We start from the raw sequence: 115343 nt of genomic DNA on the forward strand, positions 1-115343 counted from the left end.
TCGCCCATGACCAGCATCTCCATGCTGAGGCGCCACTGCGGATCGGGCTCCTTCATGGTCGCGATGACGTTCGACCACACTTCATGGAACCGCTCGACGGTCCCGGGCTCGGAGGTGAGCTCGGGCGCCCCCTCGCCTTCTCCGTCGAAGGATTGCGAGAGCTCCCCGACCATCGCCACGTACGCCTGGGCCAGCAGTGCGTCCTTCGAGCCGTAGTGGTAGCCGATCGACGCCAGGTTCGTGCCCGACGCCTTCACGATGTCGCGCGCGGTGGTCCGCGCGAAGCCCTTCTCCAGCAGGCAGCGCTTGGCGCCTTCGAGCAGATCCTCACGGTGTCCCATGCGGGTCAGCGTAACGCCACACGTACAGCCGTCCTATACAAGTGTCTAAGACGCGCGACTTACACACTCGTACTAGACACGCGTTTATGACGCTCGTACAGTCACTGCCATGACGACGAACCCCATCAACCCCACGGCCACGGACGTGAGTTCGCCTGGCTCCCACCGCGCCGGGCGCCGCGAATGGACCGCCCTCTCGGTGCTGATGCTTCCGCTGCTGCTGGTGTCGATGGACGTGTCCGTCCTCTACTTCGCGGTCCCCGCCATCAGCGCCGACCTGGAACCGAGCGGCACCCAGCAGCTGTGGATCTTCGACATCTATGCGTTCGTGCTGGCCGGACTGCTGATGACGATGGGCGCGCTCGGCGACCGCATCGGCCGCCGCCGGCTGCTGCTGATCGGCGCGGCCGCGTTCGGCGCGGCGTCGCTGGTGGCCGCGTACGCGCACAGCGCCGAGACCCTGATCGCGGCCCGCGCGGTCCTCGGCATCGGCGGGGCCACCCTGATGCCGTCGACGATGGCGCTGGTCCGCACGATGTTCCGGGACCCCGCCCAGCGGGCGCAGGCGATCGGCGTCTGGTCGGCCGTGATGACGGGAGGCGTGGCTCTCGGCTCCGTGCTGAGCGGCGTCCTCGTCGAGTACTTCTGGTGGGGCTCGGTCTTCCTCGTCAACCTGCCCGCGATGGCACTGCTGCTGGTCCTCGGCCCCGTCCTGCTCCCCGAGTCGCGGAACCCGCGTCCCGGCCGCTTCGACGTGCTGAGCGTGCCGCTGTCGATGGCGGCGGTCCTCCCGGTGATCTACGGCCTGAAGGAGATCCCGTCCGAGGGCTGGAACGTGCGGTACGTCCTGTCGGTGACGGTGGGCCTGCTCTTCGCCGCCCTGTTCGTGCACCGCCAGCGCACATCGGCGTCCCCGATGATCCCCGTGGACCTGTTCCGCGGCCGGGGCTTCTCACCCGCGGTCGCCCTCAACCTGATCGCGTCCTTCGCGATGATGGGCTCGGCCTACTTCACCACCCAGTACCTGCAGTCCGTGCTCGGCAAGAGCGCGCTGGAGTCCGCGCTGTGGTCGCTCCTCCCCTCCGTGCTCATCGGCGCCGTGGCACCGCTGGCCGCCCATCTGGTGCAGCGGGGTGTGCACCGCGCGTACGTCGTGACCGCGGGCTTCACCACCGCGGCCTGCGGTTACGCGCTGCTCGCCCTCGCCGGTACGGACTCCCTGTGGCTGGTCCTCGCGGGAGCGGGCATCCTCGCGTCGGGCGTCGTGACGGTGATGTCCCAGATGACGGACATGGCCCTGAGTGCGGCGCCGGTCGAGAAGGCGGGCACGGCGTCGTCGGTCCTGGAGACCGGTCAGGAGTTCGGCGGCGCGCTCGGCATGGCGGTCCTCGGCTCCATCGGCACCGCGGTCTACCACCACGCGATCCCCGCCTCGGCGCCCGCCCCGGCCCACGAGACCCTCGGCGGCGCGCTGGCGGTGGCCCGGGAGATGCCGGCCGCGGCGGGCGACGTCCTGGTGACCGTGGCCCGGGAGGCGTTCACGGACGGTATGCGGGGCGCGGCGCTGGCCGCGGTGGCGGTGCTGCTGGGAGCGGCGGTCACGGCGGCGGCGACGCTGCGGAGAGTACGGGTGCGGGAGGACTGTGGGGAGAAGGGCTGCGGAGAAGAGGACTGCGGCGGACAGGACGCCGGAGCGCAGGACCCGGTGCGGAAGGACTCGCCGGACCGGAGCCCGCGTCACTCGCTTGAGCGCCGACCGGTTCGCCGCACGCGCCGGGGCCCGGCCACCTGATGGTGGCCGGGCCCCGGCGCCGTACGAGATGCGGACGAGAACCTCAGACGAGGTTCACCGACCGCGCCGACGTCGCGCCGATCTCCTCGGCGACCTCCGTCAGCACCGGCTGCGGCACCGTGTCGTCCACCGTGAGGACGGCCAGCGCCTCGCCGCCGGCGGCGGAGCGGGCGACCTGCATACCGGCGATGTTGATGCCGGCCTCGCCGAAGATCCGGCCGACGGTGCCGACCACACCGGGCCGGTCGGCGTAGCGCAGGACCACCATGTGGTCGGCGAGGGCCAGGTCCACGTCGTAGTCGCCGACCGCGACCAGCTTCTGGTGGTGCTTCGGGCCCGCCAGCGTGCCGGAGACCGAGACCTCCTCGCCGTCGGCGAGCGTGCCGCGCACGGTGACGACGTTACGGTGGTCGGAGGACTCGCTCGACGTGGTCAGGCGCACCTCGACACCGCGCTCCTGCGCGAACAGCGGGGCGTTCACGTACGACACCGTCTCGTCGACGACGTCCTCGAACACGCCCTTCAGCGCGGACAGCTCCAGCACCTTCACGTCGTGCTGGGTGATCTCGCCGTACACCTCGACGTCGAGGCGGACCGCGACCTCGCCCGCGAGCGCGGTGAAGATCCGGCCGAGGCGCTCCGCGAGGGGCAGGCCCGGCTTGACGTCCTCGGCGATGACGCCGCCCTGGACGTTCACCGCGTCCGGGACCAGCTCACCGGCGAGCGCGAGACGGACGGACTTGGCGACGGCGATGCCCGCCTTCTCCTGCGCCTCGTCGGTGGACGCGCCGAGGTGCGGGGTGCACACGACCTGGTCCAGCTCGAAGAGCGGGGAGTCGGTGCAGGGCTCCTTCGCGTACACGTCGAGGCCGGCGCCGGCGACGCGGCCCTCCTTGAGCGCCGAGTACAGCGCCTCCTCGTCGACGATCCCGCCGCGCGCGGCGTTGACGATGCGCACGTTCGGCTTGACCTTGTGCAGCGCGTCGTCGCCGATGAGGCCGAGCGTCTCGGGGGTCTTCGGGAGGTGGACGGTGATGAAGTCGGAGACCTCGAGCAGCTCGTCCAGCGACAGCACCTTCACACCCATCTGCGCGGCCCGCGCGGGCTGCACATACGGGTCGTACGCCACGACCTTCATGCCGAACGCCGACATGCGCTGCGCGACCAGCGCGCCGATGCGGCCGAGGCCGACGACGCCGAGGGTCTTCTCGGCGAGCTCGACACCGGTGTACTTGCTGCGCTTCCACTCGCCGTTCTTCAGGGCGGTGTTCGCCTGCGGGATGTTGCGCGCGGTGGCGAGGATCAGGCCGCAGGCCAGCTCGGCGGCGGTGACGATGTTCGAGGTGGGGGCGTTGACGACCATCACGCCGGCCTTGGTGGCGGCGGAGACGTCGACGTTGTCCAGGCCGACGCCGGCTCGCGCGACGACCTTCAGCTTCTTCGCGGCGGCGATCGCCTCGGCGTCGACCTTGGTGGCCGAGCGGATCAGGATCGCGTCCACGTCGGCGATGGCCGGGAGCAGTTCGGCGCGGTCGGCTCCGTTGCAGTGCCGGATCTCGAAGTCCGGCCCGAGCGCGTCCACCGTGGCGGGCGACAGCTCTTCAGCGATGAGTACGACTGGTTTCGAGCTCACGTGAGTCCTCACAAGTCCATTGCGGACGGCCGTCCCGACGGCCGCTGGCGGAGGGAGTGGTGGCCGCGTGGAAGACGCACGACGCTGTGGGCCTGACGCGTATGTAGTGCAGCAGTGTAGTGGCGCCGCGGGCGTCGTCTTGCGCCCCTGCGGAAGGATCACCCGTCCGTGGGTGGACGGGCTGGACAACACCGTGGTCGGGGCGTCGCCCGGAGTTGCGACGAAGGGCCGGAGCTACTGCTCCGGCCCTGCCGCCGTACGGCTCACGCCTCTTCGTTCACCCAGCTCATGAGCTTGCGCAGCTCCTTGCCGGTGGTCTCCAGGAGGTGCTCGGAGTCCTGCTGCTTGTACTCGTTGTACTTCTTCAGACCGCCGTGGTACTCGTCCATCCAGTTCTTGGCGAACGTGCCGTCCTGGATCTCGGCGAGGACCTTCTTCATCTCGGCCTTGGTGGCGTCGGTGATGATCCGCGGGCCGGTGACGTAGTCGCCCCACTCGGCGGTCTCGGAGATCGACCAGCGCATCTTCTCCAGGCCGCCCTCGTACATGAGGTCCACGATCAGCTTCAGCTCGTGGAGGCACTCGAAGTACGCGATCTCCGGCTGGTAACCGGCCTCGGTCAGCGTCTCGAAGCCCGCCTTGACCAGCGCGGCCGTACCGCCGCAGAGGACGGCCTGCTCGCCGAAGAGGTCGGTCTCGGTCTCCTCGGTGAAGGTCGTCTTGATGACGCCGGCGCGGGTGCCGCCGATGCCCTTGGCGTACGACAGCGCCAGCGCGAAGCCGTTGCCGGTCGCGTCCTGCTCGACGGCGGCGATGCAGGGAACGCCGCGGCCCTCCTCGTACTGGCGGCGGACCAGGTGGCCCGGGCCCTTGGGGGCGACCATGCAGACGTCCACGCCCGCCGGGGGCTTGATGAAGCCGTAGCGGATGTTCAGGCCGTGGCCGAAGAACAGGGCGTCGCCGTCCTTCAGGTTGTCCTTGATGTGCTCCTCGTAGACCTGGGCCTGGATCGGGTCCGGGACCAGGATCATGATGACGTCGGCCTCGGCGGCGGCCTCCGACGGGCTCACCACGCGCAGGCCCTGCTCCTCGGCCTTGGCCTTGGACTTGGAGCCCTCGTGCAGACCGACCCGGACGTCGACACCCGAGTCACGGAGCGACAGCGCGTGGGCGTGGCCCTGGCTGCCGTACCCGATGACCGCGACCTTGCGGCCCTGGATGATGGAAAGGTCTGCGTCGGCGTCGTAGAACAGCTCGGCCACTGTGGGTTCTCTCCTTGTGTACGGGTGGTGCGTCCCACCGTATGCCGGTGGGGGGAGGGGAAGTCTCGGGGTCTCGGAATACGGGCGGGCGGCAGGCTGCCGACCCGCCCGTTTCCGGCCTTATGCGGATCGATCGAGCGCGCGCAGCGACCGGTCGGTGATGGAGCGGGCTCCTCGGCCGATCGCGATCGTGCCGGACTGGACCAGTTCCTTGATGCCGAACGGCTCCAGCATCTTCAGCATGGCCTCCAGCTTGTCGCTGGAGCCGGTGGCCTCGATGGTGACGGCCTCCGGGGAGACGTCGACGGTCTTGGCGCGGAACAGCTGGACGATCTCGACGATCTGGGAGCGCGTCTCGTTGTCGGCGCGCACCTTCACCAGGACGAGTTCGCGCTGCACGGCGGAGCCCGGCTCCAGCTCGACGATCTTGAGGACGTTGACCAGCTTGTTGAGCTGCTTGGTGACCTGCTCGAGCGGGAGGTCCTCGATCACGTTCACCACGATCGTGATGCGGGAAATCTCGGGGTGCTCGGTGACGCCGACCGCGAGGGAGTCGATGTTGAAGCCGCGGCGGGAGAAGAGGGCGGCGATCCGGGCGAGGATGCCCGGCGTGTTCTCCACCAGGACGGAGAGCGTGTGCTTGGACATGTCGGAGTGCTCTTTCCTGTCCGTCGTCTTCAGTCGTCCTGGCCGTCGCCGAAGTCGGGGCGGACGTCCCTGGCGGCCATGATCGTGTCGTTGGAGGTGCCGGCGGCGACCATCGGCCAGACCATCGCGTCCTCGTGGACGATGAAGTCGATGACGACCGGGCGGTCGTTGATGGCGTTGGCCTCTTCGATGACCTTGTCCAGCTCGTCGGGCGACTCGCAGCGCAGCGCGTAGCAGCCCATGGCCTCCGCGAGCTTCACGAAGTCGGGGACGCGGGTGCCCTTGTTGGGCTCCTTGCCGGCCGTGTCCGGACCGGAGTGCAGCACGGTGTTGGAGTAGCGCTGGTTGTAGAAGAGGGTCTGCCACTGGCGGACCATCCCGAGGGCGCCGTTGTTGATGACGGCGACCTTGATCGGGATGTTGTTCAGGGCGCAGGTGGTGAGCTCCTGATTGGTCATCTGGAAGCAGCCGTCGCCGTCGATCGCCCAGACGGTGCGGTCGGGGGCGCCGGCCTTGGCACCCATGGCGGCCGGGAGCGAGTAGCCCATGGTTCCGGCGCCGCCGGAGTTCAGCCAGGTGGCGGGCTTGTCGTACTGGATGAAGTGCGCGGCCCACATCTGGTGCTGGCCGACGCCCGCGGTGAAGATCGTGTCGGCCGGGGCGAGCTGCCCGATGCGCTCGATGACCGCTTGCGGGGAGAGCGAGCCGTCGGCCGGCTGGTCGTAGCCGAGCGGGTACGTCTCACGCCACCGGTTCAGGTCCTTCCACCAGGCGCTGTAGTCGCCGCGGTGGCCCTCGGCGTGCTCCTTCTGGACGGCCTGGACCAGGTCGGCGATGACCTCGCGGGCGTCACCGACGATCGGCACGTCGGCGGCGCGGTTCTTACCGATCTCGGCCGGGTCGATGTCGGCGTGGACGATCTTGGCGTGCGGGGCGAAGCTGTCCAGCTTGCCGGTGACGCGGTCGTCGAAGCGGGCGCCGAGGGCGACGATCAGGTCGGCCTTCTGCAGCGCGGTGACGGCGGTGACCGAACCGTGCATGCCCGGCATGCCCACGTGCAGCGGGTGGCTGTCGGGGAAGGCGCCGAGCGCCATCAGGGTGGTGGTGACGGGCGCTCCGGTGAGCTCCGCGAGGACCTTCAGCTCGGCGGTGGCCTGCGACTTGAGGACGCCGCCGCCGACGTACAGGACGGGCCGCTTGGCACCGGTGATCAGCTTGGCGGCCTCGCGGATCTGCTTGGCGTGCGGCTTGGTCACCGGGCGGTAGCCGGGCAGGTCCATGACCGGCGGCCAGGAGAAGGTGGTCTGTGCCTGGAGGGCGTCCTTGGAGATGTCGACCAGGACCGGGCCGGGGCGGCCGGTGGAGGCGACGTGGAAGGCCTGCGCGATCACCCGCGGGATGTCCTCCGCCTTGGTGACCAGCCAGTTGTGCTTGGTGATCGGCATGGTGATGCCGACGATGTCCGCCTCCTGGAAGGCGTCCGTGCCGATCGACGCGGAGGCGACCTGCCCGGTGATCGCGACCAGCGGCACGGAGTCCATGTGGGCATTGGCGATCGGCGTGACGAGGTTGGTCGCGCCCGGGCCCGATGTCGCCATGCAGACGCCGACCTTGCCGGTGGCCAGCGCGTAGCCCTCGGCGGCGTGCCCCGCGCCCTGCTCGTGGCGGACCAGCACGTGGCGCACCCGCCGGGAGTCCATCAGCGGGTCGTACGCCGGGAGGATGGCGCCTCCGGGAATGCCGAATACCGTGTCGGCGCCGACCTCCTCAAGCGAGCGGATGAGGGACTGCGCACCCGTGACGTGCTCGACGGTCACGGACTGGGGTCCTCCGGATCGGGGCCGCGGCTGCGGAGGATGGGCCCCGGTGGCCTGCTCGGTCATCGGCATTCTCTTCTCGATGCTGAGGTTTTTTGCGAGGGTTTTTGCGAAGTTTGACTGCTGTGCGACTGACGCCTGTGCAACAAAAAACCCCTCGTGCCGTGAGGCAAGCGAGGGGGGCGCGCCGGGTGTGGTCGCTGGGGATTCCGGTTGTCCATCCGGTGGGTCCCAGCTCAGCCGACGCGCTGTCCAAGTACGAGAATTCGGGTGCGCATGGCACTGACCCTCCCCCCGGCACGCACCACGTGTCAAGTGGGTGGGACGGGCGTCTCATTATGTGAGCGTAGCGCCGTACCGCTTCCGTAGACGGCGGGGACGCCCGTCGGGTACATCCCCACGCCGCCGCCCGCGAGGGCGGGTTCCGCGGGGCCGTGGGGCACCGGGTAGTGCCCGGACGACAGGGCCCGTCGCAGCCGGTACTCGTCGAGCGGGGGCGAGAAGGCGGCGCCCTGCCCATGGCTGCAGCCCATCGCGCGCAGGGCGACGACCTGTTCGGGCCGGTCCACTCCGGAGGCCAGGGACTGCATGCCGAGGTCGTTCGCGATGCGGAGCAGTCCACTTGTGATCTTGTGCAGTCGGGGGGACTCGACGATCCCCTCGACCAGGCTCCGGTCGAGCTTGAGCACGTCGACGGGGAGCCGCCACAGCGCCGTAACGGCCGCGTGACCGCTGCCGAAGCCGTCGAGAGCGATCCGTACGCCGAGTCTGCGGAGCGCGTTCAGCCGGCGCTCCAGCTCGTCCAGACCGGACCGTGGCTCCGTGTCGGACAGCTCGACGACCAGCGCGCCCGAGGAGAGACCGTGCCGGGTCAGCAGCGCCTCGACGGAGCCGAGCGGCAGGGAGCGGTCCAGCAGCCGGCGGGCACTCATCCGTACGCTCACGGGGACATCGAGACCGCCGGCGCTGCGCTCGGCGGCCTGCGCGACGGCCTCCTGGAGGAGCCAGCGGTCCAGTTCGGCGGTTCTGTCGCCGTCCTTGCTGTCCTCGGACGCCTGCAGGAAGTCGGCGGGCGTGAAGAGCGCCCCCTGGGACGAGCGCCAGCGGGCCTGCGCCTCGACCGAGGTGATCCGGCCGCTGTCCAGTGCCACCACGGGCTGGTGCAGCAGGGAGAACTCACCGTCGTGCAGGGCCGCGCGCAGCCGTCCGGCCAGCTCGGCCTTGCGGACGACGTCCTGCTGCATCTGCGGGACGTACAGCTCGACGCGCCCCTTGCCGGCGGCCTTGGCGCGGTACATGGCGAGGTCGGCGTTGCGCAGCAGCTCTCCCGCGCCGAGGCCCGGCTCGGCGAAGGCGACCCCGATGGACGCGGCCACCCGGACATCGTTGCCGTCGATGGTGTACGGCTGCGAGAGGGTGACGCGGAGCCGGTCGGCGAGCTCGACGATGTGCTGCTCGCGCGCGGCGCGGTCATTGCTGCCGTCCCCGGTGATCAGGGCCGCGAACTCGTCACCGCCCAGCCGGGCGGCGGTGTCGCCCTGCCGGACGGCCTCCTGGAGTCTGCGGGCGGCCTGGACGAGCAGCTCGTCCCCGGCCTGGTGTCCGATCGTGTCGTTGACGGCCTTGAAGCCGTCGAGGTCGATGAAGAGGACGGCCGTGCCGCGCAGGGCGGCGCCGCGGTCGGAGGCGCGGCGGCCGGACAGCGCCTGCTGCACACGCCGGGTGAACAGCGCGCGGTTGGGCAGGTCGGTCAGCGGGTCGTGTTCGGCGCTGTGCTGGAGCTGGGCCTGGAGGCGCACTCTCTCGGTCACGTCCCGGCTGTTGAAGATGAGACCGCCCTGATGGCGGTTGACGGTGGACTCGACATTGAGCCAGCCTCCCCCGCTCTCGGTTTCGCTCGAGCGGGAGGTGCCCCCACCGCCCGAGCGGAAGCGGCACTCGATGCGGGTGGTGGGTTCGTCGTGGGGACCGGCGGCGAGGAAACGGCGTAGCTCGTGCACCACGCAGCCCAGGTCCTCCGGGTGGATGAGAGCGGCGAGTTCGTTGCCGACGAGCTCCTCCGCGGGCCGCCCGTACACCCCCGCGGCGGCCGGACTGACGTACCGGAGGATGCCGTTGGGCGCGGCGATCATGATGACGTCGCTGGACCCCTGCACCAGGGAGCGGAAGTGGTTCTCCTTCTGGGCCAGCTCCTGGGTGAGGGCGATGTTGTCGAGGAGCATGATGCCCTGGCGTACCACGAGGGCGAGCACGACGGTGCAGGCGGTGATCAGGACGACCCGGTCGACGCTGCGGCCGTCGAGGACGTTGCAGAGGATGCCCAGGGTGCAGACGGCGGCGGCCAGGTACGGGGTGAGCGCGGTCAGCGGTCCGGCGATGGGGCGCGCGGCCGGATAGCGGCCGGGGTCCGGGCCCGGGAGGGCCGCGGGTCCGCCGCGGAAGCCGTCGTGCCGGGGTGCGGGTGGGGTGTCGTGGCCGCGGCCCGGGGGCTGTTCATGTGCCACGCGCGCGTGCTCGTCGTCGTCCGGCTGTCCCGGCCGCTGGCCGACCCAGGGGGCGTACGCGAGGAGCAGCGAACCCGCGAACCAGCCCGCGTCCAGCAGCTGTCCGGAGCGGTAGCTGTCGTGGAGCAGGGGCGAGGTGAACAGGGCGTCGCACATGACGGTGAGGGCGAGGGCGGCGACCGCGGTGTTGACCGCCGAGCGGTTGACCGCCGAGCGCCGGAAGTGCAGCGCGAGCACCATGCTGACCAGGGCGATGTCGAGGAGCGGGTAGGCGAGGGAGAGCGCCGCGTGCGCGACGTCGCCGTCCTCCTGCCGTGCGGTCCTGGCGAGGGCCAGGCTCCACGACAGGGTCATCAGCGAGCCGCCGATCAGCCAGGCGTCCAGCGCCAGGCAGACCCAGCCGTTCTTGGTCACGGGCCGCTTGGCGAGCACGAGGAGCCCGACGATGGCGGGCGGCGCGAAGCAGAGGAAGAACAGGTCGGCGTAGCTCGGGTCGGGCACGGTACGGCCCAGCACGACTTCGTACCAGCCCCAGACCAGGTTGCCGAGGGCCGCCATCGTGGAGGAGAGCGCGAACAGCAGCCAGGCGGGCCGAAAGCGGCTGCGGCTGCGGCGCGCGTAGCAGAAGCAGGACACGGCCGCGGCGGCCGCGGCGGCACCGAGTCCGAAGTCGCCCATGACGAGCGCGAGTTGCCGGGATCCCCAGCCGAGTGCGGAGCCGATGGCGTAGCCCGCGCACACCAGGGCCAGCAGGAGCTGCGCACGCAGGCCCGTCCCGCTCTGGCCGCCGTCCGCCACCGGACCGCCGGACAGCAGCGGACCGGGCAGCAACCGGGTCCGCAGCGTCGGGTGGAGCGTGGTCGCGGAGGACGGGCGGGCGCTCACCGGAGCTCCCCGGTACGGACCGCCCCCGTGTCCCGCCGGTCCTGCTGGTCCCACTGGTCCCGATGCGCCGGACGCGGATGCGGGTGGGGGTGCTTTCGGCGGCTGCCGTGCCGGCGGTGGTGTCCATGCTGTCCGTGATGACCAGGATGGCCGTGCCGGCTCTGATGACCGTGATGGCCGTGATGGCCGTGACCGCTGTGGCCGCGTCTGCGCGTCGCGGCCAGCCAGGGTCGCCGCTGACGGCTCCGCCGCGTCGGATCGCTCGTCCATAGGCCGTACATCGCCCGTCGCCCCCCTCGCAGTCTCATGTCCATCCCCGGCGCCGAACGGTGCGCGGCGCAGCCCCTGTCGGGACGATACACCAGTCTCGTCACTCAGGGACATAGCTTCTCTACGCTCCGTGACGGCCGACGGGCCGCGGACACCGCCCGCGTCCGACGGACTGCGGAGGGTGCCCGAAGCGGAGTGCTCGTAGTGCCTAACGACTCGTCGTAAGGACCACGTTCCGCAACGGCTCACGGTTCACGAACCGGTTCAACTGGTCCACCAGGAGACGCTTCGCGCGCGGCAGGAACGCCGACGTCGGACCGCCGACATGCGGGCTGATCAGCACTCCTGGCGCATGCCACAAGGGGTGTCCCGCCGGCAGCGGCTCGGGATCGGTGACGTCCAGGGCCGCCGTGACGCGGCCGCTCTCCAGCTCCGCGAGGAGCGCCTTGGTGTCGACGACGGGGCCGCGGGCGACGTTGACGAGCAGCGCCCCGTCCTTCATCCGGGCCAGGAAATCGGCGTTGACCAGGCCACGCGTGCTGTCCGTCAGGGGCGTCGACAGGACGACGACGTCCGCTTCGGGCAGCAGCGAGGGCAGTTCGGTGAGTGGATGCACCGGTCCGCGCGCCGTGGTACGCGCAGAGCGCGCGACGCGCGCCACCCGCTCGACCTCGAAGGGGACGAGCCGGTCCTCGATGGCGGCGCCTATGGACCCGTATCCCACGATGAGGACGGTTTTGTCGGCCAGGGCCGGACGGAATCCGCTCCGCCACTCCTCCCGGTCCTGCCCGCGCACGAAGTCGGGAACGCCGCGCAGGGAAGCGAGGATGAGTGTGAGGGTGAGCTCGGCCGTGCTCGCCTCATGTACCCCGCGCGCGTTGCACAACCGTACGCCGGGGCGCAGGTGCTTGAGTCCCGGCTCCACATGGTCGACGCCGGCGGAGAGCGTCTGCACGACCTGCACGGAGGTCATGCCAAGCAGGGGCCGCTGCGAGGTCGCGGGGGGTTTCATGTACGGCACCACATAGAAGGCGCAGTCGGCCGGGTCTCCGGGGAACTCCTGCTCACCGTTCCAGTAGCGGTACTCGGGCCCTTCGGGCAGCCCCTCGAACTCGTCCACGCGGAACGGCAGCCACACATCACCAGTCATGCCCAGGAGGCTAGGCGAATCCGCTGTGGCCGCATTGGTTAGTTTGGGGTGCCAGGAGAGGGAGGGTACGGCCAGGTGGAGCGCAGGAGGATCGGCGCGGCGGCGCTCGAAGCGGGGGCTATAGGACTGGGGTGCATGCCGATGAGCTGGGCGTACTCCGGGTCGGGCCGACGGGGCGCCGAGTCGCTGCGCGCGGTGCACCGGGCGCTCGACGTCGGGGCGACGCTCCTGGACACCGCCGACATGTACGGCCCGTTCACCAATGAGCTGCTGGTGGGCCGGGCACTGAGGGAGCGCCGCGCGGAGGCGTTCGTGTCCACGAAGGTCGGCCTGCTGGTGGGCGAGCAGCACATCGTGGCCAATGGCCGTCCCGGCTATGTGAAGCGCGCCTGCGATGCCTCGCTGCGCCGCCTCCAGACCGATGTCATCGACCTGTACCAGCTCCACCGCGCGGATCCGGAGGTCCCGGTGGAGGAGACGTGGGGCGCGATGGCGGAGCTCGTCCGGGCGGGGAAGGTGAGGGCACTGGGGCTGTGCGCGGTGGGCGCGCACGCCGGCCGCCGCCCCGGCGCACATCTGTACGACGCGACGATCCGTCAGCTGGAGCGCGTCCAGCAGGTGTTCCCGGTGAGTGCCGTGCAGGCCGAACTGTCGGTCTGGTCCCCGGAGGCCCTCGACGCGCTCCTTCCCTGGTGCGGGGCCCGTGGCGTGGGATTCCTCGCGGCGATGCCCCTGGGCAACGGCTTCCTCACCGGCACGCTGAGACCGGGCGCGGGTTTCGAACCGGACGACATGCGCGCCCGCCATCCGCGTTTCACCGCCGAGATGATGGCGGCGAACCAGCCGATCGTCGCGGGTCTGCGGAGGGTGGCCCGCCGCCACGGCCCCTCCGTGACCCCCGCCCAGGTGGCCCTGGCCTGGGTCCTCGCCCAGAGCCCCCATGTGGTGCCCGTGCCCGGTACCCGACACGAGCACCGGGTGGCGGAGAACGCCGCCGCGCACGGGCTGCGCCTGACCGCCGAGGATCTCGCGGAGGTGGCGGAACTGCCGGCGGCGCAGGGGTCGTGGGACTGACGGCGGGACCGGTGGACGGGGGCCGTACGACGTGATCCGTTCGCAGGGGAACCGCTCTTGATGCGTCGGCCGGGGAACCTGCGGGGCACCTGCGGAGTAAGAACAGTCAGGGAGTTCCGCGGCGGCGAAGGGATTGTGATCGTGCAACGCAGAGCAGTGACGGCCGTCCTGGCCACGGCCGTGCTTCTGGTGACGGCCGGTTGTTCCTCCGACGACGGCGAGGAACCGGGCGGTGGCACGAGCGCGGCTCCGAGCGGTACGAGGAGCGGGGCCTCGCCGTCGGGACGGGCCACGGAGGACGCACCGCCCGCGAAGGGCTCGGTGAAGGTCGTCCGCACCGTCGCCGAGGGCCTGGACTCGCCGTGGGGACTGGCACCGCTGCCCGGAGGCGGCCTGCTGGTCTCGTCCCGGGACGAGGGCACGATCACCCTGGTCGACGAGAAGAGCGGCAAGAAGACGGAGCTCGGCGAGGTTCCGGGCGTCTCCCCCGCCGGCGAGGGCGGCCTGCTGGGTATCGCCGTCTCCCCCGACTACGCCTCGGACCACATGGTCTACGCGTACTTCACGTCGGAGTCGGACAACCGCGTCGTGCGCATGCTGTACGACCCCGAGAAGCCGGCGGGCGAGCAGCTGGGCGCCCCCGACACGATTCTGCGCGGCATCCCCAAGGGCACCAACCACAACGGCGGCCGGCTGGCCTTCGGCCCCGACAAGATGCTGTACGCCACCACCGGTGAGCGCTACGAGGGAGAACTGGCGCAGGACAAGAAGTCGCTCGGCGGCAAGATCCTGCGTATGACCCCGGAGGGCGAGCCCGCGCCGGGCAACCCCTTCGACGACTCGCCCGTCTACTCCTACGGCCACCGCAACGTCCAGGGCCTCGCGTGGGACGACGAACAGCGGCTGTGGGCCTCGGAGTTCGGCCAGGACACGTGGGACGAGCTGAACCACATCGAGCCGGGCGGCAACTACGGCTGGCCGGACGTCGAGGGCAAGGAGGGCGAGAAGGGTTACGTCGACCCGGTGGCCCAGTGGCGCGTGGCGGACGCCTCCCCCAGCGGCATCGCCTTCGCGGAGGGGTCCGTGTGGATGGCGGGTCTGCGCGGCGAGCGACTGTGGCGCATCCCCCTGAAGGGCACCGAGGCCTCCGCCGACCCCCAGGCCTTCCTCACGGAGAAGTACGGCCGCCTCCGTACGGTCGTCTCCGCGGGCGGCGACAGGCTCTGGCTGACGACGAGCGAGACGGACGGCCGGGGGTCGCCGGAGAGCGGGGACGACAAGATCCTGGAGCTGGAGGTGAAGTAGGGGCGGGCGCGGCCCGGGCCCCTGCTGCGGGCCGCGTCGGTCCGCGCCCTGTCCGCCCGGGCTGCCGCTCGGGCTGCCGCTCGGTCCGCGCCCCGCCCCAGACCGCCTCAGCCCGCACCCCTCCGGACCGCCTCAGTCCCCGCCCGGCTCCGGACCGCCGCTCCCGTCCGGCTCACCGGGCTCGGTCTCCTCGTGCGGCCGGGCGGGCGGCCGTATGACCGCCTTGCCCGAGTCCAGGTCTATCGGGCCGCGACCGGGGTCGCTGTCGCCGACGTCCTCCCGGGTCATCTCGAGCCGGTTCCGCTCATCGCTGGTGTGTTTGCGTCCGGGTGCGAACAGGTCCTCGAAGACGTTGAACACGGGCACCTCCCCGGGCCGGCCGTCCGGCCCCTGCCCGCGCGCCGCGGGCCGTATGTCGTCGGTCAGAGTGCGGTCGGCACGGGTCCCGGTACGGACCTCCCTGCGGCGTGACGGGTCCCTCCCATCATCCCGCCCCGGCGGGCTCACCGGACCCTTCCGGGAACAGCCGCAGCCGGTGCGCCACCGCGGCCGCCTCTCCGCGTCCCGAGACTCCCAGCTTGGCGAGGATGTGGGAGACGTGGACGCTGGCCGTCTTCGGCGAGATGAAGAGCTCCTCGGCTATCTGGCGGTTGCTGCGCCCCACGGCGACCAGACGGAGGACGTCGCGTTCCCGGCCGGTCAGGCCGAGGGCCACGGCAGGGTCGGCGTCGGCCGCGGCGCGGGCGGCGTCCTCCGCCGGGTGCGCCAGGGTCAGCCGGGCCCGCCGGGCGAGCCGGGCCACCGCGTCGGCGAGCGGCCGGGCACCGAGGTGACCGGCGACGGCAGCGGACAGCCTGAGCAGTTCCGTCGCCCGGTCACGACTCTCCTCGTCGGCGCCGCGCGCCAGCAGCGACTCGGCGAAGCGATGCCGGACCCGGGCGAGATCGTACGGCCGCTCCAGCGCCTCGAAGGCGGTGACCACCTCGGACCATGCATCTGGCGCGGGCTCGCCCTCGGCGCGGAGCAGTTCGGCGCGTACCCATGCCTCGTGGGCCCGCCACACGGGCGCGCCCGTGGGCAGCTTCCTGAGGAGGGTGGCCACGCGTCCGAGGACCTCGGCCCGGCCCTGGTCGGCGACCGGCAGCCCGCGGGCGTCGGCCTCCGCGGTGACGGCGGTGAGCAGCAGGGGCCAGGCGTAGCGCTGGGTGCCGGGCGGGAAACCGGTGTCGAGGGCGCGTGCGAGCGCGGCGCGCGCGTCCAGGATGCGGCCCTCGGCGGCGGCCACGCCGACGGTCAGGACGGCCAGCGGTATGTCGTACTGCGGCACGAGGTCATGGGTGCCGTAGTGGCCGCGGGCGTCGGCGAGGAGGCGGGCGGCCTCGCCGGTGTCGCCGCGGGCGAGCGCGAGAGAGGCGAGGTGGAGACGGCCGCTGCCGCGCGGCTTGGCGCTCCGGGCGAGCGTCGTCCCCTTCGTCGCGGCCGCGGCGGCCTCGTCCCAGCGGCCGAGCGCGATCAGCGACTCGGCGAGGTTGTTCCAGACGAAGGCCTCGGTCTCCGGCAGGCCCAGCCGCCGCGTGTGTTCCAGCCCCTCCCGCAGTACCTCGGCGGCCTCCCGGGCACGGCCCACGGCGTCCAGGCACGACGGCAGGTTCACATGGCTGCGGCCGACGATGGCGGTGAGGGACCGCTTGACCGCCTCGTCCTTGACCGCGTACATCTCGGCGAGCCCCTCCTCGACGTCGCCGGCGTCGATCATCAGGCTGCCGAGCGTGAGACGTGCGTTGAGCTCGATGTCCTCGGCGCCCACCATGCGCGCGTACTCGACGGCGCGCTGGGCGTCGAGCAGCGCCTCGGGGCCGGGTGCGTGCACCATGGACCAGCCCGCGGTCATGGACAGCACCTCGGCGTGCACCTCGGACGGCGGCAGCCCGCGCACCAGTTCCTGCGCGGCGGCCAGCTCGGCCCAGCCGTCGCTCCGCCCGAGGCCATGGGTCAGACGGGAGCGCTGCACCTGGAACCAGGCCGCCTGCAGGGGGTCCCCGCTGCCCTGACCCGGTGGACCCGGTCGCGTACCCGGGGAGGTGCCGTGCTCCTCCAGCAGCCGCAGCGCCCGCTTGGTGATCTTCAGGGCGCGTTCCCGTTCGCCGCACAGCCGCCCCGCGACGGCCGCCTCGGCCATGAGGTCGATATAGCGCAGGCGCGGGGACAGCGGGCCGGCCTCGACGTAGTCGGTGGGGCGCAGCGCGGACCGTACGGCGTCAGGAGCGGCCTCCCACAGTTCCATCGCCCGCTCCAGGAGCCGCAGTTGCTCGGCGTAGGCGTGCCGGCCGCGGGCCTGCGCGGAGGCCGCGAGCACGGCGGGCAGGGCCTTGGCGGCGTCGTGGGCGTGGTACCAGTAGCTGGCCAGGCGGGTGGCGCGGACGTCGGCGGTGACGAGCGCCGGGTCGGCCTCCAGGGCTTCGGCGTAGCGCCGGTTGAGCCGGGAGCGCTCACCGGGCAGCAGATCGTCGCCGACGGCCTCGCGGACCAGCGAGTGGCGGAAGCGGTAGCCATGGCCTCCGGGCGCGGCCCTGAGGATGTTGGCGCCGACGGCGGCCCGCAGCGCCTCGATGAGGTCCTCCTCGGGCAGCCCGGCCACCGCCGCGAGCAGCCCGTACTCGACGGTGGAGCCGCCCTCGGCGACGATCCGGGCGATCCGCTGGGCGTCCTCGGGCAGGGCCTCGACGCGGACGAGGAGCAGGTCCCGGAGAGTGTCGGTGAGGCCGGTGCGGCAGCCGTCGCGGGCGGCGACGGCGAGCTCCTCGACGAAGAAGGCGTTGCCGTCGGAGCGGGTGAAGATCTCGTCCACCTGGTCCGGGGCGGGTTCGGCGGCGAGGATGCCGGCGATCTGGCGGGCGACCTCGGGGCGGTGGAAGCGGCGCAGTTCGATCCGGCGCACCGTGCGGAGGCGGTCGAGCTCGGCGAGCAGCGGCCGCAGCGGGTGACGGCGGTGGATGTCGTCGGCGCGGTAGGTGGCGACGACGACCAGGCGGCCGGTGCGCAGGGTGCGGAACAGATAGGCGAGCAGGTGGCGGGTGGAGGCGTCGGCCCAGTGCAGGTCCTCCAGGACGACGACGACCGTGCGGTCCGCGGCGACGCGCTCCAGGAGGCGGGCGGTGAGCTCGAACAGCCGGGCGGTGCCCTCCTCGTCGTGCCGCCCGCGGGGCGTCTCGCCCAGCTCCGGCAGGAGCCGGGCCAGTTCCTCCTCCTGCCCGGCGGCCGCCGCGGTCACCTCGTCCGGCAGCTGTGCGCGCAGGCTCCGCAGGGCCGTGGAGAACGGCGCGAACGGCAGCCCGTCGGCACCGATCTCGACGCAGCCGCCGACCGCGACGACCGCGCCCTCGCGGACCGCGGCGGTGGCGAACTCCTCGATCAGCCGGGTCTTGCCCACCCCGGCCTCGCCGCCGAGCAGCAGCGCCTGCGGTTCCCCGCCGGCGCCTGCCGCCCGTGCGGTGCCGCTGCCGGCGGCCCGGCTGAGGGCATCGTGCAGCACCTGCAGTTCGTCGGCGCGGCCGACGAACACCGGACTGACGGATCTGATCTCCACGCCGCCGAGCATCGCACACGGCACTGACATTCCGTCACCGGCCGACGACGGGCGGACAAGGCGGTTCACGCCGCGCGCGCGAACCGTTGCCGGCGGGGCCGGGGCGTGTACGGCCACCTGGGGACACCCCGTGTCCCGGGCGTCTCCCGGGCGGCACGGCGGGCCTCACGGGCGAGCCGGTGGTTCTCGGCCTCGCGGATGAGCTCAGCGGAACGGATCCGGTGCAGTTCCTCGTACACGAACATCTCTTCCCCCTCGTGGAGATCCGGCTGGACTCTCGGCACCGTTCGGTGCGCTGTCTCCACCTTCGTCTCCCAGGGGGTTCCGTCACATCGGGAGACTTCCGCATCTCCCGCGCGCGAGGGGCCTTAGCCGGGCCGTACGACGCGCACGGCCCGTCTAAGGCCCCCGGCACTCCCGAGTACTCCCGATGAGGCATCACCTCATCGGCATGGGTCGGCCTCCCGCCACGGGATCAGCCCGTCGGCATCGAGAGCAGGATGTCGGTGTACTTCAGCGCGGCGAGCACCAGGCCGATGACGCCGAGCGAGACACCCGCCCAGGCGACCGACTTGATCCACGGCGCCTGCGACCGGTCCGGGGCGCCGAACGCGGGCCGGACCAGCACGACCACGCCGACGATCAGCGCGACCAGCGCGAACACACCGGCGACCAGGGCGTTGGCGTTCCAGGAGTCGCCGTAGACCTCCTGGATCTGGGTGCCGACGCTCGCGTCGGCCGCGGTCTCCAGCTGGCCGAACAGCGACTCACGCGCCTGCGCGACCGTACCGAGCCAGCTGCCGCTCAGGGAGATGAGCCCGAGTCCGGCGGAGACGACGGCCGCGGCACCCTGGCCGACCCCGGCGGAGGCGTCCTTGCGGGCCGGCGCCCCCTCCTGGTCGGCAGCCTCCAGGCCTGCGGGATCCGCGTCGGCGGACTCCTCGCCGACGGCGTCCTGATCGGCGGCGGCCGACGCCTCCTCGTCCGGGGTCCCGGCGGGGTTCTCCGGGCTCTCCTCCCCGGTCGTCCGGGTGACGTCCCGCTCCGCCTCGTCGCTCTTCGCCCCGGTGCCGGCGTCGGCGCCGGTGTCCTTGTCGTCCACTGTCTTCGTTCCCATGCCTCGCACCGTACGGACGTCGTCTGAGAAGTCCCTTAATGATCCTTGTGGGCGCCGCGCGCGCGTGCGGCACGCCACTCCGGTGCGAGCACCGACCACACCTCCATGTCCTGGCGCACGCCCCGGTAGGAATTACTCTGCCGCAGCACGCCGTCACGGGTCATGCCCAGCCGCCGCGCCACGGCGATGCTGGGCTCGTTGGCGGACGACGCCTGCCACTCCACGCGGTGGACGCCGCGCTCCTCGACCACCCAGTCGATGAGGACCCGCATGGCTCTGGTGATCAGTCCGCGTCCCGTGGCGGCCGGTTCGAGCCAGCAGCCGACCTCGCAGTTCCCGTGCACGGCGTCGAAGACCCGGATCAGCACCCCGCCGACGAGCTTCCCGTCCAGCCAGATGCCGTGCAGGCTGCCGGTGTCGGCGGCGCGCTTGTCGGCGTACGCCTGGAGGAGCTCCCGCGCCGAGTCGGCATCGATGGCGTTGGCCCCGAACGGGATGTGTGTCTGGATGAACTCGCGCCCGCGGTCTAGGTGCGCGAGGAACTCCTCGGCGTGCCAGGGCTCCAGGGAACGCAGTTCGGCGCCGTCGTCACCCAGGGATATCGCGTACATCGTGTTGCCGCTCCTTCAGCAGTACACCGGCCGGGGAGGTCTCCCCGGCACGTCCCGGAATGCTGGCACGGGAGATTCCGGCGGCGCTCGGCTTTTCCCGCGCGCCCCGCGGTGTGTCCCCCGCTACGCGGCACTCGGGCGGTTCGATGCTGATGCGCGGCAGCCGGCGGTCCAGCCCGCGGGGCAGCCACCAGTTGGCGCCGCCGAGCAGATGCATCAGGGCGGGCACGAGGAGCGTACGGAGCACGAAGGCGTCGAGGGCGACGGCGGCGGCGAGCGCGATGCCGAACATGGCGATCACCCGGTCGCCGGTGAGCACGAAGGCGAGGAACACCGAGATCATGATCACGGCGGCGGAGTTGATCACCCGGCTCGTCTCGGCGAGGCCCACGCGCACGGCCCGCCGGTTGTCGCCGGTCGCCAGCCACTCCTCGTACATCCGGCCGACCAGGAAGACCTGGTAGTCCATGGACAGCCCGAACAGCACCGACACCATGATCACGGGCAGGAACGGCTCGATCGGCCCGGCGCTGCCGAGACCCAGCAGCTCGCTGCCCCAGCCCCACTGGAAGACCGCGACGACGACGCCGAACGCGGCGGCGACGGCGGCCACGTTCATCGCGGCGGCCTTCACCGGTATCCCGACGGACCGGAAGGCGAGCAGGAGCAGCACGCAGCCGAGCCCGATCACCACGGCGACGAACGGCGGCAGTTTGTCCACGACGACGTCCGCGAAGTCGTCGTGCCCGGCGGTGACCCCGCCGACCTGGACGTCGAGCGCGGTGCCCGTCTCCGCGCGCGGCAGCACCTCGGTGCGCAGCCGTTCCACGAGGGCGCTGGTCGCCCGCGACTGCGGGGAGGACTCCGGGACGACGGTGAGGAAGGCGACGGAGCCGTCGGCGGAGTACGTCACCGGGGTCACCGACGCGACGCCCTCGGTGGTCCGGAGGGTGGCGCCGAGACGGTCGAGGGCGGGCCTGTCCGCGCCGTCACCGACCTCGGTGACGAGGGTGAGCGGACCGTTCACCCCGGGCCCGAAACCCTCCGCGAGCAGGTCGTACGCCTGGCGCGTGGTCGAGGACCTCGGATCGTTGCCCTGGTCGGAGGTGCCCAGGTGGAGCGAGAACGCGGGGAGCGCCAGCAGGGCCATGACGGCGAGCCCGAGCGCGCCGAGCTTCTTGGGGTGCCGTTCCACGAAGGCGGACCAGCGGGCGGCGAGCCCGGTGGGCACCTCGGGCTCGGGACCGTGCTCGGCCAGCCGGCGCCGCTCGCGCCGGCTGAGGGCGCGCGGGCCGATGTACGACAGGAGAGCCGGCAGCAGCGTCACGGAGGCGGCGACGGTGAGGACCACGGTGAGCGAGGCGGCGACCGCGACCCCGTTCAGGAAGCCGAGCCGCAGCACGAGCATCCCGAGCAGGGCGATGCAGACCGTGGCGCCGGCGAACACGACGGCCCGTCCCGTGGTGGCGACGGCGCCGGCCACGGCCTCGGTCACGGGTGTCCCGCGCTTGAGGCCCTTGCGGTGCCGGGTCACGATGAACAGGGCGTAGTCGATGCCGACGCCCAGCCCGATCAGCATGCCGAGCATGGGCGCGAAGTCGGCGACGGTCATGGCGTGCCCGAGCAGCACGGTGCCCGCGTACGCGGTTCCGACACCGACCAGCGCGGTCGCGATGGGCAGCAGCGAGGCGGCGAGCGAGCCGAAGGCGAGGAACAGCACGACGGCGGCCACGAGCACGCCCACCACCTCGGCGAGGTGCCCGCCCGCCCGCTCGGTGGGCCCGGAGACCCGGCCGCCCCACTCAACCTGGAGCCCGTCGGTCCCGGCCGCCGCGACGGTGTCCATGACGCGCCGGGCGACCGTTTCGTCCAGGTCATCGGCCTGGCCGGCGAAGGTGACCGCCGCGTACGCGGTGCGGCCGTCGGCGCTGATCCGGCCGCCGTCGCCGCCGCGGCCGTCCCGGCCGGCGTCGTACGGACCGGTCACGGACGCGACGCCGGGCAGGGCGGCGATCTCGTCGAGGGTGCGGGTCATGGCCCGTTCCACGTCGGCCGCGCGCACCGTGCCCCGGTCGGTGTGCCAGACGACGGTGCCGCTGTCGCCCGCGAGACGGGGGAAGCCCTGCTGGAGGAGTGCGGCGGCGCGGCTGGATTCGGTGCCGGAGGTCGCGTAGTCGTTCGAGTACGCCGACCCCGCGGCCGTGGCGCCGGCGGCGGCGCCCGCGAACGTCAGCAGCCACAGCAGGACGGTGGCGAGGCGGTGCCGGACGCACCAGCGCGCGAGAGCTGCCACGGACGTGCTCCCTGGGGTGAAGTGCGGATCTTTGACCGGGGAGAGTCCGTTGTCGAATCTCGTATGTGGTCCGCAGTCACTCTTGCAGCAGAAAGAGATCCTTTGCGGCTTTCATGATGTTCCTCACAAGTGGGGTAACAGCCGAGGGCGGTACACCGCAGTCGGTGTACCGCCCTCGGGGACGTGCGCTACGGGGTGCTCAACCCCCGCTGATGCTCAGCCCTCGCTGACGCCCAGCTTCTCCAGGATCAGCTCCTTGACGCGGGCCGCGTCGGCCTGACCCCGGGTGGCCTTCATGACGGCACCCACCAGGGCGCCGGCTGCCGCGACCTTGCCGCCGCGGATCTTGTCCGCGACGCCCGGGTTCCCGGCGATGGCCTCGTCGACGGCGGCGGTCAGCGCGCCCTCGTCGGAGACGACCTTGAGGCCGCGCTTGTCGACGACCTCGTCCGGGGTGCCCTCGCCCGCGAGAACGCCCTCGATGACCTGGCGGGCCAGCTTGTCGTTCAGGTCGCCGGAGGACACGAGCGCGGTGACGCGCGCGACCTGCTCCGGGGTGATGGACAGCTCGTCCAGGCCCTTGCCCGACTCGTTGGCGGAGCGGGCGAGTTCGCCCATCCACCACTTGCGGGCGGAGGCCGCGTCGGCGCCCGCGTCGATCGTGGCGACGATCAGGTCCAGCGCACCGGCGTTGAGGATGGCCTGCATGTCCGTGCCGGAGATGCCCCACTCCTCGCGCAGCCGGTTGCGGCGGACGAGCGGCAGCTCGGGCAGGGCGGCGCGCAGTTCCTCGACCCACTCGCGGGCCGGGGCGACGGGCACCAGGTCGGGCTCCGGGAAGTACCGGTAGTCCTCGGCCTCCTCCTTCACGCGGCCCGAGGTCGTGGACCCGGTGTCCTCGTGGAAGTGGCGCGTCTCCTGGATGATCGTCCCGCCGCCGTTCAGCACGGCGGCGTGGCGCTGGATCTCGAAGCGCGCGGCGCGCTCGACGCTGCGCAGCGAGTTGACGTTCTTCGTCTCGCTCCGCGTGCCGAACTTCTCGCTGCCCTTCGGCATCAGCGACAGGTTCACGTCGCAGCGCATCTGGCCCATCTCCATACGGGCCTCGGAGACACCGAGCGCACGGATCAGCTCGCGCAGCTCACGCACGTACGCCCGCGCCACCTCCGGCGCACGCTCCCCGGCACCGACGATCGGCTTGGTGACGATCTCGATGAGCGGGATTCCCGCGCGGTTGTAGTCGAGCAGGGAGTGGGACGCGCCGTGGATACGGCCGGTGGCGCCGCCGACGTGCGTCGACTTGCCGGTGTCCTCCTCCATGTGGGCGCGCTCGATCTCCACGCGGAAGGTCTCGCCGTCCTCCAGCTGTACGTCGAGGTAGCCGTCGAAGGCGATCGGCTCGTCGTACTGGGAGGTCTGGAAGTTCTTCGGCATGTCCGGATAGAAGTAGTTCTTCCGGGCGAAGCGGCACCATTCGGCGATCTCGCAGTTCAGCGCGAGGCCGATCTTGACGGCGGACTCGACGCCGGTCGCGTTGACGACCGGGAGCGCGCCGGGCAGGCCGAGGCAGACCGGGCAGGTCTGGCTGTTCGCCTCGGCGCCGAGCGCGGTCGAGCAGCCGCAGAACATCTTGGTGTGGGTGCCGAGTTCGACATGGACCTCGAGGCCCATGACGGGGTCGTACGACGCCAGCGCGTCCTCGTACGACACCAGGTCGGTGTCGGTCGTGGTGGTCACGGTGGAAATTCCCTCTCAGCCCAGCAGGACGTCGTCGTCGCCGAGGCGCTTCAGCTCGCGGTAGAGGATGGCGAGGTTGGTGACGACCGCGGCGCCGGTGACGACGGCGTCGATCAGCCGCAGCGTGTCGTTCTCGGAGCGGGCCTTCTTGATCTGCTTGGCCGCACCGATCATGCCGAACGCCGACGTGGCCATCGACACGTACAGACCGGACTTGGACGTCTTGAAGCCCTTGACCTTGGACAGTGCACTCACAGCGACGGAGCCTCCTCGAGCAGCGGGTGCCCCCACTTTTCCACGAACGCGGCCTCGACAGCGGCACCCACCTTGTAAAGGCGGTCGTCCTGCATCGCCGGGGCGATGATCTGCAGGCCCACCGGCAGCCCGTCCTCCGGCGCGAGGCCGCAGGGCAGGGACATGGCGGCGTTGCCGGCCAGGTTGGTCGGGATGGTGCACAGGTCCGCGAGGTACATCGCCATCGGGTCGTCGGCGCGCTCGCCGATCGGGAAGGCGGTGGTGGGCGTGGTCGGCGAGACGATCACGTCGACCTGCTCGAAGGCCTTCTCGAAGTCGCGCGTGATGAGCGTGCGGACCTTCTGGGCGGAGCCGTAGTACGCGTCGTAGTAGCCGGAGCTGAGCGCGTACGTGCCGAGCATGATGCGGCGCTTGACCTCGTCGCCGAAGCCCGCCTCACGGGTGAGGGAGGTGACCTCCTCGGCGGAGTGCGTGCCGTCGTCGCCGGTACGGAGGCCGTAGCGCAGGCCGTCGAAGCGGGCGAGGTTGGAGGAGCACTCGGACGGCGCGATCAGGTAGTACGCGGACAGCGCCAGGTCGAAGGACGGGCAGTCCAGCTCGACGATCTCCGCGCCCAGCTCCTTCAGCAGCTCGACGGACTCGTCGAAGCGCTGGACGACGCCGGCCTGGTAGCCCTCGCCGCGGAACTGCTTGACCACGCCGACGCGCATCCCGGCCACCGAGCCGTTGCGGGCCGCCTCGACGACCGGCGGGACCGGGGCGTCGATGGAGGTGGAGTCGAGCGGGTCGTGACCGGCGATGACCTCGTGGAGGAGGGCCGCGTCCAGGACCGTACGGGCGCAGGGGCCGCCCTGGTCGAGGGAGGACGAGAAGGCGACCATGCCGTACCGCGACACACCGCCGTACGTCGGCTTCACGCCGACCGTGCCGGTGACGGCGGCGGGCTGGCGGATGGAACCGCCGGTGTCCGTGCCGATCGCGAGCGGGGCCTGGAAGGAGGCGAGGGCGGCGGAGGAGCCACCACCGGAGCCGCCGGGGATGCGGGTGAGGTCCCAGGGGTTGCCGGTCGGTCCGTAGGCGCTGTTCTCGGTGGAGGACCCCATGGCGAACTCGTCCATGTTGGTCTTGCCGAGGATGACGACGTCGGCGTCCTTGAGCTTCTTGGTGAGCGTCGCGTCGTACGGCGGGATCCAGCCCTCGAGCATCTTGGAACCGACGGTGGTGGGCACCCCGGCGGTCGTGAAGATGTCCTTGAGGGCGAGGGGGACGCCGGCGAGCGGGCCGAGCTTCTCGCCGCGCTCCCGCTTCTCGTCGACGGCGCGGGCCTGCGCCAGGGCGCCCTCGCGGTCGACGTGCAGGAAGGCGTGCACCTTCTCGTCGACGGCCTCGATACGGGCCAGGTGGGCCTCGGTGACCTGGACGGCCGTCAGCTCGCCGGAGGCGATCTTCGCGGCGGTCTCGGCGGCCGTGAGCTTGATGATGCTGTCGGTCATGACGTGATCAGTCCTCCCCCAGGATCTGCGGCACCTTGAAACGCTGCTGCTCCTGGGCCGGGGCGCCGGAGAGCGCCTGCTCGGGGGTGAGCGACGGACGGACCTCGTCCGCGCGCATGACGTTCGTCAGCGGCAGCGGGTGGGAGGTCGGCGGTACGTCTTGGTCGGCGACCTCGCTGACGCGGGCGACCGCGCCGATGATGTCGTCGAGCTGGCCTGCGAAGTGGTCGACCTCTTCGGGCTTCAGCTCCAGACGCGCCAGCCGGGCGAGGTGGACGACCTCCTCGCGCGTGATGCCAGGCATGCAGCGATCCTCTGGGGTGAGTGTGTGTGGTTTGGGCTCAATCCTATGGGGCGGGGCCCTGTGCCCGTGAAACGGTTTCCCTCGGGCCGCCGCCGGCCCGCCGCGCCCCTCAGCGGCGGGCTTCCCAGGCCGGGCTCACCAGGAAGTGGTTGTCGTACAGCTCCTGCACCTCCTTGAGGCTCTCCGGGGTGGCCTCGCCGAGACGGATGCGCTGGAGGTGGCGGAAGTACTCGAAGCGCTCGACGCCGGGAGTGATCACGATCAGGATGTCGGCGTCGCTGCCGGGTACGGCGGCGAAGGCATGGGGCATGTTCGGCGGCACGACGACGAGGTCGCCGGGTCCGGCGGTGAGGACCTCCTCACCGGAGAGCACCTCGGCGGCGCCGTCGAGCACGTAGAACATCTCGGCGGAACCCTTGTGCAGGTGGGGGCGGGCACCGTCGGCGCCGTCGGTGAGGGTGGCGCGCACGGTGGACAGCGCGCCGCCGGTGGCGTTGCTGTCGGCCAGCAGCTTGATGGCGACGGGGGCTCCGCCGACGACTTCTGCCTCCGCGTCTCGCACGACCACGGACTCGTCGAACTGCGGCACGAACAGCGACATCTTCGGACTCCCTGCGTGGTGTTGTGGTGTGGTGTTGCCGGATGTGAGCGCGCTCAGACGGCGAAGAGCAGCCCGGCGCTGATCAGGACGATCACCGCCGTGGCGAAGTGAATCCCGAAAGCGACCGCCTTCGTCCCTCCATGACGCAGCACTATCACCGTGTCGAACAGTGGCACGAGCGCCACGGCGAGCATGAACCAGGCCTCGGCACGGGCGCCCGCGAAGACCAGCAGCACCAGTCCCATGACACCGAAGGCGCCGTCTCTCAGGCCTTTGATCGAGAGATAGGCGCCGGCGTCGCCGTCCGGCCTGGCCGGGACGCCGTACCCGGCGGCGGCCGAGGCCGGCTGGAACAGGAACCGGTACCCGAGAAACACGCAGAACAGGTCGAGCACGACAGCCAGGGTGTACGCGGTGACAGTCACGTCATCTCTCCTTGCTAGCAGCGCTAGGGTCACGAGCGAAGCTAGCAGAGCGTCGACAGATTGGCTAGCACTGCTAGGATTCCTGGCATGTCGATCCAGACGCGCCGGGAGCGCGAACGAGCGGAACGGGAGCGGCTGATCGTCACGGCCGCGCGCGAGCTGGCGGAGGCCGAGGGCTGGGACGCGGTGACGACACGGCGCCTGGCCGCCGAGATCGAGTACAGCCAGCCGGTCCTCTACAGCCACTTCAAGGGCAAGGGCGCGATCATGGCGGCCGTCGCGGTGCAGGGGTGCGCGGATCTGGCTCAGGAGATGCGAACGGCCCGTACGGCGGCGAAGGGTGTGCGCGAGGCGCTCGCGGCGGTCGGCGAGGCGTACACGACGTTCGGGCGGCGGCGGCCGGCCCTGTACGACGCGATGTTCACGCATGCCGTGGATCTCCCGTTCGCCACCCCGGAGGCACCGGCGGCCTTGCAGGAGGCGTTCGGGGAGCTGGTCCAGGCGGTGGAGCCCATCGCGGCGCGGGGGGACGATGTGGGGCTGCTGACCGAGACGTACTGGGCGGGCCTGCACGGCCTGGTCACGCTGATGCGCAGCGGACGGCTGCCGGAGGAGGCGCATGAGCAGCGGCTGGCGCTGCTGATCGGGCACTTCACGGCCGGAATGGGGGCAGGGGCGGAGACGGGGACGGACTGAGAAGGGAGGGCGTCCGCGCCCCGGTCGGCCCGCACGCATTTGGCGGGACCGGATGGGGGGACGGCCGGGGTCTACTCGTCGGTCGCCGCGGCCGGGAGGGCCGCGGCGGGGCGCTGCCAGCCCCGCGACCCCCGGGCCCGCAGCCACGCCGTCGTCTCCTCGGGCGGCATCGCGGCGGCCACCAGCCAGCCCTGGACCGCGTCGCACCCGAGGTCACGCAGCCGCTCCCAGGTCTCGTCGTCCTCGACGCCCTCGGCGACCACCAGCAGGCCCAGGGAGTGGGCGAGGTCGACGGTGCAGCGGACGATCTCCGCGTCCTCGGTGTCGACGGCGAGCCGGGCCACGAAGGAGCGGTCGATCTTCAGCTCGCTCACCGGGAGCCGTCGCAGGTGGACCAGGGAGGAGTAGCCCGTGCCGAAGTCGTCCAGGGACATCTTCACGCCGTGCCCGGTCAGCCCGGCCAGGGTGTCGGCGGCCCGCTGCGGGTCCTCCAGGAGCACGTGCTCGGTTATCTCCAACTGCAGGGCGCCCGCGGGGACGCCGTGCCGTGCGAGTCGTCCGGCGACCGCGCCCGCGAAGCCGGGGGTGTGCACGTCGCGCGGCGACACGTTCACCGCGACCGGTACGTGCAGTCCCTGGGCCCGCCACTTGGCGACCTGGCCGAGGGCCGTCTCCAGCACGTACTCGGTCAGGTGCGGCATCAGCCCGGACGACTCGGCTATCGCTATGAACTCGTCCGGCGGCACCTTGCCCCGCTCGGGGTGCACCCATCGCACGAGCGCCTCCAGACCGGCCACCTGCCCGTCGAAGCGGACCTTCGGCTGGTAGTGGAGCTCCACCTCCTGCGCGTCGAGCGCACGCCGGAGGTCGCCCAGCAGGCCGAGGCGGTCGGGGGTGTTCGAGTCGCGCTTGGACTCGTACACCTCCACGCCCGTACGGTCCCGCTTGGCCTGGTACATCGCCACGTCCGCGCGCCGCAGCAGCCCTTCGGCGTCGAGCGCGTGGTCGGGGAAGACGGCGAGCCCGGCGCTGGCCTCCAGGACGAGCGTGAGCCCGTCGAGGTCCAGCGGGGAGCCGAGCGCGGAGACGAGGTTGCGGGCGACCCGGCTGGCGGACGTCGTGGAGTCCGCGACCGGCAGCAGCACGGCGAACTCGTCGCCGCCCAGGCGCGCGGCCTCCGCTCCGCGCGGCAGGGCCAGCCGCAGCCGGTCGGCGATCTGAAGCAGCAGCCGGTCGCCCGCGAGATGCCCGAGAGTGTCGTTGACGGACCGGAAACGGTCCATGTCGATCAGCATCAGGGCCGACCGCGCACCGATCCGCTCCGCGTCGTCGAGCGCCGTCCAGGTCCGCTCCAGCAGCCACTGCCGGTTCGGCAGCCCGGTGAGCGGATCGCGCAGCTGTTCCTCGGCCCGGACACGGGCGAAGTGCAGTGTGGAGTCGAGTGCGATCAGGGGGATGGCGAACAGGGGCAGCAGAACGGGCCGCGCCACGGCCACCACACAGATGAGCGGTGCGATACCGAGCAGCGCGACGGCGAGGAGTCCCTGCCGGACCAGCGCCGTGCGGGCGATCGTGGGCACCCCGCCGCCGCGCGGCGCGTGCAGGTACCAGAGCAGACCGCGGGTGACCAGGAGGTAGGCGGCGGCGACCAGCATCACCTGGGGCGCCGCGTAGAGGTTCCAGGTCTCGGCGTCCCAGGGCGACTCGACGGAGGGGACGCGGCCGAACGCGCCGAGCACCAGGGCTCCCGCGCCGATACCGAGGATGTCCACCGCGCCGTGCAGCACGCCCTGCCGCCAGTGGCCCCGGCGGGCGACGCCGACCAGGACGACGACGGTGAGGCTGACCATTCCGGCCGGCACCCACCCGTACAGCAGCAGGACGGCGAGGACGAGGGCGGCGCCGGAACCGGTACCGCCCCACAGGCGGGAGCGGCCCAGGGCGACGAGGTGCCCGACGACGACGCCGGCCAGCACGGCCAGCGACCAGCCCGCCGTGCCGGACGGGAAGAGGGCGTGCTGACCGCTGAACGCCCGGTAGAACCCGGCGCCCAGGACCGCGCCGGCCAGGCCGACGGCGGCGGCGGGCAACGCGGGCCAGGACAGCTGCCGTTCGGTGTCTTCGGTGTCATGGCCCACGAGACCGCTGCGTTCGGCGTCGTGGCCCGTGGAACCGCCGCGGCCGGCGTCGCGGCCGGTGGAACCGCCGCCCTCGACGCCGCGAAGTGTGGCGTCGCGTGCGGCGGACGCGTCCCACCCGGCGCCGGGCGCGTCCGCGTCCACGCGCGCGGACGGCCGCCCTGCCCCCGCCCGTCGGCCGCTCAGCCATGCCCCGGACAGCCGGCGCAGGCGCAGCCGTGAGTCCGGGGCGGCGCTCTCGGTCGGTTCCATTCCCGTCCCTCTCACAGCCGGCGGTGCCCACGCAGCGCGGCCCGTTGCTCCCGACAGACCTTCAACGGCACCGCGTCTGAAAACCCACCACGCGTCTGGGCACGGCAGGCGCACATCTCAACACTAGGCCGCAGAAGGCTTCCACGGGCAGCGGTCGCCGACGGTTGCCCGAATGCGACCCGGCCACCCGTATGCATCTGGTATGCGCCGATCGGGTGGCCTTCAACCGCTACTCCTCGGTCGGAAGTGCGACTTCCGCGGCTGCTTCCGGCCCCTGTTCGAGCAGGACCGCGAAGCCCTCCTCGTTCAGCACAGGCACCTTGAGCTGCATCGCCTTGTCATATTTCGATCCAGGATTGTCACCGACAACAACGAATGCAGTCTTTTTTGAAACGGAACCGGTCACTTTTGCTCCCCGGCTCTGCAGGGCCTCCTTCGCCCCGTCCCGTGTGTGGTGCTCCAGCGTGCCGGTGACGACGACGGTGAGCCCTTCCAGCAGACGCGGGCCCTCGTCCTCGCCGGAGCCCTCGTCCTCCAAGGACACCCCGGCGGCCTTCCACTTGCGGACGATCTCTCGGTGCCACTCCTCGGCGAACCACTGCTTGAGGGCGGCGGCGATGATCGGCCCGACGCCGTCCGTGCCCGCCAGCTCCTCCTCGCTCGCCTGCTCGATGCGGTCGATGGAACGGAACTCACGGGCGAGCGCCTCGGCGGCGACGGGACCGACGTGACGGATGGAGAGCCCGTTGAGGAAGCGCGCGAGCGGACGGTCCTTGGCCGCCTCGATGTTCGCCAGCAGGGCCAGCGCGTTCTTCTTCGGCTCGCCCTTCTGGTTGGCGAAGACCGTGGCGATCTTCTCCTCACCCGTCTTGGGATCGCGCTTGGGCAGGCCGCTGTCGGGGTCCAGGACGTACGCCTTGATGGGGAGCAGCTTCTCCACAGTCAGGTCGAACAGGTCGCCCTCGTCGACGAGCGGCGGGTCCGCGGGCTCCAGGGGACGAGTGAGCGCGGCCGCCGCCACGTCGCCGAAGTGCTCGATGTCGAGGCACTCCCGGCCCGCGAGGTAGGACAGCCGACCCCGCAACTGGGCAGGGCACGCACGGGCGTTGGGGCAGCGCAGGTCGACGTCGCCCTCCTTCATGGGCCGCAGCGGCGTGCCGCACTCGGGGCACTCCGAAGGCATCACGAAGGCACGCTCGCTGCCGTCGCGCAGGTCGGCCACCGGACCGAGGATCTCCGGGATGACGTCACCGGCCTTGCGCAGCACCACCGTGTCGCCGATGAGGACGCCCTTGGCCTTGACCACGTCCTGGTTGTGCAGCGTGGCGAACTCCACCTCGGAACCGGCCACCGTGACCGGTTCGACCTGGGCGTACGGCGTGACGCGACCGGTGCGGCCGACGGCCACCTTGATGTCGACAAGCTTGGTGTTGACCTCTTCGGGGGCGTACTTGTAGGCGATCGCCCACCGTGGCGCGCGGGCCGTGGACCCGAGCCGGCCCTGGAGGCGGATCTCGTCGAGCTTGATCACGGCCCCGTCGATCTCGTGCTCCACGGAGTGGCGGTGCTCCCCGAAGTACGTGATGAACTCGTGCACGCCGGCGAGGTCGTCCACCACGCGGTTGTGCCGGGCGGTGGGCAGGCCCCAGTCGTGCAGCAGCTCGTACGCCTGGGAGAGGCGGCTGAGGCCCTCGAAGCCCTCCAGCGCGCCGATGCCGTGAACGACCATGTGCAGCGGTCGGGTGGCGGTGACGCGCGGGTCCTTCTGGCGCAGCGAACCGGCCGCCGCGTTGCGCGGGTTGGCGAAGGGCTTGTCGCCGGCCTCCACCAGACGCGCGTTGAGCTCCTCGAACTTCTCCATCGGGAAGTAGACCTCGCCGCGGATCTCCACGAGGTCGGGGACGCGGTCGCCCTTCAGCCGATCGGGGATCTCCGCGATCGTACGGACGTTGGGTGTGATGTCCTCACCGGTGCGGCCGTCGCCGCGGGTCGCCGCGCGCGTGAGGCGGCCCTGCTCGTAGGTGAGGTTGACCGCGAGGCCGTCGACCTTGAGCTCGCACAGGAAGTGGTACTCCTGCGAGCCCAGTTCCCTGGCGATGCGGTCGACCCAGGCGGCCAGCTCGTCCTCGTTGAAGGTGTTGTCGAGCGACAGCATGCGTTCGCGGTGCTGTACCGCGGTGAACTCCGTCTGGTACGACCCGGCGACCTTCTGGGTCGGCGAGTCGGGCGTGCGCAGCTCCGGGTACTCCTCCTCCAGCGCCTCCAGGGAGCGCAGGAGGTCGTCGAACTCCGCGTCGCTGACGACGGGGGCGTCCTTCACGTAGTACCGGAAGCGGTGCTCCTCGACCTGCTCGGCGAGCTGTGCGTGCCGCTGCCGCGCCTCGGCGGGTACCGCTGTGGACTCCGCTTGCTTGTCGCCGGCCACCGTGTTGTCCTCCCGTTACTCTGGGTTGTCCGCGAGGGATCTCGCCGCCCGGACGCAGTGGGCGAGCGCCTGCCGCGCGTACTCGGGGGAGGCTCCCGCGAGTCCGCACGACGGAGTGACCGCGACCGCGTCCGCGAGAAGCCCCGGATGCAGCCCCAGCCTGCGCCACAGCGTCCTGACTCCCATGACGCTACCTGCAGGGTCTGACAATCGGCCGTCCGTGCCCGGCACGACACCGGCGAGGAGCCGGGTGCCCGACTCCACGGCTTCCCCGATCACCTCGTCGTCACGTTCGGTGAGCAGGGAGAAGTCGAAGGAGATCGCGGTGGCGCCCGCCCGGCGCAGCAGCGCGAACGGCACGTCCGGCGCACAGGAGTGGACCACGACGGGACCGCCGTCATGCACCCCGACGACGTCCCGGAGGGTGGCCTCGACGATCTGCCGGTCCACGGCGCGGTGCGTGCGGTAGCCGCTCGCGGTGCGCACCTGGCCGCGCAGGACGGCGGTGAGGGAGGGTTCGTCGAGCTGGAGGGCCACCTGCGCACCGGGCACGCGCCGCCGCACCTCGGCGAGGTGCAGGCGCAGCCCTTCGGCGAGCGAGGCGGCGAGGTCGCGGCAGGCGCCGGGGTCGGACAGGGCGGCCTCGCCGTTCCGCAGCTCCAGGGCGGCGGCAAGGGTCCAGGGCCCGACGGCCTGCACCTTCAGGGGCCCCTCGTACCCCTGGGTGAACTCCTCCAGCGCGTCGAGGTCCTCACCGAGCCACGAGCGGGCCCGCTTGGTGTCCCGGCCCGGCCGGTCCCCGAGCCGCCATCCGCTGGGCTCGACGCGCGCGTACAGCTCGACGAGCATCCCCGCGGTCCGCCCGATCATGTCGGCGCCGGGCCCGCGCGCGGGCAGCTCGGGCAGGTACGGCATCCCGCTCTCCGGCCCCTCGAAGGTGCCGGTCACGGTCTTGGCGGCCTCGCGCGCGTCCCCGCCGGGCATGGACCCGACGCCGGTGGCGGGCCCGAACCGGAACCCGCTGTTCTCATTCGCCTTGGAACTCACCCCGGAAGCGTACGTAACGCCGGGGGCGCCGTCTCGACGTCCCCGGCGCGATACGGACGCAGGGCCGTGTCAGTCAGCGCCCCGGACGCACCGACAGGTCGTTCACCTCGGCGTCCCTGGGCAGATCCAGGGACATCAGGACGGTCGTGGCGACCGACTCGGGATCGATCCACTCGGAGGGGTCGTACTCCTTGCCCTCCTGCTGATGCACCTTGGCCTGCATCGGGCTGGCCGTACGCCCCGGGTAGATCGAGGTGACCCGGACGCCGTTCCCGTGCTCCTCGTGCCGCAGCGAGTCGGCGAGGGCCTTCAGACCGTGCTTGGAGGCGGCGTACGCGCCCCACTCGCCGAAGGCGCGCAGCCCGGAGCCCGAGTTGACGAAGACGACCTGGCCGCGGGCGGCGCGCAGCTGGGGCAGGAAGTGGCGGGTGACCTCGGCCGGCGCGATCAGGTTGACGTTCAGCTGCTGGTGCCAGGCCTTCGGGGTCAGATCCCCGATGTGCCCGAGCTCGATGACGCCCGCGCTGTGGATCAAGGAGTCCACGCGGTCCGGGAGCGTCTGGTGCGAGAAGGCCCAGGAGAGCCTGTCCGGGTCCGCCAGGTCGCCCACCAGGGTCTTCGCACCGGGGAACTCGGCCGCCAGCTCCTTGGCGCGGCCCGCGTCGCGCGCGTGCAGCCAGATCTCGTCCCCGCGCGCGTGGAGGCGGCGGGCGACGGCCGCGCCGATGCCGGAACCGGCTCCGGTGATCACATGTGTAGCCATGTCCGCCATGCTCGCATCACCGATGGGAAAGGGCGTTCCCAGGGGCGACACCGCCAGGCATCGCCAGGCACCGCAAGGCAGCGCCAGGCTCCGCCCGGCTTCGGCCACCCGTGGCGCGTCACTGCACGCCGAGCGACTCCTCCAGATAGGCCAGCGCACCCACCGGCTCCTCGGCGAAGAAGACGAGCTCGGTGAGGGGACGCGGCAGGAAGCCCTCGTCCTCCATCCTCCGGAACTGCTCCTTGAGGCCGTCGTAGAACCCGGCCGTGTTCAGCAGCACCACCGGCTTCTCCGTGTGCCCGTGCTTCTTCAGCTCCAGGATCTCGGTGGCCTCGTCGAGCGTGCCGGTGCCGCCGACCATGACGATCACCGCGTCGGCCTTCTCCAGGAGCAGCCGCTTGCGCTCGGCGAGATCCTTCGCGACGACCATCTCGTCGACCCCCGGCCGCACCCGGTTCGACAGGAACTCGACGGAGACGCCCACCAGGCGCCCGCCCGCCTCCTCCACCCCGTCCGCGACGACCTTCATGAGCCCGACGTTGGAACCGCCCCACACGAGGGAGTGCCCGCCCTTGCCGATGAGCTCCGCGAGCTCGCGCGCGGGGCCGGTGTAACGCTCGTCGAGGTCGGCGGCGGAGAGAAAGACGCAGATGTTCATGCGTCTACGGTACGGGGCGGGAAGAACCCCGGCCGATCCGGCGCTGTCCTCCTCATGGCCACTGGACACGGAAACCGGCACGGACACGAGATCACGATCGAGCGGGCCACGGAGCACGTACGCGTGGTGCACGACGGCACGGTGCTCGCCGACAGCACCCGCCCTCTGCTCCTGCGCGAGACGGGCTGTCCCGTGCGCTACTACATCCCCGAAGAGGATGTCCGCATGGACCTGCTGACCCCGTCGGACACCCACACGCACTGCCCGTTCAAGGGCACGGCGTCCTACTGGTCGCTGCCGGACGCGGCGGACCTGGTGTGGGCGTATCCCGAGCCGAAGCCGGAGGTCGCGGAGCTCAAGGGGCACCTGTGCTTCTACGACACCGAGGTGGTGTGATCGACCGGCTCCGGGCGCCTCGCGGAGGGAGAGGCACTGGTCACGGCCGTACATCCAGCGGCCGTTCGCCCGGCCGCCGCGGCGCGATGATCCGGTAGTGGTTGTCGAAGGACAGAACCGTCGGCTGCTGGAGACGCCAGGCCAGGCACGCGTTGACGGCGTCGGTCAGACCGATCGCCTGCCCCAGGTAATCGCGCTGGATCTCCTCCGCCTCACCGAGAAGCTGACCGTCCACGCCGGGTACGCGCGCGTACCCGGCCCCGACCAGAGCACGCAGGCGGGACACGGCCTCCACGGCCTCTTTCTCCGATGCCTGCTGGTGAAAGCAAGTAATCGAGTTCGGCAAGACCGAGTGAGAACGAGTGGGGACAGAACCAGGAGCCTGGCCGTGCCGAAGGCTTCGATGCCTTCCCTGTGCCGGTCATCACGTCGGTTGAAAGCGGCGAGGAGGACGCTAGTGTCGGCCACTGCGAGACTGACTGAGCCGGTCACGCGGCGTTCCTGCCCCGCAGGTGCTCGTGCGCACGACTCGCGAGGTCCGGCGGCCCGTCGAAGAGACCCCAGTCGTCGACTGCGTCACCCACCGTTCCCTCGGGAATGATCAGCTTTCCGGCGGCCCATTCAATGGCCAACGCTTCAGGTGTCCGTCCGTCGAGAGCGGCGAGGTCGCGCAGGATGCCGGCCATCGTTCCCGAGAGTGTGGGTCATCCCCTTCGCCAACGGCGGCTTCCCCATGTTGGGGGACGACATCCTGTACGCCGTCGGCGCCGATCCTCACTTGGACACGGCGCAGATGGACTCGCCAGCAGGAGCCCTGTTCTTCGACTCGCCCACCCAGCTGGACAACTTCCGCCTGCGACTGGACCTGGTCGAGCAGGCGGCGTTGACTGCGAACAAGTCGGTGGAGTTCATCCATCGGATCGCCAAGGAGTTGTGGAATGCACAACGCGCCCGAGCTCCGCCGGCTCAAGTCGTCCTTCTCCGGGGACGGAGGCAACAACTGCGTCGAAGTGGCCGCGACACCGGCCGGAGCAGCCCTCCGCGAGAGCGACGCCCCGGCCGACATCCTGACCACCGGACAGGGCCCACTGCTGTCACTCGTACGCGGCCTGAGGACGGGAGCCGTGTCCCCGCGCGGACCTCATGAATAGTTGAGGGGAGAGCTCACCGTGCTACGGCCCCGGTGAGACGTTGACCTTGCCGCCGGCGGCAGGGTTGCACGATGACCGGCATGAACAGCACCGGACAGAACAACAGCAGGATCGTCGCGGTGACCGGAGCCGGCACCGGCATCGGCCGGGCCACTGCCCGGGCCTTCGCCGCCGAGGGCGCCCACGTGGTCGCGATCGGACGGCGGAGCGAACCGCTCACGGAGACCGCGGCCGGACACGACCGGATCACGCCACTGCCCGCCGACATCACCGCCGAGGGCGGGCCCGAACGTATCGTCCGGGCCGTGGTGGAGGCACACGGCCGACTGGACGTGCTGGTGAACAACGCCGGTGTCGTGCGCGGCGGCGCCCTCGGCACGCTGACGCCGGAGACGATCGCGGCCCAGCTCGCCACCAACCTCGTGGCCCCCGTCCTGCTGTCCCAGGCGGCGCTGCCGTTCCTGGCGGCGTCGAGCGGCGTGATCGTCAATGTCAGTACGTCGGTGGGGCAGCGGGCCTGGCCCGGCAGCTCGGTCTACGCGGCGACCAAGACCGCTTTGGAACTACTGACGCGTAGTTGGGCGGTCGAGCTGGCACCCCGGGGAATCCGGGTGGTGGCGGTCGCCCCTGGTGCGATCGACACCCCCATCGGCGAGCACCAGGGTCTGACGCCGGAGCGGATGGCCGCGGTGCGGGAGTGGCAGTTGGCGCACACACCGCTGGCCCGGATCGGCCGCCCCGAGGAGGTGGCCTGGGCGATCAACCAACTCGCCGCACCGGCTGCCTCGTTCGTCACCGGTGTGGTGCTCCCGGTCGACGGCGGAGCGGTCGTGGCGTGATAGGAGTGGCCCGGGAGGTGGAGCGGGTGCGGATCGGTGAGCTGGCCGGGGCGACCGGGACGACCGCCCGTGCGCTGCGGCACTACGAGCAGGCGGGGCTGATCTCCTCCGAGCGGGCCGCCAACGGCTACCGCGTCTACGACGAGCGAGCCGTGGTGCGGGTCCGCAACATCCGCTACCTGCTGGCCGCCGGGCTCACCCTGGACGACGTGCGCGTGTTCCTGCCCTGCCTGGACGGCGATGTGGCTGCCGCACCGCCTTCGGACAAGGGCCTGCGGGTCGCGCTGGATCGGCTGGCCGTCCTCAACGAACGGATCGCCGCCCAGACCGAGGCCCGCGACCGGCTGGAAGCCGCGCTCCGGGAAAAGGCCGGCGATCGGATCCGTCCGGTGGCCTGACCCGCAGAGCCTGAACGTACCGGGATCAAGAGTGGGTATGCCCGATGGCCGGGCACGACTCAGTGTCCGGTGACGCGGACCGAAGGTGCCCGTGGCTGTCAACCCCGACGATCGTCAGGGTCCGGTGTTGCCGTTCGGCTCGGGTTCGGGAGTTCTCCCGCTTCTACGTTCGGACCTCATGGAACGAGAACCACGAGAGAAGAGCCGGGCCGGTCGGCTGCTCGGTGCGTTGGGCGTGCTCGGTCTGGGGGCGGGAGTCGTCACGTGGCTCTCCCCCGGCGGGCTGGGGGAGGCCGATGCGGTCGAGGTCACCGATGGGGCCTCGGTGTCCGGGTACCGGTCGGTGACCGGGGTGGTGGCGGATGCGCCGTCCTGGCTGGGGCATCTGCTGGAAGCGGCCACCGAAGGCACCTTGGTGATCCTCGGGCTGGTGCTGCTCTGGACGTGGTGGTCAGCGGTCCGCCGCGCAGACACACGAGCGGTCGCCGGAACCGTGCTGACCGGTCTCGGCACCGTGGCGGCCTACGCGGTGAGCGAGGCGCTGAAGCTGGTGGTGGACGAGGAGCGGCCGTGCCGTGCGCTGCGCACAGGAGCCGAGATCGTCACGGAATGTCCCGCGTCGGGAGACTGGTCCTTCCCGAGCAACCACGCCACTCTGGCCGCCGGCCTGGCGGTCGGACTGGCCCTGCTGCGGCCCCGGCTCGCCGCGTTCACGCTGCCGCTGGCCGTGGCCGCCGCGCTGCTGCGCGTGCTGGTCGGGGTCCACTATCCGCACGATGTGCTCGCCGGCGCGACGCTCGGCGGCGCCGTGGTGGCGGCCCTTGTCATCGCGCTGCTGCCGTCGGCCCAGTGGGTGGTGTCACGGCTGGGGAGGCTGCGCGGGGACCATCCCGGCCTCGTGGGCCATGACCGCGGCGGCAGCCCGGTTGTCCACGCCGAGCCTCGCCAGGATGGAACTCACATGGGCCTTCACCGTCCCCTCCACCACATGCAGCCGCCGGGCGATCTGCCCGTTGGACAGACCGCTGCCGAGGAAGGCCAGCACTTCCCGTTCGCGGGCGGTGAGGGCGGCGATCCGGTCGCGGGCGGCCGAACGCCGGCCGGCCAGGGTGCCCGCGCCCGTCGCGGCGAGGTGGGCGATGACCCGGGCCGCGACCTTCGGTGACAGGTAGGCGGCGCCGTCCGCCACCGCACGGACCCCGGTGATCAGTTCCTCCGGCTCGCCCGACTTGATCAGGAAGCCTGCCGCGCCACCGCCGAGCGCCTGGAGGATGTAGTCGTCCTCGCCGAACGTCGTCAGCATGATGACGCTCGTACCCGGCACCGTGCCCCGGATCTCCGCCGCCGCGTCGATCCCGCTGATGCCCGGCATGCGGATGTCGAGGACGGCCACCGAGGGGCGGTGGCGGCGGACCAGTTCCACGGCCTCGTGACCGTCGGCGGCCTCGGCGACGACTTCGATGTCCGGATCCGTCGCGAGTACGGCACGCACTCCCGCACGGATCATCGGCTCGTCGTCGGCGATCAGTACCCGGATCATCGGGCGCTCACCCGGTGAGCGTGTCGAGGGACACCAGGGTGTCCTTGCGGAAGCAGAGCCGGTATGCGTCGCCGGACCGGTCGTCGAACCGGTTCGCCGTGAGCGCGTAGTACTCGCACGTGGTGCCGTCTCCTGTCGGCTCGGCAGTCGTCGGACGGTGGTTCGTCTGCCGGTCCGGCAGGAAACGCTCCACCTCGGAACGATCCTGCCCCACGCGCAGGCGGTCGTGGTCGCGCGGGTCCAGGACCGAGTGTGCCGCCGAGCGCATCTCCAGGACGGTGAGTACTCCGCTCAGCAACGCTCCCGTCACCAGCGGAACCATGACCGCGGCGACCAGGGTCCGGCTGACCCGCCGCCGAGCGCGGCGGTGTTCCCGCGGCAACTCACGACCGGCCAGGGGGACCCCGGCCACGGAGGGCGCCGGCAGGGACGAGGGTGTGTGCGGGATCGTCGCGACGACCGCGTAGCCACCGTCACGCGGCCCGTGGTCGAACCGGCCGCCGGCCAACCGCACACGTTCTTCGAGTCCGACGAGGCCGTGTCCCCCGCTCCCGGACCCGCTCCCGGACCCGGACCCGGACCCGGATCGGGACCGGGACCGGGACCAGGGCCGCAGGCCGGACGCGGACGACGGCGGTCCGTTCTCCACCACGACCTTCGTCTCCCGGTCCGTGTGTGTCACCTGAACCGTCGCTGTCGCACCAGGTGCGTGCTTGGCGACGTTGGTCAGCGCCTCCTGCACGACCCGGTGGGCCGCCCGCTCGGCCACCGGCGGCAGGTCGTCCGCCGTGCCGTCGATGCGCGACTCCACCGCGAGACCGGCCGCGGAAGCCTCGGCAACCAGATCCGTGAGGCTGGGTCGCCCCGTGGCCGCAGCCGCGTCGCCGGTCCCCTCGCGCAGCACACCGATCACCTCGCCGAGACGCTCCACCGCGGCGGCGGCCCTGGCCCTGATGTCGCCCGCGGCCTTGCGGTGCTCCTCCTCGAGGCCCGGTGCGAGCTTCAGCGCGCCGGCCGACAGGGCGATCAGGCTGAGGTCATGGCCGAGTACGTCATGCATGTCCTGGGCGATACGCGCCCGCTCGCGCAGCCGGGCCTGCTCGGCGATCAGCTGCTGCTCGCGCCGCAGGTGCTCGGCGCGCTCCCAGCCGGCCCGGACGAGCTGCTGGTACTGGCACCAGAACCGGCCCGCGAACCAGGGCAGCATCGCGGCGCCGACCACCGCGGTCACGAACCGGCCGGCCAGGGGCAGCAAGGCGGGCACGACGGACAACGCCACCACGCCGACCGCGAGAAGGGCGACCAGAACGAGCGCGGTCGGCGCCGTCCTTCCGGGCCGCCGCCCTGCCAGGAAGGCCGCCACGGCAGCCGGTATCGCCCACCACAGAGTCACCGCGCTCAGACAGGCGGCCACCGCGGCAGCCGCCGTCAGCAGGGTTCCGGGATCACGTGCCCACCGCGGAACAGCGGTCCCGGTCCCGGTCCCGGTCTCACCACAGATCATCGAGCCGTCCACGGAGGCGACGCTACGGGTGTCGGGAGCCGTCGAACACTGCCGAAAGTCCAATCCGGGCCGGTGCCGACAAGCGCCGAGCCTCCGAACGGAGCTGTCAGACGGCCGCCGTCGCCCGCACCGTAGCCGCGATCGTCGCCGACCCCACCACGCGCGTGCCGTCGTACAGCACGATCGCCTGCCCGGGGGCCACCCCTCGCACCGGCTCCGCGAAGGACACCCGCAGCTCCCCGTCCACGACCTCCGCCGTGACCTCCGTCTCGCCCCCATGGGCACGGAGCTGGGCCGTGTAGGTGCCCGGACCCGAGGGCGCCGTACCGCACCAACGAGGCTTGATCGCGGTCAGGGCGGTCACGTCCAGCGACGCGGCCGGGCCGACCGTCACCGTGTTGTCCACCGGAGAGATGTCGAGGACGTACCGCGGCTTGCCGTCGCGGGCCGGGGTGCCGATGCGGAGGCCCTTGCGCTGGCCGATCGTGTAGCCGTACGCGCCCTCGTGGGTGCCGATCTTGGTGCCGGACTCGTCGACGATGTCGCCCTCGGACTTGCCGAGGCGGCGGGCCAGGAAGCCCTGGGTGTCGCCGTCGGCGATGAAGCAGATGTCGTGGGAGTCGGGCTTCTTGGCGACCGCGAGGCCCCGGCGCTCGGCCTCCGCGCGGATCTCCTCCTTGGTGGTGACCGTGTCGCCGAGCGGGAACATCGCGTGGGCGAGCTGCTTGTCGTCCAGCACGCCGAGGACGTACGACTGGTCCTTGGCCATGTCGGAGGCGCGGTGCAGCTCGCGCGTGCCGTCGGGCAGCGTGACGACCTGCGCGTAGTGGCCGGTGCACACCGCGTCGAAGCCCAGGGCCAGCGCCTTGTCGAGCAGCGCGGCGAACTTGATCTTCTCGTTGCAGCGCAGGCACGGGTTCGGGGTGCGCCCGGCCTCGTACTCGGCGACGAAGTCCTCCACCACGTCCTCGCGGAAGCGCTCGGCGAGGTCCCACACGTAGAACGGGATGCCGATCACGTCGGCGGCGCGGCGGGCGTCGCGCGAGTCCTCGATGGTGCAGCAGCCGCGCGCCCCGGTGCGGAACGACTGCGGGTTCGCGGACAGCGCGAGGTGCACGCCGGTCACGTCGTGACCCGCTTCCGCGGCGCGGGCGGCGGCGACGGCGGAGTCCACCCCGCCCGACATGGCGGCGAGGACGCGGAGGGGGCGGGTGCGCTGCGTGGTCTCAGTCATAACCCTTCAAGAGTACGGGGCGCCGGGAACCGGAGGCCGCGCATATCCGTTGTGGACCACGTGGGGGAAAGAGGAGCTCCGAAGAACGGCGGCCGGCGGGTCGGGCGGCGCACCCTGCTCATCGGCGGGGCGGCGGCCGCCGGTGCGGTCGTCCTCGCGCGCGAGGACCTGGTCCGCCTGTACTGGCAGGCGCCGGGTGCGCAGAAGCCGCGTACGGAGGGCGACGTCGATTTCACGGAGGCCAGCTGGGTGGCGGCCTCCCCGGCCAACTACCGGGCCGCGGACCGGCCCGACGACTACTCCATAGACATGGTGGTCATCCACATCACCCAGGGCAGCTTCGACAGCGCCGTGCAGGTGTTCCAGAACCCGGCGCACCGTGCGGCCGCGCACTACATCGTCCGCAAGGACGGTCACATCACCCAGATGATCCGCGAGCTGGACGTCGCGTACCACGCGGGCAACCGCGACTACAACGAACGCAGCATCGGCATCGAGCACGCGGGCTTCGTGGAGGATCCGGCGGCCTTCACGGACGAGATGTACTCGGCGTCCGCCCAGCTCACAGCGCGAATATGCGCGCGGTACGACATCCCGGTCGACCGTGAGCACATCATCGGGCACGTGGAGGTGCCCGGTTCGGACCACACCTGCCCCGGCCCGCACTTCGACTGGGACCGGTACCTGCGGCTGGTACGGGAGGCGCGCACGACGGAGGCCCAGGGCATCACACGGTAGGACATCCCACGACAGGCATCACACGGCAGCGCCCTCAGGTCAGCCCTGCCGTCCGCGCCCGTTCCACCGCCGGGCCGATCGCCTTCGCCACCGCCTCCACGTCCTCCCGCGTCGAGGTGTGGCCGAGGGAGAAGCGGAGCGTGCCGCGGGCCAGGTCCGGGTCGGTGCCGGTGGCCAGCAGGACATGGCTGGGCTGGGCGATGCCCGCCGAGCACGCGGAGCCGGTCGAGCACTCGATGCCCTGGGCGTCCAGCAGCAGCAGGAGGGAGTCGCCCTCGCAGCCGGGGAACATGAAGTGGGCGTTGGCCGGCAGCCGGCCCTCCGGGGACGGGTCGCCGCCGAGAAGCGCGTCCGGGACGGCCGTACGGACCGCGTCGACCAGCTCGTCGCGCAGGGTGCCGATCTCCCGCGCGAACCACTCGCGCCGTTCGGCGGCGAGGCGTCCGGCGACGGCGAAGGAGGCGACGGCGGGGACGTCGAGGGTGCCGGAGCGGACGTTGCGTTCCTGGCCGCCGCCGTGCAGGACCGGTACGGGGCTGTACTCACGGCCGAGCAGCAGCGCGCCGATGCCGTACGGTCCGCCGATCTTGTGTGCGGTGACCGTCATCGCGGCGAGCCCCGAGGCGCCGAAGTCGACGGGGAGCTGCCCGAACGCCTGGACGGCGTCGGCGTGCAGCGGAACGCCGAACTCGGCGGCCACGTCGGCGAGGGCGCGGACCGGCATCACCGTGCCGATCTCGTTGTTGGCCCACATGACCGTGGCCAGGGCGACGTCGTCGGGGTCGCGGGCGATGGCCGCGCGCAGGGCCTCGGGGTGGACCCGGCCGTGGGCGTCCACGGGCAGGTACTCGACGGTGGCGCCCTCGTGCTCGCCGAGCCAGTGCACGGCGTCCAGGACGGCGTGGTGCTCGACGGGGCTCGCGAGGACGCGGGTGCGGGCGGGGTCGGCGGCGCGCCGGGACCAGTACAGGCCCTTCACGGCGAGGTTGTCGGCCTCGGTGCCGCCGGAGGTGAACACCACCTCGCTGGGGCGGGCGCCGAGCGCCTCGGCGAGGGTCTCGCGGGCCTCCTCGACGGTACGGCGGGCCCTGCGGCCGGCCGCGTGCAGCGAGGAGGCATTGCCGGTGGTGCCGAGCCGGTCGGTCAGCGCCGCCGCTGCCTCGGGAAGCATGGGGGTGGTCGCCGCGTGGTCGAGGTATGCCATGGTGGCCCGATTCTACGGGGGCGCTCCGGGCCGCCCTCGGCCGACATGGCGCCCCCGCTCGCGTACCGCCGGCCGGCCTGGCGACCGTACCGCCGACGGATGTGCGCGGCGCCCGGCCGAGCCGCGTGCCCGCACGTCCCGGCCCGGCCGCACACCCGCGCCGCTCAGCCCAGCCGCACCCGCGCCAGCTGCCGCGACTGGGCGACCAGCCGGTCCGCGCTGTCCCAGACCTCGGCGTCCTCCTCCAGGAAGCCGCCGGCGAGGTTGCGCGTGGTGATCGACACCCGCAGCGGGCCGGGCGCCGGGCGGCACCGTATGTGCACCGTGAGCTCGACCGTCGGCACCCAGCCGGACAGGCCCAGCTCGAAGGCGGTCGGCGGCAGCGCGTCCACCGCGAGCAGCAGGGACAGGGGGTCGGAGTCGCGGCCGTCCGCGAGGCCGAACCACGCCCGCATCTCGCCCTTCCCGGAGGGCGACCCGAGCGCCCAGCCGAGCGTCGACGGGTCGAGCTTGAGCATCAGCCGGTCGGCGATCGCGGAGCTCCCGGAGACCGGGGCGGGCCCGTCCTCGGGGCCGAAGCACTGCTCGATCGGCGGAATGGCGGGCGGCACGGCCGAAGTACGGACGTCGTCGGGCAGGGCGTCCAGGTCGCCGTACGAGGCGAGCACGCGGATGCGCTCGACCTCGCGGCCGTCCTCGTCGTACTGGAAGAGGGACGCCTGGCCGGTGGAGAGGGTGCGGCCGGTGCGGACGACGTCCGTACGGACCACCGCGGGACCCGGGTGGGACGCGGTCAGGTAGTGCGCGGTGATCGTGAACGGGTCGGAGTGCGGCAGGGCGTCCGCGAGGGCGCGGCCGAGGACGGCGAGGAGGTAGCCGCCGTTGACGGCGCTGATGATCGTCCACCCGGCGGACAGGTCGATGTCGTACACGCCTTCGTCGCGCCGCGTGAGGGCGGTGTCGCGGTCGAACTCGCTGTTTCCGATGGTCGCCTGGGATGCCTGAACCATGGCAGTACCGTACAACAGAAAATTACTAAGCAGTAGCTTTATGGGCTGTCACGGGAGACGAGCAGGCTTACGGCTGCGCACCCTCCCGCACCTCCACCACCGTCGACCTCCGGTTCCACGCCCGCGGCGCCCGCCAGTGGTAGCGCATCGCGAGCAGCCGCAGCACGAACGCCGTGATGACGGCGAGCGCGGAGGTCACGGGGTTGAGCATGTCGCAGCGGATGCACACGGCGACCATGGTGGCGCCCACCATGGCGGGCACCGCGTACAGATCGCGGTCCCAGCGCAGCAGTGAGGGCACCTCGTTGGCGAGCACGTCCCGCAGCACACCGCCGCCGACCGCCGTGGCGAGGCCGAGGGTGGCCGAGGCGGTCAGGCCGAGCCCGTACTCGTACGCCTTCGTCGTGCCCGCGACGCAGAACAGCCCGAGGCCCGCCGCGTCGAAGACGTTCACCCAGCTCTCGAGGCGCTCCACCTCGGGGTGGAGGAAGAACACGAGCAGGGCGGCGAGCAGCGGGGTGAGGAAGTAGCCGAGGTCGGTGAAGGCGGCGGGCGGTACGGCTCCGATGATCAGGTCCCGGAACAGCCCTCCGCCCAGCGCGGTGACCTCGGCGAGAACGGCGATGCCGAACACGTCGAAGTTCTTGCGCACGGCCAGCAGCGCGCCGGAGATGGCGAACACGAAGATGCCGATCAGGTCGATCGCATGCTGCACCGAGGGGCTGAAGAGTGACTGGAACACCCTTCCTATTTTCACTCACGGCAAACCCCCACCTTGTAAACCAAGGTGGGGGTTCCGTCACACCTGCGACATCACTTGTGACATCACTTGTGACATCACTTGTCGTCCGATTCCGGAGCGGTCTTCTTCACCACGGTCTCCTCCGGAGCCGTGCCCGAAGCCTCCGCGGTCTCCTCCGGAGCCGTACCCGAAGCCTCCGCGGCCTCCTCCGAAGCCGTACTCGAAGCCTCCGCCGCCAGCGCCGCCGACGTCTCCGCCGACTCCGCCAGCACCTCGTCGGCCACCAGCTCCGCCGCCTCCTTGGCGGCGGTCAGCAGCACGGTGTCCTGCGGGGCCTGGTCCTCGAAGTTCTCCGGGTGATGGCAGGCGACCCGCTGGCCCGGCCTCAGCTCCAGCAGCGGCGGCTCCGTGGTCCTGCAGATCTCCGTCGCCTTCCAGCACCGGGTGTGGAAGCGGCAGCCGCTCGGCGGCGCGATGGGCGAGGGCACGTCGCCCTTGAGCAGGATGCGCTCGCTCTTCGCGGTGCGCCGCTTGGGGTCCGGGATCGGCACCGCCGACATCAGCGCCTTGGTGTACGGGTGCATCGGCGCCTTGTAGAGCGAGTCGCGGTCGGCCAGCTCCACGATCTTGCCGAGGTACATCACCGCGATACGGTCCGAGACATGGCGGACCACGGACAGGTCGTGCGCGATGATCACGTAGGTCAGGCCGAGCTCCTCCTGGAGGTCGTCCAGCAGGTTCACCACCTGGGCCTGGATCGACACGTCCAGCGCGGAGACCGGCTCGTCCGCGACCACCAGCTTCGGGTTGAGCGCGAGCGCGCGGGCGATGCCGATGCGCTGGCGCTGGCCGCCGGAGAACTCGTGCGGGTAGCGGTTGTAGTGCTCGGGGTTGAGACCGACCACCGACAGCAGCCGCTGCACCTCTTTCCTCACGCCGCCCTCGGGCGTGACGCCCTGGAGCCTGAAGGGGGCACCGACGATCGTGCCGATGGTATGCCGCGGGTTCAGCGACGAGTACGGGTCCTGGAAGATCATCTGGACGTCGCGGCGCAGCGGGCGCATCGCGCTCACACCGAGGTGCGTGATGTCCCGGCCCTCGAACTCGACCGTGCCGGCGGTCGGCTCCAGCAGCCGGGTGATCAGCCGGCCCATCGTGGACTTGCCGCAGCCGGACTCGCCGACCACACCGAGGGTCTCACCGGCCCGGACCTCGAAGTCGATGCCGTCGACGGCGCGGACCGCGCCGGTCTGCCGCTGGAACAGGCCCTTGCGGATCGGGAAGTGTTTCTGCAGGCCGGTGACCTTCAGCAGGATCTCGCCGGGAGCGGCGTCCTTCGTGAGGGTCGCCCCCCGCTCCTTGCCGGTGGTCGCACCGTCGCTCTGCGCAGCGGCACTCACTGCTCTGTCCTCCGCGTACTCGCTCACAGCTTCGGCGCAATCTCTTCGGTCCAGATCCGCTCCCGCTGCTCCTGCGTCATATGGCAGGCGGCCCAGTGCCGGCCGCCGACCTCGGTCAGCTCGGGACGGACCGTGCGGGTGATGTTGTCCTTGGGGACGTCGGCGTACGGGCAGCGCGGGTTGAAGGCGCAGCCGGACGGGACGTTGATCAGGGAGGGCGGGGAGCCCTTGACCGGGATGAGGCGTTCCTGCTGGTCGCGGTCGAGACGCGGCATCGAGCCGAGCAGGCCCCAGGTGTAGGGGTGGCGGGGCTCGTAGAAGACCTTCTCGGCCGGTCCGCGCTCGACGCAGCGGCCGCCGTACATCACCAGGATGTCGTCGGAGAGCTCGGCGACGACGCCCAGGTCGTGGGTGATGATGATGACCGCGGAACCGAACTCCTTCTGGAGGTCGCGGATGAGGTCGAGGATCTGCGCCTGGACGGTCACGTCGAGGGCGGTGGTCGGCTCGTCCGCGATCAGCAGCTCGGGGTTGTTGACCAGCGACATCGCGATCATCGCGCGCTGGCGCATACCGCCGGAGAACTCGTGCGGGTAGTTGTCGACCCGCTTGTCCGGCTGGGGGATGCCGACCCGGTCGAGCATCTCGATCGCCCGCCGGCGTGCGGTCTTCTTGTCCACGTCGTGGTGGACGCGGTACGCCTCCACGATCTGCCGGCCGATCGTGTAGTACGGGTGCAGCGCGGACAGCGGATCCTGGAAGATCATCGCCATCTCGCGGCCGCGCAGCCTGCGCACGTGGTCGGGGTCGGCGGAGAGCAGCTCGGTGCCGTCCAGCCAGATCTCGCCGGAGATCTGCGCCTTGCGCTTGCCGTACTGGCCGGCGGTGTGCAGGCCCATGATGCCGAGCGAGGTCACCGACTTGCCGGAGCCGGACTCGCCCACGATGCCGAGGGTCTTCCCCTTCTCCAGCGAGAAGCTGAGCCCGTCCACGGACTTCACCAGGCCGTCGTCGGTCGGGAAGTGGACTCTGAGGTCCCGTACCTCGAGGAAGGCGGTGGGGGCGGGCGAAGCGGCGACGGGTTCTCCGACCGCCGCTCCGGTCTTGATCGATTCGGTCATCCCAGCCTCACTCGCGGGTCGATGACAGCGTACAAAAGGTCCACCACGAGGTTGGCCACGGCGATCGCGAGGGCCGCGAACAAGGTCACGCCCAGGATCACCGGGAGGTCCTTGCTGCTGATGGCCTGGACGGCGGCGAGGCCGAGGCCGGGCAGGTTGAAGGTGGACTCGGTCAGGACGGCGCCGCCGAGCAGCACACCGATGTCGAGGCCGAACACGGTGAGGATCGGGGTCATCGCGGACCGCAGGGCGTGCTGGGTGATGACGACGCGCTCACCGAGGCCCTTGGCGCGGGCGGTGCGGATGTAGTCCTCGCCGAGCACGTCCAGCATGGTGGCGCGGGTGAGGCGGGCGTACATCGCCGCGTTGAGGAGGGCGAGCACGATCCACGGCAGCAGCAGGGTCTCGAACCAGACACCGATGGAGTCGTCCGTGCTCAGGCTGTCCTCGACGTGGACCCAGCCCAGGCTGTGCACGAAGATGCCCATCGCCACCATGCCGGTGAAGAAGATCGGCAGGGAGACGCCGCCGAGCGCGGCGATCATGGCGCCGCGGTCCCAGACGGAGCCCCGCTTGAGCGCGGAGACCACACCGGTGGCGACACCCGCGGCCAGCCACAGGACACAGGCTCCGGCGGCGAGCGCGAGGGTGACGGGCATCGCGTCCTTGAGGGTGTCCCACACCGGCTCCTCCGTGACGAAGGAGTAGCCGAAGCAGGGGGCCGGGCACTCGGTGACGTCGTTGCCGTTGGCGAACGTGCGTCCCATCGGGATGCCCTTGACGAACTCCCAGAACTGCACGAGCAGCGGTTCGTCGAGGCCCAGCTTGGTGCGGATGCCCTCGACCTGCTCGGCACCCGTGGCCTTGCCGGCGAAGAGGACGGCGATGTCCTGTCCCGCCCACTTGGGCAGCATGTAGAAGACGGTGAAGGTCGCGAGCAGGACGACCAGCACCATGATGACGACGGCGAGCAGGCGCCGGATGAGATAAGCAAGCACTGTGCGCGGCCCGGCGGCGGCCGGGACCTCCTCGTGGGAGGGCCCGGCCGCCGCCCGGGGCCATCACCTGCCCTTCGGACTGGCGGGATTCGGCGGCGGGATTACGACGGGCACGGCGCACGGCGTACGCCGTACGGTGTACGGTCTGCGGTCGCTTGAGCGGTTACTTCGCCACTCCGAGCGAGACGTAGTCGTAGCGGCCGTTGTAGGCGGCGGACGAGTAGACGTTGGTCAGCCGCGAGCTGCGCCAGGAGATGTTCTTCTCGTAGATGAACGGCATCCAGTCGGCGTTGTCGATCAGGCGCTTGTTCATCTGCTCGTACGCCGTCTTGGCCTCGGCGGGGTCGGTCGAGGCGATCGCGTCGTCGAAGAGCCCGTCGATCTGCTTGTCCTTGATCTCCGACTCGTTGTAGTTGCCGTTCTCGAAGATGAAGCGGCTGTCGAACAGCGGCTGCGCGTAGCCCTGGCCGGTCGGGAAGTCCGGGCCCCAGCCGCTCATGACCATGCCGTAGCCGCGCTCCTTCACGACCTTCGGCGAGCCGGTGATGCTGGAGGACTGGGCGCCGTCGATCGGGTCGACCTCGATCTTGATGCCGACCTTGCCGAGCTGCTCCTGCAGGGCCTCGGCGGCGTCGACCTCACCCGGGTTGTTCGTACGCGCGGTGATCTTGGTGGAGAAGCCGTTGGGCTGGCCGCAGTCCTTCAGCGCGGCCTTGGCCTTGGCGACGTCCGGCTTGCCCTTGCGGGCGAGGACGCCGTACGGGTCGTAGTCGGTGTAGCCCGGGATCGACTTCGGGAAGACCGAGTTGGCGATCTCGCCGCCGGCCACCTCGCCGCCGCGGGTCTGCTGCAGGCCCGCGAAGTCGGTCGCGTAGAAGACGGCCTTGCGGCAGTTGACGTCGTCCAGCGGCTTGGCCGTGTGGACCAGGGCCACGTAGCGGACGAACGACGTCTGGATGTTGTCGACGTTGCTCTCGTGGTCCTGCACGGCGGAGACACGGCCCGACTGGGTCATGCCGGTGCCGTTGACGTCGAGGTCGTAGTCGCCCTCCATCAGCCGCTTGTCGTTCTCCTCCAGGTTGGCGGAGATCGTCACGGTGATCTTGTCCGGGAGGGCCGGGCGCAGCGGGTCCGACTCCTTCTTCCAGGCGTCGTTGCGGACCAGCACCAGGCTCTTGTTGGCCTTGCGCGACTCGATCTTGTACGGGCCGGAGGAGAACGGGCGCGTGGCGTACTTGGCGGCGGTGTCCTCGCTCTGCTTCACCGGCGCGCCGGTGGGCATGGCCAGGAACTGCTCGAAGTCACCGTTGGGCTTGGGCAGCTTGAAGACGATGGTCTGGTCGTCCGGCGTCTCGATCGCCTTCAGGCCCAGCTTGTCCTTGGACTTGTCCTTGTACGGGCCCTCGTACTCGCCCTTCGGGTCGAGCGTCTGCTTGATGTAGGCCGGGCCGCCGGTGATGACGTCGGTGGCCCAGATCCGCTCGATGCCGTACTTGATGTCCTTGGAGGTCAGCTTGGAGCCGTCCTCCCAGGTCAGGCCGTCACGCAGCTTGTACGTGTAGGTCTTGCCGTCGGCGGAGACCTCGGCGGGGCCGGTGGCCAGGTCGCCGACCAGCTTGTTGGACGCGGCGCCCGGCTTGGTGTCATAGGTGACCAGGGTGCGGGTGAAGAACCGCATGAAGTCCCAGGTCATGCCGTAGTACGAGCGCTGCGGGTCCAGGGAATCGAAGTCCTGCTTGCCGACGAACTTCAGCGTCCCGCCCTTCTTGGTGGACGCGTTGACAACCTTGTCCAGTGCGGCGTTGTAGCCCGCACCGTCCTCGTTCTTGTCGCCGTCGTCACCGCCGCCGCCGCACGCCGTGGTGGTCACCAACGCGGCGACCACGAGGGCCGCACCGGCAGCGAGCCGTCGCTTGGGGGAACCTGTGCGCATCTTTTTCCTAACCTCCGGGATTCGCGGTCCCGGTCTCACGCCGGGGAACCATAGGGTCAGCCACCTGACGCCTGCGGCAGGGGCAAGTCGTGTGTCAGCGCGTCCCCTTGGGGTCCAACGCGTCGCGCAGCCCGTCTCCGAAGAGGTTGAAGGCCAGTACGGTGATGAAGATCGTGGCGCCGGGGAAGACCATGAACATCGGGTCGTGCTCGTAGGTCTCCAGGGCGTCGCGGAGCATGCCGCCCCAGGAGGCGGTCGGCGGCCGCACACCGGCGCCGAGGAAGCTGAGCGCCGCCTCCGTGAGGATGTTGGTCGGGATCATCAGCGTCGCGTAGACGAGGATCGGGGCGACCAGGTTGGGCAGCAGCTCCTTGAAGAGGATGTACCGCCGGCCGCCGCCGAGGCTGCGGGCGGCCTCGATGTACTCGCGTTCCCGCAGGCTCAGGGTCTGACCGCGGACGATACGTCCCACGTACGGCCAGCCGAAGAAGCCGATGACCAGGACCAGGACGCCGATCCGCACCCCCGAGCCGGTCAGGCCCAGCAGGTCGTCGGGGAGCACCGAGACCAGGGAGATGATGAAGAGCAGCTGGGGGAAGGAAAGCAGCACGTCCATGGTGCGGCTGATCACCGCGTCGACCCAGCCGCCGAAGTAACCGGCGAGGATGCCGAACAGGGTGCCGAGGATCACCGCGACCACGGCCGCGAGGAAGGCCACGAGGAGGGAGATCCGGGCCCCGTAGACGATGCGGCTGAAGACGTCGCGGCCCTTGTTGGGTTCGACGCCGAAGAGGAAGTCGCTGCTCATACCGCCGAACGCGCCCTGCGGCAGGTTGGTGAGCGGGTCCAGCTCCTCCTGGTGGAACTCGTTCGGCGGGTGCCCGAGCAGACCGACGATGAGCGGGGCGAACACGGCGACGAGGGCGAGGACGAGCACGGTGATGCCACCGGCCAGCGCGATCTTGTCCTGTTTGAGACGGCCCCAGGCGATCTGCTTGAGGGACCGGCCCTCCACCTTTCTCGCGCCGGCCTCGGCGGGGTCGGCGGCAGCGCTCGGGGCCGCTTCCGCGGTCGGCTCGTGCAATGGTGCCGTCATCAGGCAGGGACCCCTCTCAACCGGCGGTGACCGGCCCGCACTTGCCGCTCGTGGCGGCATGATCAGTCCGTCGTACACAGGGGCGAACGCCCCTGGTGCCGGAGTCTTCAACGCTTCGCCGATCTGTTGCCAGATGTGACGGTGAATGGATGCCTAACCGTGATGCTGTCCTGGGTCATCCGTTATCCGGACGCCGTTCAACGACCGGCGAACAGGGGGCAGTTGGTACGTAAGAGGTAGCGGCGCACTTTTACCCGCGTAGATACGGACATCACATCACCAAAGCCCCCACATCTCTGTGGGGGCTCTGTGAAGGCGTGTCAGTGGCTGAGAAGGCGCCCGATGTGCGCCTCGGCGCTCAGTACGCGCCCGGATATCCGTACCCGCCGCCCGCCGGGGCCTGGGCCGGGGCGGCGTGGGCCTCGCGGTCGTAGAAGGGGCGGGCCTTGGCGCGCAGCCACATCGCCACCGGGTCGTAACTGTCGGACATCGCGACCGTCGAGACGGGCAGCCCGTCCGGGACGGCGCCGACGGACTGCTGCATCATCGCGCGCACCGAGTCGACGGCGGGCGGCGAGGTGTCGTACACATCGAGGCCGATGGCCAGATACGGCGCGCCGAGCGCGGGCTGCACCCAGGCGCGGCGCAGCGAGCGGACCGCGGGGGTGCGGTGGGCGTTCTGCGTGAGCAGGGCGTAGAACTGCGGGATCTCTATGCCGGGCTCGCTGAGCCGCAGCGGGCCCGCGGGCTGGCGGTCCAGGCCCGTGGCGATACGGCGCAGATCCAGCCAGGGGATGCCGACGCCGCCGCCCGGTGCGTGCGGATTGAGCCACAGGCCGTAGTGGTCGGGGTAGAGGGTGCGGGCGACGTCGAGGCCGTCGACCACCTCGTAGGAGCGGTTCCAGCCACTGGCCGAGAGCTCCTGGGCGGAGGTGACACAGGGTGCGTAGCTGTGGCCCTCCACCTCCATGTTCCCGTACTGGGCATCCGGGGAGCCGGCCTGGCCGTGCCAGAGCAGCATCCAGACCTGGCCGGAGGCGGGGGTCGCGAGGGCGCGCAGAAGCGCCTCGTAGGCGTCGTAACGCCCGGGCGTCACCTGGCGCAGCATGTGCTCGACCTGCCCGGCCGCGGCCGTGCCCGACGCGCTCACCCTCTACCGCCCCTTCGCCACACCATCACGTAGAAACCCACCGGACACGGCCGAGGTGACGCGTCCGGCGCCGTGCCGGGTCGTCGTCGACACCCCGGCCGGGCCATTCTGCCTCGCCCGGGAACGGTCCCCGGTTCCCCGGCCCCGGCGTACGGCCTCGTCCCACCGAGCCATGAAACCAGGGTAATCGCCGATACCGACAGCGACTTGACGCGCGTCGTGGGAGCCACCCGGCCGATGGCCCCAGGTCACCGGCCCGTGGGCGCGATCAGTACCCGTGCTGGTAGAAGGGCCGCACCCGCTCGCGCAGCCAGTCGCCCACCGGGTCCTGGGCCACGTCGAGGAAGACCATGTTGACCGGGTACTTCACCGCGCTGCGGCCCAGTGCGCGGCCCAGCGCGTCGAGCGGGACGGCGCGATCGGCCTCCCAGGAGACCAGTTCGACACCGATGAACATCACCGGGTCGGCGGTCTCGACCGCGGCCAGGCAGCGGCGGGCGGAGAGCACGGCGCCGGTCGCCGCGAACTCGGCCGAGGCCGCGGCGAGGAAGTCCACGGGGTCGTCCTGCCAGTCCGGTTCGAACAGCCGCACCCGCGCCCCGCTCGGCGCCCCGTCCAGCGGGGTCCGCCCGGCCCGGCACAGCTCGGCCACGGCGGCCGGCGGCAGCGGCAGGCCGACCACGCCGTCCGGGTTCACCGCGATGCCGAGCTGCGGGGGCAGCCCGCGGGCGAACTCGACCGCGGGCGCGATCGTGTACGACATGTGGGTGCCGACGACCCGGCGGAACTGTTCCTCGGAGCTGAAGACCGGCACGTACGCCTGGCCCGCCAGCTCCATCGTGGGCAGGTCGAGGGTGGCGCTGTCCGGGCTGCCGCCCTCGGGCAGCGGGATCCACAGGAAGCTGCGGGCGAGGACCTCGAGGATCCGGCCGACCGCGCTCGGCTGTCCGAGACCGGCCGAGAGCACCTCCTCCAGTTCGTTGCCGGGCCATCCGCCGTGCGCCTGGGGGTGCGCCTGTGCCGGGAAGTCCGCTGGGAAGTCCGCCGGGGTGTCCATCTGCCGCCTACCGCCTACCGCGTGCTCGTACCGCTGCCTCAAGTGCCTCAAGTCCGAAAAACCCTAATGGGCTCCGGGCCTCGCCGGTACGGCCGGGCGGGCGATCGAGCCGATCGGGACACCCGGAGCACGTGAAGCCGGTCACCCGGACTGCGTGAAGTCGATCCCGGACAGCACGTCCGCCGCCGCCCGGTCCAGCAGCACCACCGAGCCGCAGCCGTCCGGCAGGTGCCCCTTCTCCACCGTGCGCAGCAGCCGGGACGTCGCCGCGCGGTGCCGGGCGAAGGCGTACGGGGAGACCCCGCGCCCGCGCTCGCGCTGGCCGTCACGCGCCTCCTCGGAAGTGACGTCCAGGAACAGCAGGTGCAGGGTGCCGCCCCGGCGGCGGGCCTCGCGGGCCAGCCAGCCACGCACCCAGGCCTGCGTTCCGCAGTCGTGGACGACGACTCCGCCGCCCGAGCGCAGGGCGCGGTGCAGCCCCGCGTAGTGGGCGAGGCGCACGAGGGGCCGGTAGACGGCGTAGGGGAGGAAGCGGGACAGCCGGGCGTCGAAGCGGTCACGGGTGTCCTGGGAGTCGACGCGCGGGCCGCGCACAGCGCGCCGCATCAGGGTCGACTTGCCGCTGCCGGGGAGTCCGGTCACGACGACGAGGTCGTGGGAGCCGAAGGTGAGCCCGTGGGGACTGCGGCCCGAGCGTTCCCTCAGGTCGCGGACGACCGCCGGGGCGAGGGGGCCGCACGCCTCACGGGCCCGGGCGGCCGGCTGCCGCTCGGGCAGCGTCAGGCCGGAGGTCGTGGCGTACGCCGTGGTCCTGTTCACCGTGATCGTCCTCCCCATGGGTATGGAGTCCCATCCCCGTCGAGTGTAAAGAGAAGGTAATGCCCGGTGTCTTGTCTTTCCGTTTCCGTCCTGCCACAGCCCTGCTACAGAACGCTGTGTCCTTCTGCGGAGCCTGTCCGGGGACTGTGCAGGTGCGGCCTTCCGGCCGGGTGGGACCCCTCTGCCGTGGCGCGCCGATGCGTGTAATGATGTGCCCGCCACAACTGCATACTGGCCGTTTGAATCCGCGCGGGAGAGTTCCCGGTCGGCCATTGCTGCCACTGGGGCGCCGAAGGAGCAAGTCCCTCCCTTGAATCTCTCAGGCACAGTCACCGCGCGGGCGAGGCACATCTGAAAAGCGGGCCGCCGCGTCGCGACGGCTCCACCCAAGGTGCAAGCCACGACCGCGGCCGGCAGCCGCCGGCGGTCGGGGCGAACCTCTCAGGTTCCGATGACAGATGGGGAGGAACGTTCCTCGCCCTCCCCGCGCCCGGATTCGGCTCCCGCGCGTGGGGACCCCGTCGCACTGGGAGCACACCGATGACCAGCAGCCCCCTCCGCCGTACCGCGCTCGATGCCGTGCATCGCGCGCTCGGCGCCACCATGACCGACTTCGCAGGCTGGGACATGCCCCTGCGCTACGGCTCCGAGCGCGACGAGCACCTCGCCGTGCGCACCCGGGCCGGCCTGTTCGACCTCTCGCACATGGGCGAGATCACGGTGACCGGGCCGCAGGCCGCCGCCCTGCTGGACCACGCCCTGGTCGGCGACATCGGCGCGGTGAAGACCGGCCGGGCCCGCTACACCATGATCTGCCGCGAGGACGGCGGCATCCTCGACGACCTGATCGTCTACCGGCTGCACGAGACCGATTACATGATCGTCGCCAACGCCTCCAACGCCCAGGTGGTGCTGGACGCCCTCGTCGAGCGGTCCGCGGGCTTCGACGCCGAGGTGCGCGACGACCGTGACGCGTACGCGCTGCTCGCCGTGCAGGGCCCGGAGTCCCCGGCGATCGTGAAGAGCCTGACCGACGCCGACCTGGACGGCCTGAAGTACTACGCCGGCCTGCCCGGCACGGTCGCGGGCGTCCCGGCGCTGATCGCGCGCACCGGGTACACCGGCGAGGACGGCTTCGAGCTGTTCGTGGCGCCCGCCGACGCGGAGCAGCTGTGGCAGGCCCTCACCGAGGCGGGCTCCGCCGCCGGTCTGGTGCCGTGCGGGCTGTCCTGCCGGGACACGCTGCGCCTGGAGGCGGGCATGCCGCTGTACGGGCACGAGCTGTCCACCGAGCTCACCCCGTTCGACGCCGGTCTCGGCCGGGTCGTGAAGTTCGGCAAGGAGGCGGACTTCGTGGGCCGCGCGGCGCTCGCCGAGGCCGCCGCCCGGGCCGAGCAGAACCCCCCGCGCGTGCTCGTCGGCCTGGTCGCCGAGGGCCGCCGGGTCCCGCGCGCGGGGTACGCGGTCGTCGCGGACGGCCAGGTGATCGGCGAGGTCACCTCCGGGGCGCCCTCCCCCACCCTCGGCCGGCCGATCGCGATGGCGTACGTCGACGCCGCGCACGCCGCCCCCGGCACCCCGGGCGTCGGCGTGGACATCCGGGGCAGCCACGAGCCGTACGAGGTGGTCGCACTGCCGTTCTACCGGCGCCAGAAGTAGAACGTGACGAGGGGCACACCCGCGTCCACGTGACACCGGGCACATTTCCCCTGCTCACCAGCGTTTTCCGCAGTTCCTCATTCCGCACCACCCCCGCGCGTACAGGAGAATTCAAGCCATGAGCAACCCCCAGCAGCTGCGCTACAGCAAGGAGCACGAGTGGCTGTCGGTCGCCGAGGACGGCGTCGCGACGGTCGGCATCACCGAGTTCGCGGCCAACGCGCTCGGCGATGTCGTCTACGCCCAGCTCCCTGAGGTGGGCTCCACGGTGACCGCGGGCGAGACCTGCGGCGAGCTGGAGTCCACCAAGTCCGTCAGCGATCTCTACGCCCCGGTGACCGGTGAGGTCACCGAGGTCAACGAGGACGTGGTGGGCGACCCCTCGCTGGTGAACTCCGCCCCCTTCGAGGGCGGCTGGCTGTTCAAGGTACGCGTCGCGGAGGAGCCGAAGGACCTGCTCTCCGCCGACGAGTACGCCGCATTCTCCGCCGGCTGAGAGGTCGTACCGACACCATGTCGCTTCTGAACACGCCCCTGCACGAGCTGGACCCGGACGTCGCCGCCGCCGTCGACGCCGAGCTGCGCCGCCAGCAGTCCACCCTGGAGATGATCGCCTCGGAGAACTTCGCTCCGGTCGCGGTCATGGAGGCCCAGGGCTCCGTGCTGACCAACAAGTACGCCGAGGGCTACCCCGGCCGCCGCTACTACGGCGGCTGCGAGCACGTCGACGTCACCGAGCAGATCGCCATCGACCGGGTCAAGGACCTGTTCGGCGCCGAGTACGCCAACGTGCAGCCGCACTCCGGCGCCTCCGCCAACCAGGCCGCCCTGTTCGCGCTGGCCCAGCCCGGCGACACGATCCTCGGCCTGGACCTGGCGCACGGCGGTCACCTGACCCACGGCATGCGGCTGAACTTCTCCGGCAAGCAGTTCAACGTGGTCGCGTACCACGTGGACGACGCCGGCCTGGTCGACATGGCCGAGGTCGAGCGGCTCGCCAAGGAGCACCGGCCCAAGGTGATCATCGCGGGCTGGTCGGCGTACCCGCGGCAGCTGGACTTCGCCGAGTTCCGCCGGATCGCCGACGAGGTCGAGGCGTACCTGTGGGTGGACATGGCGCACTTCGCGGGCCTGGTCGCCGCCGGTCTCCACCCGAACCCGGTCGAGTACGCCGACGTCGTCACCTCCACCACCCACAAGACGCTGGGCGGCCCGCGCGGCGGCATCATCCTGGCCAGGAAGGACTTCGCGAAGAAGCTGAACTCCTCCGTCTTCCCGGGCTTCCAGGGCGGCCCCCTGGAGCACGTGATCGCGGCGAAGGCGGTCTCCTTCAAGGTCGCGGCCTCGGAGGAGTTCAAGGAGCGCCAGCGCCGTACGGTCGAGGGTGCCCGTCTCCTCGCCGAGCGGCTCACCGCGCCGGACGCCCGCGAGGCCGGGGTCAACGTCCTCTCCGGCGGCACGGACGTCCACCTCGTCCTGGTCGACCTGCGCGACAGCGAGCTGGACGGGCAGCAGGCCGAGGACCGCCTCCACGAGGTCGGCATCACGGTCAACCGCAACGCCGTCCCGAACGACCCGCGCCCGCCGATGGTGACCTCGGGTCTGCGGATCGGCACGCCCGCCCTCGCCACCCGCGGCTTCACGGCCGAGGACTTCGCCGAGGTCGCGGACGTGATCGCCGAGGCCCTGAAGCCGTCGTACGACGCGCAGGCGCTGCGGGCCCGGGTGACCGCGCTCGCGGAGAAGCACCCGCTCTACCCCGAGCTGGGCAAGTAGCACCTCAGTTCTGCCTGTTTCACCTGTTTACTCCGGGGCGCCGTGACGACTCACAAGGAAGCACGGCGCCCCTCCCCTTCTCGCACCACCCCCGCATGAGGAGTCCCCGTGGCCATCTCGGTCTTCGACCTGTTCTCGGTCGGCATCGGCCCGTCGAGCTCGCACACGGTCGGCCCGATGCGCGCCGCCCGTATGTTCGCCCGCCGGCTGCGGAACGACGGGCTGCTGGCCGCAACGGCCAGGGTCCGCGCGGAGCTGTACGGCTCCCTGGGCGCGACCGGCCACGGCCACGGCACCCCCAAGGCCGTCCTGCTGGGCCTCACGGGCGCCTCGCCGCGCACGGTGGACGTGGAGACGGCGGACGAGCGGGTGGAGCGGATCAAGGAGTCGGGCCGGCTCGCCCTGCTGGGCGACCACGACATCGCCTTCGCCCACGACGACGACCTCGTCCTGCACCGCCGCAAGACGCTCCCGTACCACGCCAACGGCATGACCCTGTGGGCGTACGACGCGGCGGGCGCCGAGCTGCTGACGAAGACGTACTACTCGGTGGGCGGCGGCTTCGTCGTCGACGAGGACGCGGTGGGCGCGGACCGCATCAAGCTCGACGACGCGGTCCTCAAGTACCCCTTCCGCACGGGCGACGAGCTGCTGCGCCTGACGAAGGAGACGGGCCTGTCGATCTCCTCCCTCATGCTGGAGAACGAGCGCGCCTGGCGCACCGAGGAGGAGGTGCGGGCCGGGCTGCTGGAGATCTGGCGGGTGATGCGGGAGTGCGTGGCCCGCGGCATGTCGCGCGAGGGCATCCTGCCGGGCGGCCTGAAGGTCCGCCGCCGCGCGGCCGTCACGGCACGCCAGCTGAAGGCGGAGGGCGACCCGCTGGCCCGGTCCATGGAGTGGATCACCCTGTACGCGATGGCCGTGAACGAGGAGAACGCGGCGGGCGGCCGGGTGGTGACGGCCCCGACCAACGGCGCCGCGGGCATCATCCCCGCGGTCCTGCACTACTACATGAACTTCGTGCCGGGCGCGGACGAGGACGGCGTGGTCCGCTTTCTGCTGGCCGCCGGCGCCATCGGCATGCTCTTCAAGGAGAACGCCTCCATATCGGGCGCGGAGGTCGGCTGCCAGGGCGAGGTCGGCTCGGCCTGCTCGATGGCGGCTGGCGCCCTGGCCGAGGTCCTGGGCGGCACCCCCGAGCAGGTCGAGAACGCCGCCGAGATCGGCATGGAGCACAACCTCGGCCTCACCTGCGACCCCGTCGGCGGCCTGGTCCAGATCCCGTGCATCGAGCGCAACGGCATGGCCGCGGTCAAGGCGGTCACGGCGGCCCGCATGGCGATGCGCGGCGACGGCTCCCACAAGGTGTCCCTGGACAAGGTCATCAAGACGATGAGGGACACGGGCGCGGACATGTCGGTGAAGTACAAGGAGACGGCGCGGGGCGGGCTGGCGGTGAACATCATCGAGTGCTAGCGGCCCCGCGCTCGCGCACCCTCAGCATCGTCACTTCCTCCCGCGCTGTCGGCCGGTGCGCCGTACGGCTCGCGTCCTTGCGGCCCTTGTAGGGCCGGGCTCCGCGCAGGATCATGAGGTATGGGTCCGCGGAGAGCGGCGCAGGTGCGCTGGACCGTGGCCGGTGCCGCGACCGCCGTCCTCCTGGCGGTCGCCGTCCGGGTCTGGTGGGTGTACTCCCTGAGCGGCTTGAAGGACGTGCTGGCCGTCACCGGGTCGCTGGTCGCCCTGCTGACGCCGCTGTTCACCTGGGCCGTGTACCGGCGGCATCCGGAGCCGCCCACCAGCCCCGCGCCCGATGAGCAGTTGCGCGAGGACCTGCTGACACGGTACCTGTCCGAGGAGTCCGACCGGCGCTTGCAGGATCCCCGCCCACTGCGGGTGCGCTGGACGAACACCGCCCGGCCGGTGGCGGACCATGCGGAGGTCGTCCGCCGTGACAGCAGTGCGGCCGAGGACCTCGATCTCTCGGGCTCCCTGACCGATGCGGCGGACGACGCGGCACACGTCTTCGCCCGCATCCCATCGCAACGCCTGGTCGTGCTCGGCGGCCCGGGTGCCGGCAAGACGGTGTTCGCGGTACGCCTGGCCCGGCGGCTGCTGGAGCAGTGGCAGCCCGGTCACGCTGTGCCGGTGCTCGCGCCACTGCACACCTGGAACCCGCGCGCATACGCCTACCGCGAGTGGCTCGCGGAACTTCTGAGCCGGGATCATCCCTACCTCCGTGCCCGGGCCGACCGGACATCGACGCTGGCCCAGCGGATGACGGACACGCGCCGTGTCATGCCCGTGCTCGACGGACTGGACGAACTGGCCCCGTCCCTCCGCACCGCCGCCATCGCGCAGCTCAACCGCTCCCTCGCGGACAACGAGCCCCTGGTGGTCACCAGCCGGGCCGACGAGTACGAGGCGGCACTGGCCGGGCGTCCGCTGACCGGTGCCGCCGTCATCGAGCTCCAGCACCTGTCGGTCAGTGAGACGTGCGCCTATCTGCGTCTGGCCGTCCGCCCGGGACGGGACGGCATCTGGCGGGACGTGGTCACGCGTCTGGCCGAGGAGCCCCACGGACGCCTGGCGTCGGCCCTGTCCACCCCGCTGATGGTCTCGCTGGCCCGGACCGCCTACGGCGAGACCGGCGCCGACCCGGCGGAACTGCTCGACGAACGCCGCTTCGCCACCCGAGAGCAGATCGAACAGCATCTGCTGGACGCTTTCCTCCCCACGGCATACGGTCCCGACCCACCGCCGGCGGTCCTGCCGCGGCTGCGCTTCCTGGCCCGGCACCTCACGGCTCTGCACACCCAGGAGCTCGCATGGTGGGAGCTGTACCGGGCGGTCCCGCGCTGGGCACTTCGGTGCGAGAACGCGGCCGTCGCCGCGCTGACCACCTTCCTGAGCCTCGGTTTCGTCTTCGGCCCGGTACTCGGGCTCACCGGTCTGCTGGTGACGGGCATCAGTGCGACCATGGCCAAACCGCCGCCCCCGCCCGTCTTCGTGCGCGTGCGCTCCGGCACGCGCCGTACACCGGTACACCGTCGCTTCAGGACCGGCGTGCTGTCCTTCGGTGCGGGTCCGGCAGTGGTGGTGGGGGCACTCGTCCTGGCAGGCGTCTGGGCGGTCGAGGGGTTCGGGACGGGGCTTCTGCACGCTGCCGCGACGGGAGGTGCCCTCGCCCTGGCCGGAGGGCTGACGGGCCTGGCGGCGCTGTGGGCGTGGGACGCACCAGCCGTCGCCACCGAACAGCCCGGACCCGTCGATGTGCTGCGCAACGACCGGGCACACGCCCTGGGTGGGGCCCTGCTCGCCGGCCTTGTGTACGGCCTGCTCATGGCAACGACCATGGGACTCCTGGCGGCGCGGAGCGGAGACGTCCAGGCCGCCCTGCGGACAGCGCTCGCCGTACTGGCCGCCACCTGTCTGCTGGCAGGAGCGATTGCCCTGACCGGCAGCGCCTGGGCACAGTTTCTCCTGGTCCGGGTATGGCTGGCCATGCGCCGACGACTGCCCCTGGATCTCCTGTCGTTCCTCGAGGACGCGCGGGCCCACGGGGTCCTACGGCAGGTCGGCGGCGTCTACCGATTCCGGCACGCGCTCCTTCAACAGCGTCTCAGCGAGGAGCCCACAGGCACGGGCCGGTGAGCACGGCCGGTACCGACCGGGCGGTAGTGGGGGAACCTGCACGGGCTCGGTCGCACACACCCCTGCCCGCGGGAGGATCGCGGTGAACATCATCGAGTGCTGACGCGGTACCGCCCCACGACTTCGAATGATTCGGGACCCCTCATGCGTAGGACAACGTACACATCCCCCCAGCGCAGAAGGAGTCCCCTCACATGCTCCGCGGCATAGACGTCAGCTCGTACCAGTCCCACTCCTACGACACCGACGGCCTGCACTTCGTCTTCGTCAAGGCGACGGAAGGCCGGAGTTACGTCAATCCGAAGCTCGCCGCCCAGACGAAGAACGCCCGGGACGGCGGTTGCGTCGTCGGCTTCTACCACTTCCTGTGGCCCGGCAACATCACCGCCCAGGCGAAGTACTTCGTCGCCAAGGCCCCCGAACGGTCCGGGGACGTCCTCGCGGTCGACTGGGAGACGACGGGCAGCGGCACCCACGCGAGCAACGCGGAGAAGGACCGCTTCATCCGCGAGGTGAAGAAACTCCGGCCGCGCCACAAGGTCGTGCTCTACTGCAACCGCAACTTCTGGTTGAACGTGGACACGACGTCGTACGCCGGTGACGGCCTCTGGATCGCCGACTACGGGCGCGCCGGCAAGCCCAGAATCCAGGCGAAGTGGCTCTTCCACCAGTACACGGACGATCCGGTGGACAAGAACGTCGGGAACTTCTCCAGCGAGGCGGCCCTGCGGGACTGGGCCGGGGCTACCCCTTGAACTGCGGCGTGCGTTCCGGTGACGCCTCCGCCAGCGCCTTGGTGACGGCCTCGACGCCCTCCCGGAGGCCGTAGACCGGTGTGTCCGGCTGCTGACGCCAGGACTCGTCGAGGGTGCCGGCGTCGACGGTGTCGAAACCGAGTTCGTCGATCAGGGCACGGACGCGGGCCTTCGCCGCCTCGTCGTCGCCGGCCACCGGGAGGGCCAGGCGGTCGGGGGCGCCGGCGGGGCGGTGGCGGTCCAGGATGTCCTGGGCGTAGGTGCCGTTGAACGCCTTGACGACCGTGTGGCCGATCTGCCGGGCGACGTACCGGCTCTCCGTCAGTCCCTCGTCCTCGATCGCGGCGATCCGCCCGTCCCGCTCCCGCGGGTAGTAGTTGTTGGTGTCGATCACGGCCACGTCGTCCGCCGCCCCGTCCAGGAGGCCGGAGGGCAGGCCGGCGACCGCCTTCAGCGGGATCGTGACGACGACGACCTCGGCTCCGCGCGCCGCCTCCTCGACGGTGACGGGGGTCGCACCCGTCTCCTCCGCCAGGGCGGTGAGGGTGTGCGGGCCCCGGGAGTTGGCGACGGAGACGTCGTGGCCGAGGGCGGTGAGCCGCCGGGTGAGGTTGCCGCCGATGTTGCCCGCGCCGATGATGCCGATCTTCATGACTGACCCTTTCGGGGATGGATGGCGTTGCGTGCCGACGGGTGGCTCCAACTCCCGTCACCGGCCGGGTATTCCGAAGGGGCGCCCCCGCGTCCCGCGAGGGCGCCCCTTCGGACATGGCTCACTTGTTCAGGTGGGCCCAGAACTCGTCGAACGACAGCAGCTTGTCGCCGTCGAGGTCGCGGGAGGCTATGAGGGCCTCGGCCACCGACTCGGTGACGTTCCAGTCGCCCTGCTGGGCCAGGGCCGTCTTGAACTCGGCGGGGGTGATGAAACCGTCACCGTCCGTGTCGATCCGCTGGAACTGCTTGCGTGCTTCCTCGATGTCCGCCACCGGTCCGCCCCTCGTCTCGCGCTGCGTCGTGCATGTCCGTCGTTCTGACGCAGGTCAGACTAACCGCCCGCCCGAGACCGGAGTGCGGCGACCACCCATGCGAACTCCTCCCGGTGCGCCGCCTCGGGCCCGGCGCCCTTCACCACCGCCAGCAGTTCGCGGTACCGGGCGACCCGGTCGGTGGTGTGCGCCAGCATCCGCTCCAGTACCGCCGCGGGGTCGGCGTCGCCGATGAGGTCGCGCAGGACGCGGTCCGCCTCCGGTGAGCCGGGGTCGATGCCCCGCTCCCGTGCCTCGGCGCCCAGCCGCACCAGCCGCCGCGCGAACCACAGGGACGCCCCGGCGGGCGCCTGGCCGCCGCCCGTCGCGTTGAACTCGGCGGCCCTGCGCATCTGCGCCCGGAACTCCGGGTCCTGGAGCAGTTCGGCCAGCTCCACCCAGGCGTCCACCTGCTCCGGCGTGGGGTCGTCCGGCAGGTCCACGGCCGTGTTCCGCATCCGCTCCCGGATCACCGGGTCGGCGGTGTCGAGCCCCTGGAACATCTCGTCCACGAACTCCTGGATGATCCGGCTCCGCTCGGCGGCGGACAGCCGCGCCAGCTTGTTCATCAGTGTCGTCTCCTCTGCGGTCGAGCCGCGTCGCGCCACGGTCGACAGCACCGCGCGGGTCACCTTCAGCGACCTGATCTGCGCCTCCAGCGCCGTCACATGCGCGGCCGCGACCTCGGCCACCGTGCGGTCACCGGCCAGCACCGCGCGGACGTCGTCCAGGCCGAGGCCCAGTTCCCGCAGGGTGCGGATCAGCTCCAGGCGGGCCACGGAGGCCGCGTCGTACAGGCGGTAGCCGCCCGCGGAGCGGGCCACCGGGGGCAGGGCGCCCTCGTCGGACCAGTAGCGGATGGTGCGCACGGTCAGGCCCGTCGCGCGGGCCAGCTCGCCGATGGTGAGGAGTCCGGTGCCGTCGTCGATCACATGGGTGAGTGTGGGGCTTCCAGTGGGTGGAGACTCAAGGCCCGAGCGGGGAGGGCAGGGTGAGCGGGGGTCGTGACCGGCACTGGCGCGCGGCCCGGCGGAGGGGGCGGGCCGCGCGCCGCCGCCCTAGCGGAAGACCCCCGTGTGGCCGAGCGAGTAGCGGCCCGGCTGCGGATAGACCGCGAGGCCGTGCGGGCCGCTGCCGACGGGGATACGGGCCAGTTGCTTCCCGGTGCGGGTGTCGATGGCGTAGACCTCGGCGTCGTAGCGGCCGGACAGCCACAGCACCTTGCCGTCGGCGGAGACGCCGCCCATGTCGGGGCTGCCCCCGTCGGGCAGACGCCACTTCTTGGTGAGCCGGTTGCGGCGGAAGTCGAAGACGGAGACGCTGCCCTCGCCGCGGTTGGAGATGTACATCTCGCGGGAGTCGCGGCTGATGTACAGCCCGTGGCAGCCCTTGCCGGTGGGCAGGAGCTCCGGCACGGAGAACTTCTCGCCGTCCAGGACCCACATCCCGTGGGCCGTCATGTCGGCGATGTAGAACCGCTTCCCGTCCGGGGAGAGCTTCACGTCCTGCGGCATGGCGCCCTCCAGGGGCAGCTTCTGCCGGCCGACGACCCGCATCCGCTCGGTGTCGACCTTGAGCAGTTCGCCGCTGAACTCGCAGGAGACGACGAAGTACCTGCCGTCGGCCGAGAAGTCGGCGTGGTTGACGCCGTAGCAGCCGACCGGCTCGGTCCTGATCCGCTCCATCGTGTGCGGGTCGCGGAAGACGAGTTCGCGGTCGAGGGAGGCCATCACGACGGCGTACCTGCCGTGCGGGGTGAAGTAGAGGTTGTACGGGTCGTGCACCTCGACCGGCTTGCCCGCGCGGCCCGTGCTCGGGTCGATGGGGGTGAGGGTGTGGCCGCGGTTGTTGTTGACCCACAGGGTCTTCAGGTCCCAGGAGGGCACGACGTGCTGGGGCTGGCGGCCGACCCGGATCGTCTCGACGACCTTGTACGTCTTCGGGTCGATGACGGAGACGGTGTCGGACTCGGAGTTGGGGACGTAGACGCGGGACGGGAAGTCCTTCACTACCCGGGAGAGCCTGTTCGGGCGGTCGGCGGCGTAGACGTCCGCGGGATCGAGGACCGGGGGCATCCCGCGCAGGCCCTGGCCGGCCTGCGGCCGCCCGGACCCGGGAACGGCCCCGGCGGTCCGGGTCTCCCCGGCGCGGCCGGCGGTCCCGGTGCCGCAGGCGGCGAGGGTGGTCAGGGCGGTGGCGGCGATCAGGGCGCGCCGGAGGAGGCTGCGCCCTCGGGCGGGTGTGCGGGTGAGGGTGAGGGGGGAGGCGAGGGTGGGGGTGGGGCGTGGCGCGATCGAGGTCACGCGTTCCATTCAAGGGGGTTCGGCGGCACCGTCCGGCGATCGGCGCGCTGTCCGTGCCGGGCGGTTGGCGGGTGCCGCGGCCCGCGGCCGGTCCGTCCGCCGGTGCGGTGGGGCGGGGTGGGGCAGGGCGGCTAGCGGTCGGCCACGCGCATCTCGAACCATGTGGTCTTGCCGCGGGGGAGCAGATCGACGCCCCAGCGGTCGGAGAGCTTGTCGACGAGGAAGAGGCCGCGGCCGCTGATGTCCGTCTCCTGGACCGGCATCAGACAGGGCAGGCCGCGGGAGGGGTCGCGGACCTCGACCCGGATCCAGCCGCGGCGGTGGTGCATCCGGAGGCCGAAGACACGGGCGCCGGTGTGGCGGACGGCGTTGCCGACGAGTTCGGAGACGAGCAGGACCGCGTCCTCGGTCATCTTGGGCGTGAGGCCCCACTGGCGCAGCATCACCACCTGGGCGAGCCGTCGCGCGGTGGCCGCGGACTCGGGCCGGGACGGCAGCGGGATCTCGGCCTCCGTGGGATTGCCGAGCAGTTCCAGGGCCTTCAGCGCCTGTTCGTCCTCGACCGCAGGCGACCAGCGCGCCGCGGTCGCACGTCCGTGCTGCCGCGACTGTTCGATACCCTCCAGCCCCGCCATGACCCCATCATGGCCGCCCGGAGCACCGTTCGGGGCCGTTCCGGAGGAATAGACCCCCCGGAACCTGACATTCCGAGGGGCACTTCCGGCATATGCCCGAGGCAGAAAACATCCCATAAGAGCACCGGTGAGCTGCGGCGATCCGGCGAGGCCGAAGGACCGGGAAGCCCTCGACGCCATGGACCCTTAAGGCTGGCTTAAGGGTCCCGTAAACCCCTCATTCGGGGGACGCATGTCAGACACAGTGTCAACTGCAAGCCCGCGACTCCCCTTCGGGGGTGACATTCGCCTCCCCCCGAACCGCTTGCGGGACCACCACCGGACGCATCATCAGACGAATTTCGCCTTGCCCGGGCCCTCCTCGATGAAGCTCCGCATACCGCGCTCACGGTCCTCCGTCGCGAACAGCCCCGCGAACCAGTTCCGTTCGATCGTCAGACCGGTCTCCAGATCCGTCTCCAGGCCGGCGTCGATCGCCTCCTTGGCCGCGCGCAGCGCGATCGCGGGCCCGCGCGCGAGCTCGGCCGCCCACGCGTGTGCCCGGGCGTACGTCTCCTCGGCCGGTACGACCCGGTCGACCAGGCCGAGGGCGAGCGCCTCGTCGGCGCCGACGACGCGGCCCGTGAAGATGAGGTCCTTGGCCTTCGACGGGCCGATCAGCCGCGCCAGCCGCTGGGTGCCGCCCGCACCCGGGATCAGGCCCAGCTTGATCTCCGGCTGCCCGAGCTTGGCGTTCGCCGCGGCGATGCGGTAGTCCGCGCACAGCGCCAGTTCGCAGCCGCCGCCGAGCGCATAGCCGGTGATGGCCGCGACGACCGGCTTGGGGATACGGGCCACGGCGCTGAAGGAGTCCTGCAGGGCCCTGGCACGGGCGACCATCGCCGCGTGGTCCATGGCCTGCATCTCCTTGATGTCGGCGCCGGCCGCGAACACCTTCTCCGTGCCGTGGACCACCACCGCGCGCACGTCGTCGCGGCGCGCGGCCTCCTCGGCGAGTTCCTTGAGACGGTCCTGCGTGGCGATGTCCAGCGCGTTCATCGGGGGCCGGTCGAGACGCAGGGTCCCGACGCCTTCGGAGACTTCGAGATGCACAGTCATGGGGGCAGGTTAACGGGCACTAACGACACCGGCCCCGGTGCGCTGCGTCACAGCGGCGCACCGGGGCCGGGCACGGTCACTCCGTGGAGCGCGCCGTCACTTCTTCCATTCCTCCCACGACATGTTCCAGCCGTTGAGCCCGTTGTCGGGCGCGACGATCTGGTCGTTGGAGTTCTTCACTACCACCACGTCGCCGATCATCGAGTTGTCGAAGAACCAGGCCGCCGCGGTCGTGTCGTCGTAGCCGCCGCGCACGTCGCGCAGGCCTATGCAGCCGTGGCTGGCGTTGTAGCTGCCGAAGGCGCCGCTCCAGTAGTTGCCGTGCAGGAAGGTGCCGGAGGTGGTCAGGCGCATGGCGTGCGGGACGTCCGGGATGTCGTACTGGCCGGCGTAGCCGACCGTCTCGCCGTTCATCCGGGTCACCTCGAGACGCTCGCTGATGACCATCTGGCCGTTCCAGGTGTCGTAGCCCGGTGCGCCCGTGGTGACGGGAACGGTCTTGAGGACCGCGCCGTCACGCTTCACGACCATCTCCTTGGTCTGGACGTCGACGGTGGATATCTGGCTGCGGCCGATCGTGAAGGAGACGCGCTCCGTCTGCTTCCCGTAGACGCCGGACCCGCCCTTCACACCGTCGAGGTTCAGGTCGACGGTCACCTTCGTCCCGGGCTTCCAGTACTGCTCGGGCCGGTAGTCGATGCGGTTGTCGCCGAACCAGTGGCCGACCACCTCGACGGCCGGCTCGGTCTTGATCGTTATCGCCTTCTCGATGTCCTCGGGCTCGGTGACACCCTGGTCGAAGGTCAGCGAGAAGGGCATGCCGACGCCGACCGTGGCACCGTCCCCGGGGGTGAAGGTGCCCTCGAAGGTCTTCTTCGGCTTCAGGGTGGTGAAGGTGGACTTCCGGGTGGCCGCACGGCCCTCCGCGTCCTTCGCCACGGCATGCACGGTGTACGTGGTGGCCGACTTGAGGTGGCCCGCCGGCGTCCAGGCGGTGCCCCCGTCCGTGATCCGCCCCTCTATCGCGTTGCCCTTGGCGTCCTTGACCCCGACCTCGGTCAGCTTCCCCTCGGCCGCGGTGACCTTGAGGGCGCCGGTGGTGTCCACGTCGTCGGCGCCGTTCGCCGGGGCTATCGTCACGACAGCCTTCGAGGTCCTGTCGGCGGCGGGCTTCTTGTCGTCGCCCCCGGAGCACGCGGTCACCGCGAGCAGCAGCACGCCCAGGAGCGACGCCAGGACTCCGCGCCCCCGTACCCCCCGGCCCCCCGGTGCCCGTGCGTCAAGCGACGCTCCCCATATCGGTCGCCCGTTCACGTTCGTGTCTCCCCTCGCACGGCCTGGTCAGGCCCGCACCCCAACGCGTTTCACAGCGCGTTCACACAAACATTAACCACTGGACCGGGGCCGTCGGCCCCTCCCGTTCGTCACCGTTCCGTACCAGGTCCGGCGCCGCGGGACGCGTCACACGGCGAGCGCCGCCCCCTGTGATGCGTACCCGTATGTCGACGCTATATCGGGCTACATCACCGCGCCGCCCGCTTTCCACTGCTTCCATCCCATGTTCCACCCTCCGAGCCCGTTGTCTGGAGCGACCTTTTTGTCATTGCTGTTGACGACTTCGACGACGTCCCCGACGAGGCTGCGGTCGAAGAACCAGCCCGCCGGGGTGTGGGAGCTGCCGCCCTTCACATCGAGCAGCCCGACGCAGCCGTGGCTGACATTGGTGTTGCCGAAGGCGTCCCGGGCCCAGTAGTTGCCGTGCAGGAAGGTGCCGGAGGCGGTGAGCCGCATGGCGTGGGGGACGTCCGGGATGTCGTACTCGCCCTTGCCGTCGGCCCGCTTGAAGCCGACCGTGGCACCGTTCATCCGGGTCACCTCGAGCAGCTCGGTGACGACCATCTTCCCGTTGTAGGTGGTCGTCCTCGGCGCCCCGGCCGTGATGGGCAGGGTGGCGAGGAGTGCGTCGCCGCGGCGCACCCTCATGGTGTGGGCCGCCGCGTCGACGAGGCTCGTCTGGTGGCGGCCGACGGTGAACGACAGCGTCCTGTGCTGCAGGCCGTACACGCCGGGCGCGCCCTCGACGTCGCGCAGCCGCAGGCCGACCGTGACCCGGGTGCCGGGCCGCCAGTAGCGGGCGGGCCGGAAGTCCACGCGGTTCCTGCCGAACCAGTGCGGCCGGACGTCCACGGCGGGCCGCGCGGTGACCCGGACGGCCCGCTCGACGGCCGCCCGGTTCTCGATGTCCCGGTTGAACTCCAGGGAGACGATCATGCCGGTGCCGACGGTGGACCGGTGTTCGGGCACGACATAGGCGACGAAGCGCTTGCCGGGCACGTACGTCGTGAAGGTGGTGTGCCGCGCCGAGCGGCGCCCGCGTCCGTCGCGCGCGACCGCGTCCACGGTGTACCGGGCCGCGAGCGCCAGCCGTCCGGAGCCGGTGGGCCGCCAGGACGCCCCGTCCCCGGAGAGGCTCCCCGGAACAGGTGTCTCCTGAGCGTCCTGGGACTTGACGACCTTGACGGACTCCAGCCGGCCGTCCGGCACCCGCACCTCGAAGCGCGCGCCGGCGCGGACGCCCTTGCTGCCGTCCTCCGGTGTGACACGGATGCTGTGCCCCGGCCCTCCGGGCCTCCAAGCGGGCCCGTCCGGCGTGCAGCCGACGGCCCCGGCGACCAGGCCCGCCCATGTCAGTACGGCGGCCAGCGCGGCCCCTGCGCGCCCCGCGCGCGTGTGCAGATGCTTCACGTGCGGCCCAACGACGGCGTGTGCCCCGGGGAAACGTGAGTGCGAGCCACGCCCTGGGCAGAACACTGGGGAGGACGACATGACGGCGGGCCGCGTCCGCGAGCCGCACCGGACCACCGCCGTCCGCCCTTGTGTCCGTGTCCCTCCGCCGTAGTGTCCGTGCCGTGCCGCCGAGCCGCAGGAGGCCGTCAGGTGTCGAGCCCACCCGAGCAGGAGGCGGTCCAGGAGGGCCGCGTACCGGACGCGCGCGCGGTCGGCGCGCCGGACTCCGCGTCCGGCGCCGAAGCGGACGTCACGCAGCGCCCGGCGGCCCCGGTGTCCGTCCGGCCGGGCGCGTCCACGCCGCTCGGGGCGCGGTTCCGGGTCGGCGCGGACGGCGTCGCGGGCACCAACTTCGCGCTGTGGGCGGGCGGGGCGGAGGCGGTGGAGCTGTGCCTGTTCTCCGCGGAGGGCGTGGAGCGGCGGCTGCCGCTGACCGAACTCACGCACGAGATCTGGCACGGCTTCGTGCCAGGAGTGCTGCCGGGCCAGCGGTACGGCTACCGCGTGCACGGCCGCTGGGACCCGTGGACCGGCGCCCGCTGGAACCCGGCGAAGCTGCTCCTCGACCCGTACGCGCGCGCGGTGGACGGCGAGTTCGCCCTCCCGCCGGAGGTGTACGGCCATGTGCGGGACTGGCCCGAGCAGCATGTGGCGGACACCGTGCGCGACGACCGGGACTCGGCGCCGTACGTGCCGAAGGGCGTCGTCGTCCACGACGACGCACCCGACGACGAATGGATCGACGACCGCCGGCCGAAGACACCGTGGGCGGACTCGGTCATCTACGAGCTGCACGTGCGCGGCTTCACCAAGCTGCACCCCGGCATCCCGGAGGAGCTGCGCGGCACCTACGCCGGGCTGGCGCACCCGGCCGCGATCGAGCACCTGGTGAAGCTGGGTGTGACGGCGGTGGAGCTGCTGCCGGTGCACCAGTTCGCCCACGAGGACCATCTGCTGCGGCGCGGCCTGCGCAACCACTGGGGCTACAACTCGATCGGGTACTTCGCCCCGCACGCGGCGTACGCGGCGTCGGGGACGGCCGGCCGGCAGGTCGGCGAGTTCAGGCGGATGGTGCGCGCGCTGCACGCGGCCGGCATCGAGGTGATCCTCGACGTGGTCTACAACCACACCGCCGAGGCCAACGAGTTCGGGCCCATGCTGTCGCTGCGCGGGATCGACAACCGCGCCTACTACCGCCTCCAGGACGACGCCCGGCGGTACGCGGACTACACCGGCTGCGGCAACACCCTGCACGTGGTGCACCCGCATGTCCTGCGTCTGATCACGGACTCGCTGCGGTACTGGGTGACGGAGATGGGCGTGGACGGCTTCCGTTTCGACCTGGCCGCCGCGCTGGCCCGCTCCATGCACGACGTGGACATGCTCTCCCCGTTCCTCGCGGTCATCGCGCAGGACCCGGTGCTGCGGCGGGTGAAGCTGATCGCGGAGCCGTGGGACGTGGGCTCCGGCGGCTACCAGGTGGGTGCGTTCCCGCCGCTGTGGACGGAGTGGAACGACCACTACCGCGATGCCGTACGGGACTTCTGGCGGGGCGCGCTGCCGGACGTACGGGACCTGGGGTACCGCCTGTCGGGGTCGAGCGACCTGTACGCGTGGGGCGGCCGGCGCCCGTACGCGTCCGTCAACTTCGTCACCGCGCACGACGGGTTCACGCTGCGGGACCTGGTGAGTTACGAGCGCAAGCACAACGAGGCCAACGGCGAGGGCAACCGGGACGGCACCGACGACAACCGCTCCTGGAACTGCGGCGCGGAGGGCGAGACGGACGACGCGCGCGTGCGGGCGCTGCGGCGGCGGCAGCTGCGCAACCTGCTGACCACGCTGCTGCTGTCGACGGGCGTGCCGATGCTGGTCGCGGGCGACGAGATGGGCCGCACCCAGCGGGGCAACAACAACGCCTACTGCCAGGACAACGAGATCGGCTGGGTGGACTGGACCCTGCTGGAGGAGCCGGGCTGGAAGGCGCTGTTCGAGCTGACGTCCCGGCTGATCGCGCTGCGGCACGCGCACCCGGTGCTGCGCCGGCGGGCGTTCTTCTCCGGGCGGGCCCACTCCGCGGACGGGCTGCGGGACCTGGCGTGGTTCACGGCCCGGGGCGCGGAGATGACGGAAGGGGACTGGTACGCGCCGGCCGCCACGCTCGGCATGTACCTCTCCGGCCGCGACATACCGGGACGGGACGAGCAGGGCGCGCAGGTGCTGGACGACAGCTTCCTGGCCGTACTGCACGCCGGTCACCGGCCGGTGCGGTTCGTCCTGCCCGGGCCGCCGTGGGCCCAGGAGTACGAGGTGGTCGTCGACACCTCGCGCGAGGACCAGCGGGAGGCACCGGGAAAGGTCCACCGGGCGGGTACGGCGATCGGCGTGCCGGGGCGGACGGTACTGCTGCTGCGGGCGCGGTGAAGCCGGGGACGCGGCGCCGAAGTCGGCCGATCCGCTGGGAGAGGACCGAACACGCAGGTCGTAGGTCCATCGGCCGAGCCAGGTCGGGTCAAAACTCGGTGGGCAGTGTCAGTGCCGGTCCGTAGGCTCGCCGTTGATGCCCACGACACCCGCAACCGCCGACGACCCTTCCACCGTCCGGACCCTGCTGCGCCTGTGGCCGTACGTACGGCCCGTACGCGCCAGACTGCTCGTCGCCGCCGTCGTGGCGGTGCTCGCGTCCTGTATGGGCCTCGTCATCCCGCTGGTCCTGAAGTGGCTGGTGGACGGGCCGGTCGCCGAGCGCGACCCGCAGGGCGTGTGGCTCGGGGCGCTGTACCTGCTGCTGCTCGGGCTCGCCGAGGCGGGGCTGTTCGGGCTGCGGCGGTGGCTGGTGGCGCGGCCCCTCGCCGGGGTCGAGGCGGAGATGCGGGCGGACCTGTACCGGCATCTCCAGCGGGTCCCCATCGCCTTCCACGACCGCTGGGCCTCGGGACAGCTGCTGTCGCGCGGCACCACGGATCTGATGCTGCTGCGGATGTTCCTCGCCTTCCCGCTGACGTTCCTGCTGGTCAACGGGGTCACGATCGTTATCGGCGTGGTCATCATGCTGCTGCAGGACTGGGTCCTCGGACTGGTGATCCTGGGCCCCGCCATACCCGTGGTCATCACGTGCGTCGTCTTCGAGCGGCGGTACGCCGAGGTCGCGCGGCGTGCCCAGGACCAGGTGGGCGATCTGACGACGGTCGTCGAGGAGAGCGTCCTCGGGATCCGGATCATCAAGGGCTTCGGGCGGCACCGCAGCCAGGCGCGGGCCTTCAGGGAGCTCGCGCGGACGCTGCGCGGGACGGAGCTGCACAAGGCCCGGCTGCTCGCCACGATCTGGGCCGTGATCATCACGCTGCCCGAGCTCGCCATCGGCGCGGCCCTCGTGCTCGGCACCGTACGGGTGGCCGACGGCGCCCTGTCGGCGGGCACCCTGGTGGCCTTCCTGTCCACGGCCCTCGCCCTGCGCTGGCCCGTCGACTCCATCGGCTTCCTGCTCGCGATGACGCAGGAGGCGGCGACGGCGACACAGCGGTACTTCGAGGTGATGGACGCGGAGCGGGAGTCGGGCGCGGTGCACACGGCTTCCGCCCCGGCCCCGGCCCGCGGGAACGGCGCCCGGCCCGCCGACGACGGCCTGCGCTTCCACGCCGTGCGGTTCCGCTACCCCGACGCCCCGGAGGGCTCCCCTCCCGTCCTCGACCACATCGACCTGCACATACGGCACGGCGAGTCGATGGCCCTGGTCGGCGCGACCGGCACCGGCAAGACCACGCTCACCGCGCTCGTCCCCCGCCTGCACGAGGTGACCTCCGGCCGGATCACGCTCGACGGCGAGGACATCACGGCGATGTCCCGCGAGGAGCTGCGCTCCAGGGTCGCCGTCGCCTTCGAGGAGCCGACCCTGTTCTCCGCCAGCGTGGGCGAGAACGTGCTGATGGGCACCGACGGCGCCGCGGGCCGGGCGGAGCTGGACCGGGCGCTGGCCGTCGCCCAGGCCGGCTTCGCGCACGAGCTGCCCGAGGGCACCGGCACCCAGGTCGGTGAGCAGGGGCTGAGCCTGTCCGGCGGCCAGCGGCAGCGGCTCGCGCTGGCGCGGGCGGTCGTCGGCCGCCCGCGCTTCCTCGTCCTCGACGACCCGCTCTCCGCCCTGGACGTACACACCGAGGCCGCGGTCGAGACCGCCCTGCGTCAGGTGCTCGCGGAGACGACCGCCCTGATCGTGGCCCACCGCCCGTCCACGGTGCTGCTCGCCGACCGCGTCGCCCTGCTCTCCGGCGGCCGCATCACCGCCGTCGGCACCCACCACGAACTGCTGCGCACCAACGCCGAGTACGCGTGGCTGATGTCGGGCGCGGACCACGGCGCCGACGGACCGGCCACCGCCGGCACGGACGCCACCGGTACGGACGCCACCACCGCCGACACCACCGACGCCATCGAGGAGGCCCGCCGATGACGGCGCCCACGACACCAGCGCCGGCCACACCCCACGACGACCAGGACGACCAGGACGTCACCGGCGCGCAGGGCGCCCCGGCGCACGGCACCGGCGACTCCTTCGACCGCGACGTCCTGCCCACGCCCCCGGGCGCCACGGCCGCGCTGCTGCGTTCCCTGCTGGCCCCGCGAAAGGCCCGCGTCGCCCTCACGACGGCCGTACTGCTGGTGCAGCAGGCGGCGGTGCAGGCGGGCCCGCTGCTCGTCGCGTACGCCATCGACAGCGCCGTACCCGCGCTGGGACGCGACGACCACGGCCCGCTGATCGCGGTGGCCGTCGCCTATCTGCTGTGCGCGCTGGCGTCCGGCGGGCTCCAGTACGCGTTCATCCGCGTCTCCTGCCGGGTCAGCCAGGACGTCCTGCTGGACCTGCGCGGCCGGATCTTCCGCCACGCGCAGGCGCTGAGCGTCGACTTCCACGAGCGGTACACCTCGGGCCGGCTCATCTCCCGCTCCACCACCGACGTGGAGTCCCTGCGCGAACTGCTGGACGAGGGGCTCCAGGAACTCGTCACCGTCATCCTGTCGTTCGTCTACATCTCGGCGCTGCTGCTCTGGCTGGACCTCGGCCTGGGCGCGACCGCGGTGGTCTCCCTCGTCCCGCTCTACCTGCTGGTACGGAACTACCGGCGGCGCGCGGTGCGGGTGTACCGGCTGCGCTCGACCGCCATCGCCGCCGTCATCGTGAAGTTCGTGGAGACGATGAACGGCATCCGCCCGGTGCGCGCCTTCCGCCGCGAGGCGGCCAACGACGCCGAGTTCGGGACGCTCAACCACCGTCACGAGCGCAGGAACGGCGACGCGATCCTCGAGATGGCCCGTTACGTGGTCAGCTCCCGTCTGGTCGCCAACACCGCGGTCGCGGGGATCGTGCTGTGGGGCGCCTACCGGGTGGCGGAGGGCTCGCTCGAACTCGGCGTGCTGGCGGCCGCCGTGCTGTACCTGCGGCGGCTGTACGACCCGATCGACCGGCTCGGCATGTTCCTGAACTCCTACCAGTCGGCGGCGGCCTCGCTGGAGAAGATCGCGGGGCTGCTGGCCCAGACGCCGTCGGTGCCGGAGCCCGAGCGGCCCCGGGAGCTGCCCGCCCCGAGGTCCGCGCACCCCGGCCGCGAGGCCGTCTTCGACGGCGTCCGCTTCGCCTACCGCACCGGCGGCGAGGTGCTGCCCCGCTTCGACCTCACCCTCCCGGCCGGGCAGACCGTCGCGGTCGTCGGCTCGACCGGCGCCGGGAAGTCCACCCTGGCCAAGCTGCTCGCCCGCTTCTACGACCCCTCCGACGGCCGGGTCCTGCTCGACGGCGTCGACCTGCGCGACCTGCCGGTGCGCGAGCTGCGGCGCGGCGTGGTCATGGTCACCCAGGAGTCGTTCCTGTTCTCCGGCACGGTCGCCGAGAACATCGCCATCGGCCGGCCCGACGCGACCCGCGAGGAGATCGAGGAGGCGGCACGGGCGATCGGCGCGCACGAGTTCATCGCCGCGCTGCCCGACGGCTACGACACCGACGTGCGCAAGCGGGGCGGCCGCATCTCCGCAGGACAGCGGCAACTGGTCGCTTTCGCGCGGGCGCTGCTGGCCGACCCGGCCGTGCTGATCCTCGACGAGGCGACCAGTTCGCTGGACATACCCGGCGAGCGGGCCGTGCAGCGCGCGATGCTGACCGTGCTGAAGGGGCGTACGGCGGTCGTCATCGCCCATCGGCTGTCGACCGTGGAGATAGCCGACCGGGTGCTGGTGATGGAGCACGGGCGGATCGTCGAGGACGGCAGCCCGGCGGAACTGATCGCGGGCACCGGCCGGTTCGCGGAGCTGCACCGGGCCTGGCGGGACAGCCTGGCCTGAGCCACCGCGACGGCCCCGGCCGTGACGGCTCCCGTCACGCGTCGTACTCGAACTCCGTGCGGTCCGGGTGCAGGACCAGCGCGGTGGGCGGGCGGCCGTCCCAGGTGTGGCCGGGGCCGTGGTGGCGGCGGGACTCGTAGTGCCAGGCCAGGTTGCCGGCGATCAGCCGGCCCACCGCCTCCAGATAGCGGTCCAGGTCGCCGCTCAGTCCGTGGTCCCGGTGGCGGGCGCGCAGGGTCCGGCAGGCGCGTGTGTACGTGTCGCCGGCGTCCTCGAGACGGCGCAGCAGGACGTCGACGGCGCCCTGGACCGTCAGGCCCTGGTGGCGCATCAGGGACAGCGGCAGGTTCGGGCCGTCACCGGTCAACAGTTCCCTGCGCAGCGAGAACAGGTCGCCGACCAGCGCCATGTGCGTGCCCGCGACGCGCCACAGACCGGCCAGGTCCGCGTCCCGCTCCATCAGCTCCGTCAGGTCGATGCCGAGGCCGTGCTCGACGGGCACCAGGGCCGTCTCGCCGCCGCACGCGATGCGGCGCAGCGGGAAGCACACGTCGGGGTGGGCGGTGTGGCCGCCGGCCCGCAGGGAGTTCTCCATGACGAGGGCCTCGGCCCAGCGCCGGTGGGCACGCGCGTACCGGCGGCGGACCCCGGCGGTCATCGACCCGGTCAGATCGGCCCGGGCGTCCCGGTAGGCGGTGGCGAACGGGCTGGTGTCGTCGCCCGTGCCGTCGAGCGTCCGCAGGACGTCGTCGTAGGCCTCCCATCCGTGCGCCGCGGGGTCCGCGAAGGCGTACAGCAAGGTGTGGAGGCGGCTGATGGAGCCGAGCCGGGCGGGTTCGGCGGTGGGGTAGCTCCAGCAGGCCCGGCGGGGGATCCGCTCCGCGAGGAACGTTTCCTTGCGCAGTTCGCCCGTGAACGGCACGGAGTGCACCAGCCAGGCGTGCTCGGCGGCGGTCACCGCGGCGTGGCCGGGGTGCAGTGCCGCCCGTCCGGGGTGCGGGAGGGTGCCGATGCGGACGCGTGTCCCGGAGGCCGGTTCCGTCGGACGGATGGGCCGGGTGATCATGCTTGCTCCCCTGCTCGCCTCGGTGCCGGTACAGGTGGAGCGTGACACTCCCGGCAGGTGCCCAGGAGGGCGGCAGACGCGGCGCCCGGGGCGCGCACGCGGCTCGCCGCTCAGGGCGCCGCACCCGTCCGCATCGATGCGGGACGTCTGTACCCTTTGGTCCCCTTGCAGCCGCGCCGTACGGCGGTCCGGCGGCCTCCCGTACGGCGGCCCCGTAGCCGGGGCGGCCGCCCGGACGGCGCGGCCGGACGCCCCACCCAGACAGCGCCCCCGGACAGCGTCGCCCCGTTCCAGAACACCAGGCGCATCGTTTCCGGACAACGCCGCCCACCACCCCTCCTCGGCCCCCACCATCGGCCCGACCAGCTGGTGCACGCGGTTCACACGCCCACACCGTTCACCTCGGCGGCACTTTTCGGCCAACATCACATCGGACTCCTGACATGTACGCGTCCTAGCTGCCACGCTTCCCCCCACCGCCGCACGGCACCGCACCTCACAGCAACTCCCGGACAAGGACCCCACCCTTGCCCGGCTCCCCCACCTAGGAGCTCGTGTGACCCCCTTCTACGCGCGTCACAAGCGCACCACCCTGGCCATCGCCACCGCTGTGGCCGCCGGAGCGCTCCTCGCCGCCGGTACCACCACCGGCGCCGCCGCCCAGCCCGAGCCGTCACCCGGCACGGCGAAGGCGGCGGCCCTCCCGCTGGCCCTCACCCCGGCCGCGCGCACCGCCCTGATCAAGGAGGCCGACGCCGACGCCGCCACGACGGCCGACGCGATAGGCCTCGGCGCAAAGGAAGAGCTCGTCGTCCGCGACGTCGTCCAGGACGCCGACGGCACCACCCACACCCGCTACGAGCGCACCTACGCGGGCCTCCCCGTCCTCGGCGGCGACCTGGTCGTCCACGCGAACGCGGCCGGCACGACCACGGGCGTCACCAAGGCCACCAAGGCGGCCGTCAAGGTCGCCGACCTCACCCCGGACGTCACCAAGGCGGCCGCCGAGAAGCAGGCCCTGAAGGCCGCCAAGGCCGAGGGCTCCACCGAGTCCGCGGCGGACAGAGCCCCGCGCAAGGTCGTCTGGGCCGCCACCGGCGAGCCGGTCCTCGCGTACGAGACGGTCGTCGGCGGCTTCCAGCACGACGGCACCCCGCAGGAGCTGCACGTCGTCACGGACGCGGCCACCGGCGAGAAGCTGTACGAGTGGGAGGCCGTCCAGACCGCCACGGGCCACGGCCAGTACAACGGCACGGTCACCATCAACACCACGCTGTCCGGCTCGACGTACCAGCTGAACGACTCCGCCCGCGGCGCCCACAAGACGTACAACAAGGCACGCAGCACGTCCTCCTCGCTGGGCACGCTCTTCACGGACGCCGACAACGTGTGGGGTACGGGCACCCCCTCCAGCGCGACCACCGACCAGACGGCCGCCGTCGACGCGCACTACGGCGCCCAGGCCACCTGGGACTTCTACAAGAACGTGCTCGGCCGCAACGGCATCCGCAACAACGGCGTCGCCGCCCCCTCCCGCGTCCACTACGGCAACGCGTACGTCAACGCCTTCTGGTCCGACAGCTGCTTCTGCATGACGTACGGCGACGGCTCGGGCAACGTCAAGCCGCTGACCTCGCTGGACGTGGCGGCCCACGAGATGACCCACGGCGTCACCTCGAACACGGCCGGGCTGAACTACAGCGGTGAGTCGGGCGGCCTGAACGAGGCCACCTCCGACATCCTGGCCGCGGCGGTCGAGTTCCACGCCGGCAACGCCGCCGACCCGGGCGACTACCTCATCGGCGAGAAGATCGACATCAACGGCAACGGCACGCCGCTGCGGTACATGGACAAGCCGAGCAAGGACGGCAAGTCGGCCGACTACTGGTCCTCCAGCCTGGCCGGCATGGACGTCCACTACTCGTCCGGCCCGGCGAACCACTTCTTCTACCTGCTCAGCGAGGGCAGCGGCGCCAAGACGGTCAACGGCGTGTCCTACAACTCGCCGACCTCCAACGGCTCCACGGTCACCGGCATCGGCCGCACCAAGGCCATCCAGATCTGGTACAAGGCGCTGACCACGTACATGACCTCCACCACCAACTACAAGGGCGCCCGTACGGCCACCCTGAACGCGGCGGCGGCGCTGTACGGCTCCGGCAGCGCGGAGTACAACGCGGTGAACACCGCCTGGGCCGCGGTGAACGTCACGGCCTGACCGGCCGGTTGACGCGGCAGGGCGTCGGGGCGGTACCCGGAGGGAGCACATCTCCGGGTACCGCCCTAGGCTTTGGCCTCATGCCCCCCACGGACGGCCGCTCGTCGCACGGCCCCCTCGCAGACGGCCCCTTCACCTACGCCCCTGTGGGCGCGACCCGGACCGGCGGCTGCCCGCCCGGTTTCCACCCCCTCCACGTGCGCACCCGCATCGGGGAGGGCACGGAGGTCTTCGAGCGCGCGGCCCAGGCGGTCATGACCTGGGAGCTGCACCGGGCGGTCGGCGTGGGCATCGAGGCAAGCGCCCCCGAGGCCAAGCCCGGAGTCGATGTCACGGTCACCCTCGCAGGCGTCATCAAGGCGCCCTGCCGCGTGGTGTGGACGGTGGACGAGCCCCGCCGCCGGGGCTGGGCCTACGGCACCCTCCCGGGCCACCCGGAGTGCGGCGAGGATGCCTTCGTGGTCGACCGCACGGGGGACGGCACGGTCTGGCTGACGGTGACGGCGTTCAGCCGCGCGGCCAAGTGGTACGCACGCGCGGGCGGCGCGGCGACCCGGGGACTGCAGCACGCGTACGCACGCAGATGCGGGGCGGTCCTGCGCAGGCTGTGCGCGACGTCCGACGGATGAGGAGGTGACGGGGCGCACCGCCGGGCGGTAGCGCCCGCGCCGCCACCTCGACGGATCAGCGCATCAGCACGCCCGCTCCCTCTCCGGTCTCCTCCGACGGCACGGCCAGCAGCCCGAGCTCCGCGGCCGACGCCAGCAGCGGGTGGGCCGGCAGCACGCGGACCGTGTAGCCGAACGGGCCGGTGCGGTCCAGGGACAGCGGGCCCTCGTACACCCACCGGCCCTCGACGTCCGGGCCGCCGGTCGGCTTCAGCGGCACGCACTCCGCGTCCGCGATGCGGTCCTCCGCGTCCACCCGGCCCGACACGGCCTGCACCTCGACGTCGTCGGGGGCCAGCCCGCCGAGCCCCACCAGCACCCGCAGCGACAGCGTGGTGCCCAGCTCGGCCGTGGTGGTCACCGCCGACGTCTCCACGTGGTCGACCGTGACGTCGTGCCAGGCGCCGCGTACCCGGGCCTTCCACTCGGCCAGGTCCCGGGCCGCGTCCGGGGTCAGCGCGCGGTGGGAGCGGGCCGCGGGCGCGTACAGGCGCTCCACGTACTCGCGGACCATCCGGCCGGCCAGCACCTTGGGGCCGAGGTGGGTGAGCGTCTGGCGGACCATCTCGATCCAGCGGTCGGGCAGGCCGCCTTGGCCGCGCTCGTAGAAGCGGGGCGCCACCCGCTTCTCCAGCAGGTCGTAGAGGGCGGAGGCCTCCAGGTCGTCGCGGCGGTCCTCGTCGGTGGCCTGGCCGTCCGCCGTGGGGATCGCCCAGCCGAAGTCGGGCCGGAACCACTCGTCCCACCAGCCGTCGAGGACGGACAGGTTCAGACAGCCGTTGAGGGCCGCCTTCATCCCGCTGGTCCCGCACGCCTCCAGCGGCCGGAGCGGGTTGTTCAGCCAGACGTCGCAGCCCGGGTAGAGCTTCTGGGCCATCGCCATGCCGTAGTCGGGCAGGAAGACGAGCCGGTGGCGTACGCGCGGGTCGTCGGCGAACCGGACCAGCTCCTGCACCAGCCGCTTGCCGCCGTCGTCCGCCGGGTGGGCCTTGCCCGCCACCACGATCTGCACCGGCCGCTCGGGGTGGAGCAGCAGCTCCATCAGCCGGTCCCGGTCGCGGAGCATCAGGGTGAGGCGCTTGTACGACGGGACGCGGCGGGCGAAGCCGATGGTCAGCACGTCCGGGTCGAGCACGCCGTCGATCCAGCCGAGCTCGGCCGTGCCCGCGCCGCGCTGCCGCCACGACGCGTACAGCCGCCGCCGCACCTCGTCCACGAGCTGTTCGCGCAGGGACCGCCGCAGCTCCCAGATCTCCTGGTCGGGGATGTCGGCGACGGAGTCCCAGCGGTCCGAGCCGCCGACGGTCAGCGCGTCCTCGGTGCGCTGCGCGCCGATCTGCCGCGCGCCCAGCCGGAACACCTCGGGGGCCACCCAGGTGGGGGCGTGGACGCCGTTGGTGACGGAGGTGATCGGGACCTCGTCGGCGTCGAAGCCCGGCCACAGGCCCGCGAACATCTCCCGGCTGACCTGGCCGTGCAGCAGCGACACACCGTTCGCCCGCTGGCCGAGCCTCAGGCCCATCACGGCCATGTTGAACAGGTTCGGCTCGCCGCCGGGGTAGGTCTCCATGCCGAGCCGGAGGATCCGCTCCACGTCGATGCGGGGCAGCTCCCCGTCGGGACCGAAGTGGCGGGCGACCAGTTCGCGGTCGAAGCGGTCGATGCCGGCGGGGACGGGCGTGTGGGTGGTGAAGACCGTGCCCGCCCGCACCGCCTCCAGGCCCGCGTCGAAGTCCAGCCCCTGGTCGTGCAGCTCGGCGATGCGCTCCAGGCCGAGGAAGCCGGCGTGGCCCTCGTTGGTGTGGAAGACCTCGGGGTCCGGGTGGCCGGTGAGCCGGCAGTACGTCCGGACCGCCCGCACCCCTCCTATGCCGAGCAGCATCTCCTGCAGGAGCCGGTGCTCGCTGCCGCCGCCGTACAGCCGGTCGGTGACGCCCCGCTCGCCGAGGTCGTTCTCCTCCACGTCCGAGTCGAGCAGCAGCAGCGGTACGCGGCCGACCTGGGCCTGCCAGATCCGGGCCCGCAGACTGCGCCCGCCGGGAAGGGCGAGGGAGACCTGTGCGGTCGAGCCGTCGGTCTCCCGCAGCGGCACCAGCGGCAGCTCGTTGGGGTCCAGGACCGGGTAGTGCTCCTGCTGCCAGCCGTCCCGCGACAGCGACTGGCGGAAGTAGCCGTGCCGGTAGAGCAGGCCGACGCCGATGAGCGGGACGCCGAGGTCGCTGGCCGCCTTCAGATGGTCGCCGGCGAGGATGCCGAGACCGCCGGAGTACTGGGGCAGGGCCGCGGTGATGCCGAACTCGGGCGAGAAGTACGCGACGGCGGCCGGGAGACCGCCGGACTGCGCCTGGTACCAGCGGTCCCCGCGCATGTAGTCGCGCAGGTCGTCGGTCGCGGCGGCCAGGCGCCGCAGGAAACGCCGGTCCCCGGCGAGTTCCTCGAGGCGGTCGGCCGGAACGCTGCCCAGGAGCCGGACCGGGTCGCCGCCGGACGCGGCCCAGCGCTCGGGGTCCACGGACTGGAAGAGATCACGGGTCTCCGCGTGCCAGGACCAGCGCAGATTGCGTGCCAGTTCGCTGAGCGGGTGAAGGGCTGCGGGGAGGACGGGTCGTACGGTGAACCTGCGAATCGCCTTCACTTAAGCTTCCACCTTCATGGAGGACGTGCGCGGCCGAGGGACCCACACCGCTGTGCGCCCCTTCGTCGTCACCCCCGACCGTAGCGGCGAGGGTGCCTCCACAACACGGCGCATGCGTACCCCGCACTCCGGGTCGGCCAGCTTTCCGGCGCGCATTTCGTCCTGATGTCGCCGCAACCTTCACACGGCTTTCACCTGCGATATGACCGATTCCGCCCCGCCGCCCGGCCTTGTGGGCCCTCACAGCGCACGAGAGGCTGCGCAGTGGCGTACCGGCCTTTTTCGCCCGTGTCCACCCAACGGCGGCCGAAGTACGCCGAGTTGAGGAGGGGAACTCACCACATGACCAAGACCGGAAACCGGCGTCCGCGCTGGGCGGGGGGCCTGACGGCGCTCGTCACGGCCGCGGCGCTTTCGGCCATCACTCTCCCGGCGTACGCCGCGCCCCAGGGGCGCATACTCGGCGCCGGCGAACCCGGTTCCGTGAGCGGGAGCTACATAGTGACGCTCAAGGGCGGGACGACGGCCCGTTCGGCGGCCGGCCAGGGCGTCGCCGAGACATACGGAGCGAAAATAGGCCACATCTACAGCTCGGTCCTGAACGGCTACTCCGTCCGTACCGGCGAGCGGCAGGCCCGGAAGCTCGCGGCGGACCCGCGCGTCGCGTCCGTCGTACAGGACACCCGGGTGGCGTACGACGACACCCAGAAGAAGCCGCCGTCGTGGGGCCTGGACCGGATCGACCAGCCGGACCTGCCCCTCGACGAGAGCTACACCGCGCCGGAGCCGGAGGGCGAGGGCGTCACCGCGTACGTCATCGACACCGGCGTACGGACCAGCCACCAGGACTTCGGCGGCCGGGCGAGCAGCGGCTGGGACTTCGTCGAGAACGACGCGGTCGCCCAGGACGGCAACGGGCACGGCACCCACGTCGCGGGCATCGTCGCGGGCACCACGTACGGCGTCGCCAAGAAGGCGCGGGTCGTCGCCGTCCGCGTGCTCGACGACGCCGGCTCGGGCACCACCGCCCAGGTCATCGCCGGCATCGACTGGGTGACGAAGAACGCGCACAAGCCCGCGGTGGCCAATCTCAGCCTCGGCGGCTTCGCCAACGAGCAGCTCGACGCGGCCGTGCGCACCTCGATCGCGTCCGGCGTCACCTACGCGGTGGCGGCCGGAAACGACAACCTCGCGGCCGGTCTCTACTCCCCCGCCCGTGTCAAGGAGGCGATCACGGTCGGCGCCACCGACCGCCGCGACCGGCGCGCGTCCTTCTCCAACTGGGGCCCGTCCCTCGATGTGTTCGCGCCGGGTGTGTCGATCACGTCCGCGTGGAACACAAGTGATACCGCCAAGGCCACCCACGACGGTACGTCGATGGCGACGCCGCACGTCACGGGCGCCGCCGCGCTCTATCTCGCCGACCACCCGGGCGACGGCCCGGACGAGGTGAGCGAGGGCCTCGCGAACGCCGCCGTCGCCGAAAAGGTAACGGGGCGCGGCCTCGGATCGCCGGATCGGCTGCTTCAGGTGAACAGGCCGTAACACCAGGAGATTTCCGCACATAACGGGGTAGGCGAAACCGGTCTCGTCCGCACGGACGAGGCCGGTCTTATGTGTAGACATACGCGCGAGTAGTTAACAAAGTGCCGGAATGCCCACCCGCGTAAGGTGGGAAGGCTCCTCCGGTACGCCCCCCAGGCCCCACCTCCCCCCCACCCTCATCCGCCTACGACGTTGACGCGGACAGGAGCGGTCATGCCCGCCACGCACCACTCGTCAGCACCTCCGACGACCAGCACCACCCCGGGGCCGCGTGTGCCCCGGGCGAGTGCCGGCCCGCCCGCCGCGGCGCCGGACCTCCCCCTGATCGGCCGGATACCCGTCCTCGACGTCCGGCCGGCGGTCCATCACGGGCGCCGTCCGGCGAAAGCGGTGGTGGGCGAGGAGTTCGAGATCTCCGCGACGGTGTTCCGGGAAGGGCACGACGCGGTCGCCGCGAACGTCGTGCTGACGGACCCCGAGGGGCGTACGGGTCCGTGGACGCCGATGCGGGAACTCGCGCCCGGCACCGACCGCTGGGGCGCCACCGTCTCCCTGCCGGCCGAGGGCCGGTGGACGTACCGGGTGGAGGCCTGGGGCGACCCGGTCACCACCTGGCGGCACCATGCGCGGATCAAGATCCCCGCGGGGATCGACACGGAACTCGTCCTGGAGGAGGGCGCGCTGCTGCACGAGCGGGCCGCCGAGGGCGTGCCGAAGCGCGGGCCCGAGCGGAAGGTCCTGCGCGCCGCGGTGGCCGCGCTGCGGGACGCCGGACGCCCGGTGGCCGCCCGGCTCGCCGCGGCGTTGACGCCGGAGGTGGACGCGGTGCTGGCGCGGTACCCGCTGCGCGAGCTGGTCACCGCCTCGCCCGAGCTGGCGCTGCGGGTGGAGCGGGAACGCGCCCTGTACGGCGCCTGGTACGAGTTCTTCCCGCGCTCCGAGGGCACCCCCGACCGGCCCCACGGCACCTTCCGCACCGCCGCCCGCCGGCTGGACGCCATCGCGGCGATGGGCTTCGACGTGGTCTACCTGCCCCCCGTCCAACCCATCGGCCACACCTGGCGCAAGGGCCCGAACAACACCCTGGCCGCCGGCCCCGACGACGTCGGCGTGCCCTGGGCCATCGGCTCCGCCGAGGGCGGCCACGACGCGATCCACCCCCAGCTGGGCACCCTGGAGGACTTCGACCACTTCGTGCACCGGGCGGGCGAGCTGGGCCTGGAGGTGGCCCTGGACTTCGCGCTGCAGTGCTCCCCGGACCATCCCTGGGTGGAGAAGCACCCCGAGTGGTTCCACCACCGCCCGGACGGCTCCATCGCCTACGCCGAGAACCCGCCCAAGAAGTACCAGGACATCTATCCGCTCGCCTTCGACGCCGACTTCGACGGGCTGGTCGCGGAGACGCTGCGGATCCTGCGGCACTGGATGGCGCACGGCGTGCGGATCTTCAGGGTGGACAACCCGCACACCAAGCCGGTGGTGTTCTGGGAGCGGGTGCTGGGCGACATCAACGCCACCGACCCGGACGTGCTCTTCCTGGCCGAGGCGTTCACCCGCCCGGCCATGATGCACACCCTGGCCGCCGTCGGCTTCCAGCAGTCCTACACCTACTTCACCTGGCGCAACACCAAGCAGGAGCTGACCGAGTACCTCACCGAGCTGACCGGCCGGGCCGCCGCCTACATGCGGCCCAACTTCTTCGTCAACACCCCCGACATCCTGCACGCCTACCTCCAGCACGGCGGCCGGCCCGCCTTCGAGGTCCGCGCCGTCCTCGCCGCCACCCTCTCCCCCGCCTGGGGCGTGTACTCCGGCTACGAACTGTGCGAGAACACCCCGGCCAAACCCGGCAGCGAGGAGTACCTCAACAGCGAGAAGTACCAGCTCCGCCCCCGCGACTGGGACACCGCCGAACGCGAGGGCCGCAGCATCGCACCGTTGCTGCGCAGGCTGAACGAGATCCGCCGGAGCAGTCCGGCGCTGCGGCAGTTGCGGGACCTGCACTTTCACCACGCCGACCAGGACGCGGTGATCGTCTACTCCAAGCGTGCGGGTTCGAACACGGTCGTGGTGGTCGCCAACCTCGACCCCCACCACACCCAGGAGGCAACCGTCTCGTTGGACATGCCGCAACTCGGCCTGGACTGGCACGAGTCCGTGCCGGTGCGCGACGAGCTCACCGGCGAGACCTACCACTGGGGCAGGAACAACTACGTGCGCCTCGAGCCGGGCCGCGCCCCCGCGCACGTACTGACCGTCCTGCGACCGTCCAACCCGCAGATCGGAGGGTCACCCGCAAAATGATCGTCAACGAGCCCGTCTCGGACAAGTTCGAAGACACCCCGGCCCAGGACCGTGACCCGGAGTGGTTCAAACGCGCCGTCTTCTACGAGGTGCTGGTGCGCACCTTCCAGGACAGCAACGGCGACGGTGTCGGCGACCTGAAGGGCCTGACCGCCAAACTGGACTATCTGCAGTGGCTGGGCGTGGACTGCCTGTGGCTCCCGCCCTTCTTCAAGTCCCCGCTGCGCGACGGCGGCTACGACGTCTCCGACTACACCGCGGTCCTGCCGGAGTTCGGCGACCTGGCCGACTTCGTGGAGTTCGTCGACGCCGCCCACCAGCGGGGCATGCGCGTGATCATCGACTTCGTCATGAACCACACCAGCGACCAGCACCCGTGGTTCCAGGAGTCCCGCAAGGACCCGGACGGCCCCTACGGCGACTACTACGTCTGGGCCGACGACGACAAGCAGTACCAGGACGCCCGGATCATCTTCGTCGACACCGAGGTGTCCAACTGGACCTTCGACCCGGTCCGCAAGCAGTACTTCTGGCACCGCTTCTTCGCCCACCAGCCGGACCTCAACTACGAGAACCCGGCCGTGCAGGAAGAGATGATCTCCGCCCTGCGCTTCTGGCTTGACCTGGGCATCGACGGCTTCCGGCTGGACGCCGTGCCGTACCTCTACCAGGAGGAGGGAACGAACTGCGAAAACCTTCCGGCAACGCATGAGTTCCTCAAGCGCGTCCGCAAGGAGATCGACGCCCACTACCCGGACACGGTGCTGCTGGCCGAGGCCAACCAGTGGCCCGAGGACGTGGTCGACTACTTCGGCGACTTCCGCTCCGGCGGCGACGAGTGCCACATGGCCTTCCACTTCCCGGTCATGCCCCGCATCTTCATGGCCGTGCGCCGCGAGTCCCGCTACCCCGTCTCCGAGATCCTCGCCAAGACCCCCGCCATCCCCTCCAACTGCCAGTGGGGCATCTTCCTGCGCAACCACGACGAGCTCACGCTCGAAATGGTCACCGACGAAGAGCGCGACTACATGTACGCGGAGTACGCCAAGGACCCGCGCATGCGCGCCAACATCGGCATCCGCCGCCGCCTCGCCCCGCTGCTGGACAACGACCGCAACCAGATCGAGCTGTTCACCGCGCTGCTGCTGTCCCTGCCCGGCTCCCCGATCCTGTACTACGGCGACGAGATCGGCATGGGCGACAACATCTGGCTCGGCGACCGCGACGCCGTGCGCACCCCCATGCAGTGGACCCCGGACCGCAACGCCGGCTTCTCCTCCTGCGACCCGGGACGGCTCTACCTGCCCACGATCATGGACCCGGTCTACGGCTACCAGGTCACCAACGTCGAAGCGTCCATGAGCAGCCCCTCGTCCCTGCTGCACTGGACCCGCCGCATGATCGAGATCCGCAAGCAGAACCCCGCCTTCGGCCTCGGCTCCTACACCGAGCTCGCCTCGTCCAACCCGGCGGTCCTGGCGTTCCTGCGCGAGTACAAGGACGACCTGGTGCTCTGCGTGAACAACTTCTCCCGCTTCGCCCAGCCCACCGAACTCGACCTGCGCGCCTTCGACGGCCGCCACCCCGTCGAGCTCATCGGCGGGGTCCGCTTCCCCGCCATCGGCGAACTGCCGTACCTGCTCACCCTCGCGGGCCACGGCTTCTACTGGTTCCGGCTGCGCAAGGACACCGCGTAGGCACCAGGACACCGCGTAGACACCGCACGGTTCCCGGGCGGGGCGGTTTTGCCCGTCCCGCCCGGGGCACGCATCAGTAACACCCCGACTCCCCTGGTCTTCTGGTCTTCCGGGTCACCGGGGAAAGGACACGACGCCATGTCGGAAGCCGCCACCCACTCCGTGCACCCCTCAGCGACGGCCGGCCCGGGTGCCAAGGCCGCCGCGAGTACCGCCGGTCCCGGTCTGCTCGCGTCGCTGGATCCGCTGTTGCGCGAGTGGCTGCCGCGGCAGCGCTGGTTCGCCGGCAAGGGCCGCCCGGTGACCGGGTTCACGCTGGTCTCGGCGACCGAACTGCTCCCCGTGCGCTCCAAGCTGGGACTGCTCCATCTGCTGGTGCGGGCCCACCAGCCGGTCCTGCCGACCCAGGGTGCCTTACCGCACCCCGGTGACTGCTACCAGCTGCTGATCGGGGTGCGCGAGGCCCTGCCGCCCCGGCTCGCGCCCGCGCTGATCGGGCACCTGGACAAGGGCCCGCTGGCCGGACGGACCGTGTACGAGGCGCTGTACGACATCCGGCCGGCCGAGGTGCTCCTCGAGGCGCTGCGCACCCGGGCCCACATCGGCGAGCTGCGCTTCGAACGCGACATGCGCCAGGACATCCCCTCCGGACCGGTCCCGCGCAGGGTGACCGCGGAACAGTCCAACTCCTCGATCGTGTACGGGGATACGTTCATCCTCAAACTGCTGCGGCGGATCGTGTCCGGCACCAACCCGGATCTGGAGCTGCCGCTGGCGCTGGCCCGCGAGGGCTGCCCCAGGGTTCCGGCACCCGCGGGCTGGCTGCTGGCGGACCTCGGACCGGACCGCGAGTCGTACGTCCTGGGCGTCCTGCAGCCGTATCTCAAGGGTGCGGCCGACGGCTGGGAGCTGGCCCTGCGGGAGCTGGCCAAGGGCCAGGACTTCACCGCGGAGGCGCGCGCGCTCGGGCGGGCCACGGCCGAGGTGCACACGGCGCTGGCACGGGTCCTCCCCACGGTCACCCTCGGGCCCACCCAGGTGCAGCTGATGGTGGACGGCATGACGGAGCGGCTGGAGCTCGCCGCCCAGGCGGTGCCGGCGCTGCAGTTGTACGCTCCGGCGCTGCGCACGGCGTTCGAGGCGCTGGCCGACCTGGCGGCGGAGGGGCGCACCTGGACGGCCCAGCGCGTGCACGGCGATCTGCACCTGGGCCAGTGCCTGCGCGCACCGGGCGGCGCCTGGTCGCTCATAGACTTCGAGGGCGAGCCGTCGAAGCCGCTCGCCGAGCGCCGGATGCCGCAGCCGATCGCCCGGGACGTCGCGGGCATGCTGCGCTCCTTCGACTACGCGGCCCACTCGGTGCCCCGGCCGGTGGTCCCCTTGCGTGCCGATGACGATTCCACCGCGACGGCCGCGGACTGGGCGACCGGCTGCCGGGCCGCCTACTGCACCGGATACGCGGAGGTCTCCGGGCGCGATCCGCGGACGGATCCCGTGCTGCTGCGCGCCTGCGAGACGGACAAGGCGGTGTACGAGGTCGTGTACGAGGCACGGCACCGCCCCGACTGGCTCCCCGTACCGATGGCGGCGATACGCCGGCTGGCCGCCGACGAGGACCCCGTCTGACCATCCCCTGCCCACCGCACCGTCCTTGCCCTGCCGAGGAGGCCGTACCTGTGACCCCCCGCCCCCCGTCCGACGACAGCACGCAGCAGAAGGGCGCCACCACGAACGAGCACGAGCACCAGACGGCCGAGGGCACGGCCGCGGCGGCGGCCGCTGCCGGGAAGACGGTCGCCGAGAAGGCCGTCGCCAAGAAGGCCACCGCGAAGAAGACGGGGGCGAAGAAGACGGGGGCGAAGAAGGCCACAGCGAAGAAGGCGGGGGCGAAGAAGACCGCCGACGCGCCGGAGAAGGCGGCCAGGAAAACGGCTCCCAGGAAGACAGCCGCCACGAAGGCCGCCGCCGCTGCGGCCGTGGAGGAGACCACGGGTGCGGCGCGGGCCGTCGGCACCACGGAGACCGCCGCCGAGAAGACCGCGGCGAAGAAGGCCGTCATGAAGAAGACCGCGGCGAAGAAGGCCGTCGCCAAGAAGGCCACCGCGAAGAAGGCGGCGCCGAAGAAGACCGCTGCGAAGAAGGTGGCCGCCGGCGAGGTGGCGGCCGACACGGTGGGCTCGGTGGAGCCCGCGGTGCCCGGGACCGCGGTCGCGGAGCACGGCTCTACGGGCGCCGAGCCCCCCACGGTCCCGGGACAGGGCGGCCCCGTCGCCGCTCCCGTCGCGCCGATCCCCGGTCCCCGGGCCGGGTCCGGCGAGGCCCCCGGGCCGGCGGCCCCCCGCGTTCCCGAGCCGCGCACCCCGTTCTCCCCCGCCGTCGACGGGGGCGACCGGGAGCGGCTGCTCCACGGCACGCACCACGACCCGCACTCCGTGCTGGGCGCGCACCCCGCGCCGGGCGGCGTGGTGTTCCGGGCCTTCCGCCCGTACGCCCTCGGGGTCACCGTCGTCACGGACGAGCTGCGGGCCGAGCTGCACGACGACGGCGACGGATTCTTCTCGGCCGTGCTGCCGCTCACGGCGGTGCCGGAGTCGTACCGGCTGCTGATCGCGTACGAGGGGACGGTGCAGGACACCGAGGACGCGTACCGCTTCCTGCCGGCCATCGGGGAGTTCGACCTGCACCTCATCGGTGAGGGGCGGCACGAGCGGCTGTGGGAGGCGCTCGGTGCCCGGCCGATGGTGCACCAGGGCGTGACCGGCACCGCCTTCACCGTATGGGCGCCGAACGCGCGCGGTGTGCGGCTGGCCGGCACCTTCAACTTCTGGGACGGAACCGGCTTCCCCATGCGTTCGCTCGGTTCGTCGGGCGTGTGGGAGCTGTTCGTGCCGTCGATAGACGAGGGCGAGCTGTACAAGTTCGAGATCGTCCGGCCGGACGGTACGACGACCCTGCGGGCCGACCCGATGGCCCGCCGTACCGAGGCCCCGCCGAACACGTCCTCCGTCGTGCACGCCTCGCGCCACGAGTGGGGTGACGCGGAGTGGCTGGCGCACCGGGCGGACCGGCCGGCCCACGAGGCACCGTTCTCGGTGTACGAGGTGCACCTGCCGTCCTGGCGTCCGGGCCTGACGTACCGTCAGCTCGCCGAGCAGCTCCCCGCGTACGTCAAGGACCTCGGCTTCACCCATGTGGAGCTGATGCCGGTCGCCGAGCACCCCTTCGGCGGCTCCTGGGGCTACCAGGTCACCGGCTTCTACGCGCCCACCGCCCGGCTCGGCACCCCGGACGACTTCAAGTACCTCATCGACGCCCTGCACCGGGCCGGCATCGGCGTGATCATGGACTGGGTGCCCGCGCACTTCCCCAAGGACGACTGGGCGCTGGCGGAGTTCGACGGCCGTCCGCTGTACGAGCACGAGGACCCACTGCGGGCCGCGCACCCCGACTGGGGAACGCTGGAGTTCGACTACGGGCGGCGGGAGGTGCGGAACTTCCTGGTGGCCAATGCCGTGTACTGGTGCGAGGAGTTCCACATCGACGGGCTGCGGGTCGACGCCGTCGCCTCGATGCTGTACCTGGACTACAGCCGTGAGGACGGCCAGTGGACGCCGAACGAGCACGGCGGCCGGGAGAACCTGGACGCGGTGGCGTTCCTGCAGGAGATGAACGCCACGCTGTACCGCCGGGTGCCGGGCGTGGTCACCATCGCCGAGGAGTCCACGGCCTGGGACGGCGTCACGCGGGCCACGCACCACATCGGCCCGGGCGGCTTCGGGGGGCTGGGCTTCGGGCTGAAGTGGAACATGGGCTGGATGCACGACTCGCTCACCTACATGAGCAAGGACCCGGTCCACCGCAAGTACCACCACAACGAGATGACCTTCTCGATGGTGTACGCCTACAGCGAGAACTACGTTCTGCCCATCTCCCACGACGAGGTCGTCCACGGCAAGCGCTCGCTGGTGTCGAAGATGCCCGGCGACTGGTGGCAGCAGCGCGCCAACCACCGGGCCTACCTCGGCTTCATGTGGGCCCACCCCGGCAAGCAGCTCCTGTTCATGGGCCAGGAGTTCGCGCAGGGCGCCGAGTGGTCGGAGGGCCACGGCCCCGACTGGTGGCTGCTGGATCCCGCGTACGGGGCGGAACCCGACCACCGCGGCGTCCGTGACCTGGTGCGCGACCTCAACACCCTGTACCGCGACACCCCGGCGCTCTGGGAGCTCGACACCGAACCCTCCGGGTTCTCCTGGGTGGTGGGGGACGCGGCGGAGGACAACGTGCTCGCGTTCCTGCGCTTCGGCTCCGACGGCTCACCGCTGCTGGCGGTCTCGAACTTCTCCCCGGTCGTCCGGCACGAGTACCGCCTCGGTGTCCCGGACGACGTCCCCGCCTGGCAGGAGGTCCTCGACACGGACGCGGCGGACTACGGCGGCAGCGACGTCCGCACCCCGCACCCGATCAAGCCGGAGGCCCAGCCGTGGCACGGGCGTCCGGCCAGTATCCGGCTGACACTGCCGCCGCTGGCGACGGTCTGGCTGCGGCCGGCGTAGCGGCGGCGTAGGGGCGTGGCGCGTCTCGCCGCGCCCCTACGAGGTGCCCGCCGGCGGTCAGTCGTGCTCCGCCGCGGGCGCCAGGGCCGGCGGCAGTTCCTCCGTGTGGACGATGCCGAGCGCCTGCGTCGCCCGGGTGAGGGCCACGTACAGGTCGCTCGTGCCGAACCGGCCCGGCTCCACGACCAGCACCGAGTCGAACTCCAGCCCCTTGGCCTGCCGGGGGTCCAGCAGCACGACCGTCCGGGTGAGGTCCGGCTCGGCGCCCGCCGTGACGCCGTCCAGCCGGGCGGCGAGCGACCGGTGCAGGTCGCGAGGTGCGATCACGGCAAGGCGTCCCATGGGGGCACCTCCCTGCTCGAGCGAAGCCGAGAGCTTGGGGGACGGGGTGAGCTCGGCGACCGCCTTCGCCACCTCGGCGGGCAGATCGGCCGCCGCCCGGCGGGCCCAGGGCCGTACGCCCGTGGAGCGCACCGAGCTCGGCGGCTCGAAGTCCGGGTGTTCCGCCCGGACGACACCCGCCGCGAGCTCCATGATCTCGGCGGGCGTCCGGTAGTTGACGCCCAGGCGCGTGCGCTCGAAGCGGTCCTCGACGTACGGGGCGAGGATGTCCGACCAGGCGCCGACCCCCGCCTCCTCGGCGGTCTGGGCCGGGTCGCCGACGAGGGTCATCGAGCGGGTCGGGGAGCGCCGCATCAGCAGCCGCCACGCCATCGGCGACAGCTCCTGCGCCTCGTCGACGATGATGTGCCCGAACGCCCAGGTGCGGTCGGCCGCCGCACGTTCGGCGGCACTGCGGTGGTCCTCCTCCTCCTGCCGTTCGGCGAACCGCTCGGCGTCGATGATGTCGTGCGCGGACAGCACCTCCGACGCCTCGGGGTCGTCCTCCTCCTTGTCGTCGAACTCGTAGGTACGGGAGGCGTACGACACGTCGAGGACGCCCTGGGCGTAGGCGATCTGCTCCTCGCGTTCCAGTTCCGCGGCCGCCCGCGCCGTCCGCTCGTCCCGGCCCAGGAGCTCGGCGGCCTCGTCCAGCAGGGGCACGTCCCCCGTGGTCCACGCGCGAGTCACCGGACGGCGGATCGCGTCGGCGTCCTCCGGGGACACGTACCCGTCGGGCTCGGCGAGGAAGTCGGCCACCACGCGGTGCGGGGTGAGCAGCGGCCACAGCTGGTCGATCGCCGCCCACACCTCGTCGTTCTCGGCGAGCTCGTCGCGGATCTGGGTGATGTCGCTGGGGTCGAGCAGGTTCGACCCGTCGTAGGGGTCGGTGCCGATGCGCTCGGCCATCAGGTCGGTGAGCGTGTTGAGGATGTGGCCCTCGAAGTGCTCGCGCGCCACGTTGTGCGGGAGGTCGGCCGCGCGGGTGCGCTCACGGGCGACCCGGACCAGGTCGTCGTCGAGCATGAGCACCTCGCGGTCGTGCTCGATGGCGATCACCGGGTCGGGGAGCGCCTGCCGGTCCCGTACGACGTCCGCGAGCACGTCCGCCATGTCGGCGCGGCCCTTCACACGGGCGGCCTCGGGGGTGTCCTTGGCGGTGGCCCGCACACCCGGGAACAGCTCGCCCACCGTCGCGAGCAGCACGCCCGTCTCGCCGAGCGAGGGCAGGACCTCGCCGATGTAGCCGAGGAAGGCGGGGTTGGGGCCGACGATCAGGACGGCGCGCCGGGCGAGCAGGTCGCGGTGCTCGTAGAGGAGGTAGGCCGCGCGGTGCAGGGCGACGGCGGTCTTGCCGGTGCCGGGCCCGCCCTCGACGACCAGGACGCCGCGGTGCGGAGCGCGGATGATGCGGTCCTGTTCCGCCTGGATGGTCTGCACGATGTCGCTCATGCGGCCGGTGCGGGCCGAGTTGAGGGCGGCCAGCAGCACGGCGTCGCCGGTGGGGTCCTCGTGGCCGGTGCGGGTCTCGTCGCCGAGGTCGAGGATCTCGTCGTGCAGGGCGGTGACCCGGCGGCCCTCGGTGGTGAGGTGCCGGCGGCGGCGCAGCCCCATCGGGGTGTGGCCGGTGGCCAGGTAGAAGGGGCGGGCGACGTCGGCCCGCCAGTCGATCAGGATCGGAGTGCGGTCGGCGTCGTCGGCGCGCAGCCCGATGCGGCCGATGTGGTGGCTGGTGCCGGGTGGGGGTCCCCCCTGCTCATGGGGGTCCCCCCGCTCGAGCGAAGCCGAGAGTGGGGGAGGATCCGAGAGCTTGGGGGACATGTCGATACGGCCGAAGCAGAGCGAGCCGTCCACGGCGTTCAGCGCGGCGAGCTGCCGGGAGCGCTCGGCGACGGTGATGTCCCGCTCCAGCCGTGCCTGCATCGGGGTACTCCCCTGGGCGAGCGCTTCCGAGACGGATGTCTCGGTGTCCTCGCGCAGGGCGTCCACGCGCGCGTACAACCCGTCGATGAATTCCTGCTCACTGCGCAATTCACCGTCGGGAAATTCTGTGTGCGAGCCCCTGTTTGACAATTCGACTCCCGCCCGGATATGATGTGGCCACTGGACTTCTTCGCGACTCAAATAACCTCGGGTCGCGAATCATCGAATATACGCAGAGAAATCCCCCGAGCGCAATTGCTCGGGGGATTTCTTCTGGTCTGCCGAGGTCACAGCACGTCGGAGAGCTCCTCCAGCAGCCGCCTCTTGGCCCGCGCGCCCACCATGGACTTCACGGGCTCACCGGCCTTGAAGACCATGAAGGTCGGCATCGACAGAACCTTGAACGCATTCGTGGTGGCCGGATTGGCATCCACGTTCAGCTGCACGACCTTCAGCCGTTCCCTCTGCTCCGCGGCAAGGGCGCTCAGCACCGGCGCCATCTGCCGGCACGGCGGGCACCAGTCGGCGGTGAACTCCACGAGCACGGGCAGCTCCGAGCGCATCACCTCGGCCTCGAAGTCCGCGTCGGTCACTTCCGGCACGCCTGTCGCAGTACTCACCGCTGCCACCCTCCCAGTTCGCATCCGGGCTCCGGGCCGTCCGGAGCGCCCGCCTCGGCGGCCAGCATGTCGCGCGCCCGCTCGGCCCGCACGAGCTGCTCGGCGACCCGCGCGCGTACGGCCGTCAGGTCGCCGATCAGCGCGTCGAGCTCACCGAGCTTGCGCCGGTAGACCGCGAGCGAGGCCGGGCAGGAGTCGCCCTCCGGGTGCCCGGCCCGCAGGCACTCCACGAAAGGCCGCGTCTCCTCCAGGTCGAACCCGAAGTCCTGCAACGTCCGGATCTGCCGCAGCAGCCTCAGGTCGTCCTCGTCGTACGTGCGGTAGCCGTTGCCGGCCCGCCGCGCGGGCAGCAGCCCCCGCGACTCGTAGTACCGCACCGCCCTCGTGGTCGTACCGCCCCGCGACGCCAGCTCGCCGATTCGCATGCGTCGACGCTAATCCTTGACGCCGACGTCAAGGCAAACATCCGAGCGGAGAGCGGAGAAGGGGGAGGCCCGGCCGGGCGGGAAGGGGAGGTCCCGCCCGGCCGGGCCGGGGGAAGGCCGAGCGGCTGAGTGACGGGGGATGCACTCAGCCGCTCGGCGCCATGGGGGCGCGGCCGGGGCCGCGTCCCGTGCCGGTGCGGACGGCTAGGCCTTGGCCAGCTCCTTCTCGCCGCCCTGCTCGGCGGCCGGAGCCGGAGCCGACTCCGGGTCGGCCGAGGAGCCGTGCCCGCCGTGCCCGTCGTCGAGGAGCGTCTTCTCGTCGAACGGGATCTCGCCGGCGAGCACCCGGTCGACCCGCTCCTTGTCGATCTCCTTGGTCCAGGTGCCGATCAGGACGGTGGCCACGGCGTTGCCCGCGAAGTTGGTCAGGGCGCGGGCCTCGCTCATGAAGCGGTCGATGCCGACGATGAGGCCGATGCCGTCCACCAGGGCCGGCTTGTGCGACTGGAGGCCGCCGGCCAGGGTCGCGAGACCCGCGCCGGTGACACCGGCCGCGCCCTTGGAGGCGACCAGCAGGAAGAGCAGCAGCGGGATCTGCTCGCCGATCGACATCGGCGTGCCCATGGCGTCGGCGATGAACAGGGACGCCATGGTCATGTAGATCATGGTGCCGTCGAGGTTGAAGGAGTAACCGGTCGGGACGGTGATGCCGACCACCGGCTTGCTGACGCCCAGGTGCTCCAGCTTCGCGATGAGGCGCGGCAGCGCGGACTCGGAGGAGGAGGTGGACAGGATCAGCAGGAACTCACGGCCCAGGTACTTGAACAGCGACCAGACGTTGATCCCGGCGACGATCCGCAGCATCGCGCCGAGGATGACGAAGACGAAGAGCACACAGGTGATGTAGAAGCCGATCATCAGCACGGCGAGGCTCTTCAGGGCGTCGATGCCGGCGGAGCCGGTGACGGCGGCGATGGCGCCGAAGGCACCGACCGGGGCCAGCCACATGATCATGGCGAGGATACGGAAGACGAGCCGCTGGATGTGCTCGATGCCGCGCAGGATCGGCTGCCCGGCGTCGCCCATGGCCTGCAGGGCGAAACCGGCGAGCAGCGCGATGAGCAGCGCCTGCAGCACCTCGCCCGAGACGAAGGCGGAGACGATCGTGGTCGGGATGATGCCGAGCAGGAACTCGGTGGTGTCCTTGGCCTCCGGCGAGACCTGCGCCTGGCCGGTCTCCTTGATCGCGTCGGTGACCGCGAGGCCCGTACCCGGGTCCAGGATGTTGCCGACGACGAGGCCGATGGCGAGGGCCACGACCGACATGATCAGGAAGTAGACCAGCGCGAGACCGCCGACGGCGCCGACCTTGGCGGCCTTCCGCACGGAACCGATGCCGAGCACGATCGTGCAGAAGATGATCGGCGAGATCATCATCTTGATCAGGTTCACGAAGCCCGTGCCGATGGGCTTCAGCTCGACCGCGAAGTCGGGGGCGATGAGGCCCACGGCGATGCCGAGGACCACCGCGGCGATCACGGCTATGTACAGGTAATGGGTGCGGTCCCGCTTGGCGGCGGGTGCGCTGGTTCCCGTCTTCGATGTGCTGGCCACGGCTGCCCTCCTCGACGACGTCGTCGGCTCTCGGCTCTTCCGGCGTGCGGCTCACGTCCGGGCGTTCCGGGAGCGGCCTGCTCCCGGGGGGGGGGTCACGGGGGGTGGGAGCGGACTCCCGGAGTCGGGAACGGGTTCCCGATGGGTCGGGGAACGGGTTCCGCGGGGCGGGAGACCGGCACCGCGCACGGCAGCGGCTCCCTGGGGGTTGGGGGGTGACTGGGTGACTATCTCCCGGCCTGTGAGCCCGGTCACCCTTCCGTTCATTTAGTTCACGCTGATGACCGGAGGCAGACTGTTGGCATGCGCCTCCCCCGCGTCCTGCGCCCCCGCAGCCTGGCCGGCCAGCTCTTCGCCGTGCAGGCCGTGCTGCTCGCGGTCGTCGTCGCCGGGTACGCGCTCTTCTCGTACGTCAGCGACCGCAACCAGGCCGAGGAGGCGGCGGGCCGGCAGGCGACGGCCGTGGCCCGCGCGGTCGCCGACGCGCCCTCCGTGCGCGAGGCCGTCCGCGCCGGCGACCCCACGAGCACCCTCCAGCCGTACGCGACCCAGGTGCAGCACGACACCGACGTGGACTTCGTCACGATCATGAGTCCGGAGGGCATCCGCTGGACCCACCCCGACCCGGACCGGATCGGCGAGCGTTTCCTCGGGCACATCGAGCCGGCGGTCCGGGGTAAGGCCTTCACCGAGACGTACACGGGCACCCTCGGCCCGTCCGTCCGCGCGGTCGCGCCCGTGCGGGACGGCGACCGGATCGTCGGGCTGGTCAGTGCGGGCATCAAGGTGGAGGCGATCAGCGCCCGGGTGCGGGAGCAGCTCGCCGCGCTGCTGGGCGTCGCGGCCGGCGCCCTGGCCCTGGGTGCCCTCGGCACGTACGTGGTCAACGCCCGGCTGCGCCGCCACACCCACAACATGAACGCCACCGAGCTCAGCAACATGCACGACTACCACCAGGCCGCGCTGCACGCGGTGCGCGAGGGCCTGGTGATGCTGGACGGGCAGTACCGGGTGGCGCTGATCAACGACGGCGCGCGGGAGCTGCTCGGTCTGACCGATGCGGCGGTGGGCCGTTCGGTCGCCGACCTGGGTCTGCCCGCCCCGCTCACCGGCGCGCTGCTGGCCTCCGAGCCGCGGGTGGACGAGGTGCACCTGACGGCCACCCGCGTCCTGGTCGTGAACACGTCCCCGGTGACCGGCGGCCACCGCCGCGGCACGGTGATCACCCTGCGGGACGTCACCGAGCTCCAGTCGCTGATGGGCGAGCTGGACTCCGAGCGCGGCTTCACCCAGGCCCTGCGCTCGCAGGCGCACGAGGCGGCGAACCGGCTGCACACCGTCGTCTCCCTCATCGAACTGGGCCGCGCGGACGAGGCCGTCGAGTTCGCGACGGCGGAACTGGAACTCGCCCAGGCCCTCACCGACCAGGTGGTCGCGGCGGTGAGCGAGCCGGTCCTGGCCGCCCTGCTGCTCGGCAAGGCGGCCCAGGCGAACGAGCGGGGCGTCGAGCTGGTCGTCTCGGCGGACAGCCGCCTCGACGACGGCCTGCTCCCGCAGTCGCTGTCGGCCCGCGACCTGGTCACCGTCCTCGGCAACCTGATCGACAACGCGGTCGACGCGGCCCAGGGCACGACCGACGCACGGGTGACGGTGACGGCGTACACAGACGGTACGGAGCTGGTCCTCCGAGTCGCCGACACCGGCGCGGGCGTCGACCCGGCCCACGCGGAGGCGGTCTTCGAGCGCGGCTTCTCCACCAAGCCTGCGGGCCCCGGCGGCCGCGGCCTGGGCCTCGCCCTCGTACGCCAGACCGTACGCCGCCACGAGGGCACCCTGACCGTGGCGGAGGCCGAGGGGGGAGGGGCGGAGTTCGAGGCGCGGCTGCCGTTGCCTACGGTGGGGGCCGCCCCCGCCCGCGCCCGCGAGGAGGTCTCCGCCCAGTCCGCCGCACCAGGAGGCGCCGCATGACCACCGACCCGAGACCCGCGACGCCGGAACCCATCCGTGTCCTCGTCGTGGAGGACGACCCCGTCGCCGCCGACGCACACATGATGTACGTGGACCGCGTCCCCGGCTTCACGGCGGTCGGCAAGGCGCACACCGGGGCGGAGGCCCGCCGCGCCCTGGACCGCGCCCCGGTGGACCTGCTCCTGCTGGATCTGCACCTGCCGGACGTGCACGGTCTCCAGCTCGCCCGCACCCTGCGCGCCGCCGGCTACCAGGCGGACGTGATAGCGGTGACGTCGGCACGGGACCTGGCGGTCGTACGCGAGGGGGTGTCGCTCGGAGTCGTCCAGTACGTCCTGAAGCCCTTCACCTTCGCAACGCTGCGGGACCGTCTCGTCCGGTACGCCGAGTTCCACGCGGCGGCCGGCGAGGCGAGCAGCCAGGACGAGGTGGACCGCGCGCTCGCCACGCTCCGGGCCCCGAACCCGGCGGCGCTGCCCAAGGGCCTGAGCGCCCCCACCCTGGAGCGGGTCACCGCGGCCCTGCGCGACCGCACCGAGGGCCTGACCGCCGCCGGGGTCGCCGAGGCGGTGGGCATCTCCCGCATCACGGCGCGCCGTTACCTGGAACACCTGGTGGACGCGGGACGGGCGGCACGCAGTCCGCAGTACGGGCAGGTGGGCCGGCCGGAGCTCCAGTACCGGTGGGTACGGGCGCACTGACGCGCCCCACTGTTCCCTTCGCCCCTGCCAACACCACCGGAAGGAACCGTCCGCGCCCGAACGGCCGCAGACGCATTGACCGGACTGGACCACCCCTCGTACGTTCACTGGGCAGACAACTCCGGCCACGACGACGTGAGCCACAAGGAGGTCGAGCCCGTGCGCCCCACCGCCGCCCGCTCCCGCACCGCCGCTCCGCCCCGCCACCCGCTCACCACCGCGTGTGCGGTCCTCGGTCTCCTCGCCTCCGCGGCGCTGTCCGCCTGCGGCAGCGGTTCCGGGAGCGACCCGGACACCGTGAAGGTCTCCTTCAAACAGTCCACGGACAACTCCGTGCGGGTGATGGACACCTATCTCGCCGAGATGAAGAAGCAGTTCGAGAAGGCCAACCCGGGCAAGAAGGTCGAGCTGGTCCCCATCAAGGCCCCGGACTCGGAGTACTACACCAAGGTCCAGCAGATGCTGCGCTCCCCGAGGACGGCACCGGACCTGGTCTACGAGGACACCTTCCTCATCAACTCCGACATCACCAGCGGATATCTCAAGCCCCTCGACGCGTACCTGGACTCCTGGAAGGACTGGGACCGCTTCATCGGCACCGCGAAGACAGCGGCCCGGGCGGAGGACGGCAAGACGTACGGCGTGCCGGACGGCACCGACACCCGCGGGCTCTGGTTCAGCAAGGGGATCTTCGCGAAGGCCGGACTGCCGGCCGACTGGCAGCCGAAGGACTGGGACGACGTCCTCTCCGCCGCCCGCACGGTCAAGAAGAAGGTCCCCGGCGTCATCCCCCTGAACGTCTACACCGGGAAGCCCGCCGGCGAGGCCGCCACCATGCAGACCTTCCAGATGCTCCTGTACGGCACGAACGACGGCCGCACGGACCCGCTGTACGACGAGACGTCGAAGAAGTGGATAGCGGGCAGCAAGGGGTTCAGGGACGCGCTCGCGTTCGTCGAGACCGTCTACGAGGAGAAGCTCGGCCCGGACGTCTCCGACGCCCTCGACCCCAACATCCAGACCCATGTCCGCGGCGAACTCCTCCCGGAGGGCAGGCTCGCCATCGCGCTCGACGGCTCCTGGCTGCCGCAGGACTGGGGGAAGGGCGCCGGCCACGAGTGGCCGACCTGGTCGGAGGAGCTCGGTCTCGCGGCCATGCCCACCCAGCACGGCCAGGCCCCGGGCAAGGTGAGCATGTCCGGCGGCTGGACCTGGGCGATCCCGGCCAAGGCGGCCAACCCCGACCTGGCCTTCGAGTTCATCAAGGTGATGCAGACGAAGGCGAACGCCCAGAAGTGGTACGCCGCCAACGCGGGCATCGCGGTCCGCGAGGACGTCGCCGAGGACCCCGCGTACCTGAAGGCGCAGCCCGGCATCGAGTTCTTCACCGGTCTGGTCCCCGCCACCCACTACCGGCCCGCCTACCCGGCGTACCCGAAGGTCTCCACCGCCATACAGGAGGCCATGGAGGGCGTCACGACGGGCGACCTGTCCGTGGCGGAGGCCGCGAAGGGCTACGACGAGGAACTCAGGGCGGCCACGGACGACCAGGTGATCGAGAAGTGAACCCCCGCTCATGACGACCACGCCCCTGCCCGAGCGGGGCCGGTCGGCCGCCCCCGGGCCACCGGCCCCCGCACCCCGCCGCCCTCCGCGCCACCCCCGTCCCCACCCCGTCCTCCGCTCCCTCACCCGAGCCCTTCCGGTCACCCCCGCCGTCGTCCTGCTGGTCCTCTTCCTCGCCGGCCCCATCGCGTACTGCGCGTACATCGCCTTCACCGATCTCCAGCTCACCGGCCAGGCGAGCGAGTCGTTCGTCGGCTTCGAGAACTTCCGTACGGCCTTCGGGGACGAGGCGTTCCGCAACGCGGTGTGGCTGACGCTGGTCTTCACGGTCGTGTCGTCGCTCCTCGGCCAGAACACCCTGGGGCTCGCCCTGGCCATGCTGATGCGGCGCGCCTCGAAGCCCGTGCGCACCCTGGTCGGCGGCATCGTCGTCACGGCCTGGGTGCTGCCGGAGGTCGTCGCGGGTTTCCTGCTGTACGCCTTCTTCCGCCGCGAGGGCACCTTGAACGCCATCCTGGAGTGGCTCCATCTGCCGTCCCAGAACTGGCTGTTCACCCTGCCGATCCTGGCCGTGTCGTTCGCCAACGTCTGGCGGGGCACGGCGTTCTCGATGCTGGTCTACTCGGCGGCGCTGGCGGAGATCCCCCAGGAGATCACGGAGGCGGCGGAGGTCGACGGCGCGAGCGGCGCGAGACGGCTCTGGCACATCACCCTGCCGATGATCCGCCGCTCGATCGGCACGAACCTGATGCTCAACACCCTCCAGACGCTGTCCGTCTTCGGTCTGATCTGGGTGATGACGCGGGGCGGCCCGGGAAACCGCAGCCAGACCCTCCCCCTCTTCATGTACGAGCAGGCCTTCCAGAAGAGCATGATCGGGTACGGCACGGCCGTGGCGCTGCTGCTGCTCGTGGTCGGCTCGCTGTTCTCGCTGCTCTATCTGCGGCTGCTGCGGACGGAGGTCTGAGAGCCGATGCCCCGTACCCGTACGTTCCGTGCCCGTCGCACGCACAGCCGGCTGGCGGCGGACGCGGGCCTGCTGGCGCTGGCCGCCGCGTTCGCGCTGCCCCTGGCCTGGGTGGTGCTCTCCTCCCTGGACACCGACGCGGACCTGCGGCTGAAGGCACCGAGCGGCGTCACCCTCGACAACTTCGACGCGGTCCTGACCCCCGACATCACCTTCACCCCCCTCCTCAACAGCCTGATCCTGTGCGGCGGGGGCACCGCCCTGACGGTCGTCTGCGCGGCGCTCGCGGCCTATCCCCTGTCCCGGTTCAGATCCCGCCTCAACCGGCCGTTCCTCCTCACGATCCTGTTCGCGACGAGCCTGCCGATAACGGCGATCATGGTCCCGGTGTACGCCCTGTTCGTGCAGGTGAACCTGATCGACACCATGCAGGGCACCGTCTTCTTCTTCGCCGCGTCCCAGCTCCCGTTCGCCATCTGGCTGATGAAGAACTTCATGGACGGCGTGCCCAAGGAGCTGGAGGAGGCCGCGTGGACGGACGGCGCGTCGTCGCTGCAGTCCCTGCTGCGGATCGTGCTGCCCCTGATGGGGCCCGGGGTCGCCGTGGTGACGGTCTTCTCGTTCGTGCTGATGTGGGGGAACTTCTTCGTCCCCTTCATGCTGCTGCTGACCCCGGACCAGATGCCCGCCGCCGTGAGCATCAACGAGTTCTTCGGCAACCGGGGGACGGTGGTGTACGGGCAGCTGGCCGCGTTCTCGGTGATCTACTCCACGCCGGTGCTGGTCCTGTACGTGCTGGTGGCCCGGAAGCTGGGCGGGGGCTTCGCGCTGGGCGGGGCGGTCAAGGGGTGAGGCGGGGCAACCCTAAGTAGAGCCCCCCTCACCTACCGTACTTTCCTACAATCCGTAATTGTGGCCGAACGGATCGTAGTCACCGCACGTCCCACACCCCTACGTTGTCCCGCGTGCACCGACCACCAGCGCAGCACGAGACACAGCCCACCCTTCCCGCACTGCCCTTCGACCCCCTGGCCGCCCGGCGGCTCCGTGCCGGGCTCGGCATGGAGGTCGAGCATGTCGCGTACGGCATGCGCTCCTCGTACGGACTCCCCTACGTCGCCCCGGACCTCGTCATGGCCTGGGAACGCGGCGACATCGCACCCACCGGCCCCGAGCTGACCGCCCTCGCGGGCATGTTGTGGTGCTCCGTCGGGGAACTCCTCGGCACCCCGCGCACCCTGCGCGAGCACCGCCTCGCCCGGGGACTGACCCCCGCGGCCGTGGCCCGCGGCGTCGGCCTGGATCTCCCCTCCTACCAGCGCATGGAGGAGTCCGGCCGGTGGACCGGCACCCGGCGCCAGACCTCGGCCCTCGCCGCCCTGCTCGCCCTCTCCCTGCCCGACCTCGTCACCGTCACCGGCCGGGAGGAGAAGCTCGCCGAGCTGCTGCGCACCGCCGTGACCACGCACTGGCACGCACAGGTGCGCCCGCTGGCCAAGCTGCTGCCGCTGGACCGGCGGCTCCTCGAGAGCGTCCTCGAGGAGCTGCACACCACGTACCGGAGGCAGATGGCCGCGAGCCTGTCCTGGGCCGACGGCACGGCGTCCGCGGACGCGGGCACGGCCGGACACGCCTTCCTCGATCACATAGTCGAACGTTTCTGGTCAACGGTCGGGACCGAGGAGGCGGGCGGGTAGAGGAACGTACGAGCGGGGCGGGGGAACGTCTAGAAGACCGACTCGGCCTCGTCCATCCGGTCCTTCGGTACCGTCTTCAGCTCCGTGACCGCCTCCGCGAGCGGCACCATCACGATGTCCGTGCCGCGCAGCGCGGTCATCCGGCCGAACTCGCCCCGGTGCGCGGCCTCCACCGCGTGCCAGCCGAAGCGGGTGGCGAGCACCCGGTCGTACGCGGTCGGCGTGCCGCCCCGCTGGACGTGGCCGAGGATGACGGGCTTGGATTCCTTCCCCAGGCGCCGCTCCAGCTCGTACGCGAGGGCCGTGCCGATGCCCTGGAAGCGCTCGTGGCCGAACTGGTCGATGGCGCCCTTGCCGTAGTTCATGGTGCCCTCGGCGGGGTGGGCGCCCTCGGCCACGCAGATCACCGCGAACTTCTTGCCGCGGGAGAAGCGCTCCTCGACCATCTTCACCAGGTCGGCCGGGTCGAAGGGGCGCTCGGGCAGGCAGATGCCGTGGGCGCCGGCCGCCATGCCGGACTCCAGCGCGATCCAGCCCGCGTGCCGGCCCATGACCTCGACGACCATCACGCGCTGGTGCGACTCGGCGGTGGTCTTCAGGCGGTCCATGGCCTCGGTGGCGACGCCGACCGCCGTGTCGAAGCCGAAGGTGCGGTCCGTGGAGGAGATGTCGTTGTCGATCGTCTTCGGGACGCCGACCACCGGCAGGCCCGCGTCGCTGAGCATCCGGGCCGCGGTGAGGGTGCCCTCGCCGCCGATCGGGACGAGGGCGTCGATGCCGAACTCGCGGACCATGTCGCTGGCGTTCACGCACGCCTCGCGCAGCCGGTCCCGTTCCAGCCGGGAGGAGCCGAGGATGGTGCCGCCGCGCGCCAGGATGCCGCTGACGGCGTCGAGGTCGAGCATGCGGTAGCGGCCGTCCAGCAGGCCGGCGTAGCCGTCCTCGAAACCGATGACCTCGTCGCCGTACTGCGTGACCGCGCGGTGCACGACCGACCGGATCACTGCGTTCAGCCCCGGGCAGTCGCCGCCTGCGGTGAGAACTCCGATACGCATCGTGCTGTGTCTCCTGCTCGGTGCTCGTCGGTGGCCGGTGACCGGGGTCCACGGCGGGTACTGGTGCTACTGGTGCGCCGATCCGATTGTTTCACGCCGCGCCGGGCACTGGCGTTTCCGCCCCTCGTGTACCCCCTGGCACGGCCGCGGCACATCGTCACTCGCACATCCTGACGAGCTCCTTATCCATCCTGCGGGGTATTGTCAAGAGGGTTCCCGCCCGTCACGGCGGGCGGTATCCGCAACGACGCGAGACGCCGACGCGAGATGCCGCAAGTGCCCGCGAGCCCCCATGGGGTCCCCGAGAGACGGGGGTACCCCGAGACACGGTGACACCCCCGAGAATCGGAACGGAGAACCACGCGTGACGCGCAGCGTGTACGTGACCGGGATCGACCGCGGCGACGGCCGCCAGGTCGTGGAGCTGGGAGTCATGGAGCTCCTGACCAGCCAGGTCGACCGGGTGGGCGTGTTCCGCCCGCTCGTCCACCACACTCCCGACCGCCTGTTCGAGCTGCTGCGGGCCCGGTACCGGCTCTCCCAGGACCCGGCCACCGTCTACGGCATGGCCTACCACGAGGCGTCCGTGCTCCAGGCCGAGCAGGGCACCGACGAGCTGGTGTCGACGCTCGTGGACCGGTTCCACCGGGTGGCCCGCGACTACGACGTGGTGCTCGTCCTCGGCACCGACTTCGCCGACACCCAGTTCCCGGACGAGCTGGCCCTCAACGCGCGCCTCGCCAACGAGTTCGGCGCCTCGGTGATACCCGTGGTCGGCGGGCGCCGCCAGACCGCCGACTCCGTGCTGGCCGAGACCCGCAACGCGCACCGCGCGTACGAGGCGCTCGGCTGCGACGTCGTCGCCGTCGTCACCAACCGGGTCGACCAGGCCGACCGGTCCCGGATCGCGGAGGGGCTCGCCTCCCGGCTGCCCGTCCCGGCCTACGTGCTCCCCGACGAGCCCGCCCTGTCCGCGCCGACCGTCGCCCAGATCACCCACGCGCTCGGCGGCAAGGTGCTCCTCGGCGACGACTCGGGGCTCGCCCGTGACGCGCTGGACTTCGTCTTCGGCGGCGCCACGCTGTCGACCTTCCTGAACGCGCTGACCCCCGGCTGCCTGGTCGTCACCCCCGGCGACCGCGCCGACCTGGTCGTCGGCGCGCTGGCCGCGCACAGCGCCGGCACCCCGCCGATCGCCGGTGTGCTGCTCACCCTCGACGAACGGCCCAGCGACGAGGTCCTCACCCTGGCCGCGCGGCTCGCCCCCGGCACCCCCGTGGTGGCCGTTTCCTCGGGCTCCTTCGACACCGCCTTCGAGCTGTTCGCCATGGAGGGCAAGCTGAGCGCGGTCACGCCCCGCAAGGCGGAGGTCGCCCTCGGCCTGTTCGAACGGCACGTGGACAGCGCCGAGCTGCTGAAGCGGGTGTCGGCGCCGAGCAGCGACCGCGTCACGCCGATGATGTTCGAGCACAAGCTGCTGGAGCGGGCCCGCGCCGACCGCCGCCGTGTGGTGCTGCCCGAGGGCACCGAGGAGCGGGTGCTGCACGCGGCCGAGGTGCTGCTGCGCCGCGGCGTGTGCGACCTCACCCTGCTCGGCCCCGGCGACCAGATCCGCAAGAAGGCCGCCGACCTGGGCATCGACCTCGGCGGCGCCGAGCTCGTCGACCCGCAGACCTCGGAGCTGCGGGACGCCTTCGCCGAGCGGTACGCGGCGCTGCGCGCCCACAAGGGCGTCACCGTGGAGCTGGCGTACGACGTCGTCTCGGACGTCAACTACTTCGGCACGCTGATGGTGCAGGAGGGCCTCGCGGACGGCATGGTCTCGGGGTCGGTGCACTCCACGGCCGCCACCATCCGCCCCGCCTTCGAGATCATCAAGACCAAGCCTGGGGGTGCCCCCTCTGGGGGAGCCTCGATCGTGTCGTCCGTGTTCTTCATGTGCCTGGCCGACAAGGTCCTCGTGTACGGCGACTGCGCGGTCAACCCCGACCCGGACGCCGAGCAGCTCGCCGACATCGCCATCCAGTCGGCGACCACGGCCGCGCAGTTCGGCGTGGAGCCGCGGATCGCGATGCTGTCGTACTCGACGGGCACCTCCGGCTCCGGCGCCGACGTGGACAAGGTGCGCCGGGCGACCGAGATCGCGCGCACCCGGCGGCCCGACCTGAAGATCGAGGGGCCGATCCAGTACGACGCCGCCGTCGAGCCCACCGTCGCCGCGACCAAGCTGCCGGGCTCCGAGGTCGCGGGCCAGGCCACCGTGCTGATCTTCCCGGACCTCAACACCGGCAACAACACCTACAAGGCCGTGCAGCGCTCGGCCGGCGCGATCGCCGTCGGCCCGGTCCTCCAGGGCCTGCGCAAGCCGGTCAACGACCTGTCCCGGGGCGCGCTCGTCCAGGACATCGTGAACACCGTCGCCATCACGGCGATCCAGGCCCAGAACCCCAACGAGAAGGCGTCCGAGCAGTGACCTCCCCCACCCGTGTCCTCGTCCTCAACTCCGGCTCCTCGTCGCTGAAGTACCAGCTGCTCGACATGCGGGACAGCAGCCGGCTGGCGGCGGGCCTGGTCGAGCGCATCGGCGAGCGGACCTCCCGGCTGAAGCACACGTGCCTGACCAGCGGCGAGACCCGTGAGCAGAACGGGCCGATGCACGACCACGAGGCCGCCCTCAAGGCCGTCGCCGCGGAGCTGTCCCGGGACGGTGTGGGCCTGGACTCGCCGGAGCTGGCCGCGATCGGGCACCGGGTGGTGCACGGCGGGGAGTTCTTCACCGAGCCCACGGTCGTCGACGACACCGTGCTCCTCGAGATCGAGCGGCTGATCCCGGTCGCGCCGCTGCACAACCCGGCCAACCTCACCGGTATCCGCACCGCGCAGGCACTGCGCCCGGACCTGCCCCAGGTCGCGGTCTTCGACACGGCGTTCCACACGACGATGCCGGAGTCGGCGGCGCGCTACGCGATCGACCCGAGGATCGCCGACCGGCACCGCATCCGCCGCTACGGCTTCCACGGCACCTCGCACGCGTACGTCTCCCGCGAGACCGCGCGCCTGCTGGGCAAGGACCCGTCCGAGGTGAACGTCATCGTGCTGCACCTCGGCAACGGCGCCTCGGCCTCGGCGGTCGAGGGGGGCCGGTGCGTGGACACCTCCATGGGGCTGACGCCTTTGGAGGGACTGGTGATGGGTACGCGGTCCGGTGACCTGGACCCGGCCGTCATCTTCCATCTCGAGCGCGTCGGCGGAATGTCCATGGACGAGATCGACACGCTCCTCAACAAGAGGAGCGGCCTGTACGGCCTGTGCGGCGACAACGACATGCGGGAGATCCGCCGCCGGGTCGAGGAGGGCGACGAGCAGGCACGGCTGGCCTTCGACATCTACATCCACCGGCTGAAGAAGTACATCGGCGCCTACTACGCGGTACTCGGCCGGGTGGACGCGGTGACGTTCACGGCCGGGGTGGGCGAGAACGCGGCGGCGGTGCGCGAGGCGGCGGTCGCGGGCCTGGAGGGACTCGGGCTCGCGGTCGACGCCGGCCTGAACGCCGTACGGGGCGACGAGGCGCGGCTGATATCCCCGGCGTCCGCCCGTGTCGCGGTCGCCGTGGTGCCCACCGACGAGGAACTGGAGATCGCCACACAGACGTACGCACTGGTCGGACGGGAATGACAGGAACGGGAACGACGAGCGGGTGGCAGGCGGTCGGCGTGAGCCGCGCCACACCTGAGCGTATACCCGCCCATTTGTATCTTCCGCCAGACGGAATATTCCGTAGCGAAACAAACCGATAGGATCGCCCCATGCGCCGTTCGAAAATCGTCTGTACTCTCGGCCCCGCGGTCGACTCCCATGACAAGCTCGTCGCGCTGATCGAGGCGGGCATGAACGTGGCCCGCTTCAACTTCAGCCACGGCACGCACGCCGAGCACCAGGGCCGGTACGACCGCGTCCGGGCCGCCTCGGCCGAGACCGGCAAGGCCGTCGGCGTCCTCGCCGACCTGCAGGGCCCGAAGATCCGACTGGAGACCTTCGCCGAGGGTCCGGTCGAGCTGGAGCGCGGTGACGAGTTCGTCATCACGACCGAGGACGTGCCGGGCGACAAGCACATCTGCGGAACGACGTACAAGGGCCTGCCGGGCGACGTCTCCAAGGGCGACCAGGTCCTCATCAACGACGGCAACGTCGAGCTGCGCGTCGTCGAGGTCGACGGCCCCCGGGTGAAGACGGTCGTCATCGAGGGCGGCGTGGTCTCCGACCACAAGGGCATCAACCTGCCCGGCGCGGCCGTCAACGTGCCCGCGCTGTCCGAGAAGGACGTCGAGGACCTGAAGTTCGCCCTGAACATGGGCTGCGACCTGGTGGCACTGTCGTTCGTGCGCGACGCGGACGACGTCGCGGACGTCCACAAGGTGATGGACGAGGTGGGCCGCCGCGTCCCCGTCATCGCCAAGGTGGAGAAGCCGCAGGCCGTCGAGAACATGCAGGACGTCGTGATGGCGTTCGACGGCGTGATGGTGGCGCGCGGTGACCTGGCCGTCGAGTACCCGCTCGAGAAGGTCCCCATGGTGCAGAAGCGCCTGATCGAGCTCTGCCGCCGCAACGCCAAGCCGGTGATCGTCGCCACCCAGATGATGGAGTCGATGATCACCAACTCCCGCCCCACGCGCGCCGAGGCCTCCGACGTGGCCAACGCGATCCTGGACGGCGCGGACGCGGTCATGCTGTCGGCGGAGTCCTCGGTCGGCGCCTACCCGATCGAGACGGTCAAGACCATGTCGAAGATCGTCGCCGCGGCCGAGGAGGAGCTGCTCTCCAAGGGCCTCCAGCCCCTCGTCCCCGGCAAGAAGCCGCGCACGCAGGGCGGTTCGGTCGCCCGTGCCGCGGCCGAGATCGCCGACTTCCTCGGCGGCAAGGGCCTGGTCGCCTTCACCAAGTCCGGTGACACCGCCCGCCGCCTCTCCCGCTACCGCGCGGCCCAGCCGATCATCGCCTTCACCACGGACGAGTCCACCCGCAACCAGCTCTCCCTGAGCTGGGGCGTGGAGTCCCACGTCGTGCCGTTCGTGAACAGCACCGACGAGATGGTCGAGCTGGTGGACCAGGAAGTACTGAAGCTGAAGCGGTTCCACGAGGGCGACATCGTGGTCATCACCGCCGGTTCCCCGCCCGGCGTCCCCGGCACCACCAACATGGTCCGGGTGCACCACCTGGGCGGCGGCGCCCGCTCCTGACGTTTGCCGGTTGTCGGTTGTCGGTTGTGAACCGTCGTACGTGACGAGGGCGCCTCCTGGGGTTCCAGGGGGCGCCCTCGCCGTTGTGCGGCTCCCGAACGGGTCTGTGCGCTGATCGGTCAGTCGATGTACTGGTGCAGCCCGGGGATGTGCAGCGTGCCGCCGAACTGGCCCGCCTGGACGACCCGCACATCGGTGAAGTAGATGATCGGGATGTCCAGCGGCGGCGGGTTCTCCGGATCGAACGTAACCGGGATGAGCCCGAGCAGCTTCCCCGAGATCGACTCCGTGTACATGACGGTGTCGCCGTCACGGATGGTGGACGTCGTGCCCTCGCCCGCCTGCACGTGATACGTCTTGCCGATCCGCTTGTCCTCGACGGTCTGGTGCAGATCGCCGATGTCGGTGCCCTTGGTGACGACGTACTTCAGCACCTCCTTGACCGTGCCGCTCGCCGTCTTCACCTTCACGATGCCCTCGTACCTGGCCCCCTTGAGCAGCAGCGAGCTGGCGTCCAGGTACCAGGGGTCGTCCGGCAGCGCGGGGATGCCCTCCTCCAGGCCGCCCTCCTCGTCGGTGGCGACGGGGCAGTCGTCCGGGTCGACGGTGGAGCTTTCGGAGGGGCTGGGGGTGACGGCCGGGGAGGAGGAGGCGGTGGCGTCGTCGCTCGGCTCCGTGGCTTCGTCGGCGGGCTCGTCGGACTTGGCGGACTCGGGCTCGGACTCGGGTGCGGGGCCGGCCGTGTCCTTCGTCGCGTCCTTCCCGGTGTTGCCGCCGTCCTGGTCCTGCGTGTCCTCGTCGGCCGGGGTGGAGGCCGACGCGGACGGTGACGGCGTGGCGCTCGCGGACTCCTTCTGGCCGGGCGTGAGGAGGTCCTCGACCGCGTCACCGAGCCCCTTGCCTATGTCGCCGATGGTGCCGAGGACGTCACCGGCGTCGGGCAGGGCCGGGGCCTGGGTCTTCGCGTCGGCGGTGTCCTCCGAGGACCCGGTCCCCGACCCGGTCCCGTCGTCGGAACCTGAATCCGACGAAGAGCCGTTGTCCGGGGAGCCGCTGCCGTCCGAAGAGCCGCTGCCGGGGGAGTTGTCGCCCGTAGCGGGCTTGTCGGAGGAGTTCTGCTCCTCCTCGCCGCCGCCAGGCGCCGGGGCCTCAGTGGAGGCGGAGGGCGACGGTGACGCCGTGGCCTCAGTGTCCTTGTCGTCGTCCTGGTCGTTCTCGTCGGCCTTGCCGTCCTCGGCGGCCTCCAGCACCTCGACGCAGGCCTGGTACTCCTCGACCGTCCAGTCCCTCGTCGTCGTCGCCTTGTCGTCGGCCCGGGCGAGCGCCGGTGCGAACCCGATTCCCATGAGTACCGCCGTCGGCATCGCCGCCAAGGCCATCGCCTTGCCCGCGGGAACCTGCAGCCGCGCGAGCAGCGGTTTCCGGAGCGCCGCGTGGCGCGGTCCGGAACTCACGCGGGACTCCTCCCGCGTGGCCCCGCCGGTTTCCTCGTCAGCCGGCACTGTCCCTCCCGTTCGTCCCGTTTTTCGGGGTGGTACCTGACAGATCGTCGAACTCGCCGCTCACCCCGTTCGCGGCCCCCGCGACCGCGGTTTCCGACGCCACGTCATCGTTGGGCGCGGTAGCGGCAACCGGCTGTTCCTCCACCCCGGGTGCCCAGGACACGGCCAGGGCTCCGCCGATCAACGCCGGCAGGAAACCGATCACGAAACCACCGAGGTTGGCCACCGGAATGGAGACCAAGGCCAGGAGGATCGCCGCGACGCCCGCAAAGGTCCGTACATGCCGCTGGAACCACAGGGTGAACCCCAGCGTGATCAGCAGCACGCCGATGATGAGGGCCCCCGCACCTCCTTGCGTCTGCATGGCCAGCGTCAGATGACCGATCTGCAGGTTCGCGTACGGGAAATACACGATGGGGATGCCGCCGAACATGACGAACAGCCCGGCCCAGAAGGGACGAGTGCCTCGCCAGTCGCGGAAGCGCCGCCGGAAGACGCGGAGATAGTGCTCGTTCTGCCCCGTTGACTCGGCGCTCATGGACAACAGCTCCCTGGGACGGCTTGCTGCGATGCACGTACGGGCGCGGGTACGCGGACCACGTACGGGATTTCACATACTTACGGGGAAAAGACGGGCGGGCGAAGAAGCCGGGGCCCCCTCACCCGCCTCGAGGGTGCTCAGTAGCACTCGTTGATGCCCTTGTGCAGCGACATCTTCAGATCGCTGAGCTTGAAGGTTCCGGCAGTGGTGGCCCACGCCGTCTGCTGGACACCGGTCAGTTCGGCATAGTCGGCCTGCTGGGCGAAGCCGAAGGGGTTCGCTCGTTCCTCGCCGCCCGCCATGCCCGGACCCTTGCTGGCGTCCTGGGCCGCCACACCGATGTCGATGTGCCTGAAGGTCGCGTCGGCCTCGAGGTTCTCGACGTCGATGTACAGGTTCTTGGCGCTGACCTTCGTGCCTTCCGTACCGGCGGTCAGCTTGAGGGTGACGTACTCGAGGCCCGGGATACCCGTCGGGGTGACCACGGACTGGCACATGTTGGTGATCTTCGCCCTCTCGAACGCGGAGACGGCCACCGGGTGCTCGACCTTGTCACCCTTGAGGGTGTAGCCCTCGTCGATGGCCCCGTACTGGGAGAAGCCCCATCCTTCGAGTTTTTCGGCCTCGACCTTGAACGACTGGCCCGAGACGCTGAACGACGCGGCGAGGGCGCCCTGGGCCAGAGCCACACCTATCGCTGCCGTGGCGGCGACGCTGGGCACCATGACCACAGCGAACCGCTTCCATCTAGTCCCGCCACGCACCTGGGACTCCATATTTCCTCCTTCTCGGACGTACATCTCCTGCCCCTCGGCAGCCCCTTGACGGCGGCTCACCGGGCAGGGATGGGAGAAGTGCTACGTCCTCGGGAAGGGGAGCGCCCGCACCCGGTGGCGCGAACCGCGCCTCCATCCACCGGCGATCACCCCCGAGCGACAACCACTGGTCGCGCCTGACGCACATCACGCACAACCTGCCGGACAGGCTCCACCGAGGGCGGAGACCCCCCTGTCCGAGAGCCGG

The 115343-nt window shown here is 71.4% G+C and carries 92 protein-coding genes, 2 pseudogenes and 2 riboswitches (1 of these 96 cut by a window edge); of the genes and pseudogenes, 36 read left to right on the plus strand and 58 right to left on the minus strand.

Translation table 11 applies throughout. The features are described from left to right. A protein-coding gene (locus IE242_RS00740) for a TetR/AcrR family transcriptional regulator (protein WP_189854209.1) crosses the window boundary here: on the minus strand, positions 1-341 show its 5' portion. It extends 253 nt beyond the left edge of the window; 341 of the gene's 594 nt are visible here — the first part of the coding sequence; its start codon is at positions 339-341; its stop codon lies off the left edge, out of view. A 109-nt stretch (positions 342-450) separates the two neighbouring features. On the opposite strand from IE242_RS00740, the gene IE242_RS00745 reads away from it, so the two are divergent. Beyond that, positions 451-2133, plus strand: coding sequence for an MFS transporter (locus IE242_RS00745; RefSeq protein WP_189854211.1), 1683 nt, complete (start codon positions 451-453; stop codon positions 2131-2133). Positions 2134-2176: 43 nt separating this feature from the next. Here IE242_RS00745 and serA read toward each other — a convergent pair whose 3' ends face one another. The 6 genes from serA to IE242_RS00775 form a co-directional block, all read right to left on the minus strand. After that, positions 2177-3766, minus strand: coding sequence for a phosphoglycerate dehydrogenase (serA, locus tag IE242_RS00750; RefSeq protein WP_189854213.1), 1590 nt, complete (start codon positions 3764-3766; stop codon positions 2177-2179). 263 nt (positions 3767-4029) lie between these two features. Continuing rightward, entirely contained in the window at positions 4030-5028 is a 999-nt protein-coding gene (gene ilvC, locus IE242_RS00755) for a ketol-acid reductoisomerase (RefSeq protein WP_030573960.1), read from the minus strand. A gap of 120 nt (positions 5029-5148) precedes the next feature. Beyond that, positions 5149-5676, minus strand: a complete 528-nt coding sequence (gene ilvN / locus IE242_RS00760; RefSeq protein ID WP_189854215.1) for an acetolactate synthase small subunit — start codon at positions 5674-5676, stop codon at positions 5149-5151. A gap of 29 nt (positions 5677-5705) precedes the next feature. Beyond that, positions 5706-7559, minus strand: coding sequence for an acetolactate synthase large subunit (locus IE242_RS00765; protein ID WP_189854217.1), 1854 nt, complete (start codon positions 7557-7559; stop codon positions 5706-5708). A gap of 245 nt (positions 7560-7804) precedes the next feature. Further along, positions 7805-10882 carry a putative bifunctional diguanylate cyclase/phosphodiesterase gene (locus IE242_RS00770; RefSeq protein WP_189854218.1) on the minus strand — a complete coding sequence of 1026 codons (3078 nt, stop codon included), beginning with the start codon at positions 10880-10882 and terminating at the stop codon, positions 7805-7807. Between the two features lie 478 nt (positions 10883-11360). After that, complete coding sequence (locus IE242_RS00775; protein WP_189854220.1) at positions 11361-12302, minus strand: 2-hydroxyacid dehydrogenase; 942 nt, start codon at positions 12300-12302, stop codon at positions 11361-11363. A 75-nt stretch (positions 12303-12377) separates the two neighbouring features. On the opposite strand from IE242_RS00775, the gene IE242_RS00780 reads away from it, so the two are divergent. Both IE242_RS00780 and IE242_RS00785 read left to right on the plus strand, forming a co-directional pair. Then, on the plus strand, positions 12378-13376 hold the full coding sequence (locus tag IE242_RS00780; RefSeq protein ID WP_189854222.1) for an aldo/keto reductase: 999 nt from the start codon (positions 12378-12380) through the stop codon (positions 13374-13376). A gap of 135 nt (positions 13377-13511) precedes the next feature. Continuing rightward, a complete protein-coding gene (locus tag IE242_RS00785; protein WP_229857936.1) occupies positions 13512-14681 on the plus strand; it encodes a PQQ-dependent sugar dehydrogenase in 1170 nt (389 codons plus the stop codon). A gap of 132 nt (positions 14682-14813) precedes the next feature. On the opposite strand, the gene IE242_RS00790 is transcribed toward IE242_RS00785, so the two are convergent. The 12 genes from IE242_RS00790 to IE242_RS00845 all read right to left on the minus strand — a co-directional run bounded on the left by IE242_RS00790 (position 14814) and on the right by IE242_RS00845 (position 27103). Continuing rightward, positions 14814-15041, minus strand: a complete 228-nt coding sequence (locus IE242_RS00790; protein ID WP_189854224.1) for a DUF6191 domain-containing protein — start codon at positions 15039-15041, stop codon at positions 14814-14816. A 124-nt stretch (positions 15042-15165) separates the two neighbouring features. Further along, positions 15166-18279, minus strand: a complete 3114-nt coding sequence (locus tag IE242_RS00795; protein ID WP_189856262.1) for a helix-turn-helix transcriptional regulator — start codon at positions 18277-18279, stop codon at positions 15166-15168. A gap of 53 nt (positions 18280-18332) precedes the next feature. Then, on the minus strand, positions 18333-18512 hold the full coding sequence (locus tag IE242_RS00800; protein ID WP_189854225.1) for a hypothetical protein: 180 nt from the start codon (positions 18510-18512) through the stop codon (positions 18333-18335). 230 nt (positions 18513-18742) lie between these two features. Then, the gene (locus tag IE242_RS00805) at positions 18743-19384 is read right to left on the minus strand and encodes a hypothetical protein (protein ID WP_189854227.1); all 642 of its coding nucleotides are present in this window, start codon (positions 19382-19384) and stop codon (positions 18743-18745) included. Between the two features lie 35 nt (positions 19385-19419). Beyond that, positions 19420-19995 carry a GNAT family N-acetyltransferase gene (locus IE242_RS00810; RefSeq protein WP_189854229.1) on the minus strand — a complete coding sequence of 192 codons (576 nt, stop codon included), beginning with the start codon at positions 19993-19995 and terminating at the stop codon, positions 19420-19422. Continuing rightward, the gene (locus tag IE242_RS00815) at positions 19973-22288 is read right to left on the minus strand and encodes an MMPL family transporter (protein WP_189854231.1); all 2316 of its coding nucleotides are present in this window, start codon (positions 22286-22288) and stop codon (positions 19973-19975) included. The genes IE242_RS00810 and IE242_RS00815 overlap by 23 nt, the downstream gene beginning before the upstream one ends. Before the next feature lie 216 nt (positions 22289-22504). After that, positions 22505-24025 carry an Asp-tRNA(Asn)/Glu-tRNA(Gln) amidotransferase subunit GatB gene (gene gatB, locus IE242_RS00820; protein ID WP_189854233.1) on the minus strand — a complete coding sequence of 507 codons (1521 nt, stop codon included), beginning with the start codon at positions 24023-24025 and terminating at the stop codon, positions 22505-22507. Between the two features lie 15 nt (positions 24026-24040). Further along, positions 24041-24280: a hypothetical protein gene (locus IE242_RS00825; protein ID WP_189854236.1), complete on the minus strand. Its 240-nt coding sequence runs from the start codon at positions 24278-24280 to the stop codon at positions 24041-24043. After that, positions 24277-25773, minus strand: a complete 1497-nt coding sequence (gatA, locus tag IE242_RS00830) for an Asp-tRNA(Asn)/Glu-tRNA(Gln) amidotransferase subunit GatA (RefSeq protein ID WP_030574000.1) — start codon at positions 25771-25773, stop codon at positions 24277-24279. The genes IE242_RS00825 and gatA overlap by 4 nt, the downstream gene beginning before the upstream one ends. 7 nt (positions 25774-25780) lie before the next feature. Next, positions 25781-26077, minus strand: coding sequence for an Asp-tRNA(Asn)/Glu-tRNA(Gln) amidotransferase subunit GatC (gene gatC, locus IE242_RS00835; RefSeq protein ID WP_030574004.1), 297 nt, complete (start codon positions 26075-26077; stop codon positions 25781-25783). 109 nt (positions 26078-26186) lie between these two features. Then, positions 26187-26678 (minus strand): cupin domain-containing protein, encoded by a 492-nt coding sequence (locus IE242_RS00840; RefSeq protein WP_189854238.1) that lies wholly within the window; start codon positions 26676-26678, stop codon positions 26187-26189. Positions 26679-26731: 53 nt separating this feature from the next. Next, positions 26732-27103, minus strand: coding sequence for a DUF4267 domain-containing protein (locus IE242_RS00845; RefSeq protein ID WP_189854240.1), 372 nt, complete (start codon positions 27101-27103; stop codon positions 26732-26734). An 87-nt stretch (positions 27104-27190) separates the two neighbouring features. Here IE242_RS00845 and IE242_RS00850 point away from each other — a divergent pair, with 87 nt between their 5' ends. After that, on the plus strand, positions 27191-27799 hold the full coding sequence (locus IE242_RS00850; RefSeq protein WP_189854242.1) for a TetR/AcrR family transcriptional regulator: 609 nt from the start codon (positions 27191-27193) through the stop codon (positions 27797-27799). A 71-nt stretch (positions 27800-27870) separates the two neighbouring features. On the opposite strand, the gene IE242_RS00855 is transcribed toward IE242_RS00850, so the two are convergent. The 5 genes from IE242_RS00855 to IE242_RS00875 form a co-directional block, all read right to left on the minus strand. After that, complete coding sequence (locus IE242_RS00855; RefSeq protein ID WP_189854244.1) at positions 27871-30189, minus strand: putative bifunctional diguanylate cyclase/phosphodiesterase; 2319 nt, start codon at positions 30187-30189, stop codon at positions 27871-27873. Between the two features lie 229 nt (positions 30190-30418). Continuing rightward, positions 30419-32614 (minus strand): NAD-dependent DNA ligase LigA, encoded by a 2196-nt coding sequence (ligA, locus tag IE242_RS00860; protein ID WP_189854246.1) that lies wholly within the window; start codon positions 32612-32614, stop codon positions 30419-30421. A 15-nt stretch (positions 32615-32629) separates the two neighbouring features. Beyond that, positions 32630-33598, minus strand: a complete 969-nt coding sequence (locus IE242_RS00865; RefSeq protein WP_189856264.1) for a methionine synthase — start codon at positions 33596-33598, stop codon at positions 32630-32632. Between the two features lie 136 nt (positions 33599-33734). After that, entirely contained in the window at positions 33735-34433 is a 699-nt protein-coding gene (locus IE242_RS00870) for an SDR family oxidoreductase (protein WP_189854248.1), read from the minus strand. Positions 34434-34542: 109 nt separating this feature from the next. Next, the gene (locus tag IE242_RS00875) at positions 34543-35082 is read right to left on the minus strand and encodes an LOG family protein (protein WP_189854250.1); all 540 of its coding nucleotides are present in this window, start codon (positions 35080-35082) and stop codon (positions 34543-34545) included. Between the two features lie 54 nt (positions 35083-35136). Between IE242_RS00875 and IE242_RS00880 the strand changes: the two genes are divergently transcribed. Beyond that, complete coding sequence (locus tag IE242_RS00880) at positions 35137-35478, plus strand: DUF427 domain-containing protein (protein ID WP_189854252.1); 342 nt, start codon at positions 35137-35139, stop codon at positions 35476-35478. Between the two features lie 40 nt (positions 35479-35518). Here the strand turns inward: IE242_RS00880 and IE242_RS00885 are convergent, their stop codons facing one another. Together IE242_RS00885 and IE242_RS00890 are read right to left on the minus strand one after the other, a co-directional pair. Beyond that, positions 35519-35764, minus strand: coding sequence for a hypothetical protein (locus IE242_RS00885; protein WP_189854254.1), 246 nt, complete (start codon positions 35762-35764; stop codon positions 35519-35521). A 202-nt stretch (positions 35765-35966) separates the two neighbouring features. Beyond that, positions 35967-36164, minus strand: coding sequence for a hypothetical protein (locus IE242_RS00890; RefSeq protein WP_189854256.1), 198 nt, complete (start codon positions 36162-36164; stop codon positions 35967-35969). Positions 36165-36175: 11 nt separating this feature from the next. On the opposite strand from IE242_RS00890, the pseudogene IE242_RS38505 reads away from it, so the two are divergent. The 5 genes and pseudogenes from IE242_RS38505 to IE242_RS00910 form a co-directional block, all read left to right on the plus strand. Further along, positions 36176-36385: pseudogene (locus tag IE242_RS38505) on the plus strand (Scr1 family TA system antitoxin-like transcriptional regulator); the annotation flags it as partial. 31 nt (positions 36386-36416) lie between these two features. Next, complete coding sequence (locus tag IE242_RS00895; protein ID WP_189854258.1) at positions 36417-36629, plus strand: DUF397 domain-containing protein; 213 nt, start codon at positions 36417-36419, stop codon at positions 36627-36629. Positions 36630-36700: 71 nt separating this feature from the next. Continuing rightward, on the plus strand, positions 36701-37468 hold the full coding sequence (locus IE242_RS00900; protein WP_189854260.1) for an SDR family NAD(P)-dependent oxidoreductase: 768 nt from the start codon (positions 36701-36703) through the stop codon (positions 37466-37468). A 26-nt stretch (positions 37469-37494) separates the two neighbouring features. After that, the gene (locus tag IE242_RS00905; RefSeq protein ID WP_195826391.1) at positions 37495-37866 is read left to right on the plus strand and encodes a MerR family transcriptional regulator; all 372 of its coding nucleotides are present in this window, start codon (positions 37495-37497) and stop codon (positions 37864-37866) included. 178 nt (positions 37867-38044) lie between these two features. Then, positions 38045-38734: pseudogene (locus IE242_RS00910) on the plus strand (phosphatase PAP2 family protein); the annotation flags it as partial. On the opposite strand, the gene IE242_RS00915 reads toward IE242_RS00910, so the two are convergent. From IE242_RS00915 to mnmA, 3 genes are all read right to left on the minus strand, one after another. Next, complete coding sequence (locus IE242_RS00915; protein WP_189854262.1) at positions 38726-39406, minus strand: response regulator; 681 nt, start codon at positions 39404-39406, stop codon at positions 38726-38728. The pseudogene IE242_RS00910 and the gene IE242_RS00915 sit on opposite strands and share 9 nt — an antisense overlap. A gap of 7 nt (positions 39407-39413) precedes the next feature. Next, on the minus strand, positions 39414-40922 hold the full coding sequence (locus tag IE242_RS00920; RefSeq protein ID WP_308436747.1) for a sensor histidine kinase: 1509 nt from the start codon (positions 40920-40922) through the stop codon (positions 39414-39416). Positions 40923-41016: 94 nt separating this feature from the next. Then, entirely contained in the window at positions 41017-42144 is a 1128-nt protein-coding gene (mnmA, locus tag IE242_RS00925) for a tRNA 2-thiouridine(34) synthase MnmA (protein ID WP_189854264.1), read from the minus strand. A 60-nt stretch (positions 42145-42204) separates the two neighbouring features. Here mnmA and IE242_RS00930 point away from each other — a divergent pair, with 60 nt between their 5' ends. After that, positions 42205-42882 (plus strand): N-acetylmuramoyl-L-alanine amidase, encoded by a 678-nt coding sequence (locus IE242_RS00930; RefSeq protein ID WP_189854266.1) that lies wholly within the window; start codon positions 42205-42207, stop codon positions 42880-42882. 34 nt (positions 42883-42916) lie between these two features. Here IE242_RS00930 and IE242_RS00935 read toward each other — a convergent pair whose 3' ends face one another. From IE242_RS00935 to IE242_RS00985, 11 genes are all read right to left on the minus strand, one after another. Next, positions 42917-44086: a cysteine desulfurase family protein gene (locus IE242_RS00935; RefSeq protein WP_189854268.1), complete on the minus strand. Its 1170-nt coding sequence runs from the start codon at positions 44084-44086 to the stop codon at positions 42917-42919. 164 nt (positions 44087-44250) lie between these two features. Then, positions 44251-45096 carry a thioesterase family protein gene (locus tag IE242_RS00940; RefSeq protein WP_189854270.1) on the minus strand — a complete coding sequence of 282 codons (846 nt, stop codon included), beginning with the start codon at positions 45094-45096 and terminating at the stop codon, positions 44251-44253. 67 nt (positions 45097-45163) lie between these two features. Then, positions 45164-45838, minus strand: coding sequence for a trimeric intracellular cation channel family protein (locus IE242_RS00945; RefSeq protein ID WP_189854272.1), 675 nt, complete (start codon positions 45836-45838; stop codon positions 45164-45166). Positions 45839-45933: 95 nt separating this feature from the next. Continuing rightward, the gene (locus tag IE242_RS00950; RefSeq protein ID WP_229857939.1) at positions 45934-47238 is read right to left on the minus strand and encodes an ABC transporter ATP-binding protein; all 1305 of its coding nucleotides are present in this window, start codon (positions 47236-47238) and stop codon (positions 45934-45936) included. A 23-nt stretch (positions 47239-47261) separates the two neighbouring features. Further along, positions 47262-48359: an ABC transporter ATP-binding protein gene (locus tag IE242_RS00955; protein WP_189854276.1), complete on the minus strand. Its 1098-nt coding sequence runs from the start codon at positions 48357-48359 to the stop codon at positions 47262-47264. Further along, the gene (locus IE242_RS00960) at positions 48356-49357 is read right to left on the minus strand and encodes an ABC transporter permease (protein WP_189854278.1); all 1002 of its coding nucleotides are present in this window, start codon (positions 49355-49357) and stop codon (positions 48356-48358) included. Before IE242_RS00960 ends, IE242_RS00955 begins: the two co-directional genes overlap by 4 nt. Before the next feature lie 163 nt (positions 49358-49520). Then, positions 49521-51290, minus strand: a complete 1770-nt coding sequence (locus IE242_RS00965; RefSeq protein ID WP_189854280.1) for an ABC transporter substrate-binding protein — start codon at positions 51288-51290, stop codon at positions 49521-49523. 94 nt (positions 51291-51384) lie between these two features. Further along, positions 51385-52386: an ABC transporter permease gene (locus IE242_RS00970; protein ID WP_189854282.1), complete on the minus strand. Its 1002-nt coding sequence runs from the start codon at positions 52384-52386 to the stop codon at positions 51385-51387. Between the two features lie 358 nt (positions 52387-52744). Next, positions 52745-53536, minus strand: coding sequence for an enhanced serine sensitivity protein SseB C-terminal domain-containing protein (locus IE242_RS00975; protein ID WP_189854284.1), 792 nt, complete (start codon positions 53534-53536; stop codon positions 52745-52747). Positions 53537-53804: 268 nt separating this feature from the next. Further along, positions 53805-54593: an enhanced serine sensitivity protein SseB gene (locus IE242_RS00980; RefSeq protein ID WP_189854286.1), complete on the minus strand. Its 789-nt coding sequence runs from the start codon at positions 54591-54593 to the stop codon at positions 53805-53807. A 141-nt stretch (positions 54594-54734) separates the two neighbouring features. After that, complete coding sequence (locus IE242_RS00985) at positions 54735-55412, minus strand: AAA family ATPase (protein WP_229857942.1); 678 nt, start codon at positions 55410-55412, stop codon at positions 54735-54737. 240 nt (positions 55413-55652) lie between these two features. Further along, a riboswitch (glycine riboswitch) is annotated at positions 55653-55757 on the plus strand. Next, a riboswitch (glycine riboswitch) is annotated at positions 55758-55880 on the plus strand. 72 nt (positions 55881-55952) lie between these two features. Here IE242_RS00985 and gcvT point away from each other — a divergent pair. From gcvT to IE242_RS01015, 6 genes are all read left to right on the plus strand, one after another. After that, positions 55953-57071 carry a glycine cleavage system aminomethyltransferase GcvT gene (gene gcvT / locus IE242_RS00990; RefSeq protein ID WP_189854290.1) on the plus strand — a complete coding sequence of 373 codons (1119 nt, stop codon included), beginning with the start codon at positions 55953-55955 and terminating at the stop codon, positions 57069-57071. Between the two features lie 118 nt (positions 57072-57189). Next, the gene (gene gcvH / locus IE242_RS00995; RefSeq protein WP_189854292.1) at positions 57190-57567 is read left to right on the plus strand and encodes a glycine cleavage system protein GcvH; all 378 of its coding nucleotides are present in this window, start codon (positions 57190-57192) and stop codon (positions 57565-57567) included. 17 nt (positions 57568-57584) lie between these two features. Continuing rightward, on the plus strand, positions 57585-58847 hold the full coding sequence (gene glyA, locus IE242_RS01000) for a serine hydroxymethyltransferase (protein ID WP_229857947.1): 1263 nt from the start codon (positions 57585-57587) through the stop codon (positions 58845-58847). A gap of 108 nt (positions 58848-58955) precedes the next feature. Continuing rightward, the gene (locus tag IE242_RS01005) at positions 58956-60323 is read left to right on the plus strand and encodes an L-serine ammonia-lyase (RefSeq protein ID WP_189854294.1); all 1368 of its coding nucleotides are present in this window, start codon (positions 58956-58958) and stop codon (positions 60321-60323) included. A 120-nt stretch (positions 60324-60443) separates the two neighbouring features. Further along, positions 60444-62501 carry an NACHT domain-containing protein gene (locus tag IE242_RS01010; RefSeq protein ID WP_189854296.1) on the plus strand — a complete coding sequence of 686 codons (2058 nt, stop codon included), beginning with the start codon at positions 60444-60446 and terminating at the stop codon, positions 62499-62501. 194 nt (positions 62502-62695) lie between these two features. Beyond that, positions 62696-63256, plus strand: a complete 561-nt coding sequence (locus IE242_RS01015; protein ID WP_189854298.1) for a glycoside hydrolase family 25 protein — start codon at positions 62696-62698, stop codon at positions 63254-63256. Here IE242_RS01015 and IE242_RS01020 read toward each other — a convergent pair. From IE242_RS01020 to IE242_RS01055, 8 genes are all read right to left on the minus strand, one after another. Further along, on the minus strand, positions 63246-63908 hold the full coding sequence (locus IE242_RS01020) for an NADPH-dependent F420 reductase (protein ID WP_189854301.1): 663 nt from the start codon (positions 63906-63908) through the stop codon (positions 63246-63248). The genes IE242_RS01015 and IE242_RS01020 overlap by 11 nt on opposite strands. Positions 63909-64029: 121 nt before the next feature. Continuing rightward, positions 64030-64242, minus strand: a complete 213-nt coding sequence (locus IE242_RS01025) for an EF-hand domain-containing protein (protein ID WP_189854303.1) — start codon at positions 64240-64242, stop codon at positions 64030-64032. A gap of 59 nt (positions 64243-64301) precedes the next feature. Then, on the minus strand, positions 64302-65213 hold the full coding sequence (locus tag IE242_RS01030; RefSeq protein WP_189854305.1) for a helix-turn-helix domain-containing protein: 912 nt from the start codon (positions 65211-65213) through the stop codon (positions 64302-64304). Positions 65214-65339: 126 nt separating this feature from the next. After that, positions 65340-66488, minus strand: a complete 1149-nt coding sequence (locus IE242_RS01035) for a YncE family protein (protein ID WP_373299463.1) — start codon at positions 66486-66488, stop codon at positions 65340-65342. A gap of 227 nt (positions 66489-66715) precedes the next feature. Then, positions 66716-67219, minus strand: coding sequence for an ATP-binding protein (locus IE242_RS01040; RefSeq protein ID WP_189854309.1), 504 nt, complete (start codon positions 67217-67219; stop codon positions 66716-66718). Between the two features lie 330 nt (positions 67220-67549). Further along, on the minus strand, positions 67550-68317 hold the full coding sequence (locus tag IE242_RS01045) for an enoyl-CoA hydratase/isomerase family protein (protein ID WP_189854311.1): 768 nt from the start codon (positions 68315-68317) through the stop codon (positions 67550-67552). A gap of 96 nt (positions 68318-68413) precedes the next feature. Beyond that, on the minus strand, positions 68414-69631 hold the full coding sequence (locus IE242_RS01050; RefSeq protein WP_189854313.1) for a L,D-transpeptidase: 1218 nt from the start codon (positions 69629-69631) through the stop codon (positions 68414-68416). Positions 69632-69835: 204 nt separating this feature from the next. Further along, positions 69836-71062 carry a L,D-transpeptidase gene (locus IE242_RS01055; protein WP_189854315.1) on the minus strand — a complete coding sequence of 409 codons (1227 nt, stop codon included), beginning with the start codon at positions 71060-71062 and terminating at the stop codon, positions 69836-69838. 315 nt (positions 71063-71377) lie between these two features. Here IE242_RS01055 and glgX point away from each other — a divergent pair, with 315 nt between their 5' ends. The 3 genes from glgX to IE242_RS01070 all read left to right on the plus strand — a co-directional run bounded on the left by glgX (position 71378) and on the right by IE242_RS01070 (position 77434). Then, the gene (gene glgX / locus IE242_RS01060) at positions 71378-73528 is read left to right on the plus strand and encodes a glycogen debranching protein GlgX (RefSeq protein ID WP_373299464.1); all 2151 of its coding nucleotides are present in this window, start codon (positions 71378-71380) and stop codon (positions 73526-73528) included. Between the two features lie 136 nt (positions 73529-73664). Further along, on the plus strand, positions 73665-75551 hold the full coding sequence (locus IE242_RS01065; protein WP_189854319.1) for an ABC transporter ATP-binding protein: 1887 nt from the start codon (positions 73665-73667) through the stop codon (positions 75549-75551). Beyond that, positions 75548-77434: an ABC transporter ATP-binding protein gene (locus tag IE242_RS01070; RefSeq protein WP_189854321.1), complete on the plus strand. Its 1887-nt coding sequence runs from the start codon at positions 75548-75550 to the stop codon at positions 77432-77434. The genes IE242_RS01065 and IE242_RS01070 overlap by 4 nt, the downstream gene beginning before the upstream one ends. Before the next feature lie 34 nt (positions 77435-77468). Here IE242_RS01070 and IE242_RS01075 read toward each other — a convergent pair whose 3' ends face one another. Next, entirely contained in the window at positions 77469-78500 is a 1032-nt protein-coding gene (locus tag IE242_RS01075) for a terpene synthase family protein (protein WP_189854323.1), read from the minus strand. Positions 78501-79056: 556 nt separating this feature from the next. On the opposite strand from IE242_RS01075, the gene IE242_RS01080 reads away from it, so the two are divergent. Next, the gene (locus tag IE242_RS01080) at positions 79057-80718 is read left to right on the plus strand and encodes a M4 family metallopeptidase (RefSeq protein WP_189854327.1); all 1662 of its coding nucleotides are present in this window, start codon (positions 79057-79059) and stop codon (positions 80716-80718) included. An 80-nt stretch (positions 80719-80798) separates the two neighbouring features. Next, positions 80799-81347 carry a DUF1990 domain-containing protein gene (locus IE242_RS01085; RefSeq protein WP_189854328.1) on the plus strand — a complete coding sequence of 183 codons (549 nt, stop codon included), beginning with the start codon at positions 80799-80801 and terminating at the stop codon, positions 81345-81347. 55 nt (positions 81348-81402) lie between these two features. Here IE242_RS01085 and IE242_RS01090 read toward each other — a convergent pair whose 3' ends face one another. Then, complete coding sequence (locus IE242_RS01090; protein WP_189854330.1) at positions 81403-84021, minus strand: glycosyltransferase family 1 protein; 2619 nt, start codon at positions 84019-84021, stop codon at positions 81403-81405. 342 nt (positions 84022-84363) lie between these two features. Here IE242_RS01090 and IE242_RS01095 point away from each other — a divergent pair, with 342 nt between their 5' ends. The 5 genes from IE242_RS01095 (at position 84364) to glgB (ending at position 94120) form a co-directional block, all read left to right on the plus strand. After that, the gene (locus tag IE242_RS01095) at positions 84364-85566 is read left to right on the plus strand and encodes a S8 family peptidase (RefSeq protein ID WP_189854332.1); all 1203 of its coding nucleotides are present in this window, start codon (positions 84364-84366) and stop codon (positions 85564-85566) included. A 213-nt stretch (positions 85567-85779) separates the two neighbouring features. Then, positions 85780-87870, plus strand: coding sequence for an alpha-1,4-glucan--maltose-1-phosphate maltosyltransferase (locus IE242_RS01100; RefSeq protein ID WP_189854334.1), 2091 nt, complete (start codon positions 85780-85782; stop codon positions 87868-87870). Then, on the plus strand, positions 87867-89567 hold the full coding sequence (gene treS / locus IE242_RS01105) for a maltose alpha-D-glucosyltransferase (RefSeq protein WP_189854336.1): 1701 nt from the start codon (positions 87867-87869) through the stop codon (positions 89565-89567). Before IE242_RS01100 ends, treS begins: the two co-directional genes overlap by 4 nt. A 138-nt stretch (positions 89568-89705) precedes the next feature. Next, positions 89706-91193: a maltokinase N-terminal cap-like domain-containing protein gene (locus tag IE242_RS01110; RefSeq protein ID WP_189854338.1), complete on the plus strand. Its 1488-nt coding sequence runs from the start codon at positions 89706-89708 to the stop codon at positions 91191-91193. A gap of 50 nt (positions 91194-91243) precedes the next feature. Beyond that, entirely contained in the window at positions 91244-94120 is a 2877-nt protein-coding gene (gene glgB / locus IE242_RS01115) for a 1,4-alpha-glucan branching enzyme (protein ID WP_189854340.1), read from the plus strand. A 57-nt stretch (positions 94121-94177) separates the two neighbouring features. On the opposite strand, the gene IE242_RS01120 is transcribed toward glgB, so the two are convergent. The 4 genes from IE242_RS01120 to IE242_RS01135 all read right to left on the minus strand — a co-directional run bounded on the left by IE242_RS01120 (position 94178) and on the right by IE242_RS01135 (position 99083). After that, positions 94178-96532, minus strand: a complete 2355-nt coding sequence (locus IE242_RS01120) for a HelD family protein (RefSeq protein ID WP_189854342.1) — start codon at positions 96530-96532, stop codon at positions 94178-94180. Between the two features lie 179 nt (positions 96533-96711). After that, positions 96712-97044, minus strand: coding sequence for a thioredoxin (gene trxA / locus IE242_RS01125; protein WP_271208617.1), 333 nt, complete (start codon positions 97042-97044; stop codon positions 96712-96714). Beyond that, the gene (locus tag IE242_RS01130) at positions 97041-97469 is read right to left on the minus strand and encodes a MerR family transcriptional regulator (RefSeq protein WP_189854344.1); all 429 of its coding nucleotides are present in this window, start codon (positions 97467-97469) and stop codon (positions 97041-97043) included. Before IE242_RS01130 ends, trxA begins: the two co-directional genes overlap by 4 nt. Before the next feature lie 204 nt (positions 97470-97673). Next, positions 97674-99083 carry a cation:dicarboxylate symporter family transporter gene (locus tag IE242_RS01135; RefSeq protein ID WP_189854346.1) on the minus strand — a complete coding sequence of 470 codons (1410 nt, stop codon included), beginning with the start codon at positions 99081-99083 and terminating at the stop codon, positions 97674-97676. Between the two features lie 303 nt (positions 99084-99386). On the opposite strand from IE242_RS01135, the gene IE242_RS01140 reads away from it, so the two are divergent. The 6 genes from IE242_RS01140 to IE242_RS01165 all read left to right on the plus strand — a co-directional run bounded on the left by IE242_RS01140 (position 99387) and on the right by IE242_RS01165 (position 105982). Next, entirely contained in the window at positions 99387-101051 is a 1665-nt protein-coding gene (locus IE242_RS01140; RefSeq protein ID WP_189854348.1) for a sensor histidine kinase, read from the plus strand. Beyond that, the gene (locus IE242_RS01145; RefSeq protein WP_189854350.1) at positions 101048-101752 is read left to right on the plus strand and encodes a response regulator; all 705 of its coding nucleotides are present in this window, start codon (positions 101048-101050) and stop codon (positions 101750-101752) included. The genes IE242_RS01140 and IE242_RS01145 overlap by 4 nt, the downstream gene beginning before the upstream one ends. A gap of 159 nt (positions 101753-101911) precedes the next feature. Beyond that, a complete protein-coding gene (locus IE242_RS01150; RefSeq protein WP_189854352.1) occupies positions 101912-103318 on the plus strand; it encodes an extracellular solute-binding protein in 1407 nt (468 codons plus the stop codon). 10 nt (positions 103319-103328) lie between these two features. Further along, positions 103329-104285, plus strand: coding sequence for a carbohydrate ABC transporter permease (locus tag IE242_RS01155; RefSeq protein WP_189854354.1), 957 nt, complete (start codon positions 103329-103331; stop codon positions 104283-104285). Positions 104286-104291: 6 nt separating this feature from the next. Continuing rightward, positions 104292-105137 carry a carbohydrate ABC transporter permease gene (locus tag IE242_RS01160; protein WP_189854356.1) on the plus strand — a complete coding sequence of 282 codons (846 nt, stop codon included), beginning with the start codon at positions 104292-104294 and terminating at the stop codon, positions 105135-105137. 104 nt (positions 105138-105241) lie between these two features. Continuing rightward, a complete protein-coding gene (locus IE242_RS01165; RefSeq protein ID WP_229857951.1) occupies positions 105242-105982 on the plus strand; it encodes a helix-turn-helix domain-containing protein in 741 nt (246 codons plus the stop codon). Positions 105983-106011: 29 nt separating this feature from the next. On the opposite strand, the gene IE242_RS01170 is transcribed toward IE242_RS01165, so the two are convergent. Further along, entirely contained in the window at positions 106012-107037 is a 1026-nt protein-coding gene (locus IE242_RS01170) for an ATP-dependent 6-phosphofructokinase (protein ID WP_189854360.1), read from the minus strand. A 364-nt stretch (positions 107038-107401) separates the two neighbouring features. Between IE242_RS01170 and pta the strand changes: the two genes are divergently transcribed. The 3 genes from pta to pyk all read left to right on the plus strand — a co-directional run bounded on the left by pta (position 107402) and on the right by pyk (position 112277). Next, positions 107402-109510, plus strand: a complete 2109-nt coding sequence (pta, locus tag IE242_RS01175) for a phosphate acetyltransferase (protein ID WP_189854362.1) — start codon at positions 107402-107404, stop codon at positions 109508-109510. Then, positions 109507-110715, plus strand: coding sequence for an acetate kinase (locus tag IE242_RS01180; protein WP_189854364.1), 1209 nt, complete (start codon positions 109507-109509; stop codon positions 110713-110715). The genes pta and IE242_RS01180 overlap by 4 nt, the downstream gene beginning before the upstream one ends. A 131-nt stretch (positions 110716-110846) precedes the next feature. After that, the gene (pyk, locus tag IE242_RS01185) at positions 110847-112277 is read left to right on the plus strand and encodes a pyruvate kinase (protein WP_189854366.1); all 1431 of its coding nucleotides are present in this window, start codon (positions 110847-110849) and stop codon (positions 112275-112277) included. 119 nt (positions 112278-112396) lie between these two features. Here pyk and IE242_RS01190 read toward each other — a convergent pair whose 3' ends face one another. From IE242_RS01190 to IE242_RS01200, 3 genes are all read right to left on the minus strand, one after another. Beyond that, the gene (locus IE242_RS01190; RefSeq protein WP_308436748.1) at positions 112397-113731 is read right to left on the minus strand and encodes a hypothetical protein; all 1335 of its coding nucleotides are present in this window, start codon (positions 113729-113731) and stop codon (positions 112397-112399) included. A 37-nt stretch (positions 113732-113768) separates the two neighbouring features. After that, the gene (locus tag IE242_RS01195) at positions 113769-114317 is read right to left on the minus strand and encodes a DUF6114 domain-containing protein (protein WP_189854370.1); all 549 of its coding nucleotides are present in this window, start codon (positions 114315-114317) and stop codon (positions 113769-113771) included. Between the two features lie 140 nt (positions 114318-114457). Continuing rightward, complete coding sequence (locus IE242_RS01200) at positions 114458-115096, minus strand: DUF6230 family protein (protein WP_189854372.1); 639 nt, start codon at positions 115094-115096, stop codon at positions 114458-114460. Positions 115097-115343: the final 247 nt, after the last annotated feature.

It is taken from the genome of Streptomyces poonensis (assembly GCF_014650915.1).
Lineage (GTDB): Bacteria > Actinomycetota > Actinomycetes > Streptomycetales > Streptomycetaceae > Streptomyces > Streptomyces poonensis.

Excerpts from the sequence above, each read along its gene's own strand:
- IE242_RS00745 (WP_189854211.1), top strand. The coding sequence starts at position 451 with ATGACGACGAACCCCATCAACCCCACGGCCACGGACGTGAGTTCGCCT.
- ilvN (WP_189854215.1), bottom strand. The coding sequence starts at position 5,676 with ATGTCCAAGCACACGCTCTCCGTCCTGGTGGAGAACACGCCGGGCATC.
- IE242_RS00765 (WP_189854217.1), bottom strand. The coding sequence starts at position 7,559 with ATGACCGAGCAGGCCACCGGGGCCCATCCTCCGCAGCCGCGGCCCCGA.
- IE242_RS00775 (WP_189854220.1), bottom strand. The coding sequence starts at position 12,302 with ATGACTGGTGATGTGTGGCTGCCGTTCCGCGTGGACGAGTTCGAGGGG.
- IE242_RS00795 (WP_189856262.1), bottom strand. The coding sequence starts at position 18,279 with ATGCTCGGCGGCGTGGAGATCAGATCCGTCAGTCCGGTGTTCGTCGGC.
- IE242_RS00800 (WP_189854225.1), bottom strand. The coding sequence starts at position 18,512 with ATGTTCGTGTACGAGGAACTGCACCGGATCCGTTCCGCTGAGCTCATC.
- IE242_RS00805 (WP_189854227.1), bottom strand. The coding sequence starts at position 19,384 with ATGGGAACGAAGACAGTGGACGACAAGGACACCGGCGCCGACGCCGGC.
- IE242_RS00810 (WP_189854229.1), bottom strand. The coding sequence starts at position 19,995 with ATGTACGCGATATCCCTGGGTGACGACGGCGCCGAACTGCGTTCCCTG.
- gatA (WP_030574000.1), bottom strand. The coding sequence starts at position 25,773 with ATGACCGACAGCATCATCAAGCTCACGGCCGCCGAGACCGCCGCGAAG.
- gatC (WP_030574004.1), bottom strand. The coding sequence starts at position 26,077 with ATGCCTGGCATCACGCGCGAGGAGGTCGTCCACCTCGCCCGGCTGGCG.
- IE242_RS00840 (WP_189854238.1), bottom strand. The coding sequence starts at position 26,678 with ATGTCGCTGTTCGTGCCGCAGTTCGACGAGTCCGTGGTCGTGCGAGAC.
- IE242_RS00850 (WP_189854242.1), top strand. The coding sequence starts at position 27,191 with ATGTCGATCCAGACGCGCCGGGAGCGCGAACGAGCGGAACGGGAGCGG.
- IE242_RS00855 (WP_189854244.1), bottom strand. The coding sequence starts at position 30,189 with ATGGAACCGACCGAGAGCGCCGCCCCGGACTCACGGCTGCGCCTGCGC.
- IE242_RS00865 (WP_189856264.1), bottom strand. The coding sequence starts at position 33,598 with ATGCCCGGCGGGGACGCGCGCGAGGCCGCCAAGACCGTGACCGGCACC.
- IE242_RS00870 (WP_189854248.1), bottom strand. The coding sequence starts at position 34,433 with ATGGCGGACATGGCTACACATGTGATCACCGGAGCCGGTTCCGGCATC.
- IE242_RS00875 (WP_189854250.1), bottom strand. The coding sequence starts at position 35,082 with ATGAACATCTGCGTCTTTCTCTCCGCCGCCGACCTCGACGAGCGTTAC.
- IE242_RS00880 (WP_189854252.1), top strand. The coding sequence starts at position 35,137 with ATGGCCACTGGACACGGAAACCGGCACGGACACGAGATCACGATCGAG.
- IE242_RS00890 (WP_189854256.1), bottom strand. The coding sequence starts at position 36,164 with ATGGCCGGCATCCTGCGCGACCTCGCCGCTCTCGACGGACGGACACCT.
- IE242_RS00895 (WP_189854258.1), top strand. The coding sequence starts at position 36,417 with ATGCACAACGCGCCCGAGCTCCGCCGGCTCAAGTCGTCCTTCTCCGGG.
- IE242_RS00900 (WP_189854260.1), top strand. The coding sequence starts at position 36,701 with ATGACCGGCATGAACAGCACCGGACAGAACAACAGCAGGATCGTCGCG.
- IE242_RS00915 (WP_189854262.1), bottom strand. The coding sequence starts at position 39,406 with ATGATCCGGGTACTGATCGCCGACGACGAGCCGATGATCCGTGCGGGA.
- mnmA (WP_189854264.1), bottom strand. The coding sequence starts at position 42,144 with ATGACTGAGACCACGCAGCGCACCCGCCCCCTCCGCGTCCTCGCCGCC.
- IE242_RS00935 (WP_189854268.1), bottom strand. The coding sequence starts at position 44,086 with ATGGCATACCTCGACCACGCGGCGACCACCCCCATGCTTCCCGAGGCA.
- IE242_RS00940 (WP_189854270.1), bottom strand. The coding sequence starts at position 45,096 with ATGGTTCAGGCATCCCAGGCGACCATCGGAAACAGCGAGTTCGACCGC.
- IE242_RS00955 (WP_189854276.1), bottom strand. The coding sequence starts at position 48,359 with ATGACCGAATCGATCAAGACCGGAGCGGCGGTCGGAGAACCCGTCGCC.
- IE242_RS00965 (WP_189854280.1), bottom strand. The coding sequence starts at position 51,290 with ATGCGCACAGGTTCCCCCAAGCGACGGCTCGCTGCCGGTGCGGCCCTC.
- IE242_RS00970 (WP_189854282.1), bottom strand. The coding sequence starts at position 52,386 with ATGACGGCACCATTGCACGAGCCGACCGCGGAAGCGGCCCCGAGCGCT.
- IE242_RS00980 (WP_189854286.1), bottom strand. The coding sequence starts at position 54,593 with ATGGACACCCCGGCGGACTTCCCAGCGGACTTCCCGGCACAGGCGCAC.
- gcvT (WP_189854290.1), top strand. The coding sequence starts at position 55,953 with ATGACCAGCAGCCCCCTCCGCCGTACCGCGCTCGATGCCGTGCATCGC.
- gcvH (WP_189854292.1), top strand. The coding sequence starts at position 57,190 with ATGAGCAACCCCCAGCAGCTGCGCTACAGCAAGGAGCACGAGTGGCTG.
- glyA (WP_229857947.1), top strand. The coding sequence starts at position 57,585 with ATGTCGCTTCTGAACACGCCCCTGCACGAGCTGGACCCGGACGTCGCC.
- IE242_RS01010 (WP_189854296.1), top strand. The coding sequence starts at position 60,444 with ATGGGTCCGCGGAGAGCGGCGCAGGTGCGCTGGACCGTGGCCGGTGCC.
- IE242_RS01015 (WP_189854298.1), top strand. The coding sequence starts at position 62,696 with ATGCTCCGCGGCATAGACGTCAGCTCGTACCAGTCCCACTCCTACGAC.
- IE242_RS01020 (WP_189854301.1), bottom strand. The coding sequence starts at position 63,908 with ATGAAGATCGGCATCATCGGCGCGGGCAACATCGGCGGCAACCTCACC.
- IE242_RS01040 (WP_189854309.1), bottom strand. The coding sequence starts at position 67,219 with ATGGCGGGGCTGGAGGGTATCGAACAGTCGCGGCAGCACGGACGTGCG.
- IE242_RS01045 (WP_189854311.1), bottom strand. The coding sequence starts at position 68,317 with ATGACTGTGCATCTCGAAGTCTCCGAAGGCGTCGGGACCCTGCGTCTC.
- IE242_RS01065 (WP_189854319.1), top strand. The coding sequence starts at position 73,665 with ATGCCCACGACACCCGCAACCGCCGACGACCCTTCCACCGTCCGGACC.
- IE242_RS01070 (WP_189854321.1), top strand. The coding sequence starts at position 75,548 with ATGACGGCGCCCACGACACCAGCGCCGGCCACACCCCACGACGACCAG.
- IE242_RS01075 (WP_189854323.1), bottom strand. The coding sequence starts at position 78,500 with ATGATCACCCGGCCCATCCGTCCGACGGAACCGGCCTCCGGGACACGC.
- IE242_RS01085 (WP_189854328.1), top strand. The coding sequence starts at position 80,799 with ATGCCCCCCACGGACGGCCGCTCGTCGCACGGCCCCCTCGCAGACGGC.
- IE242_RS01095 (WP_189854332.1), top strand. The coding sequence starts at position 84,364 with ATGACCAAGACCGGAAACCGGCGTCCGCGCTGGGCGGGGGGCCTGACG.
- IE242_RS01100 (WP_189854334.1), top strand. The coding sequence starts at position 85,780 with ATGCCCGCCACGCACCACTCGTCAGCACCTCCGACGACCAGCACCACC.
- treS (WP_189854336.1), top strand. The coding sequence starts at position 87,867 with ATGATCGTCAACGAGCCCGTCTCGGACAAGTTCGAAGACACCCCGGCC.
- IE242_RS01110 (WP_189854338.1), top strand. The coding sequence starts at position 89,706 with ATGTCGGAAGCCGCCACCCACTCCGTGCACCCCTCAGCGACGGCCGGC.
- IE242_RS01130 (WP_189854344.1), bottom strand. The coding sequence starts at position 97,469 with ATGCGAATCGGCGAGCTGGCGTCGCGGGGCGGTACGACCACGAGGGCG.
- IE242_RS01140 (WP_189854348.1), top strand. The coding sequence starts at position 99,387 with ATGCGCCTCCCCCGCGTCCTGCGCCCCCGCAGCCTGGCCGGCCAGCTC.
- IE242_RS01145 (WP_189854350.1), top strand. The coding sequence starts at position 101,048 with ATGACCACCGACCCGAGACCCGCGACGCCGGAACCCATCCGTGTCCTC.
- IE242_RS01155 (WP_189854354.1), top strand. The coding sequence starts at position 103,329 with ATGACGACCACGCCCCTGCCCGAGCGGGGCCGGTCGGCCGCCCCCGGG.
- IE242_RS01160 (WP_189854356.1), top strand. The coding sequence starts at position 104,292 with ATGCCCCGTACCCGTACGTTCCGTGCCCGTCGCACGCACAGCCGGCTG.
- IE242_RS01170 (WP_189854360.1), bottom strand. The coding sequence starts at position 107,037 with ATGCGTATCGGAGTTCTCACCGCAGGCGGCGACTGCCCGGGGCTGAAC.
- pyk (WP_189854366.1), top strand. The coding sequence starts at position 110,847 with ATGCGCCGTTCGAAAATCGTCTGTACTCTCGGCCCCGCGGTCGACTCC.
- IE242_RS01195 (WP_189854370.1), bottom strand. The coding sequence starts at position 114,317 with ATGAGCGCCGAGTCAACGGGGCAGAACGAGCACTATCTCCGCGTCTTC.
- IE242_RS01200 (WP_189854372.1), bottom strand. The coding sequence starts at position 115,096 with ATGGAGTCCCAGGTGCGTGGCGGGACTAGATGGAAGCGGTTCGCTGTG.